The following is a 115343-nucleotide window of genomic DNA, read 5'->3' on the forward strand; positions in this document are numbered from 1 at the left end:
CACCCAACCAGAAAAACTAAAGCCGCTAAAAAAATAACGGCTTTATAAACTTTTCTAAACAACCCCAGCTCCATGCGCCTGTTGATCTGCGTGATAGCTTGAGCGCACCATAGCCCCGACTGCCGCATGCGAGAAGCCCATTTCATAAGCCTTTTCTTCAAACATCTTGAAGACATCGGGATGTACATAACGCGTCACCGGCAAATGATGGCCTGAAGGAGCAAGATACTGGCCGATCGTGAGCATGTCGATATTGTGCTCACGCATATCACGCATAACTTCTAAAATTTCTTCATCCGTTTCACCAAGACCAACCATCAAACCACTTTTAGTGGGTACATGTGGAAAGCGCTCTTTGAAGTCTTTTAGGAGCTTTAATGAATGTAAGTAGTCAGCTCCAGGTCTAGCTTGTTTATACAAACGAGGTACTGTCTCTAGGTTGTGATTCATTACATCAGGCAAACCACTCGGCGCATGATCAGCAAAAATATCTAAAGCCTTATCAAGGCGGCCACGAAAATCTGGCACCAATACTTCGATGCGGGTGTTGGGCGAAAGAGTACGTGATTGAGAAATGCAATCCACATAATGCATTGCACCCCCATCTCGTAGATCATCACGATCCACGCTAGTAATAACAACATAGTTCAACTTCAGGGCAGCAATAGTGCGCGCTAGATTGGCCGGCTCTTTTGTATCCAAAGGATCTGGTCTGCCGTGCCCTACATCGCAGAATGGGCAGCGACGTGTACATTTGTCACCCATGATCATGAATGTTGCCGTGCCTTTACCGAAGCATTCACCAATATTTGGACAACTTGCCTCTTCACAAACTGTTACCAATTCGTTCTCGCGCAGAATCTTTTTAATTTCAGAAAAGCGTGAATTGTTGGAAGCAGCTTTAACTCTGATCCAATCTGGCTTTTTAAGCACCTGTTCTAGCGGAACAATCTTGATTGGAATGCGCGCAGTCTTCTCACTTGATTTTTGCTTACGTGATGCGTCGTAATTAAGGTCTTGGCGACCCTCAAGAGGTGTGTTGGTGTCAGGCTTATTTATTGTCATGATGGCATCAGTTGCTTTTGTAAATGCTGCAAAAGCCTTTGGCTAATAGTGTCTATATTGTCCTTGATCCCAAGGGTTTGCATATCAACCGTCTTTAAACCCTCATAACCACAAGGGTGGATGCGCTGGAAAGCCTCTAAATCAGTTGCGACATTGAGAGCTAGGCCATGATAGGAGCAGCTTTTAGAGACTTTAAGACCCAAGGCAGCAATCTTCGCCCCAATCCATTCTGGAGGCACTCCTGACTGCTGTGAGACGTAAATTCCTGGGGCGCCTGGATGTCTTTCGGCCTGAATACCGAAATCGGTCAGCGTATCGATCACTGCTTGCTCTATTCGAGAGACCAGTTCTTTGACAAAAATTCCAAGACGCCTTAGATCCAGCAAAAGGTAAACCACGATTTGGCCGGGACCGTGATATGTAATCTCGCCTCCACGATCGACCTGCACCAAAGGAATTTGATTGCTCGGCGAATGTAAATTTCCCGCATCGCCTGCTAGGCCCAAAGTAAAAACCGGGGGGTGCTCTAAGACCCAAATCTCATCAGGCGTTTCACTGGTGCGCGCTTTAGTAAATGCTTGCATCGCTTCATACGTCGCTGCGTAATCCGCCAATCCAAGCTGTTTGACTAAAGCTAACATTAATTAATTAGAGAACCACGCTAACCAATGGATGGGTAGATAAAGTTCTATAAAGCTCATCCAACTGTTCACGACTAGTCGCAGTAATTGGCAAAGTAATGCCAAGGTAATTTCCGTCCTTAGATGGACGTTGTTCTACTTTGCTCTCATCAAATGTAGGATCAAATTGCTTAGCAATATGAATGATCGCAGGGAGATATTCAGGGTTTGTTTTACCCATCACCTTGATTGGAAACATTGAGGGGTACTCAATTAAAGACTTTTCTTCAGCCATGCTTGACTCTCTATATCTAGTTCGATTTGTAATTATTTGCGATGATCTGGCATACCTAGCCAAGCACCGGTAATGATATTGCGAATGCAATGTAAACGGCGATGAAAAAAATGATCCGCACCAGGAACTACTTGCACCGTTAATTCTTGGGGACGCGCCCAATCCAAGACATCAATCAAGGGAATGGTTTCATCCAATTCACCGTGAATCAAAATCGTATCGGTAGGAACTTGAGCCAGCGTCCATTTGCCAGCAGCACTACCCACCATGACAAGGCGTTCTGCTGGGCGCCCCAGGTCTGAAAGCCTTTGCACTAAATGACTACCCACAAAACTTCCGAATGAAAAACCAGATATAACCAACGGCAAAGTATTAGCATTGACCACCCAAGATTGATTTGCGGTTGCCTCAAATGCACCCCAACTAGAAGGTGTGCGCATCCAATCAGTCACGTGGAGTAGATCATCTAATTCACCAACACCATCATCATGAACGCCTTCAGTGCCGCCTACACCGCGAAAGTTTGGGCGCACACTGACATAACCCAATTGATTAAATGCACGCGCCATTGTTTGGGCGACCTTGTTATCCATTGTTCCGCCCATCAAAGGGTGTGGATGAGCAACGAGCGCTAAGCCGCGAATGGCAAAGTTAGGGTCATTCTTTAATTCATCAGGAAGATCAATAGACATCTCCATTGATCCAACAATACCTTCAATATGAATTACTTTTGTACGGCTATTCATAAAACACTTTCAATCATTTGAAATCTCTAAGTCAACTGCAAACGCTCCACTGGACGGCCTGCAATCAAATGGGATTGGATAATCTCTTCAATATCATCAACATCAACGAAGGTATACCAAACACCCTCTGGATAGACAACCATCACAGGGCCATCAGCACATCGATCTAAACACCCAGCTTTATTGACGCGAATCTTTCCTGGTCCTGCAAGACCGAGCTCTTTTACCCTTTTCTTAGCGTAATCAAATAATGCAAAGGCATTGTGCTGATCGCAGCATGCTTCACCATTACTGCGTTGGTTTAAACAAAAGAATAGGTGGTGTGAAAAGCTCATAGAAAAATTATATTCATCAATGTTTTGATTTAAATTCCTTAGCGCTACGAAGCATCCAAATCAGTGCCAGAGGTAACCATACTACTGAAACCCACTGCATGAGCTCATTAAAGTGCAATAAACGCCCCTGATACCAATGTCTTAGCGTCAGAATGAAATAGGGATTATCGGGTAAAACGTTAACCGCTATTGTGGTGCCAACTAAACAAATCAAGGCCAACCAAAATTTCTGCTCAGGCTCTAGCCTTAAGGTCCATCTCAATAAGATGCTACCCAGTACCATTCCCCAAATAGCCCCTGCAGTTAGCCAATTCAAACTCAATTCCGCCCCAAACTGAAGTGCTGTAAACAGGATCTTGATAGTGACTGTCAAACCTAAAAGCCCATTGAGGATGCGCCACTGAGGAGCTTTGGCACGCATACCTAGCGATAACAATAAAGCAACACCTAGCCAACAGAGCGATGTAATCACCGCCTCTTGAATGACGTGATTAATCACTAAGGTACCCCAGTCTACTGATGCGAATATGGCATGTCCCCAAACACCAGTCCCCAACCAAGAGCTTTGCGGATAAATTTGCGACCACGGAAATAACAAGAACAGGGCACAAGCCGCCCAATTTAAACCAAACCATTGGTCAAAGCGCCGACGAATAGCACTACCAGAAAGCCATTGTGGGCCCAAGGGAATAGCCAATAAACCTCCCAAGAGACCGCCTAAGACATTAGCCCACCAATCCATCTGACTGGGTATGCGTGTAGGCAACCAAGATTGCAACGTTTCTACACCTAGGGCTAATGCAGCGCTCAAACCAAGAGCAACGCCCAGCGCCACAAAGTTACGCCATCGTGGATAGGCGGCGAACATCACCAAAAATCCCAAAGGGATATAAGCAAGAATATTGACCGCCACATCAAATAAAGTAATAAAACGCGGCAGGGGGGCATTTAACCAGGCGCCAGCGGATATTCCATTGTGGAAATCAAAATCAAAGGGATTCAGGCTGACATAGAGAATCAAGAGCGCATAGCTTAGGCTCATAGCTCTGGCCAATGGCATAGCCTGCAAGGGCCATACCAACTTCCGAGGTCGTTGATCTTTTTGATCCATCCCACAATTCTAGGTCAGACCTTTCTACAATGGCGGAATGACTGCAAATTGCATCCTTGAGCGTGTTACCGAAACCAAATCAACCAATGACGATCTTTTGGTGCGCTGGCGCGCGGGTCAGTTAATTGACCCAGTAGCACGCATTGCCCACAAACAAACAGCAGGCAAAGGAAGGGCCGGTCGATCACGGCTAGCCAATCCGGAAGATTCTCTTTGCTTCTCCTTAGCCTTTCCTTTTAAAAGAACTCCCGCAGAATTAAGCGGACTAAGTCTGCTAGTTGGTCTAGCAGTCATATCTGGCATTGCACAAGCTTGCGACCTCAATGAATCAAAACTTCACGAATTAGGTCTTCGCCTAAAGTGGCCAAACGATTTGTTGCTCAATGGATGCAAACTCGCTGGCATTCTGATTGAAGGTGGTCAAGCAAAAGCAGGGGATGCTACTTGGATGATTATTGGCATTGGCATCAACTTACGCAATGCGGAAGCAATTGAAGCAAATCTAGGCAATGGATTGAAAGCGAGCTCAATTCAGCAGATTACAAACTCACCACCTGATGTCGAATACCTTTGGCTGAAATTAATTGACTCTCTTGAGCATCATCTCGCAGAATTTGATCAACATGGATTTAAGCCTTGCATGGAGTCCTGGATGAAATGGGATGCCTATCGAGATCAAGCTGTTTGCATTTCAGGCGCCGGTAAAGATGCCATATACGGCATCACAAAAGGTGTTGATGAATCTGGAGCATTACTATTGCAACAAGAAAACAAAACGATCGCCATTCATGCAGGTGATGTTTCATTGCGGATTCAATCATGAGCCTTTATTTATTCTTTGATGTTGGTAATACACGCCTCAAATGGGCGGCTGTGGAATCCAATCAGAATCCGAGCGCCCAACAAAAAAAATTATGGGCTTACTCTGGTTCTATTAGCAGCAAGTCTTTGCAGTCAGCAGAACATCGCAATGAATTAGCAGACTACATTGCTAAAACACTTCCAAAACCGGATGTCATTGGTTTTAGCTGTGTTGCCGGCGAAGAGGCTATCTCCAATCTCAAATCTCTTTTTCCACAATGGAGTGATTTGAACTGGAAGCAACTAAAAGGTGACAGCACATTCTCGGGAATGCGTAGCCTTTATCAAGATGCCAGCAAGCTCGGTGCTGATCGTTGGGCCGCACTCATTGGCGCCCGCGCCCTATCCACCAATAACACTCTAGTTGTGAATGCCGGTACCGCTACTACGATTGACTTACTCGGATCTAATGGCGTGCACTACGGCGGGTGGATTCTGCCCGGTCTTGGGCTAATGCAAGAAAGCCTGCAGAGCAAAACCGCGCAACTCCCTTTAGCAATTCGTGAAGAATCTCAGCAAGAATTTGGAATCACTACGAATGAAGCCATTATTGGTGGATGTGATGCAGCGCAAATTGGTGCCATTCACTACGCGTTATTACAGGCAAAAAAATTAAATCATCCAGTTGAAAGAATTTGGCTTGATGGTGGCAATGCAAAAGTTCTTCTTACTCAAATAAAAAAATCTGACTTGCAGAGTTGGCCGATTGAACAAACTGAGGGCTTAGTACTTCGCGGCATTTGGGCGTGGCTACTCCAAAATCTTTAAGAACGGATTTTGCCTAAAAGGCTGGTAGTAGAGCGTTCATATAAAAACGGTATAGCAACCGCTTTCCCGCCCCAACTTTTTACAAGATGGGTCTCCGCTAAAGTATCGATTTCATAATCTCCACCCTTGACATAAATATCGGGGCGAATTTTTTCAATTAAGTTGACTGGGGTTTGTTCGGTAAACAACACTGCCATGTCTACGCTCTCCAATGCAGCCAATAAGGCCTGGCGATCAGCCTCAGTGTTAATGGGTCTGTCATCGCCTTTGCCCAGCATCTTTACAGAGGCATCTGAATTCACGCCCACTATCAAACTAGCCCCTAAAGCACGTGCTTGAGCTAAATAACTAGCATGTCCGCGGTGCAAGATATCGAAGACGCCATTTGTAAAGACTAATGGCCTAGGAAGCTTTGCTAAGCGAGCCGCAAGTTCATCCGGCGGACATACTTTGGCTTCGAAAGAGGGTGGTGGCAACTTACTCATGGCTCAATATTAATGGCAATTTTGCAATGCCAGCGATATTGCTGAGAATGTCTTAGACTTGGCCTCTATCAAGCGAAATCTAAAGGCGCAATATGCACCGCAATTTAATGAATTGTCTCCTTCCCTTCTTATTTCTCCTGCCCGGAGTTCAGGTGGCCAATGCAGCAAACAGCTGTAGCCCACTACTTTCTCATACCTTCCCCCGCCTGCAGGACGAGGCGCCACAAAATCTATGTCAATACCAAGGCAAAGTCATTCTGGTCGTAAATACTGCCAGCTTCTGCGGCTTTACGAGCCAATATGAGGGTCTTGAGAAGATTTATGCCAAATATAAAGACCAAGGATTTGTAGTGCTTGGCTTTCCATCTAACGACTTCGGACAACAAGAGCCTGGCAGCAACAAAGACATTGCTGACTTCTGCAAAAACACTTACGACGTAAAATTCCCAATGTTTTCTAAAAGTTCGGTCTCAGGCAGTAACCCAAACCCGCTGTTTAAGATGTTAATTACAAAAACTGGTACAACACCCAAATGGAACTTTTATAAGTACCTAATTGATCGAAATGGCAATGTGGTTGATTCCTATGGAAGTATGACTAAACCTACCAGCAGTAGCATTACCAATCAAATTGAAAAGCTTTTAGGAGAGAAGGTCCAGTGAGTCAAAAACGGATTGCCATTATTGGCGCAGGCATCTCTGGATTGGGTTGTGCATACGCCTTAAGACAACACCCCGAATTTGAAATTACCTTATACGAAGCTGGTGGCCACATTGGCGGCCATAGCAACACAGTAGATTTCACTTGCAATGTTAATGGCCAAGAAATCACACATGGTGTCGATACTGGATTTTTAGTTTTCAATCGAAAAACTTATCCCCGTCTTGTGCGACTATTTGAGGAAATACAAGCGCCTGTAGCGCCCTCAGAAATGTCCTTCTCTGTTTCGATTGACGCCTCTTCAAAGTCAGGCTCCAGCAAAAAGATTGAGTGGGCAGGCAATGACATTAACTCATTTTTTGGTCAGCGCTCCAACCTTCTGTCCCCCTCTTTTTGGCATATGGCTTATGACATATTGCGCTTTAATCGTCTAGCAACCCAGCTAGCTCATGAGCAAATCGATGCCGGTCATCAATACAAAGAACCAGATGAAAAAATTGCTGATTTTTTAATACGCCATCGCTTTAGTCAAAGCTTTAAAGAAAATTATTTTCTGCCGATGATCGGCGCAATTTGGTCATGCTCAGTTGAGCAAATGCTTGAATTTCCAATTCAAACTATGGTGCGCTTCTGCCATAACCATGGTCTTTTACAGATTCAAAATCGCCCTCAATGGTTAACCATCAAAGGCGGATCGCGCGAGTATGTAAAACGCATTATTGCTGCGATAGAAAAGCATGGGGCAGTCATTAAACGTGATTGCGTTCTGCGAGTAAATACTAGTCATGATGGCGGTCAAGCAGAGGTTGTTAGTCAAGCTGGGTCAAACTATTTTGATGAAGTCATCATGGCTTGCCACAGCGATCAAACGCTAGATTTAGTTCACGGCATTGATCAACAGGCCAGAAATATTTTGGCGGCTATTCCTTATCAAAAAAATCGGGCCATTCTTCACACTGACACTCGCTTCTTGCCCGAGGTTAAGCGTTGTTGGGCTGCCTGGAATTACACTGCTAAGTCTGGGGACAAGCCAAATGCAAAACAGCATGTCAGCGTTAACTATTTGATTAATCGCTTGCAACCACTTCCAGATCAACTGAAAAATACACAAATTATTGTGAGCTTAAATCCCTCTGAAGAGCCAGATCCAAAGCTAGTGCATCAGGAGATTCACTATTCGCACCCCGTCTTTGACATGAGCGCAATACAGGCGCAGAAAGAGCTGCCTTTGATTCAAGGCCTATCATCCATTTGGTATTGCGGCGCTTGGACTGGCTTTGGGTTTCATGAAGATGGCCTACGTTCCGGCGAACTAGTTGCAGAAGCCTTAATTGAAAGCGTTCGTCAGCCCATCAAAGCAAAACAAGATAGTTAATGGCGCAAGCAAAGATTAACTTTGGAGTAGTCAAACACCAGCGCATGCGGCCGGCTAAAAATGCTTTTGGGTATGGGGTATTTACCATCTCCGTTCCGATGCGCGCCCGCCAAGCAAACCCGAACTTACTAAATGATCACGGCTTAAGCGATAACCGCTGGGGAATTTGTGCCTTTTTTGACAAAGACCACGGCCTAGGCGAACCTAATAGTCTTGCCTGGATCGAGAAGATTCTTGCTGATAACCAAATACCTCATGTTGATGGAGAAATCTGGTTACAAACTTTTCCAAGGGTATTGGGCTACGTTTTTAATCCGGTGAGTTTCTGGATCTGCACTCGGGGGGATGGCAAAGTACAGGCAGTGTTAGCCGAGGTAAATAATACTTTTGGTGAACGTCACTGCTATCTACTATATAAAGATTCAGGTGAAGTACTGCACTCCGGCGAAACACTCACCAGCAAGAAAGTATTTCATGTATCGCCATTTTGCGAGGTACGAGGTGAATATCATTTTCGCTTTTTATTCCCGCAAGATAGCAGTAGCGGCAAAAACAGTGTCTATCGTATTGAGCTGCATGAGGACGGTCTACCCCTCATCAATACCAGTATTAGTGGCGCCAGCCGCCCACTAAGCCGCGCTAATGTCTATCTGGCATTGCTTCGCTACCCCCTCATGAGTTTAGGTGTGATTTTCCGAATTCACTGGCAGGCATTGAAATTATGGATAAAAGGTGTACCCTTTCACTCAAAGCCTAAACCACCAGAACTAGAAGTCAGCAGATGAATCGCCCTGGACAATCACTTCTCTCGAGACTCAACTTTTCTCGCCCTCAAGAGCGAGCGTACTCTTCACATAAGCATCAACTCAGCGCTAAGACACTTTTAACGCTCTTAACTCAACTTAGTAGTGGCTACTTGAAGTTGACGCTTCCAGATGGAGAGAAGCGAGAGTTTGGAAATCATGGCGATCAGTTGCATGCCGAAATCCAAATACTAGAGTGGTCTGTTTTTAAAGAAATCATGTCTCATGGAGATATCGGTTTTGCTGAGAGCTATATACAGGGTAAATGGAATACCCCAGATCTCAAAGCTCTACTTGAGCTGGCTATTCGTAACCGAACTATTTTAGAAAAAGCCATCTATGGCAACTGGTATGGATCAATCTTTTATCGCCTGAAACACTGGTTAAGAGATAACAGCAAAACCGGTAGCCGTAAAAATATTCATGCTCACTACGACCTAGGAAATGCTTTCTACACCCTGTGGCTCGACCCCACTATGAGCTACTCCAGCGCCTGGTTCTCAGAGGGAGATAAGCAAGAATTGGCCGATGCTCAACGTGCAAAAATTAGACGCATTCTGGAATCCCTTCAGACAAAACCAGGGGATCATGTTTTAGAAATTGGTTGCGGTTGGGGTGGGGTAATGGAAGAATCACTGCGCACCAATAGAGTAATTACCGGTCTCACTTTATCTACAGAACAAAAAGCTTTTGCTGAAAGCCGCCTTTTAGCAGTACAGGCCCAAATGACAAATCCACCTTCATTTGAAGTGCGACTACAAGACTATCGCGATTGCCAAGAAAAATTTGACGGTATTGCCTCAGTTGAAATGTTTGAGGCGGTTGGTGAAAAACATTGGCCAGAGTATTTTGAAACGGTTGCCAAATGTTTAAAAGCTGGTGGCAAGGCCTGCATTCAAACCATTGTTATTGCCGAAGATCTATTTGAGCGCTATCGACGTAATACTGACTTTATTCAGCAATACGTTTTTCCTGGCGGTATGCTGCCATCGCGGGCAAGCTTTAAGGCTAGCGCTGCTAAGGCTGGGCTGAAAATCGAACAAGAGTTTGCCTTTGGTGCGGACTACGCAAAAACACTGTGTCTCTGGAGAGATGGTTTTAATCACAAACTTCAAGAAGTACGCCAACTAGGATTTGACGAAGCATTTATTCGCCTCTGGAACTTCTACTTAATGTATTGTGCAGCCGGCTTTACTGAGCACAACATTGATGTAGTGCAATTCACACTCAGCCACCAACCATCGACAGCATCTTCGGATGCGCTGAGCGTATGAAGCAATCAGGCATTGAACAATTTGTAGGAAAAAGAGTTTGGGTCATTGGGGCCTCGAGTGGTATTGGGGAAGCTTGCGTGAAAGCCTTGCTGGCCCAAGGCGCCAAGGTAGCGCTTTCTAGCCGTAGGGTTGAGCGCCTCAATCAAATTGCCCTTAATAGCGATACAAATCAAACTCTCGTTATTCCACTGGATGTTACTAGTAACGAACAGTTAAAAGAGGGATATAAGACCATACTCAATGCATGGGGCGGCATTGATCTTTTGCTTTTTGTTTCTGGCGTATACACACCTCTCAGAGCCGATAACTTTGATATTCAAATAGCCGAGAAAACAATTGATGCTAATCTTTTGGGACCTATGAGGGCGGTTGCATTAGTAACCCCCGAAATGCTTAAAGCCCATTCTGGACACATCGCCATCGTTGGCAGTGTGGCAGGCTATAGCGGCCTTCCAAAAGCCTTGGCCTATGGCCCTAGTAAAGCAGCCATCATCAATTTTTGTGAGAATTTATATTACGACCTACTGCCAACAGGAGTCAGTGTCCATATGATCTCGCCAGGATTCGTTGCCACTGAGGCAACAGCCCAGAATGACTTTGAAATGCCTGCACTCATTAGCGCTGAAGAAGCGGCCCAAGAAATTTTGGCAGGTATTCAGAGGGGGGAATTTGATATTCATTTCCCTAAGCGATTCTCGAGATTTTTAAAGTTTCTCAGAATCTTGCCTTATCCCATCTACTTTTGGATTGTGCGCCGCTTCGTCAAAATTTAAGCGGCGCCAGAGCAATACTTTAAAGCTATTGCTTGTACTTATCCTTGCGGATTTTGTCCTCTAGAAAATCCATTACTGCAATTGCCTTAGCTTTAGTGCCAGCAATAGAGGGTGATGTCACATATTTGCCCTGCATCACAATAGTAGGCACACCATCAATTCGATAAGCTTCAGCCATTTGTTTTGCCGCACGAGCTTTTGAAATGACAGCAAAAGAACGATAAGTCGCCAAGAAAGTATTGCGATCTATTCCTTGTGAAGCAACCCAATCAGCAATCTCCGACTCCGTTAAAAGACGCTTATTTTCTTTATGCATGGCATACATGACTTTTTCATTGAGAGCGTCACCTTTGCCCATTGCTTCAAGGGCATAAAACAATTGGCTATGCGGCATGAAATCATCACGAAAAGCTACAGGAACCCTCTTGAAAGCGACGTCTTTAGGCTGGCGCTTAACCCAGCTGCTAAGCTCAGGCTCAAAGTCATAGCAATGCGGGCAACCGTACCAAAAGAACTCAATAACTTCAACCTTCCCTTTAGTCTCTACCGGCTGCGCAATCGGCAATATACGGTAATCAAAACCCTCTTCAATTTTTTGACTTTGAGCGCTAGCAATGCCACTTAAAGCAAGAAATACAAATAATGTAATTACTCTTTTGCTCAATGAAATCATGATTTACTGGATTTAATTAATGTTGGTTTGATGCCGATGCCGCTCAATTTATCTCGAACTGGATTACTCTCTTCAACACTGTTATATGGACCCACGCGAACACGCCATAAAGTATTGCCATCAGCCGTGACCTCACTTAACTGCGCTTGTATACCTTGAATAGCTAAAGTGGCTTTTTGCGCATCTGCATCTGCGCGCTTATTAAAGGCGCCGACTTGCAAGAAATAAATAGCTTCGGATTTAGTTGCAGTAGAAGGTGCGTCAGTAGACTTTTTGCCACCAACCAAGTCACCAATTGGATCGGCTGATGCAGGCGCAGGTGATTTACCTTGAAGCGGCTTATTTAAATCCACTGGTTCCGCAGGGGCGGCTGTTTCACCTTCAGCGGGTGCGGCAGAAGGTTTGATTGTTAATGGAAGACTGGGAGCGCGCATACCAGGTCTTTCTTGGGGGGTATTCTTGGAAAGATAAAAAGCGATAACGAACGCGATTCCGAGACCAACACCTAAACCCAAGATAAAGCCAAGAATAGTGCCACCATATTGGGTATTTTTACTATCCACGCGGTGCTGTACAAAGCCAGTTTTCTGATTCGGTGTTTTCATCATTTCCTCATCTTACATCTACACCCCGTACCTCGCCATTACATCTTTGCTGGCGCGGATACCCCGAGTACTTTTAGGCCATTTTGCAATACTTGACGTGTTGCCGAGAGCAATGCAAGACGCGCTAACTTTAAATTTTGGTCGTCAACCAATACCCGATCGGCGTTGTAGAAGGTATGGAAATCGCCCGCTAAATCCCGCAGGTAAAAAGCCAAAGCATGAGGGGCCAACTCTTCTGCAGCTGCTGTCAGCATTTCTGGATATTCCGCTAAACGACGCAGCAAATGATCAGACGCCTTACTTTGCAGGAGGGATAAATCCGCTCCAGCCAGGTCTACCGTTTTTCCACCCCATTGCTGCAAGATTGAGCTGATTCGCGCATGTGCGTACTGCACATAGAAAACAGGGTTCTCGTCATTCTGCTGCAAGGCTAAATCAATATCAAAAACAAATTCCGTATCTGCTTTACGCGAGATCAAGAAAAAGCGCACAGCATCACGACCACGCTGCAATGCTAATTCCCGCTCTTCAGGAGTCATCTCTGAAGTAACACCACCAGACCATTCCACTAAATCTCGGACGGTGACATATGAACCGGCACGCTTAGAAATTTTGACCTCTTCACCGTGACGCATCACCGTGACCATCTTATGCAATACGTAATCGGGATAAGTTTTAGGGATATCCCAGCCACGTTTCTGCGCTACACCCTGCAAGCCTGAGCGAACACGGGCAATTGTTCCATGATGATCGCTACCTTGCACGTTAATCACCTTCTGAAAGCCACGATTCCACTTGCTTGTGTGATATGCAACGTCCGGCACAAAATAAGTAAAGCTACCGTCGGACTTACGCATCACACGATCTTTATCATCGCCATCATCCGTAGTCTTTAACCACAATGCGCCTTCAGATTCATAGGTCTTACCTATGCTTTGTAAATCGCCAACGATTTGAGCCACACTACCGTCGGTATACAAAGAGGATTCGAGGTAATAGCAATCGAATTTGACACCGAAGGTTTTTAAATCAATATCTTGTTCATTGCGAAGATATGCAACCGCAAATTGACGAATTGCCTCAATATCATCTTTAAATTCGGGTGAGGCTTTAAATGCTGCGGCAATCTCTGCAATGTATTCGCCGTTATAGGCTTGTTCAGGCCAGTTCGCGTCGCCAGGTTTTAAGCCCTTCAGGCGAGCCTGGACTGATATCGCTAAATTTGCAATTTGTACGCCAGCGTCGTTGTAATAAAACTCGCGGTGTACTTTGATACCTTGGGTCGCCAATAAATTGGCAAGGGCATCACCTAGTGCAGCCTGCCTGCCATGACCCACATGCAGGGGGCCCGTTGGATTGGCTGAGACAAACTCAATCATGGCGCTTGAGGCCGATCCACTGCTTAATGGGGATTCACCAAAATGCGCGCCCGAGGAAAGTATCTCCTGCACTACGGCAGTTTTAGCGGCATTACTTAAACGGAAATTGATAAATCCAGGACCAGCGATCTCGCAAGAGGAAATGAGCTGATTAAAGCCCGCCTGCTGCTGGAGGCGCTCAACCAAAGTTTGCGCAAGCTCACGTGGATTGAGTTTCCAGGCTTTCGAAAGCTGGAGAGCGATATTACAGGCAACATCACCATGATCAACAGCTTTGGGGCGCTCCAAACGAGGCGCTGGGGCAGCCTCTAGGCCGCGCTCGTGAGCCAAGCCTGCCAGGGCAGCACTCAGCATTTCAATTAAGCGATTTTTATTAGTAGACAACATAGATAAGTGAGTTTATCAGGTGGTAAGCTATCGAAATGATCTATCAATTTCGCTCAAAGGCTGGTCCAGACGTCATCATGCTGGCGGATCTGACCAAACGAATTTTTGATATCTTGGAACGCCCCTTGGAGTCTCGTGGGATCCTAACGGTTGAACAACTTCCAGAACTGATCACCGCGCTAGAAACTGCCATACTCAAAGATCTTGAAGAACGAGCCAAAGTGAATGAGGATTCTGAGCATGGCGCAGAGAAACCTAAGCTGGCTGATCGCCTTGGGCAACGCGCCTACCCATTTCTAGAGCTCATGAAGCAGGCTAGAGCCAAAGACGAACCCGTTATGTGGGGCGTTTAATCGAGTAAGCTTGCCAGCTGGCGCCGGGTATCTTCAACGCTCTGGCCGCGGCGTTTTGCCAAATCCTCAACCTGATCATCAGACAACTTGCCCACATTAAAGTAGCGTGCATCCGGATGAGCAAGATAGAACCCACTCACGCTAGAAGCAGGGTTCATTGCCATAGACTCGGTCAGAGTCATGCCAATATCTTCAGAGCCGATGACTCGCAGTAAATCTTGTTTAACTTCATGCGCAGGACAGGCTGGATAGCCAGGGGCTGGGCGGATGCCGCGATACTCTTCATTGATCATTTGATCATTTGTCAAAAGCTCATCGGTTGCATAGCCCCATAAATCGGTACGGACACGATGATGCATCAACTCAGCAAAAGCTTCTGCCAATCGATCTGCTAAAGCTTTCAACATAATTGCGCTGTAGTCATCATGCTTTGCCTGAAACTCAGCAACTTTCTTTTCAACGCCATGACCAGTTGTCACAGCAAAGCAACCAAGATAGTCAGCAACGCCAGAGTCCTTTGGGGCAACGTAGTCTGCTAAACAACGATTCGGTCTGCGTACACCCTCTACCACCGGACGCTCAGATTGTTGGCGCAAGTTATGCCACACAAATAAAGGATGTTGGCGTGATTCATCGCTATACAAAACAATATCGTCACCAATCGTATTGGCAGGATAGAAAGCGACTACGGCATCGGCTTGAAGCCATTGACCTTTAATCAACTTATCAAGCAAGGCTTGGGCATCGGCATATACCTTGCGCGCCTCAACCCCCACAACCTCGTCATCCAGAATCGCTGGAAACTTGCCCGCCAGATCCCATGTTTGAAAGAATGGCGTCCAATCGATATATTTAGCAATATCGCTCAATGCAAAGTTTTTAAATACACGGCGGCCAATAAACTTTGGTTTTTCAGGAACATAAGAGGCCCAGTCCAACATTTCGCGATTCTTGCGAGCTGCAGCCAAGGAAATTGTTGGCGCAGCTTTCTTATTGGCATGTTGCTCGCGAATACGGACATAGTCATCACGCAAATCTTGAATAAATTTCTTAGCGCTTTCATCGGATAGCAGACTTGAAGCAACCGATACTGAACGAGATGCATCAGGCACATAGACCACTGGGCCATCATAGTGTGGAGCAATTTTCACCGCAGTATGTACGCGAGAAGTAGTAGCCCCACCAATCATGAGTGGGATTTGGCGCTCACGGAAATAGTCATCACGCTGCATCTCCTGAGCGACGTAAGTCATCTCTTCGAGCGATGGCGTGATCAAACCAGATAAACCAACGATATCCGCATTCTCTTCCTTAGCGCGCTTCAAAATTTCTGCACAAGGAACCATCACACCCATATTGGCAACTTCAAAGTTATTACATTGCAGAACAACGGTCACAATATTTTTACCAATATCGTGTACGTCGCCCTTCACGGTAGCCATCACAATCTTGCCTTTTGCCTTAGCTTCACCACCTGCGGCAATATGTTGACGCTTTTCTTCTTCAATATATGGAATCAAGATCGCAACGGCCTGCTTCATGACGCGGGCACTCTTAACCACTTGTGGCAAGAACATCTTGCCTGCACCAAATAAGTCACCAACTACGTTCATACCATCCATGAGCGGACCTTCAATGACTTCAATTGGTCTGCCGCCTGCACCCATAATTTCAGCGCGCAGTTCTTCTGTATCTTCTTCAATAAAAGTGGTGATGCCATGCACCAGAGCATGCGTTAGGCGCTCACGAACTGGGCCTTCTCGCCACACCAAATTTTCAACTTGCTTAGCGCCACCACCTTTAAATTGATCGGCAATATCTAACAGACGTTCTGTTGGAGTTTTGCCGTCTTTTTCTTTAAAGCGATTAAGAACAACGTCCTCTACGCGCTCGCGTAATTCAGGGTCTAGGTCAGCATAAACACCCAACTGACCGGCATTAACGATACCCATATCCATGCCAGCCTGAATGGCGTGATACAGAAACACGGTATGAATCGCTTCACGCACACGATCATTGCCGCGGAAGGAGAAGCTCACATTAGAAACACCGCCGCTTACCTTGGCGCCAGGTAAATTTTCTTTAATCCAACGCGTGGCATTAATAAAGTCCACTGCATAGTTGTCATGCTCTTCAATACCAGTAGCAATTGCAAAAATATTGGGGTCAAAAATGATGTCTTCAGCAGGAAAACCGATTTCATTGACCAAGATCTCATAGCAGCGCTGACAAATTTCAGTCTTGCGCTTAAATGTATCGGCCTGACCTACTTCATCGAAAGCCATCACCACAGAAGCGGCACCATAACGACGAATCAAACGTGCTTGCTTTCTAAACGGCTCTTCGCCTTCTTTCAAAGAAATTGAATTGACGATTGGTTTGCCTTGAATGCATTTCAAGCCCGCCTCAATCACGCTCCACTTGGAGGAATCAATCATGATTGGTACGCGGGCAATATCAGGCTCAGAGGCAATTAAATTTAAGAAGCGAGTCATGGCCGCTTCTGAGTCAAGCATCGCCTCATCCATATTGATGTCGATCACTTGTGCACCGTTCTCAACCTGCTGACGCGCTACCGCAAGCGCCTCATCAAATTGATTATTCAAAATCATGCGCGCAAATGCTTTAGAACCTGTAACGTTAGTGCGCTCACCAATGTTCACAAAGCCAACATCAACAGTAACGTTAAAAGGTTCAAGACCAGAGAGTTTCATTGCTGGCATTACTTTTTTCTCGATCTTGCTCATACTGCCGCCTCTGCATTCTCTTTATAGAAAGCACGTGGCTTACGTTTCGCAACCGCATTTGCAATCGCACGAATATGATCAGGCGTAGTACCGCAGCAGCCACCAACTAAATTGACTAAGCCATCTTTTGCAAAACCATCGACCAGACTTGAGGTGATTTCAGGTGTCTCATCAAAGCCGGTGTCGCTCATTGGGTTAGGTAGGCCAGCATTGGGGTAGCAAGATACTGCAGCATCACATATGCGAGCCAACTCTGCAATGTAAGGACGCATCAGCGCAGCACCGAGCGCACAGTTCAAACCAAACGTCAGTGGCTTAATATGACGCAAGCTGTTCCAAAATGCTTCAACGGTTTGTCCTGACAAAATACGACCAGACGCATCAGTTACCGTTCCGGAAATCATGACTGGTAAACGCTCGCCAGTTTCTTCAAAAAATTCATCAAGCGCAAAGAGTGCAGCCTTAGCATTGAGCGTATCGAAAATGGTTTCGACTAAAAATAAATCCACGCCACCAGCAAACAATCCTTCAATCTGTTCACGGTACGAAGCACGCAAAGCATCAAAGGTCACATTGCGTGCGCCTGGATCATTCACATCAGGTGAAATGCTTGCTGTCTTGGGTGTAGGCCCAATCGCGCCCGCAGCAAAACGTGGCTTATCTGGCGTGCTGTACTTTTCACAAGCTGCGCGAGCCAATCTGGCAGAGACTTCGTTCATCTCACGTGCTAAGCCGGCCATCTTGTAATCTTCTTGCGCAACTGAGGTGGCACCAAAAGTATTGGTTTCAATAATGTCTGCACCCGCATCCAAGTACTGCTCATGGATCTTGCTAATGATTTGAGGTTGAGTCAGTACGAGTAACTCGTTATTGCCTTTAATGTCGCCGGGATGATCGGCAAAGCGGCTGTTGCCTGGCAAGCCACGGTAGTCAGCTTCAGTTAATTTATATTGCTGAATCATGGTGCCCATAGCGCCATCCAAAATCAGAATGCGCTGCTTTAAAAGCTCGGGAAGCTTTTGACCGCGGGTATAAGGCTGGGACAAACCATTAGATTGCATTGTTAAACCGGGATTAATCTCTAGAATCCCTTATTCTATTGGAAAAGCGACTTTTCATTTACCCCGGAGCCCCTATGTTTGGAACCATTCCTGAATTTAATCAAAGCCTAGATATGTTTAAGACCATGTGGGGACAAGGTGCAGCTGCTCAGGCTGGACAGTTTCCATTTACAACCGACGCATCCAAGGCTGCTGGCGGCTTTGGGGCCGCCTTTCCAGGCTTAGATGTAGATGAGCTAGAAAAACGCATTAAAGACCTTAAAAGCGTTGAAAACTGGCTCAATTTGAACCTCAACATCCTCAAGTCAACCATCCAAGGCTTAGAAGTTCAGCACGCCACCATGATGGCCCTCAAATCCTTTGGCGATGCCGTCTCTGCAGCAGGAGCAGCAGCTACAGCACCAAAGGAAGAATCCGAGACTAAAACGACAAGTGCTAAACCGCGGAAAACCGCAACACGCCGTCGTCGCAAAGCTGGCGACGCAACTTACCTCGACGAAGTAGGTAATTCAGATGAGCAATAGCCTCACCCATCGCAAAAGTAAGTTGATGAATATCTAATTCACGCTTAAACAAGACCGGCACAATCTCTCGAGCATGTGCCGGTTTTTTACATGCGCTTAAGGCATCAGCTAAGCGATCATCATGATGCGCTTTTAGTTGCGCAATACGCGGTCTGATTCCTGTAAATGGCTTTCCATGAGAAGGCAATACCAAAGTATCTTCTGGCAATGTTAAATATTTTTCAATAGAGTCTAAATATAGGCCCAGGGGGTCTGCATCTGGATCAGCGTCGTAAACACTGACGTTCGTAGAGATGCGAGGTAACAGCATATCTCCAGAGATCAGTACACCTAGCTCTTTACAAAATAGAGAAGCATGTTCAGGCGCATGTCCATAACCCATCATGACTTGCCAAGCATGTCCGCCAATTGAAATACTCTCACCATCAATAATGCGACGATATTGACGTGGTACTCCAGGAACCATATTGCTGTAGTAATTGGATCGTGCTCTAATTTTTTCTAAATCTTCTGGTGCCGTTAAGCCATGTCTTTGAAAATGATCTGCAGAGCCTCCGCTGCCGGCGCGTGCACCCACTGCAGCACCACCCTCTTTGCAGCTTAACCATTGCGCAGTTAAATAATCCGTCATGGAGATCCACAAAGGCACATTCCATTTCTCACATAGCCATTGCGATAAGCCCACATGATCTGGGTGCATATGTGTCACTATGACGCGCAAGACTGGCAAGCCTTCAAGCTGAGTAGCAAAGACCTGCTCCCATGAAGCTTTTGTCTCATCATTGGCAATACCGCAATCCACAATCGTCCAACCTGAAATACCGTCGATTTCATCACGCAGCAACCATAGATTGATATGGTCCAAAGCAAACGGTAGGCGCATCCGAATCCAACGAACACCTGGTGCAACCTCAATACTGCTACCCACTTCCGGAAGAGCCTCTCCTAATGGATAATGGATCTCAGCTTCAGCACTTGCTTTGTTTTGAGTAATCATGATTTAACGTAATTTCTTTTATCTCTAGGTTTGCTTTGACAACAGTTCCATCGCCTTGCATTAATTGGTGTGACATTAACCCTGAAAATGGTTACTGTCGTGGCTGCTATCGTACCCTTACTGAGATTGCTGATTGGTCTGATATGTCCAATCCCGAGAAGCTTGAGGTTTGGGCACAATTATCTATTCGCAAACCCCAAGCACCACAGTAAAAATAATCTTCAGCACTCTCTTTATTTGTTGACGTCGACAATTAGACGTCCACGCACATTCCCCGCCATTAATTCCTGCGCATATTTAATGGACTCTTCTAGAGAAATTTCATGGGAGATTTCGTCTAAAGTTTTTAGATCAACCAGCTTGCTGAGTTGCTCATAAGCAGCGATCCGTTTTGCACGTGGCACAGTTACGCTATTAATGCCATACAAAGTAACTCCACGCAAAATAAATGGTGCAACAGTAGATGGAAAATCCATTCCTTGCGCCAGTCCACAAGCCGCTACCGCACCATCACTCTTGGTCTGTGCGCAAGCATTGGCCAAGGTATGACTGCCTACGCTATCGACTACTGCAGCCCAACGCTCTTTAGCCAATGGCTTGCCAGGAACAGATAGACCGGCACGATCAATTACCTCGGCTGCACCCAACTTTTTCAGATAGTCTGCTTCTGCCATACGCCCAGTGCTAGCCACAACAGTGAAGCCCAGTTTGCTTAAGAGCGTTATTGCAAAGCTGCCTACACCTCCTGCAGCACCTGTAACCAAAACCTCACCATCGCTTGGTTTGAGCCCATGCTTTTGTAGCGCCATGACACACAGCATCGCGGTATAGCCTGCAGTGCCAATAGCCAATGCTTGTTTAGCGGTAAATCCTTTTGGCAATGGAATCAACCATTCGGCCTTGACGCGGGCCTGTTGCCCCAAACCACCCCAATGCCCTTCGCCCACCCCCCAGCCGTTGAGCAGCACCATATCGCCAGGCCTGAAGTCAGAACTAGTGCTCTCAATCACCTCACCTGCAAAATCGATGCCCGGCACCATTGGAAAGCTTCGTACCACTGGACCCTTACCGGTGATGGCTAAGCCATCCTTATAGTTGAGCGTGGAGTACAGCACCTTTACGCGAACATCACCCTCTGGGAGACTAGCCTCATCTACCTGAGCCAATTCTGCGCGATAACCTTGATCGTCTTTATTTACCAATATTGCTTTAAACATGTCTCATCCTTTTAGAGCGAGGTATTTCCCCGCAGCAATTGCTTAATAGGTTTATCCTAACGAGCATTGCTGATTATGGAGGTTTCCATGAAAAAAATTCTACTATTAACTACGATTTCTGGCTTATTGCTATCCGGGTGCTCTTCCACCCAAATCAATATGTCAATGGGTAACATGCGCCTCATTAGTTCAAGCGCAGCGCCACAGGATGTTATGGATTTCGCCACTAAGACCTGTAGAAATGATTTTTATGAGGGTGCCAGCTTCTTATCTAAGGCGGGCAAAGAATATCGATTTAAGTGTGTAAAAGCTGAAGAAAATGAAATCTTGATTCCTATTCCCGGCACAACTATTGCAGATTCTGCAAAAACTGAAGTTAAGTAAGCAAAGCTAATGACCCCATTTACCTCACAAGAGCTGCGCAAAGGTTTTTCATCATTTGCAACCGGGGTCACTGTCATTACCTGCCTGGATGAAGAAAATAATTCTCATGGCATCACGATTAGCTCGTTTAATACAGTCTCATTAGAGCCTCCACTGATTCTCTGGAGTCTTAAGAAACATTCACGCCTCATGCCCTGGGTTGAGCTTGGGAAAAAGCATCTCATTCATGTGCTAGAACGTTCGCAAGAAAATCTAGCCATGCATTTTGCTACAGTGAAAGTAGATCAATTTAATGGCATTGACCATAAGCTTGCAGCCAGCGGACTTACTCAAATTGAGCATTGTGTGGCGTATTACGAATGTGAAACTGTTTGCGTTCATATTGGCGGTGATCACAACATCATCGTAGCTAAAGTCATTAACTTAAAAAATCATCCAGAACGAGAGCCTCTCATTTTTGCGCGCAGTAAATTTGTTGGTCTCGATTTCACAGAAAATAAATCTAGTTAACACCAACTACCTTCGCAAGGAAATGCCATGATGCGTTTATGGGGTCGCAAAAGTTCTATCAACGTTCAAAAAGTGTTGTGGTGTCTTGCTGAGCTAGGCCTTAAGGAAGGTAAAGATTTTGAGCGTATTGATGCTGGTCTGCACTTTGGCGTTAATAACACCCCGGAGTTTTTAAAACTCAATCCAAATGGCTTAGTACCAACGCTCGAAGATGGCGACGTTGTACTCTGGGAGTCCAATACCATCATGCGTTACTTGGTACGTCAACATGACAAAGCTGGACGCTTAACTGCAGATATCAAAACCCAATATGAATCCGAGAAATGGATGGATTGGCAATTGGGCACGATGTGGCCAGCACTACGTATTGCATTTTTGGGGCTAACCAGAACACCAGAAGCTGAACGTAATCACCAAGCGATCTTGAAGGGCTATCAAGAAACTAATCGACTACTTGGCATGCTTGATCAAACACTAGCCAAACAAAATTACTGCTCAGGCAATCAATTTCAGATCGGCGATATCGTTCTCGCCCTCTGTGTCAGCCGCTGGATTCTGCTAAACAAAACCTTCCCACAGCAAACTGGAGAGCGTGCAGATCTCAAGAATATTGATGTATGGCTAAAACGCCTCGAAGAAGAAACTTGCCTTAACGATATTGCCGAGAAAGAACTCAATATCGTTAAGTAGTTTTTCTGATTTGTATTTTTACTGTTGCTTAAACTTTTTAGCGTGGTGATCAGCACCAATAAATAGGTACATTGCTGGCACTACAAATAGCGTAAATAGCGTACCAATAGATAGTCCGGTAAAGATCACAATGCCCATAGACTGTCTGCCCGCAGCGCCAGCCCCAGAAGCAATAACCAAAGGTAATACACCTAAGACCATCGCAGCAGTTGTCATCAAAATAGGGCGCAAACGAACACTACTGGCCTCTACGATGGCATCTAGTTTGCTGCGTCCAGCTTCTTGCAACTCATTAGCAAACTCTACGATCAAAATACCGTGCTTACTAATTAATCCCATCAATGTGACAAGGCCAACCTGGGTGTACACATTGAGAGTCGTAAATCCTAAGTTAATAAAGATTAAGGCGCCGAATAAAGCCAATGGCACAGAAACTAAGATCACAATCGGATCACGGAAGCTCTCAAACTGAGCTGCAAGCACTAAGAACACAATCAAGATCGCAAAAAACATGGTGACTAAGAAGCCGCCAGACTCTGCCATAAACTGACGTGATGGGCCGGCGTAGTCCATGCTGTAACCATTAGGAGCAACTTCTTTTAAGGTCTGACGCATGAACTCTAATAAATCCGCCTGTGAGATAAATGGCGTACTTACACCCGAGATCGTGGCTGAATTCAATTGCTGAAAGTGATTAATTGACTGAGGCACCACTCTTTGCTTAATGGTTGCAATAGTACGCGCCTGAACCATGGCGCCACTTGGAGTGCGGATGTAGTAATCCAAGATTTGATCTGGATTTAAACGATCAACTTGTTTCACTTGTGGAATTACTCGATAAGAGCGTCCTGCTACTGAGAAATAATTCACGAAGCCGCCGCCCAAAGCTGCGGAGAGTGACGCACCTACTTGTTGTTGAGTCATTCCAAGAGCAGCCACTTTTTCACGATCGATTTCTAAAACGTCTTGAGGCTTATCAATCTTCAGATCAGAATCTACGAAGAAGAAGTTGCCACTACGACGAGCTTTATCAAGCACCGCCTGTGACACTTCATTTAAGGCCGAATAAGATTCAGTGGTATTGATCACCACCTGTACTGGCAAGCCTTGTGCGCCCGGTAGCGCAGGGAATTGGAAGGCTGCAACACGGGCGCCTGCAATGGTATTCCACTTCTGCTGCATATCTTCCTGGAACTTTGTAGCATTGCGATTACGCTCGCCCCAGTCTTTGAGCAAAATACCGCCAAAGCTAGAAGTTGGACTAGTGATCTGAAACGCTTGTTCATATTCTGGTTCTGCAGCTGCAATTGCATAGATTTGGTCGGCGTAAGTCTGCATTTGATTAACCGTACTATTAGGCGGTCCTGATGCTTGCATCAATACAATGCCCTGGTCTTCCGTTGGCGCTAATTCAGCGCGTGCAGTTGCATATAAATATCCAACGCCACCTAGCAAGATTACGCCCATCACAATAATGACTTGCCACGTGCTTAATAATTCACGCAAAGTACTTTGGTAGCTGTGATGCACCTTATCAAAGATACGATCAATTTTTTGGACAAATGATGAGGCTTCTTGTTCTTCGGTAAAGATACGCGAGCACATCATTGGTGAGAGTGTTAACGCAATCAACCCAGAAACTGCTACAGCACTAGCCAAAGTAAACGCAAATTCAGTAAACAATGCTCCGGTTAAGCCACCTTGGAAACCAATTGGGATATATACCGCAATCAGCACGACTGTCATCGCCAAAATAGGGCCGCCTAATTCACGCGCAGCGATTAATGAAGCCTCTAAAGGCGACTTTCCTTCCTTCATGTGACGGTCAACGTTTTCAACCACGATGATGGCGTCATCCACCACCAAGCCAATTGCTAGCACTAAGGCCAAGAGGGTGAGCAAGTTAATGGAATAACCTAAAACCTGCATCAAGAAAAATGTGCCAATGAGAGATAAAGGCATCGCAATGACTGGAACCGCAACAGCACGAGCGCTACCCAAAAAGAGGTAGATCACTACGGTCACAATGACCAAAGCCTCTAACAATGTAGAAACTACTTCGTCAATGGAGCTGGTAATAAATTTGGTGGAGTCATACACAATCTTGCCAGTCATCCCGATTGGCAATTGCTTTTGAATATCAGGCACCACATCCCGTACACGCTGCGCTACGTCTAATAAATTAGCTTGTGGTGCAACCTTTATCGCGATAAATACCGAGCTTTTGCCACTGAAAGCAACGTTCGTGTTGTAGTCCTCGGAACCTAATGTGACGTTAGCTACCTGATCAAGGTAAACAATATTTACCCCATCTTTTTTTACAACTAACTTACGAAACTCTTCTAACGTATGTAAATCGGTTCCAGCAACCAAATCGACCGACACCATATCGCCCTTGGTGCTTCCCACGGCTGAAAGATAATTATTTGCCGATAAAGCGCTATAGACATCATCTGCACCAACGCCCAAACCGGCCATCTTTTCACGATCAAGCCAAGCGCGTAAAGCGAACTTACGACCGCCCGTAATTTCTGCATTCTGCACGCCTTCAACAGAGTCTAGCTTTGGCTTAACTACACGCAATAAGTAATCAGTAATTGCGTTGTTGGGGATTTCATCGCTATAGAAACCCATATACATCGCGGCAGTTGATTGACCAACTTGTACCGTCAAAATCGGCTGCTGAGCTTGCGGTGGCAGCTGATTCTTAACTGCACTAATTTGAGTTTGTATCTGAGTTAATGCCGCGTTTGAGTCGTAATTTAACTTCAATGTTGCAATAATGGTTGAGACACCACTCACACTGGCAGAAGAAAGGTAATCAATGCCCTGCGCCTGAGCTATAGAAGCTTCTAGGGGTTGTGTAATAAAACCCGCAATGGTTTCTGGATCTGCACCATAGTAGGCTGTTGTAATGGTCACAATCGCATTTTGCGTTTGCGGATACTGATTTACTGGTAAGGATCCAATTGCCTTTAAACCAAAGATCAGTACCAGGGCGCTCACTACCATGGAGAGCACTGGCCTACGGATGAATATGTCGGTCCAATTCATCTGCTATTTATTCCTGAGGCTTTGGATCGGGTGAGTTTGCTGGCAGCACTTTGTTATTAACAATCAGTGGTGTGCCATTCTTTAGCTTCAGCTGCCCACTAGTAACTACGGTTGCTCCCTCATCGATACCTTTGAGGATAGCCACTTGATCACCGCGTGTTAAACCGGTTGTGACAAATACTTGTTGCGCCTCAAGAGCGGGCTTACCTTGCTTGTCTTTTTTGCCAGTAGGTTTAGCAATAAAGACTGTGGAGCCGTAAGGGTTGTAAGTAACCGCTGTTTGAGGCAAGGTTAAGTATTTAACTTGATCACCTACCTTAATATTTACGTTAGCAAACATTCCCGGCAGAATTTTCTTATCCGGATTAGCGAGTTGAGCCTCTACCTGAATATTTCGAGTATTGGTGTCTACCTTTGGGCTAACGGCAGTTATCTTGCCTGTAAAGCTGGCATCCTTAAATGCATCGGTTGTCACCACAACTTCTTGGCCAACCTGAATTTGCTCAGCATTATTTTGTGGCAAATTGAAATCCACAAAAATAGGGTCTAAGGTTTGTAGCGTTAATAACTTATCGCCCGGATTTACATACTGGCCTGGGTTAATAGCCACAATGCCGATACGCCCGCTAAATGGCGCTTTGAGATTTTTCTTCGCTACTAGAGCAGTCTGTTGCTCCACCTGGGCTTGCTTTGATTTAGCATCTGCGGCACTGGTATCAAATACGTTTTTGCTAATTGCCTGAATTGCCAGCTGCTGTCTATCACGCTCGTTGATTACTTTCGCTAAATCTGCCATTGCTTTTAATGAATTTAATTGCGCAATATCAGAGGCATCATTTAGCTTAATAAGAAGCTCGCCTTCTTTAACATCTTGCCCCGACTTAATCGGCACTGTTTGTACCAAGCCGCCAAGTTCGGTACTGAGCTCAACACCTCTAAATGCGCGCACATTACCAACGCTAGTTAATTTAGGCTGCCACTCAGATGCTGCGACCACCATCGTGGATACGGTTGCCGGAGGCAAACCCATTCCCGCGATGAAATGCTTAATCATGAATGTCTTTAACTGATTAAAAGCAAATATCAAGCCTAGCAACAGAAATACGCCGCAGAGCATGATGATCATGCGACGTTTCAACGGCTCCATAGCCATCAACTTCTCATGAGTTTTGGTGTTGCGCCATTTTTGTCCCATGCGAGACCAAAATGCTTTTGCTTTTTCCCAAAGAGCAATGACTCTCTCACGCAATTTCCATTCAATTGCTTTGCGTTGCATCCATACCCATAAGGCAAGAATCAAGGCAACGAGCTTGTTTTTAATTTGTTCCAGAAGTTTCATTTTGATCTTTGTTCGCTATGTCTTTTGGTTTAAAAGCAGGGCCTTCACGATTCCACCAGCCGCCGCCGAGCGCTGCAAATAAAGCAGCCGTATCTGAGAAACGAGTTGCTTGTGCAGAAACTGATTTCACTTTGGCTTGTTGATACTGATTTTGGTAATAGAGCACTGCTAAATAACTTGCTGTGCCTAACTTGTATTGCTGCTGTACTAAATCTAAAGTTTCATAGGCATAACGCTCTGCATCTGAGGCTGCCTTCAACGCTTGAGCGCCGGTCTCTAACGCACGTAATGCATTAGCCACTTCCTGAAATGCATTTAAGACGGTTGCTTGATATTGGAAAGCAGCTTGTTCGTAGTTCGCAATAGCGCCGCGACGTTGTGCCAATAGTTGGCCGCCTTGGAAAAGCGGTTGCAATATGCCACCACCAATTGACCAAAGAGCAGAGTTCGGCCCAAATAATGCAGCGGAAGTAAGGGCTGCAGAACCAATGGATCCGGTGATATTGAATTGCGGCAATAAATTAGCGGTAGCAACGCCCACAAAGGCATTTTGGGCCTTGAGTTGAGCCTCAGCAGCACGTACGTCAGGACGTTGGCGCACCAGGCTGGATGGCACTGAGAGCGGTAACTTCTCAGGCAAATGCAAGTTTGCTAAATCAAATTTAGCAATATTTGCATTGCTTGGAATTTCGCCCACCAATACTGCCAACTGATTACGTGCAAATGCTAGATTTCTTTCATAGTTGAACAGATCAACTTGAGAGCTTGAAACTAATGTGCGTTGAGATGTGACGTCTACTTTTGAAACCGTGCCAATCACTAATTGCTTCTCCGTTACTTCGGCAAGATTGGTTTGGGCCTTCAGAATTTCTTCTGTAGCTTGCATTTGCGCACGCAGGGCTGCTTCTCGTACTGCGCCTGTTACCACATTAGCAGTTAAAGAAAGATAGGCACCTTCCAATTGAAACTGCGCAACTTCAGCTTGTGCACGAGCACCCTCAACCGCGCGTCGTGCCCCACCAAAGACATCCAACTTATAAGTCACATTAACTGAAGTGTTATACAGGTTGTAGGTATCTGAACCATATGGAAGTCCGTAGATAGCAGATGGTTGAAGTTGACGGGTTGCTGTACCGCCAAGACCAACAGCTGGAAAGTATTGACCGCCAATTTGTGCGTTGACATTTTCTTGAGCGGCTCGTAATGCAGCATCAGCAGCACCTAAGTTTGGATTTTGTTGGAGCGCTCTCTTAATTAAGGCATCAAGCTCTGCAGACTTATAGAGCTCCCACCATTGCGCTTCAATATCAGCGCCCTCTACAAACTCTTGTTCACTACCGCCAGGCACTCCAGGCGCAGGGGTCAGTGTCTTAGATAAAGTAGTTTCAGTATAAGAAGAAGTCTTAGGCGCTTCCGGTTGCTTAAAGTCTGGCCCAACCGCGCACGCAGAGAGAGCTGCCACACAAATTAGTGGGATTAACTTCAAACATGAGCTTGGGTTTATCAACGGAAACATGAGTTGCAACAAATATCCTCTTTTACAAGAGTTATTTGAACACAAAAATGCAATCAGGGCTCCGTAAAGCCCTGATTTATCTACTGAAATTTGTTCACAACTTTAGATGAATGTCAAACGGACTGGAAATTTATTCAACAGTAACACTCTTAGCCAAATTTCTTGGCTTATCGACGTCAGTACCTCGTGCGCAAGCAGTGTGATACGCCAGCAACTGAAGTGGCACCACATGAAGAATAGGTGACAAATTGCCGTAGTGCTCCGGAAGCTTAATTACGTTGATGCCCTCACTACTAGAGATATGGGTATCTTGATCAGCAAATACATAAAGCTTGCCGCCACGTGCTTTTACTTCTTGCATATTGGATTTGAGTTTTTCTAGCAACTCATCCTTTGGGGCAACCGTTACTACCGGCATCTTGTCGGTCACTAGCGCAAGCGGTCCGTGCTTTAACTCACCAGCGGGATATGCCTCTGCATGAATATAAGAAATCTCTTTGAGTTTTAAAGCGCCTTCCAATGCAATAGGGTAGTGCAAACCGCGCCCTAAGAAGAGTGCATTTTCGCATTTAGCAAAAGCATCGCTCCACGCAATAATTTGTGGCTCAAGAGCTAGTACTGCATGTAAAGCTTTAGGTAGATGACGTAGCTCACGGAGTAATTCATTTTCTTTTTCAGCAGAAATTCTGCCAGCGCGTTTTGCCAATGAAACTGCTAGCAGATATAAGGCTAAGAGCTGTGTAGTAAATGCTTTTGTTGAAGCAACGCCAATTTCAGCGCCAGCCTTAGTCAAGAAATTCCACTCGGTTTCGCGAACCATCGCACTACTTGCCACATTACAAATTGCTAGGGTATGTTTATGACCTAAGCTCTTCGCATGACGTAAGGCGGCCAGGGTATCCGCTGTTTCACCCGATTGTGAAACCACCACAATTAAAGTTCTTGGATTTGGAACGGTAGTGCGATAGCGATATTCACTCGCAATTTCAACTTGGGTTGGAATGCCTGCAATATCTTCTAACCAGTATTTAGCAACACATGCAGAATAATAACTAGTGCCACAAGCCAAGATCAAAATTTGATCAAACGATTTCCAGTCCTCAGGGTTTGCATTAAATAATCCTGGGCCAAACTCAGCAATGTTGGCAAGCGTATCGCCAATGGCTCTAGGCTGCTCAAAAATTTCTTTTTGCATGTAATGCTGATACGGACCTAAATCAACTGAATCAGCTTGCGCAGGCATAGACTTCAACTCTCTTTGGACAGGCTTGCCCGCCTGATCAATCACCTCAACATTATCCGCCTTAAGAACTGCAACATCACCCTCTTCCAAATACAGCATGGAATGTGCGCGACCTGCCAAAGCCAGGGCATCAGATGCTAAAAAGTGCTCATGGTCTCCTATTGCCACCACTAGAGGTGATCCGACGCGCGCGCCCACCAGGATGCTTGGGTTGTCTTGGGCAATTACGCCGATAGCATATGCACCATGTAATTTGGGGAGCACTGCTCTAACCGACTGAGCAATATCTTTTTGTCCGTTAGCAACATATTGCTGATGAACTAAGTGTGCAATGACTTCGGTATCCGTTTCCGAAGTAAATACATAACCAGCAGCTTTTAATTCAGCACGAAGTGATTCGTAGTTCTCAATAATGCCGTTATGTACAACAGCAATTAAGCTATTTGAGATATGTGGATGAGCATTTTGCGTATCTGGCTTGCCGTGAGTTGCCCAGCGCGTATGCGCAATACCGAGAGTGCCAACAAAATCCTTGCCTTGCTCAGCTAACTCAGAAACACGTGCTGTAGTGCGCGCCCGTTCAATTGGGTGTTTAGCATCATTGCCATTGATGACCGCAAAACCACAAGAATCATAACCGCGATACTCTAAGCGGCGTAAGCCCTCAACTAAAACATCAACGATATTTTTATGGGAGGCTGCGCCAACAATACCGCACATTATTTTTTACCTTTTGTAGTTTTCTTAACTACTTTTTTTGCGGTCTTCTTAGTTGCAGACTTCTTTACGGTTGCTTTTTTAGCAGGGCTCTTTTTCTCTTGCTTCACTGGGCGCTGCCACTGCAGGGAAATTTGCTTTGCCCTTGATACTGTCAGTTGATTTGCTGGTGCATCCTTCGTCAGGGTAGTACCAGCACCTAATGTGGCACCGCGGCCTACGCGCACCGGCGCAACTAACTGCGTATCAGAACCAATAAAGACATCATCCTCAATAATCGTTTGGTGTTTATTAACACCATCGTAGTTACAAGTAATAGTACCTGCACCAATATTGACTCTCGAGCCAACAATGGAGTCGCCAACGTAAGCCAAGTGATTGGCTTTGCTATTAGCGGCAATTTTGCTGTTCTTCACTTCTACAAAGTTACCGATATGCACATCGTTTGATAAATCTGCACCAGGACGTAAACGTGCATAAGGACCAATGACAGATTGACTGCCTACTTTTGCGCCATCTATATGGCTATACGCATGAATAGCTACACTCTTACCAATAACACTATTTCGAATTACGCAATACGGCCCAATCTTTGTGCCGGCACCTAAAGTAACGCAGCCTTCAAATACGCAACCTACGTCAATTGATACATCTGTGCCGCACTCTAAAGTGCCGCGTACATCAATACGCGCAGGATCCGCAAGAGATACTCCCGCATCCATTAATTGATTGGCAATATTGATCTGATGAACGCGCTCTAAAGCAGCTAGTTGATCGCGACTATTAACTCCAACAGTTTCAAACTCATCATCAGCCTGAGTGGTGCGAATAGGCACGCCATCTTTAACTGCCATAGCAATGACATCTGTCAGGTAGTACTCGCCCTGTGCATTACTTGCACGCAAAGCCTTGAGCCACTTTTTTAAAGAGTTCGTTGGCAACACCATGATGCCAGTATTAATCTCTTGAATCTGCTTTTGCGCTAGAGTTGCGTCCTTTTCCTCAACGATCTCTTTTACCGAGCCATCAACATCACGAACGATGCGGCCATAACCAGTGGGATTGCTTAAGTTTTGCGTCAGAAGTGCAAGCGCACTATCTTGACCGCGCACACCATCCGCTAACTTTGCTAATTTGGCGAGTGTCTTTTTTGTTGTCAGTGGAACATCGCCATACAAAACTAATGTGGGCTCTTGTGTATCCAATTTTGGTAGCGCCTGCAATAACGCATGGCCTGTGCCCTTTTGCTCAGCTTGAAGTGCAGTAACTACTTTGCTGTAATCTGAGTTTTCTTTGCTTGCATTCACTAAGAATGTTTTAACGTCTGCTGCACCATGTCCCACCACAACAACAGGGCCAGTTTTTGCTTTCTTATCCTGTAAAGAAAGTGCGGTATTGAGAACGTGTTGAAGTAGCGGTTTGCCTGCCAATGTTTGCAGGACCTTGGGCAAGGCGGATTTCATCCGCTTTCCTTGCCCAGCAGCCAATATGACGATATTCATAAAGGGGGATTATAAGACCCCTGAATCATGGTTCCACAGGCTAATTCATCTAATTCAGCCTCATCAATTGCCTTATCGCCAGCAGATCTAGCAGCAATCCCAGACAGTTCGGTAGAAATCTCCAGATTTTTGAAATCAAAAGCCTCCCCATCCATTAAATGGGACGGGACGATATGGTGCATGGAGCGAAATAAGTTCTCTATTCGACCTGGATGCTTCTTTTCCCAGTCACGGAGCATCTCCTTCATGACCTGACGCTGGAGATTAGGCTGACTGCCACACAAGTCACATGGAATGATGGGGAAGTTCATGTCGGCCGCGTAACGCTCTAGTAACTTTTCAGGAACATAGGCTAAAGGGCGAATCACAATATGTTTACCATCATCTGAGCGTAGCTTTGGTGGCATACCTTTGAGCTTACCCGCATAGAACATATTGAGCATCAACGTTTCTAAGATGTCATCACGATGATGGCCTAAAGCAATCTTGGTTGCACCCAACTCATCTGCCACGCGATACAAAATTCCACGACGCAAACGTGAGCACAATCCACAAGTAGTTTTTCCTTCGGGAATTACGCGCTTCACGATGCTGTAAGTATCTTGCTCTTCAATGTGATATTGAACGCCTAAACCCTTCAAGTAATTAGGCAATATTTCAGCAGGAAAGTTAGGCTGCTTTTGATCTAAGTTCACGGCAACGATTTCAAAATTGATTGGTGCACGTTCCCGCAACTTCATCAATATGTCGAGCATGGCATAACTATCCTTACCGCCAGATACGCACACCATCACTTTATCGCCATCTTCAATCATGCCAAAGTCGCCAATGGCTTGACCAACCAAGCGACAGAGTTTTTTCTCTAGCTTGTTTTCTTCGAAGACAACTTTACGTATATCGCCCATAACTATTGTGTTCTTTTCTAAACTCTTTTCCTAAGCGGTCTTAATGCGAAATACTTCAACACCTACCGAATGGCAATCCGGGTAGACATCGGGCTTAGCCGTGCTCACCCGTGCAGCCAATACCTTAGGGTGCAACAACATTGCTGTCACGATGTCATCACAGAAGGTTTCCTGTAAATGAATATGGCCCTGAGAGGCTCTAGCCTTAATGGTTTCACGCATAAAGTCATAATCCACCACCTCATCCAACTGGTCTTGAGTTGGCGTGTTCATTGCCAAGGGAATATATAGATCTACATTAAGAATGACACGTTGTTCTGCTTTTTTTTCAAAGTCATGTACACCGATGTTGATATAGATTTCATAGTCACGTAGAAACAAACGTCGACAGTCAATAAGGGCGGGATGAGAGAGAATGGCATGCATGAATGTTTGCTTTTTAAAAATACTTAATTGGTTTTAAACATGACATCTCGTGTGGATGGCAATAAATGCTGTCCACCATCGACATATAAAGTGGTGCCAGTAATAGCATTAGACTCAGCAAGAAATACTGCTGCTTTTGCGATATCCGCTGGGGTTGAAGATTTTCCTAATGGCGTCATCTGATGTGCCTTTGTAAAACCTTCATTTGTTTGATCGCCTGATGGAAGCGAGATTCCGGGCGCCAATCCCACAACTCGTAGATGCGGAGCAAAATCCATTGCTAGTAACTCAACAGACGAGAGAAGCGCAGCCTTTGATAGCGTGTAGGACAAATAATCTGGATTGAGATTAATGAGTTTTTGATCCAGCAATTGAATGACTGCTGGGATCACATCAGATTTATTGGACTTGCTCTTTTGGCACTCAAACATCAGCTGGGCTAGCAAAATAGGTGCGGCTAAATTAACCTGCATGTGAGCTTGCAAGCCTTTTCCACTTAAAGGACTATTGGAGTTAGCGCGATCGTATTCAAAGATAGATGCACTGTTAACCAAACAACTTAAATTAGGGAAGGCATTGCTAACGGCCTTAAAAAGATCTTGGGTTGCCGCTTCATCAGCCAAATCCGCCTGAAAAGCCTCGGCCTCAACCCCTAACCCACGAATTTCCTCGATAGTTTTGCTAGCTTCTTGGGCTGATCGCCCATAATGAACGGCAACATCCCAGCCCTGACGGGCAAACTGCAAAGCAATTTCTCGACCGAGGCGCTTCGCAGCGCCCGTCACCAAAACTGCCTTTACTTGCTGGGATGGGGGTGTTGAACTAGGGTTCAATTAAATTCTCTTAGACTAGCGAGCTATGGATATTACCTTGACCAGCCTTGAAACGGAGCATAGTGAGCTTCTGAAGGCCAAAATAGCCTCTCAGATCGCCTCACAAGGCGGATGGCTGCCCTTTTCTCGCTATATGGAGATGGCCTTATACGAGCCCGGAATGGGCTATTACAGCGCTGGGGCCCACAAACTGGGCGCGGGTGGCGATTTCACCACCGCCCCTGAATTAGGCCCCCTTTTTGGCGCTGCCATCTGCTCAACTCTTTTGCCAGTACTTGAAGGCCTCAAAGAAAAGGGTTTACCCACTCAAATTTTGGAGTTTGGCGCAGGCACTGGAAAGCTAGCCACATCCATACTGACCCGCCTTAATGACCTTGGCTTTCAATTGGATCATTACGACATTATTGAAATTTCGCCAGATTTAGCCGAGCGCCAACAGGAAAGAATTGGCGGCACTATTCAGCAACTCAATTTCAAAACTCAGTCCCGTTGGCTTACTGAACTACCAAAAAATTTCAAAGGTGTCATTCTTGCTAATGAAGTAATTGATGCCATTCCTTGTGATGCCATCATTTATCAAAATGGATTTTGGTATTGGCATGGCGTTTCTTTTGAAAACGAAAAACTCGTTTGGAAGACGGGCTCTCCAGTAGAGCAAAAATTACTTCCAGAAAGTTTATTAAGTAGCGACTTCTCAGAGGGCTATGTCACTGAACTGCACACACCAGCAAATGCTTGGATGCAACAAGTTGCTCGGCATTTAGATACTGGCTTATTTCTTACATTTGATTATGGATTTCCAGAAGCTGAGTACTATCACCCTCAAAGACTTGAAGGTACTCTGATGGCTCACCATCGCCATCATGCAATTCAAGATCCATTTCATCTTCCCGGTCTTTGTGACTTAACTACGCACGTTGAATGGTCTCAAATCGCTCGCAGCGCATTATCCGAAAATGCAGATGATGTTTATCTCACTAATCAGGCAGCCTACTTACTAGATGCCGGTATTGGTGATATTGCTTTGGAGATTGGCGATCCAAGTGATCCAGAAACGTTTCTTCCAATTTCTAACTCTTTACAGAAGTTATTGTCTGAGGCAGAGATGGGCGAACTCTTTAAAGCCTTTGCATTCTCTAAAAACTTAGAAAGTTTGCTGCCAGGCTATGTACTTGAAGATCTGCCAGGTCTACGCGGCAGAAATCGGCTGTAGCTTTTCGCCTAAGCCTCTAGGGCTGTAGTGATTGCTGCCAATCTGGCAGACTCGAACGCGCTGCCTATCCGCTCGCCATTGGAACGGTCTTCAGCTGCCACGCCAGAAATAATTTCTGCGGTATTGATTGCTTGGGTGCTCCTCATTGCATTTAACAAGGGCAAGACATTCATTCCCAGATTGTCAGCAAGATTCAAAATTGCCTGTACACGATCTGGCTTGCGCCAAAGATCTGCGCGATTAAACCAAGCCAGAATATCTACTGCCTGATAGGAATGGTTAAGGTATTTATTTACTAAAACTTTCAGGTCACTAAATATTTCTGCGAAATCTCGTACTTCGATTGGCATGCGTACACAATCGGCCCACGAGCGAATTTCCATGGCGGGTAAATCCATCAGGGTAATTGCGCAACGCTCATCCAAACTATTGCCGGCACATGAGAAATGCGCAATTAACGCCTCGCGAAAAGACTCTTCGGATAACTTGGTGACCAATGTCGACGGCAATAGCGTACTAGCGGCACCCGTATTCAATAAGACCTGAAATAAATGCAAGGGCTTAGCAGCAACCATACCTCTTGCGAGCTCTTGCCAAATACGTTCGGCCGATAAGGCCTTCAACTCACCTGACTGAACAATGGCTTTTAAGGCTGCCAGAGTTTCATTGGCTACGCTAAATTCTGGGAAACGTGCGGAGAATCGCGCGATACGCAATAGACGTAATGGGTCTTCTGCAAATGCATCAGACACATGCCGAAATATTTTGGCAGCCAAATCTTTCTGGCCGTTATAAGGATCAATAATCGGACCAAACTGTTTTCCGTCTGAGCCCACTTCTTGCGCCATTGCATTAATTGTTAAATCACGTCGCTCTAAATCTTGCTCCAAGGTAACGGAGGGATCGGCATAAAAATGAAAACCTTTATAGCCTTGACCAGTCTTACGCTCAGTACGAGCAAGTGCGTATTCAGCCTGGGTCTCTGGATGTAAGAAGACTGGGAAATCTTTACCTACAGGGCGATAGCCCTTAGCCACCATCTCTTCTACGCTGGAGCCGACCACAACATAATCAATATCGTGCACAGGCAAACCCATCAAGGTATCTCGTATAGCTCCGCCTACTGCATAGACTTTCATTACTGCATACCTTCCAAACTACGACGACTCATTTTGAATATGTCAGTCAACGCATCAACGCTATTTTCAGGCAACGTATTGGGCAATTGCATAGAGGCAATATTGTCACGCGACATTAGGGTTGGCCCGGGCAAAAATTCAAATGCGAGAGCCTGTAAATAGCCAACAAAGGCAGGCACCGGAATAATGGTGCAACTGGTTTTTGCCTTACGAGCCGCAAACTCAACGATTTCCTTCATCGTATAAACGGTCGGGCCGACTAAGTCATAGGACTGATGAATCGTTTGAGGCATTGATAGAGATTTCACAAAAGCAGATGCAACATCATCTACGCTCACCGGCTGAAACTGAGCCTGATGATTCGCTAAAGGCATAGCAGGAAACAACTTTGTTAACTTAGAAAATAAATTAATGAATTGATCTTGCGCTCCAAAAATGACCGATGGCCTAAAAATAGTCCAATCCAAATTGCTTGCCTTCACAGCTGCCTCGCCATCACCTTTACTACGCTGATACATAGAAGGGCCACTAGAATTAGCTCCTAATGCACTCATGTGTAAATAGCGCTTTAGGCTATGCAACTGCATCGCCGTAATAATATTTTTTGGCAAATCTACATGAGCCGCCTTGAATACTTTTCCATAAGGCTGCGCCGGTTTGTCATGTAAGACGCCAACCAAATTGATCACTGCTCCATTTGCTTTAATGCGTCCACAAAGCCCCTGTAATTCATCAAATTCATGAATATCAGCTTCTACTACGTGAACTTTCGGCAACATACGCAATTCACGTGCCGCAGCTAAATGGCCAGTTGGAATCAATACAGAATAGCCCGCAAGCTGAAGTTGTGCTGCAATGACCCGCCCTACAAAACCATTACCACCAATCAGAAGGATGTCGTATTTCATATGAGACTTTCTTTACCCAATAAGGTAACTGCTCGTTTAAGGAAGCTCAGATTGAGTTGCAGCCTTCGGTGCAATAACACCCAATCGTTGCTTTAAAGATTGTGTCTGGCCATTCATTACAGATGAATAGTAATTTGCATTAGAGAGTACGTTCTTCACATATACACGTGTCTCAGTAAATGGGATGGTTTCTGCAAAGATAGCGCCCTCTGTAGGGCCAGATAATTTTTCACGCCACGCCTTTGAACGTGAAGGTCCCGCGTTATATGCTGCCGAGGCCAAGACCCAAGAACCATCTAGATCTACTAGAACCATATTCAAATAGTTACTACCCAGAGTCAAATTCGTATTGGTATCGCTCAGCTTGTCATTGGTGTAATTTGTCATGCCGATTTTTTTAGCGACATACTTTGCCGTATTAGGCATCACCTGCATCAAGCCGGATGCACCGACAGAGGATGAAGCATTCATAATGAAGCGCGACTCCTGACGAATCAAGCCATATGCCCAAGCGAGATTCAAATCGATTTGACGTGCAATTGGAGACAACTCCTCTTTAAAAGGCGTTGGGTAACGCAAACTAAAGTCATGCTCTTGTTTTGTTCGATCAGCGGTATTTACAACACGGTCATAGAGGTGAATACGCTTCGCGTACTCTGCAGCAGCCAATAACTGCTTGTCGCTCATGTTGCGTAATTCCCAATTCCATTCGCGGTTACCTTCAAAGCGGAGATTCATGGCATATAAGCGCTCACCACGAACAAATCCTTTACGGCTTGCCATCGCATCAATTTCTTGCTCAGTCACCTTAGTTTTCGCAGGGGCATGATTTGATTTGCCCAACTCTTCGCGTGCGAGCTGACCATAAAAATTATATTGATCAGCAATCAACTCAAAACTATCCTTGGCTTTGGCATCCTGGCCTTCCGCTTTTAATGCCCGGCCATACCAATAGGTCCAAGCAGGATCTTTAGCGCGTACCGAAGGATTCATGCCATCAATCGCATTCTTTACCAGAGCCCAATCTTTAGCACGCAAACCAGCACGAACTTTCCACTCTTGCGATTCAACAGAAAGGAGTTCGTTGTAACCAAGCTCCTGCTGTAAGCGATAAGCATCATCCGCATTGGGATCTAACTTCTTCGCCAAGAATTGTCCGATCACACCCCATGCAACCGCTTGATTCTCTTTGCTGTAACGCGGTGCATTTTGAGAAAAGTCGCGATAGGCTTTTGCTGGATCGGCTTTAGCGGCTTTCACAATATCTGCGATTGGGTCTTCGCCGCCAAGACGACGTGCCATAGTGTCATAACCTCTTTCGCTAGCAGCACGCCCAATTGCTTTGGCTTCACTTGGAGTCATTCCTCCAGCTGCAACTAGCGATGGCACTAATTCTTGACATGCCTGCCCAAAGTAACTTGGGTCCAATAGAACTGATCGTGAATCAATTGCTAGCTTGGTTGGATTTTCACCTTGCGATAACTTAGATAACAGGGAGTAGCACTTCACTTGTGTGTCGTCATCTAATACAAACTTAGTATATTCAACATCAAAACGCGCCCAATCTCTTCGCTTGCCCAAAACCAAAAGCCAATCGTTGCGCATCCGGTCTGCCAAAGCTGTACCTTGATATTGATTTAAGAACGCAACCACTTGGGCATCAGCGCTATAGTCATTACGCGCACCGCCAGCACTATCGAATAATTGTGGCTTAATGCGGAAATAGGCTACGTAGTCATCAAATGGATAATTTGCCAACGCAGAAGAGAGTTGCTGCGTCCGAAATACATCATTCTTTTTTGCAGCCTCACGCAGATCGATAAACATCCGGTCAGTATCGGTAACTTCCGCAGGCGCAGCTTTGCTTTCGTAGGACTTTGGCAGGCTTGGCTTTTTAAGCTTTTCTGCAAAGCTACTAGACATACTCAGCGCTAGGCCCAAGATCAGAATCTTGGCCATCCAAAGGTGCTTGCTACTAAATATTACGGACTTCATTCTTGCGATCTAACCCTATATGTATTTGCACGGCTGCAACCGGACAACAACTTGATTACTATATCTTCTAATTTTCGCCTGATAATGGTCGATATGCACGGTAATTCACCAAAAACTCTTCGCCAGGATTTATTAAAACAACGCAAAGAATTTGCTTTGGGGGATGGGTATGCCACTGCGGAAACAAACTTGACCGCAAATCTGAGCCAATTTTTAGCAGGAGCTGGAAAATCCATTCGATCGATAGCGCTTTATTGGCCCATTCAGAACGAAATAGATTTGCGCCCTCATTTATTGACCTGGGCGAAAAATGACAAGCAATGTCGACTTGCGCTCCCATTTGCACGTCCTGATCAGCATCTTGATTTCTTTGAGTGGCAAGAGGGTGATGAATTACTTCCAAGCAAGCATGGCGTTCCTGAACCCAGGCCAGAGAATGTTTTGAGACCACAACTCATTCCTGGCTGCATCCTTATTCCTTGTGTGGGTTGGTCTTGCTCAGCGGTGGATGGCAAAGCGCAGTACTGGCGTCTGGGCTACGGCGGAGGCTACTTTGACCGCACCTTAGCGCAACTGCGAAAAAATAACCCGAAGCTCATTTGCATAGGGGTTGGATTTGATTGGCAAAAACTAGATGATTCCCAATGGGGCCCTCAAACACATGATGAGCCCCTGGATATGCTCCTAACAGAGTCTGGCTTGTACAGCTAGATTACTTCGTTAAGTCTAAATTATCGGCAATCGCCAAAACAGCATCAGCCTGATTGAGTGAATAGAAATGGATTCCAGGAGCACCAGCAGTTAGCAGCTGATCGCACAAATCCGTGACCACCTCTTCACCAAATGCACGAATAGAGGCAATGTCATCGCCATAGGATTGAAGGCGCAAACGAATCCATCGTGGGATTTCTGCACCGCAGGCATCGGAGAATCTTAATAACTGGCTACTGTTTGTGATTGGCATGATTCCAGCAATGATGGGTTGAGTAACGCCCAAGTCATATGCCTCATCCACAAAGCGGAAGTACGCATCGCTGTTATAAAAATACTGGGTGACCGCAGAGTTCGCGCCCGCCTTCATTTTTTGCACAAAGAAATCTACATCGCTAGCAGGCGACTTTGCCTGTGGATGCGTCTCTGGATATGCAGCGACATCAATATGAAACCAATCGCCTGTTTCTGCACGAATAAATTCTACTAATTCATTGGCATGATGAAACTCGCCATACTGGCCCATACCAGAAGGTAAGTCACCGCGCAAAGCCACAATTCGCTTTACGCCTAAGGCTTGATATTGCTTCAACATTTCGCGCACGCTTTCACGTGAGCTGCCAACACAAGATAAGTGTGGGGCAACTGCTGCACCAGCAGCATGTATGTCGCTTACCACTTTTAATGTGCCAGACTGTGTAGAGCCGCCAGCACCAAAAGTCACGGAATAAAACGCAGGCTTGAGTGTTTCACTGAAACGCTCGCGCACAAGATGTAACTTACTCTCACCTTCAGGTGTTTTTGGAGGAAAGAATTCAACGCTTAATTCCATGATTTTGGGCCTAGGTATCTATTGAATGTTAATTGGATTAATAGCGATAGTGGTCAGCCTTGTACGGGCCTTCCTTCGTTACACCAATATAAGAAGCTTGCTGATCTGACAACACAGTCAACTCCGCATTGAGAGTCTTGAGTTGTAAGCGTGCAACCTTCTCATCCAAATGCTTAGGCAAGGTGTAAACACCGATTGGGTATTTATCTGTACCTACGGCATTCCACAATTCAATTTGAGCAATCACTTGATTTGCAAATGAAGAGCTCATTACGTAAGAAGGATGTCCTGTACCGCAACCAAGATTAACTAAACGTCCTTTGGCCAAAATGATGATGCGCTTTTCAGGCTTGCCATTGACAGCCGGGAAAATTACATGGTCAACTTGTGGCTTAATTTCTTCCCACTTGTATTTTTCAATACCAGCTACATCGATCTCATTATCAAAGTGGCCGATATTACAAACGATGGCTTGGTTCTTCATCTTTGCCATATGGTCATGCGTAATCACATGGTAGTTGCCTGTTGCAGAAACAAAGATATCTGCTTTGTCAGCAGCGTAATCCATAGTTACAACACGGTAACCTTCCATTGCAGCTTGCAATGCACAAATTGGATCAACTTCTGTTACCCACACTTGAGCAGATAAAGCGCGCAATGCTTGTGCAGAACCTTTGCCCACGTCGCCGTAGCCGCAAACTACTGCAACCTTACCAGCAACCATCACGTCAGTAGCGCGCTTAATCGCATCAACTAAAGATTCGCGGCAACCGTAGAGGTTATCGAATTTGCTCTTAGTAACGGAGTCGTTTACGTTGATTGCTGGGAACTTCAAATCACCCTTGGCAAACATTTGATACAAACGGTGTACGCCTGTAGTGGTTTCCTCTGTAACGCCTTTTACTTTTTCCAAGCGTGTTGAGTACCAAGTAGGATCTTGCGCCAATTTCTTTTTAATGGCCGCAAACAAAATAGTTTCTTCTTCGCTAGTTGGGTGATTCAAGCAGGCTTGATCTTTTTCAGCGCGAGCACCAAGGTGCAATAACAAAGTAGCGTCGCCACCGTCATCCAAAATCATGTTGGTGTAGCCGCCATCCGCCCACTCAAAAATACGATGGGTAAAGTCCCAGTACTGCTCAAGGGTTTCGCCTTTGATAGCAAACACAGGAGTGCCGTTAGCAGCAATTGCTGCAGCAGCATGATCTTGTGTAGAGAAAATATTGCATGAAGCCCATTGCACTTCAGCACCAAGTGCCTCCAGAGTTTCAATCAGCACGGCTGTTTGAATAGTCATATGCAATGAACCAGTAATGCGTGCGCCACGGAGTGGCTGCTGTGCAGCAAACTCATCACGAATTGCGATCAAGCCAGGCATCTCCGTTTCGGCAATCGCAATTTCTTTTCGACCAAAGTCAGCCAAAGTGATATCAGCAATTGCGCAACGAGTTGCTACAAAGTTATTTAAATCAGAAACGGTATTCATTAATGCTCCAGCTAAATACGATCCAATGCTGGAGTAGAAACTCGCTAGCCATTGAATCATGGGTTAGCGAGCGCGGTTGCAATTAGCAAACTCCGTTTAGGAATCCACTCCCTTCAAGCCTGGGGAAGTACTGGGTCTCAGTATTCCTTGCAACGCTCCTTGAAGGTATGCCGTAATTGTAAACAATTACGGCATATTTCGCCTCAATACGCCTACAAACTGCGTATTTCCTACTTAAAGACCTGCTGCGGCACGTAATGCAGCTGCCTTGTCTGTTTGCTCCCAAGTAAATTCTGGCTCCTCACGACCAAAGTGGCCATAAGCAGCAGTCTTCTTATAAATTGGGCGCAAGAGGTTGAGCATCTTCACAATGCCTTTTGGACGCAAGTCAAAGTGCTCAGAAACCAATTGAGCAATCTTCTCATCTGAAATTTTGCCTGTACCAAAGGTGCTCACCATTACTGAAGTTGGCTTAGCAACACCAATCGCGTATGAGATCTGAATCAAGCACTTGCTTGCCAAACCAGCAGCAACCACGTTCTTCGCAACATAACGGCCAGCGTATGCAGCAGAACGGTCAACCTTGGATGGATCTTTGCCAGAGAAAGCGCCGCCGCCGTGGGGGGCTGCACCGCCGTAGGTATCCACAATAATTTTGCGACCAGTTAAACCGCAATCGCCTTGTGGACCGCCGATAACAAAACGACCTGTTGGGTTAACCAAAAAGTTGATAGCACCTTTGATCAAATGTTTAGGCAATACTGGTTTGATGATTTCTTCAATGACTGCTTCACGCAATTTCTCGAGAGAAATATTTTCATCGTGCTGAGTAGACAGTACAACGGTATCAATAGAGTCGGGCTTGCCATCCACATAACGCAAGGTCACTTGTGACTTAGCATCAGGGCGCAACCAATTCAAACGACCATCACGACGCAACTGGGATTGACGCTCAACCAGGCGGTGTGAAAGGTGAATTGGCAAAGGCATCAACTCTGCAGTCTCGTCACAAGCGTAACCAAACATTAAGCCTTGGTCGCCAGCGCCTTGATCCAAGCCGTCATCATGAGCTTTATCAACGCCTTGAGCAATGTCAGGGCTTTGCTTGTCGTAGGCAACTAATACTGCACAACCTTTGTAGTCGATACCGTAGTCAGTGTTGTCGTATCCAATTTCGCGCAAGGTATTGCGTGCAACTTGGATGTAATCAACGTTAGCGTTCGTAGTGATCTCGCCGGCCAAAACTACCAAGCCGGTGTTGCACAAAGTTTCTGCCGCAACACGTGCGGTTGGATCTTGAGCCAAGATGGCATCGAGAATCGAATCAGAGATTTGGTCCGCTACTTTATCGGGGTGACCTTCAGAGACTGATTCTGAGGTAAAGAAGTAATCATTTGCCATTGCATATTCCTTATTTAATTAACACATCATTTGGACAACTCGACGTGCCAGGAACTACAACGGCGACGCTTTAGCAGAATTTATGAATCGCTCTGCAAGTTGTCTTAACTCAGCGATGAATGAATTTTATCCGAAAAACGTCCAATCCATCAAGGAAGGTCAAAATCCACACACTGAGAGCGGCATTGAATATCATTAGGGGGTGCGAAAACTCTTACTTAAGCTCTGCCTCAATACGATTGCCGTGCTTCCCCTTGCTCTAGTACAGCTGATTGGGGCTTTTTTAGGCATGCTTGCTTATGTCGGCTCCAAGCAATACCGCGCTCTCTTTCGGCCGCAGTATGAGGCTGTGGTGAATGATCGAGGCCTTCCCTTCCGGCTTTGGGGGGCAGTTAGGGCCTCTGGCATGCTGTTCTCAGACAGTCTGTGGATTTGGCGCAATCCAGAAAAAGCTCTTAAATTAGTTGAGGTTCATAACTGGGATGTCGTTGAAGCAGCAATCAGCGAAGGTCATGGTTTGGTAATGCTCACCCCTCACTTGGGTGGCTTTGAAATTATTCCTCGCGTGTTAGCCCAACATTTTCCTGCAACCATTCTCTATCGACCATCACGCCAAGAATGGCTTAACGAAGTAGTTGAAGAGGGTCGCGCCTATCCCAATATGCATTTTGTTCCGACCAACCTTAATGGCGTTCGTCAAATGACTAGAGCGCTTACACGTGGTGAAGCAATTGGCATTCTTCCAGATCAAGTGCCTAGCGGTGGCGAAGGTGTATGGGTGCCATTCTTTGGGCGTCCTGCTTACACAACCCCGTTGCCAGCTCGTCTTGCCAATCGTAACAACACACCAGTAGTGATGTTTACTGCTAAACGCAAAGGTATTGGGGCTGGCTGGTTAATGCAAGCAACACGTCTTGCGCCCTTGTCCGAGAATGCCGACATAGCAGCTGCGGAGCTTAATGTTGCAATTGAAAATGCAGTGCTTATTGCACCCGAGCAATTCATTTGGTCATATAACCGCTACAAGCATCCCGCCGGTGCAGAATTGCCCCCAAGCAATTAAATAAAATCGTTATTATTTCTGGAATGACCTGGTTACAAAACCTCTTCAATTTCTTGGCGCTCAGTCTTCTGCGCCTCTTTGCTTTTTTACCCTATACGATTACCGTCCACGTGGGCTATGGCCTGGGTTGGCTTGCAGCCCATATTCCGAACGGGCGTAGCAAAGTAGTCAAAACCAATTTGCGTTTGTGCTTTCCGAATCTGAGCGAAGAAGAAATAGACACACTCGCAATTGAGCACTGGAAATTATTTGGTCGCAGCGTACTAGAAAGGAGTCGCATCTGGCTTGGTAGCGGTAAACAAATTACCGATATCGTCACCATTGAATCAGCGATTACCTTAGGAGATCGCAAACCACGCCTTCTCATCAACCCGCACTTTGTTGGTCTTGAAGGCGGCTTCATGGCACTTTCAGTATTGGCCAATGAGCACGATTGGCCGCGTGGAGCGGGTCTTTACCAAAATATGAAGAACCCTTTCTTCAATCAAAAAATGATTGAATGGAGAAATCGTTTTGGTGGCAAGTCCATTGAAAGACAAAGTCGCTTACGGGATCTCATTCGCGAAATTCAAACGGGTAACTTTATTTTTATTGCGCCTGATATTGATTTAGGACCCCGAGATTCGGTCTTTGTTCCCTTCTTCGGCATCCAAACCAATACCATTACCTCTGTATCCCGCCTAGCACGGCTTAGCGGGGCTGAGGTGTGCCTTATGACAACTACGTTAAATAAAGATCGCAAAGGCTATACCTGCCACATCAGTGCGCCTTTGCCTAACTTTCCAAGCGATGATGCTGAGAAAGATACTGCACGTCTCAATCAATATATTGAGGAGCTTGTTCGTGAAAGACCAGCAGAGTACTATTGGGTACATAAGCGCTTTAAACATAGGCCGCCTGGCGAACCTAGTCTTTACGATTAAATGGAAATATTTTGAGCACCAACACAAACAATCCAGTACGCAAGTTACGCTTCACCAAAATGCATGGTGCTGGCAATGACTTCATTGTGCTCAATGGCATTGATCAAGATCTCAGCGGCATTTCACGTGAGCAATGGCAAGCATTGGCACACCGCCAATTTGGCATTGGCGCTGATCAAATTCTGCTCGTTGAAAAAGCGACACGCCCAGATGCTGATTTTCGCTATCGCATCTTTAATGCTGACGGCGGCGAAGTGGAACAATGTGGCAACGGCTCACGTTGCTTTGTGCGTTTTGTACTCGATCAAGGCCTTTCCAATAAGAACCCATTACGCGTAGAAGTGGCGCACACTGTTATCACCCTCAAATCTCATGCGGATGGGCAAGTAGAGGTGGATATGGGGGCTCCCATTTTTGAGCATAGCCTCATTCCATTTAATGCCAATGGTTTAGCGAGTGTTCAAGAGTTTCAAGAAACGTTATATGCACTCCCCTTAAACCACCCTGCTACCCATGATAGTTTGGTGGGGGTCTTATCTATGGGCAACCCACATGCAGTGCAAGTAGTTGGCGACGTTGATAGCGCGCCCGTCCTCGAGGAAGGCCCTGAGATTGAAAAGTTTGCCGCGTTCCCCAAAAGAGTGAATGCAGGCTACCTACAAGTCATCAATCGCAACGAAGTTAAATTACGCGTGTTTGAGCGCGGCGCAGGAGAAACTTTAGCTTGCGGAACCGGCGCTTGTGCAGCAGTTGTTTCTGGCATTCGCAGGGGCTTATTAGATTCACCGGTAAAGGTTCATACACGTGGTGGCGATCTTCAGATTGGGTGGGCAGGAACCATTGATGGCGTTGCTCAACCAGTCATCATGACTGGTCCTGCGGTTACTGTATTTGAAGGTGAGACAGAAATCTAAGAGCGCTTGCTCTTAGATGCCGTATTTTTCGCGGTAGGCCTTTACTGCAGGCAAATAATTAGTTAACTGAGTATCACTTGAAGCAGTTAAGAAAGACATCAAGCCAGCTAGGTTAGCAATCGAGATCACCGGCAAACCAAACTCTTGTTCTACTGCTTGTACAGCAGATTTATCACCAACCTCAACAGCATTACCCGAACGCTCCATACGATCCAAAGCAATCAATACTGCAGCAGGCTCTGCTCCAGCTTTACGAATCAGATCCACAGACTCTCTTACAGAGGTTCCAGCAGAAATCACGTCATCAATAATCACCACTCGCCCCTTAACAGGAGCGCCCACCAAGACCCCACCTTCGCCATGATCTTTTGCTTCTTTACGGTTATAGGCGTAAGGAACATTGATGCCATCATCAGCCAAAGCGATTGCTGTAGCAGCTGCCAGCGTGATTCCCTTGTAGGCTGGTCCATATAGCATGTCGAATTGCAGCTTCGACTCTTGTAATGCTTTGGAATAGTAGCGGCCTAGCGCACTCAAACGAGCGCCGTCGTTGAATTCGCCGGCATTAAAGAAATAAGGCGAGAGTCTGCCCGCTTTGGTTTTAAACTCCCCGAAGGACAAAACCTTTGCCTCTAAGGCAAAACGTATAAAGTTATCTTGATTTGAATTATTTGAGCTCATAGGCCTACATGTTACGCATCATTTCCGCGAACCTCAACGGTATCCGTTCCGCAGTCAAAAAAGGCTTTCTGCCATGGGCTGCTCAGCAAAAAGCTGACTTCATTTGCATGCAAGAACTCAAGGCCCAGCGTGATGATTTAGAAGACGCCATTCTCAATCCTGATGGCATGCATGCCTTTTTCCATCATGCCGAGAAGAAAGGCTATAGCGGCTGCGGTATTTATACCCCACACAAGCCTGATGAGGTCTTGTACGGGTATGGCAATGAAGAGTTCGATGCTGAGGGGCGTTATGTAGAAGCACGCTTTAAGGGGCTTTCTGTCATTTCGGTTTATATGCCCTCTGGTTCAAGCTCACCAGAGCGACAAGAGGCCAAATACCGCTATCTTGATAGCTTCCTCCCGCATCTCGTAGCTCTCAAAAAATCAGGTCGAGAGATTGTGCTTTGTGGTGACGTCAATATTGCCCATCAAGAAATTGATTTAAAGAACTGGAAAGGTAATCTCAAAAATTCTGGCTTCTTGCCAGAGGAGCGCGCATGGCTCAGCAATCTATTTAACAAAGTGGGTTACGTTGATGTCTATCGCCAGCTTGAACCTGAGGCAACTGAAGCTTGTTACACCTGGTGGAGCAATCGCGGGCAAGCCTATGCAAAAAACGTAGGGTGGCGCATTGACTATCACATCAGCACACCAGGTATTGCGCAAACCGCTAAGAAAACTGCTGTTTATAAAGGTGAAAAATTTTCGGACCACGCACCACTCACTGTGGATTACGACTGGAAGATTTAAGTGGTAGTAAATTGCAGTAAAAAAGAGCGGGAGAGATTACTCTCCTTCTTTTTTGATCTGCACGATCTTGAAATGAATCGTGGCCCAAATTAAGAGCAGCACCGGAGCACCAATAATGGCGGTACCAAAGAAGAATGCTTGGTACCCAAAGTTATCTACAAATACTCCTGAGAAGCCCGCCAACCATTTAGGTAGCAGCAACATCATGGAGCTAAATAAAGCGTATTGCGTTGCCGAGTAGCGGATATTCGTTAGCGAGGATAAAAAAGCAATAAAGGCTGCGCTTGCAATGCCTGAGCTCAGGTTGTCTGCAGAGATTACCCAGATCAAGCCATGTAAGTCATGGCCTTGTGTCGCCAACCAAGCAAACAATAAGTTACTGACTGCAGAAAGTATGGCGCCAACAAACAAAATTCTCAGCACTCCAAAACGAAGAGTGAGGACGCCACCAACAAAAGCGCCCACTAAGGTCATTACAACACCAAATACTTTGCTCACTGCTGCCACCTCATCCTTGGTGTAGCCCATATCTACATAAAACGGATTAGCCATAATGCCCATCACCACATCACTAATTCGGTAGACGGCAATCAAAGACAAAATGAGAACTGCATGCCAGCGATAGCGGGTAATAAATTCTGCAAAAGGCTCAACCAGGGTTTGATAGAGCCATGCTTTTGCAGTGCGTACTTTTGTCAGCTCGTATTTGACCGGCTCTTTACTCAATAGCGTTGTGATAACGCCAACTCCTATAGAGGCTGCCATACAGAGGTATGCAAATTGCCATGCACTCGCATCGTAACCACTACCCGTCTCCGCTCGTGCAGCAAGCCAAAGAACACCAGCTCCAGCCCAAATCAAGGCCAATCGATAGCCAGTTTGATAAGTTGCCGCTAAAGCTGCTTGATGATCGCTATTGGCTGATTCAATCCGAAAGGCATCTAGGGCAATATCTTGAGTGGCGGAACCAAATGCCACCAGGAGCGCACACCAAACAATCGAATTAAGTGCGAGCTTGGGATCAAGTGTCGACATACCAACAAGTCCCAAAATAATGAGGGCTTGTGCAAAAAGCAGCCAACTGCGCCGTCGACCAAACAGCTTGGTAAGAATGGGGATTTGCAAACGATCTACAAGGGGCGCCCACATCCACTTAAAGGCATAGATCAAGCCAACCCAGGTTAGGTAACCAATAGTACTGCGATCAATTCCTGCCTCGCGCAGCCAAAAACTCAAGGTACCCAAAATCAGCAGCAAGGGAAGGCCCGCGGAGAAGCCCAAGAAAAGCATGCGCAAACAAGGCCATTCGAGATAAACCCGAAAATCTTTTATCCAAGATTGGACTGCGGTTAACACCTTTGTATTTTTATCCTAGGCGCGACGAATGCGGAACAAGGCGAGACTGCCAAATAGGTTTGGCATCAAGGTTACTTGGCGACCCTCATGCAAGATACATTGATCGAGAATCTTTAAGCCAAGACTAGAGGCTAGTTTTTCAAAGTCAGCAACCGTGAGCACGCGCACGTTTGGCGTGTTGTACCACTGGTAGGGCAAGCTCTTAGAGACTGGCATGCGACCCAAGCCCACCGCTAGGCGATGTGACCAATGGCCAAAGTTTGGAAAAGAAATAACAGATTCTTTTCCTACGCGAACGACTTCGCGCAAAATCTTTTCAGTTTGATGAATGGTTTGCAAAGTTTGTGAGAGAACAACTGTGTCAAAACTATCATCTTCAAAAAGCGCTAAGCCACCCTCCAAATCCTGTTGGATGACATTCAACCCTTTTTGCACGCAAGACAGTACGCGTGAATCATCAATCTCAACGCCATAAGAATGCACAGGCTTTTGTTTCTGTAAGAACTCTAAGAAACTACCGTCACCACAACCCAAATCTAATACTTGAGTATTTGGTGCAATCCAATTGGCAATAGCAGCAAAGTCGGCGCGTTTATTTAGATTGCTCATACTTGAGTCTCACGCATTTGCTTAAAGTAGGCGCGCACCAGATTGTGATAACGAGCGTCATCCAATAAGAAGGCATCATGCCCATGAGGCGCATCAATCTCCGCATAAGTTACTTCGCTCTTATTGCTCAACAAAGACTCCACAATCTCGCGACTACGATTTGGCGGGAAGCGCCAATCAGTAGAAAAACTCACAACCAAGAATTTGGCTTGCACTTCCGCCAGGGCGCGGTTCAAGCTGCCGTCGTAACGACGTGCAGGATCAAAATAATCAAGCGCACGAGTAATCAGTAAATAAGTATTGGCATCAAAGTAGGTTGAAAACTTATCGCCTTGATGGCGGAGATAACTTTCAACTTCAAATTCAACATCAAAACTAAAGCGGTAGTCATTGGATTCGCCATTAGGGCGTTGTAATTCGCGCCCAAATTTTTCTGCCATATCGTCATCAGACAAATAGGTGATGTGCCCAACCATGCGAGCTAAACGTAAACCACGTTTAGGTACTACGCCATGCTCGTAATAGTTGCCGCCATGAAAATCGGGGTCAGACAAAATGGCATTACGTGCCACTTCATTGAATGCAATATTTTGAGCGCTCAGTTTTGGCGTAGATGCAACTACGACACAATGATCTATTCGCTTGGGAAACTGGATAGCCCAAGCCATTGCCTGCATACCGCCCAAACTGCCGCCCATCACAGCAGCGAACTTTCGGATGCCCAACTTATCAGCTAAACGCGCCTGAGTGTTCACCCAATCCTCAACGGTAACTACCGGAAACTCCGCACCGTAAGGCTTACCTGTAGCGGGATTAATGCTCATAGGCCCAGTAGAGCCAAAGCAAGAACCTAAATTATTTACACCGATGACGAAGAAGTGATTGGTGTCCACTGGCTTGCCTGGGCCAATCATGTTGTCCCACCAACCGATATCTGTTGGATCTTCTGGACTTGGTCCGGCTACATGATGTGATGCGTTGAGTGCATGACAAACCAATACGGCATTACTTTTGTCTGCGTTGAGCTTGCCGTAGGTTTCAATCACTAAATCGTAGCCAGACAACACAGCGCCACTCTGCAAAGGCAAGGGCTCGGCAAAATGAATGGTATTTCTAGAGAGGTTTAGCTCGCTCATTCTGAAAGGAGAAGGCGCAAACTAACATCGGATGCTTCGGTGGGCAACTTCTTAAACCCGCTACGGGCAAAGCGATGCCAACGACCCAAAACAAAACTCATCAACATAGCAGCACGAATACTAACCTCTTCTTGACCCAGTTGCGCCCAATTGCCGCCTTGGGTTTGCGCGATTCGCAATGCCTGCTTAAGGGATGCTTCGACACGATCCAACACTTGTGTAATACGCTCTTGCAAACGATCATCCTCTTGCAATAAAGCATCACCCAATAAAACACGAGTCATGCCGGGATTCTTTTCTGCGAAGAACAAGAGCATTTGCAAAATACCGCGCGCCTGAGCAAGACCAGACTCTTCTTTTTGGTTGATCTGATTAATCAAGCCAAAAACAGTTTGCTCAATAAAAGAAATCAGGCCCTCAAACATCTGCGCCTTACTCGCAAAATGGCGATACAAGGCAGCTTCTGAAACTTGAATCTTCGCTGCTAAAGCGGCAGTGGTAACGCGCTCACCTTTCGGGTTTTGTAGCATTTCTGCGAGCACTTGCAAGATCTGTAGACGGCGTTCACCAGGCTTAGGACGCTTGCGTGTCTTAGCGGCGTCAGCGCTGCTGTCGTTTATATCTGCTGGCTCTAAAGATTCACGCATGCTTATCTACTTATCTGGAGCGGATCATCGTACCGAATGCTTGCTCGGTCAGAATCTCTAGCAATAAAGAGTGTTCAATACGGCCATCAATAATGTGCACTGAATTAACGCCGCTCTTTGCTGCGTCTAATGCAGAAGAAATCTTAGGCAACATACCGCCAGAAATCGTGCCGTCAGCAAACAAGCCATCGATCTCACGTGCAGTAAGGTCGGTTAAAAGAGTGCCGTTTTTATCCATCACGCCCGGAATATTGGTCATCATGACCAGCTTCTCTGCGTGCAAAATTTCAGCCATCTTGCCAGCTACCAAATCTGCATTGATGTTGTAAGCCTGACCTTCTTCGCTAAATCCAATCGGGGAGATCACCGGAATGAAGGCGTCGTCCTGCAAAGCTTTTACAACTGCAGGATTAATGGCCTCGATTTCGCCAACAAATCCCAAATCAATAGTTCCGCCAGCAATCTTTTCATCGGCAACCAACATCTTCTTGGCGCGGATAAGTCCACCGTCTTTACCGGTCAAGCCTACTGCCTGGCCGCCAAAGTGGTTAATCAACATCACAATGTCTTGTTGCACTTCGCCGCCGAGAACCCATTCAACTACTTCCATGGTCTCTTCATCGGTAACGCGCATACCTTGAATAAAGGTGCCAGTCTTACCAATCTTTTTGAGAGCTTCATCAATTTGCGGTCCGCCGCCATGAACCACCACTGGATTCATGCCAACGAGTTTCAACAAAATAACGTCGCGTGCAAAACTTTCTTTGAGGCGCTCTTCAACCATAGCGTTTCCGCCGTACTTGATCACGATAGTTTTGCCGTGATACGAGCGGATGTAAGGCAAAGCCTCAGCCAAAATCTCCGCCTTTAATAAAGGAGAGATATCACTAATAGTTGGTAAATGCTTAGTCATTGCTACTTAAAATTTATTCGCCAAATAGTTTTTGACGGAGTTCACGACGCTCTTGAGCCTCAAGAGATAAATTGGCTGTAGGCCTTGCAATTAAACGGTTCAGGCCGATTGGCTCACCAGTTTCTTCACACCAACCGTAATCACCAGATTCAATACGCGCCAGTGCTTGCTCTACTTTTTTGAGCAACTTACGCTCACGGTCACGTGTACGTAACTCCAAGGCATGCTCTTCTTCAATCGTGGCACGATCCGCAGGATCTGGAACCAAAATATTTTCACGCAAATGTTCTGTTGTCTCGGATGCATTCTTCAGAATGTCATCTTTGAGGGTGAGTAATTTTTGACGGAAAAAATCTAACTGGGCAGCACTCATGTAGTCCTTCTCGGACATCTTGAGCAATTCAGCTTCCGTTAAGGGCGCGCCTTTTGGAGCTTTTGTGCTCGCAGCCTTGCTGCTGGCTTTTGCAGCAGCTGCTGGTTTTGTTGCTGTTTTTACCGTCATCTCATTCTTCCTTGGTTTGAAGCATTATTGCCTCATTCTGCCAAACTTTTATTACCCTCGAATCAATATTTCTCAATATTCATAATATTGACCGTGGCGGCGGATTGTACCCGAATCTTCTAGGCCAAACAGCCTTCTAGCCCAGCCAGTAGGGTGTCTTTAGGCAAGTCGATGCCAATAAACACCATCCGGGTTTGCTTGGGTTCAGCACCCCAGGGACCAGCCAAATCGCTGCCCATCATCTGATGAACCCCCTGAAACACCACTTTTCGGGCACTTCCCTTCACATAAAGCACGCCTTTGTAGCGCAGCATCTTTTCGCCAAAGACCTCCAAAATGCCTCCAAGGAAATCTTCCAGCTTTTTGTGATCAAAGGGTTTATCACTACGAAAAACAAAGGATTGAATGCGGTCTGTATGACCAGCATGTCCATGGTGATGATCGTGGCTGTGATCGTGGCCACAGGTGCTGTGATCATGATCGTGACTATGGTCATGGCCACAATGTTCGTGATCATGGTCATCTTGCTCCAAGAAGTGCGGATCGATATCCAGCTTGGCGTTCAGATTAAAGCCCTTAAGGTCCAAAACCGCATTCAGTGGCACCACACCCTTAGAAATGCCAGAAATCGGCGCTCTTGGGTTCATATGCATCAGACGATTGCGCAAAGCATCTACTTCTGCAGGAGTAACTAAATCCGTCTTGGTAATAAAGATTTGATCGGCAAAGCCAACCTGGCGCTGGGCTTCTTCATGTTCATTGAGCTGCAGCTGACCGTGCTTAGCGTCAACCAGGGTAACCACAGCATCTAAGACATAGTGATCAGCAACATCATCATCCATAAAGAAAGTCTGGGCTACAGGACCGGGATTAGCAACGCCCGTGGTTTCAATCACAACGCGATCAAAGCTAATCTTCTTATCCTTGCGCTGCTCCCAAAGCTCATTTAGCGCTTCAACGAGGTCGCCACGAATGGTGCAGCAAATACAGCCATTACTCATTTGCACAATATTCTCTTGGTTGTCTTGCACCAAAATATCGTTATCAATATTTTCTTCGCCGAACTCATTCTCAATCACGGCAATTTTTTTGCCATGCTCTTCAGTCAGAATGTGTTTAAGCAATGTGGTTTTGCCGCTTCCTAAGAAGCCCGTCAAAATGGTTACCGGAATTAATGCCATGGATGATCCAATCAAAATCTAGAGGCTAAAGTTTCCCAAAGCGGGAAACCTTCTATCTTACCGAGTTCCTCAGTCTTTGCCAGCCTTTGCGCGTGGATGCGCTTTATCGTAGGCCTGGGCAAGGTGCTGAAAGTCAAGGGAGGTATAAATCTGGGTGCTAGCGATGCTGGCGTGCCCCAACATCTCCTGGACGGCGCGCAAATCTTGTGATGACTGCAACACATGACTTGCAAAGCTATGTCTCATCATATGGGGGTGCACATGCGTTGGTAAACCAGCGCGCATGGCTAAGGTGCGTAAGCGTGCCTGCACTGTGCGTGGCGATAAACGCTTACCTGTGGCAGATAAAAATAGTGCGATTGACTCTTCGGTGTAGCTTCCGGCATCGCGCAGCTCTCGCCATGCCATAAGAGATTTCATAGCGGGCACACCAACAGGAACGGAGCGTCGTTTACCGCCCTTGCCCAAAACCGTTACCTCCGCAGCATCCCAATCCAACCAACCTGCAGACTCATGTTGGCGATCTTTACTTTGCATCACATCAATACCCAAAAGCTCTGAAAGACGCAAGCCCGAGGAATAGAGCAGATCAATAATTGCCGCATCCCGAATCGACTCTAAATCCTTTTTCTCTTCCGCCTCTTTGACTGCTTGATTTACCAAAGCAAGCGCCTGCTCAACAGATAAAGCTTTAGGCAAAGACTTCAAGCGCTTAGGCGCCTTGACATCATCTACGGGGTTTGCAACCAGTGCGCTTGTTACCTTACCTGCGCGTGCATCACGTCGCGCATCTTTTTCGCTGAGCCAGTCATACCAACCACGCCATGCAGAAAGTGCTCTCGCAATACTTCTCGAAGATTTACCTTTTGAATGCAAACGGCCAGCCCAACGACGCACATGCCCATTGCTTACCTTTAAAAGTTCAATGGCGTCTTCAAGGGCAAAGTTTTGTAAATCACTCAGGTCCATGCCATACGCTTTGAGCGTATGCGGCGAGAGTTGGCGCAAGACATGCAACTCATGCAAATACTCTTGCATGAGGGGGTGAAGGTCAGTCGCCTTTAATTTCATAAGCTTGGATGCGATCCAAAGCTGCGGCAGTGAGTTCAGCGATCTGACGCAAATAAAACGCGCCCATGTCTGCAGTAAAGCGGGATTCGTCTTTACTTGCTAGCAACAACACTGCTGGCGATTGATTGGCGCCAATACTTTTGCCCAGCGGCAAGCCAATAGCAACCATGCTTTGCCACTCAGGATCAATAGTGGTTTGACTTGCTAAAAGATCTACGCTGGCAGCAGCCAACTCTTTTGCAGAACCACACAAGGGAGTGTCAACCCAAGGACTAAATGCAGAATTCGGTGACAGCAATTGCGCAGACTCCACTTCAAAGACTTCGGCCAAGCCAGAAGTAATCGCAGACTCTACATCGGCTTTATTGTTTGCTTTCATTAAACGCAAAAGCCAAGCAACTAAACTTTGCTGCGTTTTATCGTTACGACTACCAAAGTGCAGCATCTCACTTAAGCGACGATTGAGTTCTTGATTTTGTGTACGCAACACCGTCATCTGACGCTCTTGCAAAGAGATAGCACGATCTTCATGGGGATGCTTAATACGAATCTCATTGAAGAGATCAGCATAGCGCTCAAAAAAGCCTGGGGTTACACGCAACCACTCAGCAACTAACTCTTCTTGCTCGGCTTGTTTCGGATCTATTGCGCTCATCAATTGCTTTCTAAAAATGTTCTTTTGTTAACCCAGCTTTTTACGCAAGAGTTCATTTACCTGACCAGGATTGGCTTTGCCTTGAGAGGCTTTCATGATCTGGCCCACCAAAGCATTAAATGCTTTCTCTTTGCCAGAACGGAACTCTTCAACCGATTTCTGATTCGCCGCCAAAACTTGATCAATGATGGCCTCAATTGCACCGCTATCACTAATTTGCTTCAAACCCTTGGCATCAATCACTTGATCTACAGTGCTAATGGTCTTGCCTGCAAGAGCCTCTTCCCAAAGAATCGCAAAAATGTCTTTAGCAATTTTGTTGGAGATAGTGCCATCCGCGACGCGAGTCAGTAATGGCGCTAAATGTTCCGCCTTTAATGGCGCATCTGCCGCAGCAATACCAGCACGATTTAATGACGATGCAAGTTCGCCAGCAATTAAATTAGCCGCTGCTTTTGCTAATGGCTTACCAACGATTGCCAATAGGTCTTCAAATACTTTTGCAGTATCACGATCTTGCGTGAGCAACTGCGCATCGTAGGCGCTTAAACCAAATTCGCTTTGCCACTGATCACGCAACTGCGCAGGGAGTGCAGGCATCTTGCTACGCACAGCTTCAATCCATGCATCATCAATGACTACAGGCAATAAGTCAGGGTCCGGGAAGTAGCGATAGTCATTCGCATCTTCTTTGCTACGCATGCTACGTGTTTCACCGCGATCGGGATCATATAAACGGGTTTCTTGAACGACGGTACCGCCATCTTCAATTAACTCAATTTGACGACGCACCTCGTATTGAATTGCCTCTTCCAAGAAACGGAAAGAGTTCAGATTCTTAATTTCGCAACGGGTACCAAACTCTGCTTGCCCCATAGGGCGAACAGATACGTTTGCATCGCAACGGAATGAACCTTCTTGCATATTGCCGTCACAAACACCCAGCCAAACCACCAGGCCATGTAGTGCTTTGGCATAGGCAACCGCCTCTGCGGCACTGCGCATTACGGGCTCAGTCACGATTTCCAGCAAAGGTGTTCCTGCGCGATTTAAATCGATGCCACTAGAAGGCTCTTCATGGGGGCCAGTAAAACCTTCTTCGTGGACTGATTTACCTGCGTCTTCTTCCATGTGGGCGCGAGTGAGCTCAACTACCTTCACCTCATCGCCAACCAGGATTTCAACTTTTCCTCCAACTACAACTGGAATTTCCATTTGGCTAATTTGATAGCCCTTAGGTAAATCAGGATAGAAATAGTTCTTACGTGCAAAGATGCTTGCCGGTGAAATCTTTGCATTCACTGCTAGCCCAAAACAAATCGCATGCTCTACTGCTTGGCGATTGAGCACTGGCAATACACCAGGCAGCGCAAGGTCCACCGCACATGCTTGCGTGTTTGGCTCCGCACCAAAGCGCGTGCTTGCACCACTAAAAATCTTCGACTGTGTTTGTAATTGTGCGTGGGTCTCTAGACCAATAACGACTTCCCATTGCATCATGCCACCTCGCTTGCTTGACGCAAATGCCAATCACTGGCCTGCTGATATTGATGAGCTACCTGCAAGAGGCGTGCTTCAGAAAAATAATTGCCGATGAGCTGCATGCCAATAGGTAAATTATTGGCATTAAATCCGCATGGCACACTCATTGCCGGCAGGCCTGCCAAGTTTGTTGATAGCGTATAAATATCTTCTAAATACATTTGCACAGGGTCTTTTGACTTTTCACCTAAGCGCCAGGCTACATCAGGGGCTACGGGCCCCAAGATGACATCACATTGATTAAAAGCCGCCTGAAAATCTGCCGCAATAATGCGACGAATCTTTTGTGCCTGCAGATAGTAAGCATCATAGTAACCATGACAAAGGACATAGGTTCCAATCATGATGCGGCGCTTTACTTCCGAGCCAAAACCCTCGGTGCGAGACTTGGCATACATATCACCAAGATCACGATATTCATTTGCGCGATATCCGTAACGAACACCATCAAAGCGACTCAAATTACTCGATGCTTCTGCAGGTGCTAAAACGTAATAAACGGGGATAGATAATTTGGTTTTGGGCAAACTTACTTCAATTAATGTGGCTCCTAAGTTTTCTAAAAGCTTGGAGGCTTCATTAACGGACTTGGCAACATCGCTTGCTAAACCTTCAGCAAAAAATTCTTTTGGTAAACCAACACGCAAACCATCTAGTGGTTTTGCTGAATTGTTGTTTCCATCTTTCCAGTTTTGGTTGAGGTAACGGCCGTAATCTTCTCCGGAGTCCGCTAAAGAAGTGGAGTCACGTGGATCATGCGAAGACATTGCTGAAAGCAGCAAAGCGCAATCTTCTGCGGTCTTGCCCATCGGGCCCGCTTGATCGAGTGAAGATGCGTAGGCAATCATGCCGTAACGAGAAACACGCCCATAGCTGGGCTTAATTCCAGTTAAGCCACAAAATGCAGCTGGCTGGCGAATTGAGCCGCCTGTATCGGTACCAGTAGCAATCGGCGCTAACCCAGCAGCAACTGCTGCTGCAGAGCCGCCTGAAGAACCGCCGGCAACGTGCGCGGCATTCCATGGATTTAAAACCGGGCCGTAAGCAGAGTTTTCATTAGAAGAGCCCATAGCGAACTCATCCATATTTGTCTTGCCCAGACAAACCATGCCAGCGCCATGGGGATTGTTTTCATCTGGGATACCCAGATTCGCCACTACCGTGGCGTCGAATGGGCTCTGGTATCCCTCCAGGATTTTGGAGGCTGCAGTCGACTTCCAGCCACGCGTTACAAAGACATCTTTATGTGCAATGGGGATGCCGGTTAACTTGCCCGCTTTCCCAGATGAAATTAACTGATCTGCTTTATTAGCTTGCTCTAAGCTTAAGTGAGCATTCACATCAAGATAGGCATTCCACTGCTTTCCAGCTTCAATACGGTTCAAAAAGTACTGAGTGAGCTCGGTGCTAGAAACCTTTTTAGCGGCTAGCGCTTTTGCCATTAAGGCTATAGGAGTGTTGTGCCAACTCATTCGATCACCCTTGGTACAAGGAAGTAGCCATCCTGCTGCGCAGGGGCTGACTGCATGTTTTCGGCGCGATGGTCAGACTCGGTCACTTGGTCAGCACGCATAGGCTGGGCCAAATCACGCAAAAAGAGAATGGGATGAGCCAAAGGCTCAAGCCCGCTTGTATCAACGGCCTGCATTTCCTCCACCAAGGAAAAAATGGCCTGCAATTGAGGCAAAACTGCCTCAGCTTCTGCCTGATTTAACTCAAGCCTAGAAAGGTGCGCAATGCGCTGGACATCATCAAGTTTCATGGGGCGCTAGAGTATCATTCCTATATATTTTCATTAACACTTTCTATTTTCCCACTACATCATGTTTGGTTTTTTCCGCAGCTACTTTTCCAATGACCTAGCCATCGACCTAGGAACCGCCAACACCTTAATTTATATGCGTGAGCGGGGTATTGTCCTCGATGAACCTTCTGTTGTGGCAATTCGCCAAGAAGGTGGTCCAAACGGCAAAAAGACCATTTTGGCCGTCGGCAAAGAGGCAAAAGCGATGTTGGGACGTGTTCCAGGGAATATTGAGGCAATTCGCCCAATGAAAGACGGCGTTATCGCCGACTTCACCATTACCGAACAAATGCTCAAGCAATTTATCAAGCTTGTGCACGAGAGCAAATTATTAAAGCCAAGCCCACGCATCATCATTTGCGTTCCTTGTGGATCTACTCAAGTTGAACGTCGTGCGATTCGTGAATCTGCATTAGGCGCTGGCGCATCACAAGTATTTTTAATTGAAGAGCCGATGGCTGCTGCAATTGGTTCTGGCTTGCCAGTTTCTGAAGCTGCTGGTTCGATGGTTGTCGACATCGGTGGCGGTACAACCGAAGTTGGCGTGATGTCATTGGGCGGCATGGTTTACAAAGGCTCCGTTCGTGTTGGTGGCGATAAGTTTGACGAAGCAATTACCAATTACATCCGTCGTAACTACGGCATGTTGATCGGCGAACAAACTGCTGAGTTGATCAAGAAAACCATTGGCTCCGCTTTCCCCGGCGCCGAAGTGCGCGAGATGGAAGTAAAAGGTCGCAATCTTTCAGAAGGTATTCCACGTAGCTTTACAGTTACCAGCAATGAAATCTTGGAAGCATTAACCGATCCGTTGAATCAAATTGTGACCGCAGTAAAAGCGGCTCTCGAGCAGATTCCACCTGAGTTGGCATCCGATATCGCTGAACGCGGCATGATGCTAACTGGCGGCGGCGCCTTATTGCGCGACCTTGATCGCCTCTTGCTTGAAGAAACTGGCCTGCCAATTCATGTTGCAGAAGATCCTTTAACTTGCGTGGCTCGTGGTTGCGGTATCGCACTTGAGCGCATGGATAAGTTAGGCGGAGTGTTCTCGCACGAGTAAGCGACATACACGTCGACCAGGGAATTGCAACATAGCGCTCCACCACTTTTCAGACAGGGCATTCCGGCCTTACTTAAACTGATTGTCTGTCTGTCGATCAGCATCGCTCTGATGCTGATCGATTTTCGTTTCAAAGCACTCGATCCCATCCGCAACAACGTCAATTGGATTTTGCGTCCGCTTGAATACGTCATGATGATGCCGCGCAATGTACTTGAAGCAACATCAGAATATTTCACCACTAGATCAACTCTGGATCAAGAAAACCAAGTGATGAAAGTGCGTCAAGCGGAACTTTCTCTGCTGGCAAATCAATCAGAATTTTTGATGGTGGAAAACCAAAACTTGCGTGAGCTGATGGCTTTGCAAAAACAGGTGCCATTTAAAACACTTCCAGTAGAAATTCTATTTAATCCACCGAACCCTATTTCACAGCGCATTGTGATTAATCGCGGGAGTAACGACGGCCTTAAGCTAGGCAACCCGATTGCCAATGATTCCGGTATTTTGGGTCAAGTAGTTCGCCTGTATGAGCGCTCTGCCGAGGTTTCTCTGCTGGAAGACCGTGATTTTGCCGTTCCGGTGCAGGTGGCGCGTAACGGACTTCGTGCAGCCGTCTTTGGTGCAGGGCGCGGTAACCCGCTAGAGCTTCGCTACCTACCAGTAGCAAGCGATCTTGAGGTCGGGGATATTTTGCTAACCTCTGGAATTGATGGCATTTACCCTCCCGGTTTTGCAGTAGCCGTCATTAGCAAAATTGAACGCAATGTCGATAAGAATTCCTCAAATGTATTTTGCGTACCAGTTGCAGCAGTAAATCGCTATCGTCAAGCATTGGCGCTTTTATATGATCCGCAGTTTGATGCTAAAGCTCCGACGCTGAATAACAAATCAGCAACCGGTGCGCCGCTAACAAACACCCCCGGTAGACGTCAAACTCGTGCGCGGGGAATGCAATGATTGATTTCCAAAGCGGCTATATTCTGCGCCCGGTAAATCCGGTCTTTATTTACTTCAGCTTATTTTGTGCGCTGCTATTAAATCTATTGCCGATTGGTAACTATGGCTGGGTACCCGATTGGTTGATTCTCTGTATTGTGTTTTGGAATATTCATCAACATCGATATGTGAGCGTGATCACCGCGTTCATTCTTGGTCTCATGATGGATGTTCATAACTCCGATCTCCTAGGCTTGCATGCCTTTAGTTACTCGCTTGTTGCTTATGTCGCCATCTCATGGCACAGACGTATTGTGGCTCTCACGGTGCTGTCACAAGCATTACATCTGCTGCCGATTTTCTTATTGGTATCACTCTTTCCCGTGCTGGCACATTGGTTGCTAAGCGGCGAACTATATTGGTGGGCTCTCACAGGCGCTATTCAAGCACTGATTGAGGCGATGCTCTGGCCATTAGCAACGCGCATCCTCCTTGCGCCACAGCGTCGCCCTATAGATGTTGATCACAATCGACCACTCTAAGAATTAAGATGGTTTCTTTTAAAAAACCTGATCTAGACTCATTTCAAGAGCGCATTCACATTGCGACCTTGTTTGTCACCGTTTGTTTTTTATTACTTGTTACTCGCCTTGTATGGCTTCAACTAGTCAGCCATGGAAAATATGCGCTGTTAGCAGAGAGTAATCGTATTGCGCTCGTCCCCGCTCCAGCAAACCGAGGTCTTCTGATTGATCGCAATGGCATTGTGATCGGCAGGAATTATTCTGCCCTCACTCTGGATGTGAATGCCGAGGAGGTCAAAGGCAACGTAGACCAATTAATCAACGAACTTTCTGAAATCATTGATATTTCCCCCAGGGATCGCCGTAATTTCAAGCGCTCCCTAGAAGATTCTCGCAATATGGGCACTTTTCCCCTCCGCTCGATGCTCAACGAGACCGAAACAGCCCGTTTTATGGCCAATCGCTACCGTTTTCCTGGGGTAGAAATCCGCGCCCGCAGCTTCCGAGAGTACCCATATAACGAATTAGCCTCCCATTTGATTGGCTATATTGGCCGCGTTTCTCAGAAAGATAAGGAGCGCATGCAGGCCGAAATCGAGGGCGCCAAGGCTGATGATCCAGACGCTTTGCAGGCATCTTTCTTGCCAGGCATTCAGTACGTTGGAAAGATTGGTTTAGAGCAAAGCTACGAAACTGTTTTGCGTGGAGTGCCTGGATACGACCAAGTCGAAATTACTGCTGGCGGAAAACCGGTGCGCACACTTTCTAGTTCGCCATCAGTTCCAGGAAAGAATGTGGTTCTCTCGGTTGATATCAAGCTGCAATATTTAGTTGAGCAGCTTTATGGAAATTTCCGAGGTGCGTTCGTGGCAATTGAGCCAGAGACTGGCGATGTCTTAGCATTTGTTTCTAAACCCAACTTCAATCCAAATGACTTTGTTGAGGGCATTGATTCGGTGACGTGGAAAGAGCTAAACGACTCACCACAAAAGCCACTCTATAACCGCCCGCTGAAAGGCATCTACCCACCAGGTTCAACTTATAAACCTTTCATGGCACTAGCTGCCTTAGAAAATAAAAAGCGCACGCCATCACAAACAATTTCTGATCCTGGTTACTTTGACTTTGGTAATCACACATTCCGTGATGACAAAAAAGGTGGCCATGGCATTGTGGATATGCAAAAGTCGATTGTTGAATCTTGCGACACCTATTACTACTTGCTTGCACGCGATATGGGCGTGAACATGATGCATGACTTTATGAAGCCGCTTGGCTTTGGCCAAATCACTGGCATTGATTTACAAGGCGAGGCAAGAGGTGTCCTACCTTCTACCGAATGGAAGAAAAACACTTTTAAAAAGCCAGAGCAGCAAAAATGGTATGAAGGTGAAACTATTTCTCTAGGCATTGGTCAGGGCTACAACGCTTTCACTATTTTGCAATTAGCCCATGCAATGGCTAACGTAGCAAACAACGGCATCGTCATGAAGCCTCACTTAGTCAAAGCAATTGAAGATCCGTTCACGCGAAATAGAGTACTCACAACACCTAAAGAAAGTTATCGCATCGATCTCAATGCCGAAAATATTGAAGTCATTAAGAAGGCGATGCTTGAAGTGAATATTTCAGGCACTTCTGCAGCTGCATTTAAAGGAACCGGATATCAAGTTGGCGGAAAAACTGGAACTGCACAAGTTTTTAGTTTGAATTCAAAAGAATATAAGCACAGTGCTACTGCAGAGTTCTTGCGCGACCACGCTTTATATATTGCATTCGCTCCAGTAGATAAGCCAACCATTGTGATTGCCATGGTTGTCGAGAATGCAGGCTTTGGAGCGCAACACGCAGCACCAATCGCACGTAAGGCATTGGACTATTACATTGAGGGCAAGTGGCCTAAGGAGATTCCTGAATGGAAAAGAGCCCCTTAATCAAAGTTAAAGGATTTTTCTTTGGTATTTTTTCCGGATTAGATCGCCAGCTCGGCCTTATTCTGCTTGGCTTAGCGGCTATCGGCTTTTTTACTTTTTTATCGGCGAGTCAAAATACTCCCGTGCAAATTTTAGAAGAGGTGCGCAATCTCGCGCTCTCTTTTGTAGTCATGTGGATCGTGTCACGTATACCGCCTAAGTGGCTAGAGATGGGCGCAGTTTGGATTTATGGATTTGGCGTTGCTCTTTTAATTGCAGTAGCTGCATTTGGCTTAATTAAAAAAGGTGCACGTCGTTGGCTCAATATTGGGGTTGTGATTCAGCCATCTGAGATTATGAAAATTGCAATGCCCCTGATGCTTGCTTGGTATTTTCAGAAACGTGAAGGCATTCAAAAATCTTGGGACTACGGTGTTGCTGGAATTATTTTGGCAATCCCAGTGTTTTTAATCGCACGCCAGCCCGATCTGGGAACTGCTCTTTTAGTTTTTGCAGCCGGTCTTTACGTCATTATTTTGGCAGGGCTACCGTGGAAATGGATTTTGCCTTTTGTTGCTTTAGGCGTTATTGGCATTCTGTTAATTATTATTTTCGGCAGCATTATCTGTGCACATGATGTGGTTTGGCCACTCGTACACAATTATCAAAAGCATCGCATCTGCACTTTATTGGATCCCACTAGCGATCCATTAGGCAAAGGCTTTCACACCATTCAATCTATGATTGCGATTGGTTCTGGCGGATTCTTCGGCAAGGGTTGGTTTCAAGGAACTCAGGCGCACTTAGAATTCATTCCAGAAAAACATACTGACTTTGTATTTGCGGTTTTCTCTGAGGAATTTGGTCTGTTAGGTAACTTGGTTTTACTGGCACTCTTCTTTGCCTTAATTAAAAGAGGGCTCGCCATCTCTGCAAGCGCACCAAATTTATTTACGCGCTTGTTAGGCGCCGCCGTGACTTTGATTTTCTTCACCTATGCATTTGTGAATATCGGCATGGTGAGCGGTCTATTGCCGGTAGTTGGAGTGCCACTGCCATTTATTAGTTATGGCGGTACCGCTCTTGTGACCCTGGGATTTGGTGCCGGCATATTGATGAGCATTCATCGTCATCGCCGTTTAGTGCAAAGCTAATTTAGAAACAACTGTTAATACCCCGAAGCATTTTCTAGGGAATAAAAAAGCCCGGCATGCCGGGCTTTTTTATCAACAAAGGAAGAATTACTTCTTACGCTTGTTAACTGAATCTTTAAATGCTTTACCAGCAGAAAACTTAACAGTTTTTGCAGCAGCGATTTTGAGTGGCTCGCCAGTTTTTGGGTTACGACCCATACGTGCAGCACGCTTGCCAGAAGCAAATGTACCAAAGCCGATCAGTTGTACTGAGTCACCTTTAGTAACAGCTTTGATGATTGTGTCGATAGCAGAATTCAATGCGAATTCAGCTTTGGCTTTAGAAATCTCCGCGTCGTCAGCAATCGCTGCGATTAGTTCGGCTTTGTTCAAGTGAAGCTCCTTATAGATATTGATGTCAGCGCACATTACGCTTACATGATTTTAACCACAAAAAATTACAAAAATAAAGTTGCGTTACAGCAATTTTTTACTTCAACTACAAACTACTCATCCAAAACTACGATATCAGAAACAAAATACTCCGTATCGCCAAAACAGGTTGTCGGCAAGCCGATGTGTTGCTCATACTTTAGGGCAACTTTTTTTCCTAAATTAGCATTTATTTTTTGCGCCACAGCATCTTCACGCACCGTAAAGAGGAATTTTTCTGACATCGTGCCGGGCATAGAGACCATCGCCAACTCACCCTCCCAGGTTTTACATACATACCCACGATTAGAGAATTTCTGCACATATCCAGCACGCTCGCCACTTCCGTAGCTCCAATTCAGCATGGCCCACGTATAGACTGAAATAGCCACTAACCCAATTAAAACAAGGCTTAAGAGCCACTTTATAAAGCTATTCATCAGAATTTCCTTGGTAAATCTACACACAAACCCTAGTCGGGTGCTTATATCTTCTATATGAAGTATATGAGCATCCAGTTGCGAGAAATAGTCTATTTAAGGCCTATATCCAAATTAAAATATCGATAACTACCTTAAATAGACAAAAGCCATGGAAATTCGTCACGTTATCTTTTTTGTTTTTGTAGTATCAGCAATTTACGTCTATTACAGGGGAAAGGTGCGTTTTGGCGTAGTGAGATCTCTCACTGACTACCAGGTGCTTCTAGCACCAGTAAATACCCTGCTGTACCTATTTTCAAAAGTGAAGGCAAGCGCCTTTATTCCAGTTAGTCAATTTCCTGAAATGAAACCCATTCAAGACAATTGGGAAACCATACGGCAGGAAGCGCTTTCTTTGCAGGAGGGTGGATCCATTGCTGCAGCAACCGGATACAACGACATTGGCTTTAATTCTTTCTTTCGCACTGGTTGGAAGCGTTTTCACCTATGCTGGTACGGAAAAGAGGTGCCGTCAGCCCAAGCTAAATGCCCTAAAACAGTGGCACTGCTGAAATCCATCCCCTCCATTAAGGCGGCCATGTTTGCCTCATTGCCGCCCGGCGCAACCTTGGTACGCCACCGCGACCCTTATGCAGGCTCCTTGCGCTATCACATTGGTCTATCTACGCCAAACAACCCCAAGTGCTTCATTGACGTCGATGGTGAGCGCTATTACTGGAAAGATGGTGAAGCGGTGATGTTTGATGAGACCTACATTCACTATGCTGCCAATGAAACCGACCAGCAAAGAATTATCTTATTTTGTGATGTCGAGCGTCCTGTGTACACCAAAATAGTTCAGCTACTGAATCGCTGGTTTGGTCGATATGTCATGAGTGCAGCTTCTTCTCAAAACGTAGAAGGCGAAAAAGTTGGTTTTGTAAATGTTCTTTTTACCTATTTCTACCAACTCCGCGCGCAAGCCAAAAAACTTAAAGCAAAACATCGCACCGTTTACTACGTAGGCAAGTGGGTGCTGATTCTAGGAATTTTGTGGGCCATTTTTTGGTAGGCTGATTTTGGTTTTAGGGGCTTAGTAACTGAACAATTTGCTCAGGACTAATGGGGCCCCATATTTCCACTCTTTTCTTGCGGCTATTTTGACCAGACACGAATTGAATTTGCTTTTGAGGCACTCTCAGCTGCTTGGAAAGCCAGGCCAATAGGAGTTCATTTGCCTTATTTTCAAGGGCCGGCGCCTGTAGAGAAATTTTTAAGCAGCCGTCATGAAGGCCAACCACTTTTGTTTGTTTTGCCCCAGGCTGGCAATGCAAATTGAGAGTGATCCCAGTGGGGGTTTGTTTTAACCAAATAGGTGTCATCAAAGTACTTTAAACTGAATCCATGACGATGAAGAATTCTCAAGCTTTAGAGCAGCTATTTACAAACAATCGCACCTGGGCAGAAAGCATGATAGCCAAGGATGCCAACTTTTTTAAGCGCCTTGTCTCTCAACAGGCCCCCGAATACCTTTGGATTGGTTGCTCTGATAGCCGAGTGCCAGCAAATGACATTGTTAATTTGTTGCCTGGTGAATTATTTGTCCATCGAAACGTTGCAAACGTCGTTGTCCACACAGATTTAAATTGTTTATCCGTGATTCAGTTTGCAATTGATTTACTTAAAGTGAAGCATATATTGGTGGTGGGCCATTATGGATGCTCAGGCGTTCATGCGGCACTAACAGATAAGCGAGTCGGTCTGGCTGACAACTGGTTACGCCATGTCAAAGACGTGCATCAAAAACATGAGCGTTATCTAGGCGACATGATCCCAACCCAAAAACGTCAAGATCGTTTATGCGAGCTCAACGTCATTGAGCAAGTAGTGAACGTTTGTGAAACCACTATCGTGCAAGATGCTTGGGCGCGCGGACAGGATCTAACCGTTCATGGCTGGGCTTATCGACTTGAGACTGGTCTGGTGAACGACTTGGGCATGTCAAGCAGCTCGGTCGAAGAAATGACTGAGCGCTATGCTAAGTCTGTAAAGCGCTACGAACAAGATCAAAACTAATTTGCTCAAATCTTTTTCTAATCAAGTAGTTGTTGCGCTACTCAAGCTTCTCTCACTACTACCCTATAGATTACTAGTTGCCATTGGTTATGGGCTTGGCTATATTGCTGCTCGCATTCCCGGCGATAGAAACCGGGTTGTGAAAACTAATCTCCGCCTATGCTTTCCCCAATTAAGCTCAGCTGAAATTGATAGCTTATGCAAACAACACTGGCGTTTGCTTGGTCGCAGCCTCGTAGAAAAAAGTATTATTTGGTGTGGCAGTTCAAAACAGTTGGGCAATATGATCGAGGTAAAGTCAGCAGTAGATCTCTCTAGCAAAAAACCGCGCATCCTCGTCAATATGCACTTCACAGGTATTGAGGGCAGTATTATTTTGAGCGCACTGTCCAAAGAAAAGCACTGGCCACGGACTTCTGGATTTTTTCAAAGAATGAAAAGTCCATTCTTTAATAAAAAAATTATTGAATGGCGCAATCGCTTCGGTGGAAACTCCATTGATCGACAGGGAAATGCTAAAGCCATCATTCGCGAAATTCGTAACGGCGATTTCATCATCATTGCACCAGATATTGATTTAGGTCTAAAGGACTCTGAGTTTGTACCGTTTTTTGACATCCAAACGAATACGATCACTACGATTTCTCGCTTAGCTAAAATTACAGGCGCCGATGTCTGCCTGATGACAACCACCTTGAAGGCGGATGAGTCTGGCTACCTGTGCGAAATTGGAGAGCCTTTGGAGAATTTCCCAGGAGTTGATCCAAAATCAGACACTGCTCGTCTAAACCAATATTTTGAAGAGAAAATTCGATTGCGCCCAGCGGAATACTACTGGGTTCATAAGCGGTTCAAAAATCGCCCAGATAACGGTCAAAGCCCCTATAACCCTTCTATCTAGAGGTCTTTTGTCCTATCATTAAGGGATGACTGAACGTATTGGGCTATTCGCCGATCTCCATAGTAATTTAGAAGCCTTTGAAGCCTGTATGGCTCGTGCGCAAGAGCTTGGAGTAACCCGAATGGTTTTCTTGGGTGACCTAGTTGGCTATAACGCCGACCCTGCAGCGCTCATCGATCGAATTGCTGATCTTGTGGAGAAGAAGCAGGCCATAGCCATCCTTGGCAATCATGATGAAGCTGTTTTTAAGGACAGTCGAAGTCAAATGAACTCCAGCGCCAATGCTGCCATCGAGTGGACTAAGTCTCAGCTCAAGCCTAGTCACGTGGAGTTCTTAAAAAATCTACCGCTCATTATTCAAGAGGACGAAATTTGTTTTGTTCACGCCTCTGCACATAACCCTGCCGACTGGAATTACATTACCGATAGCATGAGTGCATGGCGGTGCGTACAAAACTCTGGAAAGAATTACACCTTTGTAGGCCATGCACATGAGCAGGCATTGTTTTATCAAAGCGCCGTTGGAAAACTCATTCGCTTTGCACCACATCCCGGCGATGAAATTCCAGTGCTTCACCATCGCCAGTGGGTAGGCGTTGTAGGCTCCCTTGGCCAGCCAAGAGATGGCAACCCTGAGGCCTGTTTTGCCATTTTCGAACCTGAAGCGGAAGTTCTCACCTTTCATCGCACACCCTATGATCACTTTACTGCTGCAGACAAAGTGCGTCGTGCCGGGCTGCCAGAAGACTTAGCAAATCGCCTTATTACGGGCAGGTAAATCTAATGGCAATTAATACTGATATTGAAGCAGTAGACGATATATTTCAAGAAGGCAAAATAGTTGATGGATTTACCTTAGGCAAGGAAGTTCATCGTGGCGGAATGGCCAGCCTTTTTTCTGCAACCAAAGAAGGTATTGATGTTCCTATTCTGCTAAAGATACCGCGCGTTGGTAGAGATCAGCCTGTAGAAAGCTTGATTGGCTTTGAAACTGAGCTCACCATCTTGCGCTCACTTAAAAGCCCATACGTTCCAAAGTATCTGGGCTCTGGCAATATGGCCACGCGCCCATATATTGCAATGGAATGGGTGGAAGGCAGACCTCTTGAGGACTACATTAAAGAAGGTAAAGTTTTTACGATTGATGAAGTTGTCCGCATTGGCGCGGATCTTGCGCAAGCAGTTCAATCACTGCACTCTCAAGATGCAATCCATCTTGATATCAAGCCTGAAAATATTTTGGTTGATGAGAAGGGCAAGTTAACCCTCATTGATTTTGGTTTGTCACATCATGCTCGCTATCCTGATTTGCTGGCCGAAGAAATGCGAAAAGGCGTTGGCTCTGCGCCCTATATCTCCCCCGAGCAAGTAGCTGGTATTCGCTCTGATGCACGTAGTGATATTTTTTCTATCGGTGCAATCATGTACGAGCTGCTGACTGGTGAACTACCATTTGGCAATCCCCAATCAATGAGTGGCTTACGTCGAAGAATGTGGGCAGAGCCATTCCCACCAAGGGCAATTCGTAGAGAAATTCCTCGCTGGCTTCAAGAAGTTGTTTTAAGGTGCCTTGAACCTCGTGCCGCAGATCGCTACCAAAGTGCTGCGCGCTTGCGGCAAGTGCTGAGGGATCCCGAGGGCGTCACACTAACGGAGCGGGCTGACCGTGTTGAGCCGCCTAGTTTTTGGCAAAACCTGAAGGGGATGTTTAAAGCTGCTGGCTATGAACCCTCCCCAAGTCCACGTCCGAGCATGGGGAACTTTGACGCGCCCCTCATGATTGCGGCAATTGATACTCGCCAGTCAGATGAAGACTTACGAGAGCGTATGCAAATTACTGCAAAGAACCTTTTGCATGCCTATCCTGAAAGTCGATTAGTTTGCTTGAGCACCATTAGCAGCACACCAACATTCGAAGGAAACCAAGAGAGTGAGACTGCCAGCGGTATTGTGCGCGGTCATTTAGTACAGCTAATGGATTGGGCTAAACCGCTAAAGCTTCCGCCAGAGAGAATTTCTTATCACGTACTAGAGGCTCTTGATCCAGCATCCCGAATTGTAGAATTCGCGAAAGACAATGATGCATCCCTCATTCTGATTGGAGCATCACATAAGCTACCTAACAAAGTAACGCCATGGAGAACCTCTATGACTAAGATTGTCGAAGAGGCGCCCTGCAGCGTGCATATTGTCAGGACTTGATCTAGGCCCATCAACTCCCCAAGGCTAGCAATTGACGGATAATGCGTACATGGAAGAAAAAGTACGCGTCTCAAAATTACTCTCTGAGCTAGGCCTGTGTTCACGCCGTGAAGCTGACTCTTATATTGAGCAAGGTCTCGTAACAGTAGACGGTGAAGTAGTGAATGAATTGGGTGTTCGTGCTTTTCGTCATCAAAAAATAGAGTTGCAATCTGGCGCCAAAGCGCAACAAGCTTCTCGCATTACCGTGATCCTTAATAAACCTGTTGGTTACATATCTCACTACGATGATGAGCAAGAATATCAACCTGCAGCCTCTTTGATTACTCCAGAAAATTACTTTGCCAGCCCCCTAGATAAAGGGAGAAGTCCTCGCTTCAACACTAAAGGTCTAGCACCTGCTGGAAGATTGGATATTGACTCTACTGGCATGCTAGTTCTTACTCAAGATGGGCGTATTGCCAAATTATTGATTGGTGAAAATAGTCCCATTGAAAAAGAATATTTAGTACGCGTTGAAGGAATGCTTTCTTTTGAAGATTTGGATCGCTTAAGACATGGTCTCTCACTTGATGGAGTAGAGCTAAAGCCTGCACAAGTAAGCTGGCAAAATGAAGATCAGCTTCGCTTTGTATTGCGCGAAGGACGCAAGCGCCAAATACGTCGGATGTGTGAGATGGTGGGCCTCAAAGTATTGGGTCTCAAACGCGTCAGAATGGGTCGTATCTCACTAGGCCCACTGCCGCCAGGCCAATGGCGCTATGTAAGGCCTGAAGAGCAATTCTGAAGCGGCTCGCCCGCTTATAATTGCGTCCAAACTGATATTAAGTAGCGCAAAATTACCATCGAAACTTCCACCTCCAGCACGCCAGGCGCAGAAGTACTTAGACGTCGCAGCTTTGCCATCATCTCTCACCCAGATGCCGGCAAAACTACGCTTACTGAAAAACTATTGCTATACGCGGGCGCCATTCAAATTGCTGGCAGTGTGAAAGCCCGTAAAGCAAGCCGCCATGCAACCTCCGACTGGATGGAGATTGAAAAACAACGGGGTATCTCTGTAGCAAGCTCGGTAATGCAAATGGAATACCGCGATTGCATCATTAACTTATTGGATACGCCGGGCCACCAAGATTTCTCCGAAGATACCTACCGAGTATTAACTGCCGTTGACTCGGCTCTGATGGTGATTGATGCTGCCAATGGTGTCGAATCCCAAACATTGCGCTTGCTTGAAGTCTGCCGCGCACGTAATACGCCTATTGTCACCTTCATCAACAAGATGGATCGTGAAGTAAAGCCGCCAATGGAACTCATGGACGAGATCGAAACCGCTCTCGGTATTGAAGTGGTTCCATTTACTTGGCCAGTCGGCATGGGCAAATCCTTTGCGGGAGTTATCGACATTGCCAATATGCGGATGCGAATGTTCAAAGCAGGCGAAGATCGCGTAACCGAAGACTCACATGCGGTTGTAGATGTAAATGATCCAGCACTGAAAGAACGTTTAGGCACGGACTTAGAAAATGCTCTGGGTGAGGTAGAGCTAATTAAAGAGGCAATGCCTGCCTTTAATCTCGAGGCCTTTCTAGCTGGTCGTCAGTCGCCTGTTTTCTTTGGTTCTGCAATCAACAACTTCGGCGTACGTGAGATTCTAAATACATTAGTTGAACTAGCGCCATCACCAGGTTCACGCAAAGCGCTGCAACGTGAAGTCAGCCCTGCAGAAAATAAATTCTCGGCGGTCGTCTTCAAGATTCAGGCCAACATGGATCCAGCGCATCGCGACCGAGTGGCATTTTTAAGAATCTGCTCTGGTCATTTTCAGCGCGGCATGAAACTCAAGATTTGTCGTAATGGCAAAGAGGTGCGCACGAACAATGCGCTTTCCTTCTTATCGCAAAGACGCGATATTTTGGACGAAGCTTTTCCAGGCGACATCATTGGCCTGCCCAATCATGGATTACTTCGCCTTGGTGATACCTTAACTGAAGGGGAGCAATTACAGTTCACGGGCCTGCCATTTTTTGCACCAGAGATTTTCCGCATGGTTGAGTCTGCAGATCCATTACGCTCAAAACAATTACGCACTGGACTAATGCAATTAGGTGAAGAGGGCGCTATTCAGGTCTTTAGACCAATGGCTGGTGGCACGATGTTGTTAGGCGCATTTGGCCAACTCCAGTTCGAAGTAGTAAGCCACCGTCTGCAAACAGAATATGGCGCAGAGGTACGTCTATTGCCTGCCCGCTATAGCTTGGCCCGCTGGGTTAGCTCCGATGATCCTGTAGCGCTGAAAAAATTTACCCAAGAAAACATTCACCGCATGGCAGAAGATGTCGTAGGCGCATCTGTTTTCTTAGCATCCCATAAATCAGAATTAGATGTCGCTCAACAGCGCTGGGAATCAATTCAATTCCACGCCCTGAGAGAGCATGCTGGCCTAATTTATCAATCAGATTTAGCTGGCTAATTTACCCGCCGCTCTAAGCAATCTAACGCGGCATCTTGCAATCAAATACGGCGACCAATGGAGTATCACTACTCCGAAATGAGGCGATCTTGCCGTATTGCTGGCAATAAGCATTTGCCTTATTAGTTAACTGTTCAATGGATTCGCCACTGCTATTTAAAAAAGTCACGTGATTGGCGTCTGACGCATCGGTATATACCGCAGCACAAGCACTCAATATAAATATGCAGCTTACGCAAAGCATGAAATTTTTTAGTAATGTGTTCATTTAGAGCTCACTCATATGTATTTAGGATTTATTAAGGCTCAGCTTTTCTAGAAGCATTGCAGTAATTTTGCTGGCAGTCGGCCGATAAATCAAAATACAGACAATCGCTACTGGATAGGCCACCAGCCAAACCTCAAGCCATAACCAAAAGAAATTTTCTGCAGGGCCTACTCGCACAAATGTAGTTGCAAGCGTAATGCTCAGAGACATTAAGAAGCCCATTACAAGGGCAAAAACTAAACTGGGTAAATTCATCATGGTTACATCATAGCTTCTGCAGGCGTTAACTGTTATTCTGGACTGTGATCACTATTGTGCGCCCTAGATAGGGGAATCTCTTGAGCAAGCCTTTGAGATTCATCATTCCATTACTCTAGGAAATTTATGGCTGTAGGCCAAAACCAAAGAACCAGAAAAAACGACTCTATGCTTACCAAAACTGGTAAAGCGCGTTTAGGGCCCCTTAACACAGCGCAGCTTACTAAATTATTAGAAGCAAGCACAAAACCAAAAGAGAAAAGCAAAATATTGCGAGCACTTAGCAAACATAAAGTTGTTGTCGCATAATTAAAAAGCCCCGTTACTGGGGCTTTTTAATTACATCGCCATATAAAAGTGAGAAACAAAAATTGACTAGACTCTTCTCACCAACATTCTTTTACCGAGCATTACTGTAGACACTACCAAAACTGCGAAGATTAAGTTCATTGCTGTGAGGGAATCACCAAGCAAAATGCTGGCTGCCACTAGAGTGCAGAATGGCTGGACTAACTGGACCTGGCTTACTCTTGCAATGCCACCAATCGCAAGGCCCTCATACCAAAAGAAGAAGCCAAGAAACATCGAGAAGATGCTGAGATACATAAAGCTCATCCATGCTACGACACCTGCATCAATATATTCAGGGCTATATGTCAGCCAAGCCATCGCCAAATTGATGGGCAATGAGATTACCAATGCCCATGAAATAACTATGCGGGGATTTATCTTCCTTGAAAGCTCGCCGCCCTCTACATAACCAACACATGCACTGATGCCGCCCAAGACCAAAAGGCCATCAATATAAGTAAAGCTGCCCGAGCTCTTGAGCAGTGCATATAAAACAACTAGGCCAGCGCCCAGTAGAGATACCAGCCAAAAACCCAATGAAGGTCGCTCTTTAAAGCGCAGCACCCCAATTACCGTTGTAGCAAGTGGCATCATTCCCAAAATAACAGCCCCATGAGACGAAGAGCCATGGGTCATTGCTACAGTGGTAAAAATAGGAAACCCAAATACAACGCCTAGGGCTATCACTACAAACTTTGTAAGTTCGACTTTGGTCGGCATGCCTTCTTTTTTATAGGCAAGATATGCTAGCGCGACTAAGCCTGCCAAGCTTGCTCTTCCAAAAGCAATGAAATAAGGGTTAAAACTTAAAACAGCAATTTTGCTAACCGGCAGCGTTAAGCTAAAGATCAGAATACCTATAAAGCCAATCAACATTCCCTTGGTTTCTTTGCTCACCATCACCCTTTTTCTTGTGTTCAATTGATTGTATTAACAATCTCCCATGGGGGCTGTAATATTCAATGACTAACCATGAAATTGAATGCCCATATAACAGCCATTTATATTGCGACTGCAGCAGGTACGCATATGAAGCAGATGAACTCCGCCAAAATAATCGCTGGCATGGGCATTGAGGGTGACCGCTATGCTTTGGGCGCAGGGGCTTACTCCGCAAGCAAGCCTACCAAGGTGCGTCACATTAGCTTAATTAGCCTATCGGGAATTGAGACGGCAAATGACTGGCTAAAGGCCGGTGATGAGCCCAGCTTTCATGGTGCTGAAACACGTCGCAATGTCGTACTCAAGGGGATCACTGCAGATGAGCTCAATGACTTCGTAGGGCAACGATTTCAGCTGAGTAGCATTCAGCTGTTGGGCACAGAACTTTGCGCGCCATGCGAAAGGCCCGCCCAACTGCTCGGCAGACCAAGCTTTATGGAAGCATTTGAAGGGCGTGGCGGTATCCGAGCTGAAGTCCTAAGCTCAGGGGTTTTAACCATTGGTGATCAGCTATCTATAGAAAATGAAAATGATTGAATACCGCGACGATGCCATTATCACCGCTCAGCAAGCAATAGACCTCTACAAACGCTCTACGCTTGGAGAACGACGCCCCATTCATAACGTACAAACCTTTGAGGCCATGATCAAAAATGCCAATCTCACGATTACCGCTTGGGATGGTGAAGTATTAGTAGGCATTTCTAGATCATTAACCGACTTTGCCTATGTTGCCTATCTGGCAGACCTGGCAGTTGATCAGCAATATCAACGCTCTGGAATTGGTAAGCAACTCATTGAAGAAACCAAATCTCGACTAGGCCCTGAATGCATGATCGTACTTCTCGCTGCGCCTAAGGCAAATGAATACTATGGGCATATTGGCTTTGAGCACAATCCACGCGCCTGGACTCTAAAAAATAATTAAGTCTTTATGATGGCTGCATGACTACTACTCGTTTTTGTTTGGTGCGTCACGGTGAAACGAATTGGAACGCCGCACGTCGCCTACAAGGCCACACCGATATAAGCCTAAATGCTCGAGGACTTGCTCAAGCAGAGCAAATGGCTCATGCTCTTAAAAAAATTAATCTTGCATTTGATGTTTTATATACCAGCGATCTTGAGCGGGCAGCTAAAACCGCAAAAGCAATTGAGCAACTGTTTAGCACAACCGCAATTACCAATGCAGCGCTCAGGGAGCGGCATCTTGGTGCGCTACAAGGACTCACTACTGATGAAGCGCCGCAGATTGAACCAGAGCTTTGGAAATCGCATATCAGCAGAAATATTGCCGAGGAATTACGTGGTGGAGAAAGCATTCAGCAGTTTGCCAATCGCATCAACACTGCGCTTGAGGAAATTCGTATCCAGCATCTCGGTAAAACGATTTTGTTGGTAAGCCATGGTGGTGCGTTAGATATGATGTACCGTATCGCAAGCAATCAAGCGCTAGAAGCCGAAAAGGTCGTTGCAGTGCCCAACGCCTCCCTCAACTGGATCAGCCATAATGGATTGAATTGGAAAGTAGATGCCTGGGCCCAAACTGGCCACCTGGAAGATTTAGCTCTGGATAATTTGGATTTATAAAAATCTAAAGATTCAGTAAATAAATAAGCCACCGAAAGGTGGCTTATTTATTTTTCAATTACTTAGCAGCGTGCAGTTTATTTTGATCTGATGCACAAAAATCAACGATCACATCAGCAAAACTTAAGTAACGAGAATTACTTTTTCTAAAGCGATCAATTTCCGCAGCTAGTGGCGAGGATGCGCCCTTAAAGCCAGCATCTTCGTAACCAGGGTGATAAGGAGCCTCTTCAACAAATTTATTAGTCATACATTTACCTTAATAAGTTAGCGCCCAAAATCAAAGTCGATATTGGGAAATACAGATGAATTCAAAGCCGCAGTTGCGGCACGATAAAAATTCGCGAACTATTCAATCTGAATATGCATAGAGACTCTCCCAAAGCAGTCCAACACACGAGCTAATGCCGCGCTGATGGATGCCGCTCCCCCTGTCCTTGATACCTGAGAGATTCACCCTAAGCGTGGCTTAGGGCTTGCTCCTTCGGTGCACCATCAAAATGGTGGCTCTCCAGACGGCTATTTAGGATAAGCAGTACCTTCCTGGTGGATACCTGAGCGTTCATGGGAGTTTGCGCCTTCGGTGGAGGGAAACCCTCACTCTCCTGCTTATAAAAATTATAACCGGATATCACTTTTATCAAACTAGTGATTTATACCGATATTCACTAAAAGGACATCGACAGAATAGAAAGTCCAGAAATCAGCATTACCAATTCCATCAATATTAAAAATTTATGTTCCGGCAATGCGAGCACGATTTTTTTAGAGAAAATGGAGCCGGCTAAAACACAAGCACCTATCAGAAACCCTTGAATGATGGCCGTCATATTTAAAAAACCCAGCTGATGAAAAGCAATGCCTTTGGTAAATAAAATTGATAAAGTGCTTGCCGCCTCTGTTCCTAAGAAAGCGCCCTTGCTTAAGCCATAAGCCAAAAAGAAAGGGGTATTGATGGCACCCGTAGTCGCGACAATTCCTGTTAAATAGCCAATAGCGGCACCAACAAAACCCATCTGCCATAGTGATAGGTAGAAATTCTTTTTACGCATCCAACGACGAATAGGAATTAATACAATCAGAAAAATTCCCAAAGTCATTTCGATGAGACGTTCATCAAGCCGTACTAAAGTATTAACACCCAATACGGTGAATGGGATGGCAGCTAAGCTATAAACTAAACAAACGCGCCACTGAATAACGCTCCACCAAAGAAAAATGCGCGAGAGATTTGCTACGGTAGCAACCAAAGCAATGACCGGAATTGCCTGAATAGGTCCATAAAAATAGACCAAAGCAGGCATCAAGATAATAGTGGTGCCAAAGCCAATGACGCCACCCAATACACCAGCGCCCAGGCCCAAAGCCCCCAGAACAAAGGCCTGAATTATGAGATCAGGCAAGCTCAATCACCACTAACGCCCCTGACAATCTACCGGTAATTCCCACAAGGGCTTGCCTTGGCTATAGTCGCAGTTAATTCCAACTGGTGAAGTGGAGCTTGCGGCACAAGCACTTAAACCCAAAGTAACCAAGCTTACTGTTACAGCAAGAAATAATTTTTTCATATCGCTTTATCCTGATTGAAGACCGTCTAGTACATAAAAACTCTTTGTAATGATTGAATATTAAAACTTAAACGCTTCTATTTTCAGATTTTTTGATCCCTATGCCACCAACCCATGCAAGGACCAGCCCAAGTTTAAGACAACTAGCGTAATAAGAGTGCCGAAAGTAAATTTCATTCCTAATACGCGATTACTAAAATTGGGGGGCGGCTCATGAATGCCTTTGGCATGAATTAAACGTCCAATGATTAAAGCCATCCCCGGTAGAACAACGAGCCACCAAGGGGCGCCATTTAACTCGAGACAAGCAATCAAAATTAAACCGAATGGCACATACTCGGCAAAGTTACCTTGCGCACGAATGGCCCTCTCTAGATCGTCGTGACCCCCGCTTCCCAGGCCAACTTTATTTTTTCTTCTAAGCCCAATCACTGCAAAAGAGAGCTTAACGAAAATGATGGTCAAGATTGAGGCAATAATTGCAGTAATCAGTAGCATGTTTTTTCCTTAAATCACTTCCAAAACTTTACTTAAGGAGGTTCCTTCATAGTTTGGTTTTTCGCCAATCTCTTCAAAAGGGTGCCCAAGACGATTCACCCAAAACACATCAAACCCATACCATTTGGCTGCAAGTGCATCCCAGGCATTACTAGAGACAAATAAGATCTCTTCTTTCTTTGCTGGAAATGCTTTTAACAGAAGCTCATAAGCTTGAGGCGCTGTTTTAAACAAGCGCACATCCTCAATAGTCACCACCTGATCTAAGTACGGCTCAAGACCATTGCTTTCCACCACCGTGGCTAGCATCTCTCTACTGCCGTTAGACAAAATAGCAGTAGAGATTCCTTTTTCTTTTATTGCCTTAAGAACATCTAAGCTATCTTCAAAGCCGGTAAGCTTTGCATACTGATCCATCAGTCGTTTTTCGCATTGCTCTGTGAGGTTTAACCCCATACGCTTGCAAACATATCGTAGCGACCGAATAGTTAACTCCCAAAATGGAAGATAGTATTTGCTTCCAGCGGGATTGGGGTCGCTCATTGTGACTAAGCGGGTGTACTCAATTTGACGGTCACGCCACATCAAAGCAAAAGCCTGTCCATGACCCGGAAATAATTCTTCTGCCAACTGCCCCATGGAATACACGTCAAATAAAGTGCCATAGGCATCAAATGCAATCAGCTTATACATGCTGTCCCCCAATTTTTTATATGAATGTCTATCTCGCTAAATAAAAAACCACCCGAAGGTGGTTTGTTTAACCGCCGCCAGTGCAATCTGGATTTTTATCTTGCACAGGTATTCCGGGAAGACAAGTAACTCCAACGGGTGAAGATGTGCTTGCGCCCGCACAGGCACCAAGCAAAAGCACGGTGGCTAGTGCCAATAAATTAAGTGTTATTTTTTTCATATGCCTTCAAGTATACCCATGAATTTCTTTGAATCGACCCAGGCAAATACTGGCCTAATGGCTTTTCAAATATTCAATCACCCAGGCTGGATCGCTGTCACTTGGGAAGATTGGATAGTGAACTGCCTCTATCACGCCCTTATTCGCAATTAAAGTAACCCGCTTTAGTAATGTCATTCCAGCCGCTACAAAGGTTGGCATATTCAATGCCTTTTGAAATTGATAGTTCACATCACTAACTACCGGGAATGGGAGGTGAAGTCTATCGGCCATCTCTTTTTGATACTCAGTCGTTTGAACACTTAAACCCACTACTTCAGCGCCCAATGCCTGAAGTTCTTGATAGTGATCTCTAAAGGAACAGCTTTGCGGCGTACAACCTCTTGCCCCAGGAATTTGATCCCAACCATCAGGCAAGGCAACATTGGGCTGCCCTGTCATTGGATAACAGTAGATAACTAATTTACCTTTGATGTCGCTAAAGTTAACAGTCTTACCATTGGTAGCAGTTAAAGAAATATTGGGCAGCTTCATTCCCTTCAAGTGATTGGTTGAGCCATCATCTTGAGGAATTGGAAGATCTGTAGGGAGCTGATTGAGATTTGTCATATGCAAATACTATACAAAACAAGCGCTCATAAGCAAGAAGGCAATAAAAAACCGCCCGAAGGTGGTTTTGATGTTTCTTGGTGGCCCGGGGCGGAATCGACCGGCTCCGAGGATGAACAATTTAACTAGAAGCGATAACCTAGGGTTAAACCAGCATAATTGTAGGTTGGCTGGTTTGAAACGCTAAAGGTGTATGGACCATACCCCCCCATCTCACCTCTTTCGCTGTAAGTCTTTTTGGAAAAGTTAATCTGGTAAAGCTCTGCGCCGACATAAATGTTTTGTGTCACGGCATACTTGCCGCCTAAGCCATACAAAAATCCGGTCGTATTCCCAAAATTAATTGGATCTACCGAACCTCCATCTGAAAATGAATAGGACATCGAGGAAGATGCCTGGGCAACTCCAAGCTTAAGAAAGCCCAAAATATCTTTTGAAAAGTAATAGCCGGGCTCTATTGAAATGCCCATTACATTTTTCAAATTCATTGTTCTAGTCATTGTTGAGCCATCTGAAAAGCCTGTTACATTGCTTCCAACATCATTAGAGCTTGCGTTGTAGAAAACATTGGCAGCCAAATTTAGGTTGTTAGCAAAACCATATGAATATCCCAGAGAAATTGAGCCAACAAAATTGGTTTTATTGGCGGTAAAGCTACTACCGGGGCCAGGGTCTGAGTTATCAAAAATCAAATTTTGCGACTGCTGACTTTTTGTCATTGAGGCACCAAGTCCAAGCTGAAGATTTACGCCATCAAAAGCACCTTCAGCAAATGCTGCTCCAAAAGGTGTTACAGCAAGTAGCAAGGAAATAAAGAGTTTTTTCATAGGGGTCTCATTTTGTAACTAGGGATTATGTGAATTATTCAGGAAATTTATCATTTAGGCTACCGTATGCCAAAAATAAAAAACCACCCGGAGGTGGTTTTGGTATTTCTTGGTGGCCCGGGGCGGAATCGAACCACCGACACAAGGATTTTCAATCCTCTGCTCTACCGACTGAGCTACCAGGCCAAGACTTGGAATTATAACGAATTTGCTTTGGGCGCCGTTGATTTGCCAGATTGGCTTAATTCCGGGGGCGAGCAGCCCATTGCCAATAGGTGATTAGCTTTCGCCTTTATTACGAGAGGTGTCTATTCCTAGCGCTTTTAGCTTGCGATATAAATGGGTGCGCTCTAGGCCGGTGTATTCAGAAATCTTCGTCATGCTACCGCCCATGATTTGCATCTGATGCTCAAAATAAGCCTTTTCAAAGAGATCTCTAGCCTCTCTTAGCGGCAGGTCAAAATACGTTTTTGCAATTCCACTAATGTATTCACCATCAGCAGGCGCGGGGGCTGACTCAACTACCGCTTGCTTTGGTGTTGCTGCAGCACTATTGCTAGATTGAACGATTCGCTCTTGTTCTGGTTCAACATATTTAGGAGAGCTTTCTAAAGCTTTGCTCACTGTCTTCAACAGCTTTTGTAAAGCAATCGGCTTTTCTAAAAAGTTCAAAGCGCCAATTCGCGTTGCTTCAACAGCGGTGTCAATCGTTGCGTGACCAGACATCATCACTACGGGCATCGTCAACTGACCAGTGTTGGACCACTCTTTTAATAATGTAATGCCATCCGTATCTGGCATCCAAATGTCTAGCAAAACTAAATCGGGGCGCATCTGCTCTCGAATAGTGCGTGCTTGTATAGCGCTCTCTGCGGCGTACACGGTATGGCCTTCATCTGTAAGGATCTCATTGAGAAGCTCACGAATACCCATCTCGTCATCTACAACCAAAATACTAGCCATGCTTAGGCTGCCTCTTTTGCTAGATTCATAAACAATATTGATACTTGCGCACCAATCACTTCTTCACCCGACATACGATTGCGGATTTCAATTTTGGCCGCATGATCATCAACAATTTTCTTGACTACCGCCAAACCCAATCCTGTACCTTTGCTCTTTGTTGTTACATATGGCTCAAAGGCTCTTGCCAATATCTTAGCTGGAAATCCAACTCCACAATCACTTATTGATAAGCGCACTGCATTTTGAACCACGCCATTGTGCTCGCCATACGGCACCAACTCTGTTTTTACCTCTACTGGACTACCAGGATTGGGGCCTTCAAGAGTCGCGTCTTGAGCGTTTTGCAGCAAGTTATGGATTACCTGCCTGAGTTGGGTTGGGTCGCCCATAATGTTTGGGCACCCTGGATCCAGGTTGGTTTTCAGAGGACTTCCTTCATAAAGACCTAAGATCTCAGAGGTAAGTGTATTGATAGAAACTGGCTTCAATTGAGGGGTTGGGGTCTTTGCAAAATCCCTAAAATCATTGACCATTTCTTTCATGGCCTGCACCTGACCAATAATGGTTTCGGTGCTGCGATTAATCATTTCTTCTTGCTCTGGACTCAACTTGCCGGCAAGTTTATGTTGCAATCTTTCAGCTGAAAGCTGAATAGGTGTAAGTGGATTTTTAATCTCGTGGGCTAGGCGTCTTGCTACCTCGCTCCAGGCAATCGATCTTTGTGCGCTCACCACGTCGGTAATGTCGTCAAAAACTACCATGCGCAAATCACCGGTCAACTCTGTGCCGCGCACAAACAGCGTGACGCCCAATTCATTTTCAAACTCATTGGTGCTGTGTAACTGAATTTGTTTTTGCCACACTGGCGCATTGGTTTGATTAGACTTTTGCTCCACCCCACCCTCACCAGCTACAGCAAGTTTCATGGTGGCAAAACCCTCTTTGATGGCCCCCTCAAACTCTTGCAAAGCAGGACTGCTGCTCAGCGGTCTTCCATCAAGCTGAGTTAGGTCTTGCCCAAAAATTCTGTCGGCTCCAGCATTGCTAGAAACAACGTTGTAGTTTTTATCAAAAATACATACGCCTGCAGTAAGGCTTCCCAATACTCGCTCCAAGAAAGCTTTGGACTCCTGCAAAGAGGTGCGGGTATCTGCCAACTGTCTTGTCATAACATTAAATTGACGCGTAAGCATGCCAAGCTCATCACCAGTATCTAACTCGGGCTTGGGTGATAAGTCACCCTGTGCCACTGCCTGCGTTCCTTTTAGCAGCATGAGCAAAGGGCGAGCAAGTTGTCTACCCAACATAAGTGCCAAGGTAATAGCTACAAATACAGCAAAGAAGAGGGTCAGGGTTAGCGTACCAACAAACATCTTGCGCAGACCTGTGCGTCCCAGTGACTTTTCTTGATATTCACTATATGCAGATTCAACCGCAAAAATATTCTTTGCCAATGGGGCAGGAATATAGCGCACAAGCTGCAAGAAATATCTATCTTCCGCATCTTTGCTAGAGTCCACCCTACCGTGGGTAGCCTTCTTGCGAACAATGGGAACAATTGCCCTAATGCGATAGCCACGCTGCCCGCCATCCATTTCAATTTGATCTAAAAAGGTAGCGCCCTTATTTTTAAAAGCCTCTGCAACAACATCAGCAGTGGGCGCAGGAAAATATTTTTTAGGCTTTAGCTCGCTGGTGATAATTAAATTACGCTGCATATTAAAGAGGCTTACCTCTTGAATACCAAATTGATTGCGAATCTTCATAATGACCGCACCAACCTGATCTGTTGTGGCGCCCGAAGGAATCTGCACAATTTGTTCGGCAATAAAATTGCCTTCGCCTAAGATTTCTTCTTGGGCAACTCGCAAAGTAACTCGACCCAACTCCAGACCAGAGTTCAATGCTGACTCTACCTTTACATCAAACCAGGTTTCAATGCTGCGTGATACGAACTGCAAAGAAACGCCGTACAAAATCAATCCCGGGACGATGCCAACCAAGGCAAAAATCATTGCCAGCTTTGCGATTAGGCGTGTGCCAAAATGGCCTCGATACCAGCGCACTGCAATCACTGCCACCAAAATCAAAATAACCAATGTCAGAGAAATGCCAATCACTACGTTTGCGGCATACAACCAAATAAAATAGTTATCAAAAAACTCTGTATTGGATGAGGCGATTGCTAATAAAACCAAGAGCAAGAGAGCGAAAACGCCAATCAATCCAATCGTGATTGGAATTACTTTTTTGCTCCAGACTTTTGATGTAAAAAAGCCTGGGTCCAGAAGGGCTGCTATCGATCTCATCGCTTAATCAGATTGGGGCCATTTGGAGAGAACGGAAAGCGATACCAATCGCTCGATACATTCCAGTCGCGATTATTTAATGCATTGACCTGGAATGGTTTTGGTAACTTGCTCAGGTCCAGGGTCATCCGCATGCTTGCGGTATATGATTTGCCGGGGTCCAGTTGTGAGCTATCCATTACACGCCAACTACCTATGCTCCCTACGGCCTGTAATGCTTCAGACATAGATTTGGCAGAAAAGGTAAAACCTTCAGAAGCAATGCGGTACTGCTGTGTCAATGGTTGATACGACAAACGAGTTTGTCTTTGTATGAGGGCTGGCTTCTCATCAAACCAATACCAACGTGATCTTGTTAAATCAAACTCTGTTTGAAAATATAAAACTACGCCTTTTTTTACTGCATCTTCTAGGCCTGGTGATAATTCAATCTGATAAGTAGCACTCAAAAGCCAGTCGTTGTCTGACCTCTCCAGCTCAAAGGATTTGATCTTGATACCTTCTGCACTAACGGTTGTTGAGAGAACTCCCAAAGCCATCAAGAACAAAAAGAGGAGTTGTTTAATTCTTCGGCTCATGGCCCATTTTTCTTAAACAAAGCATAGTAAAAACCGTCATTTAACTCGCCAGGCAAAATCTGGCCTGGAGCATCTAATCGTACCGCATCAGAGTGCTGCCTCGCAAACCAATTAGCCTGATCCTCGCCCTCCTCAACAAATATCGAGCAAGTCACATACAAAAGAGTGCCCCCTGGCTTCAGCATCTTCCAAGCTTGGTTCAAAATGCCTCGCTGTCGTTCTTGTAAGGCCCGGATATCTGCTTCACGTCTCAGAAATGGAATGTCTGGATGTCGCGACACAATACCCGATGCAGAACAAGGAGCATCGAGCAAAATTTTGTCAAAAGGAATGCCGTCCCACCAGGCGGATTTTGAAGCATCGCCACGCACTACGCGCACCTTGTCAGAGCGCAAGCGAAGGCGGTCTAAATTGCCACCAATTTTTCCTATCCGATCACCATCTAGCTCCAAAGCCTTCATTGAACAATCAGCAAGCTCTAGTAAGTGTGCGGTCTTCCCACCGGGAGCAGCACAAGCATCTAACACCATCTCACCATCATGGGGGCTTAGCAAAATCGCAGCAAGCTGTGCTCCCGCATCTTGGACGGATACAGCGCCACTATAAAAACCTGGCAGATCAGAAACGGGTACCGCCTCTGGAATCAAGAGTGCGCAAGACAATGTAACGCCAGCCACCTCCTCGATAGGTTCTGATGAAATTCCTGCCTCAGACAACAGAGATTGATATTGCTCGCGCGTATATTGACGCTGATTTACACGCAAAATTAATGGTGCACGCTTGGCCTGCTGAAACAAAATTGATTGCCAAGACTTAGAGTAATTGCGCTTGAGATTTGCTCGCCACCATGCGGGTACATACATTGGGATTGGATCTGGCGGGTAGCGCTTCTCGCCCTCAAGCGGTTGCACTAAAAGACTTACCTTACGCAGAACTGCGTTTACCAATCCCTTGGCATACATAGTCTTGTCATACTCACTACATGCTTTAACCGCTTGATCAACAATAGTGTGTGCTGGATAGCCTTTGCTATCTGCCCCATCATGCAAAAACAAAGCAATGGCAATGCTCAATAAATGATCGGTCTCTGGCGGAGGGGTCTTTGGAATAAATTGTTTGATCAACTCGTGCGAGCGCACCCATTTGCGGAGGGCATCAAAACTAAGGCTCTGAACAATCGGGCGTTCGTGTGGCTCAAGCTGATCTAAAACTTCTGTAAGCGATCTTCCGCTCATCACCTCACTAATCGCTTGTGCAGCTATAGTAATTGCCTCAGAAAGCGGGAGACTGCGTGGTTTTTGCTGATCAGTCAAATTAATTTGCTCCGGGGTATACCCCGTTTTTAGCCATATGCATTAAGCGTGCCACCCGCTCTTCAGTGGGAGGATGTGTTGAAAAAAGTTGTGCAAGACCGCCAGCGCTTAAAGGATTGAGAATCATCATCTGCGCAGTTTCAGGATGCTGCTCAACAGCCTGAAACGGGATGCCTTGTGCATAGTTATGAATTTTTTCCAGCGCATGTGCGAGAGCTTCCGGGTCAGAGCTAATTTCTGCACCGCCGCGATCGGCCTCATATTCTCGCGCGCGAGAAATGCTCATCTGAATCAGGCTTGCTGCAATTGGTGCCAATATAGCCACCATTAAGCTTGCTATTGGATTGTTGGGTCTTCCCTCTGAATCGCGCCCACCAAAGAACATCGCAAAATTTGCTAGCGCAGAAATTGCACCGGCCATAGTTGCAGCTACCGTTGAAATCAAAATATCCCGATGACGAACATGTGCAAGTTCATGCGCCATTACACCGCGTAATTCACGATTCGAAAGAATTTTTAGAATCCCCGTTGTGGCAGCAACGGAAGCATTTTCTGGATTTCGTCCTGTTGCAAAAGCATTGGGTGCATCTTCATTAATCAAAAATACTTTGGGCATCGGCAAACCTGCCTTTTCGGCTAGCTCTTTCACTAACCCATAAAACTGAGGCGCAGATCTTTCGTCAACCTGCTGTGCATTAGTCATCTTTAGCACCATGGTGTCAGAAAACCAATAGCTAAAAAAGTTCATGCCAACCGCCATAAGCAAAGCCATTAACATGCCCTGCTCGCCACCCAACATGCCGCCAACCACAATAAATAAGGCGGTAATGGCTGCCATCAAAACAGCAGTTTTTGCAAAATTAAACATTTCTACTCCTTTGACTGAAAATGCAACCGTTTTTCACCGTCACCAATTGACTGTAGGCCTGTTTTGGCACCTATTTTTTTTCCACCAGGTTTTTGTATTTGAGTAACCTCGATTACGCCTTGGCCACATTGAATATATACGCCTTCGCCACTAAACCCAATTACATCACCGATATTCCCAGTTGGGCTTATAGCCCCATCATCAGCGACCTGAGAATCCCAAAGCTTCACGATAAGTCCGTTGACCTGACTGCTTGCGCCGGGGAAAGGATTAAAAGCTCGAATACGCAGATCGATTTCGTTTGCACTTAAAGCCCAATCAATTTCCGCCTCGCTTTTTAATATTTTTTCGGCATAAGTAATGCCTGTATTTGGTTGCGGCGCTCGAATCAAGTCTTTACCTTGCTGCAAAGCGTCTAGTGTTTTAACAATCAGATCAGCGCCAAGTTGCGCCAATCGGTCATGCAAACTAGCGCTTGTTTCATCGCGCGTAATAGCAATCTGAGCATCCATCACTACGTCACCAGTATCCAGTCCTGCATCCATTTGCATTATGCAAACACCGGTGTTGGCATCGCCCGCCTCAATCGCTCGCTGAATTGGCGCAGCACCACGCCAACGAGGAAGTAGAGAGGCGTGAATATTAAAGCCACCAAATCTTCCGGGCCGCTCACTTATATCTAAAATTTCTTGGGGAAGAATCAAGCCATAGGCAACAACAACCATGGCATCAAACTCAGTTGATGAGAGGCGCTCATAGGCTTCCTCGGCTTGTGCTTTTTTTTGTGGATCAGCGTTGGTGCGTCTTAATGTTTCTGGCTGCAATACCGGAATATTTTTTTCTAAAGCAAACTCTTTAACCGGGCTTGCTTGTAAATGCATCCCCCTGCCAGAGCGGCGATCAGGCTGAGTAAGCGCTAGAACAATTTCATGTCCTGCAGCATCGATTGCGCGCATGGCTTGCGCAGCAAACACCGGGGTTCCAGCAAAGACAATTTTCATTGGGGCGCTTAGCGCTGACCTACTAATTCTTTAGCGCGCTTCTTCATTTTTTGTGAGATACGAGTTCGCTTCAGGATTGATAAATATTCGACAAATACTTTTCCTTGCAAATGATCTAACTCGTGCTGCAAACAAACTGCCAACAAGCCATCGGCATTTATTTCAAATTCTTTGCCGTCAATATCTAGTGCCTTAACGCGAATTTCTGCTGGCCTTTCAACTTCGTCATAAAACTCAGGGACAGACAGGCAGCCTTCACGCCAAGATTTCGTTTCCGCACTTGCCCAAATAATTTCCGGATTGATAAAAACCATCAACTCGTTTTGCTCATCAGATACATCGATCACTACGATGCGCTCATGAATATCTACTTGGGTTGCTGCCAAGCCAACGCCGGGGGCTTCATACATAGTGTCCGCCATATCAGCGACAATTTTTTTAATGCGAGCATCAACCTGCGCTACCGGTTTTGCAACCTTGTGGAGGCGGGGGTCTGGATAACAAAGGACATTTAACAAAGCCATATAAGAATTATCCAACAGAGCTATCAGTCTGTCCTGATTGTTCAAATTCCCCCATGGCACAAAATTGTTTTATGCAAATACTGCCTACGCCGAATGCCCCCACCTGCATCAACTGTGGAAGCGATGACTACCCTCGCCGTCTTTATGATTTATTTGACCCCCCAGAGTCGCTCTATATATATGGAGAAATTGCTCTTTTAAAGAAACCCATGATTGCCATCGTGGGCTCAAGAAGCGCTAGTCTAGAAGGTCTAAAAAATGCCCGCCTCATTGCTCAAGGACTATCAAAAGCAGGGGTGCTCATTGTTTCTGGGCTAGCCATAGGCGTTGATAGCGCAGCCCACCATGCCGTCCTTAAGCTTGGGCCTGGGCACTTCACCGCCGCAGTGCTGGGAACCGGTATAGACCTTGTGTACCCACGTCAAAATACCAGCCTTTCTCAAGCCATTGGGCAACGAGGACTCTTGATCTCTGAATTGCCCCCAGGGGCAGGCCCCAAGGCATGGCACTTTCCCAGGCGAAATCGCATCATTGCAGCACTCTCGCTCGGTGTTGTGGTGATCGAAGCCGCCAAAATGTCGGGTTCACTCATTACGGCCCGACTGGCAGCAGATTTAGGGAGGGAAGTTTTTGCTATTCCAGGCCCCATTAGCAACCCCAACTCAATAGGCTGCCATCTGCTGATTCAGCAAGGGGCAAAACTTGCCTTTCGGCCGGAGGATATTCTTGAGGAGCTCGATTTTTGCTTGAAACCCTCATTTAAATGACTTTAAAAGGGGGTTTTGCTATAAAAATAGGCAGCCTGATGCGTCCAAAATAAGCAAAAGATAGGGGTTTTTGGACTTTTCTTAATTTATCGGTTAATAATAAAAAAGGGGTATGCAGTTGGCTGGGTCCTATTTAGACATAAATCGACCCTCCCTTTTGCCCCATAAAACACCATTTCTAGCTCAAATTTAGGCAAAACGCGTGGCAACTAAAGCAACTACCAAAAAAAGCAGTTCAAAGACTACCGCAGGGGATCACCCTAAGGCACTCATCATTGCTGAGAAACCTTCTGTTGCCAATGACATTGCTAAAGCCCTAGGCGGCTTTACAAAATATGAAGACTATTTTGAAAGCGATGAATTTCTGATTTCTTCTGCAGTGGGCCATTTATTAGAGATCGCTGCTCCAGAAGAGTTTGACGTAAAGCGTGGCAAGTGGTCTTTTGCCAACCTGCCAGTGGTGCCTCCATATTTTGATTTGCGTCCAATTGCCAAAACAGAGTCACGCCTAAAGGTTTTACAAAAGCTTATTAAGCGCAAAGATGTCACCGCACTTATTAATGCATGCGATGCTGGGCGCGAAGGTGAGTTGATTTTCCGTTTGATTGCGCAACATGCAAAAGCATCTCAATCTATTAAACGCCTGTGGCTGCAATCGATGACACCGGCAGCAATTCGTGATGGTTTTGCCAACTTACGAACTGATGAAGATATGCAGCCTCTTGCAGATGCAGCGCGTTGTCGCTCTGAAGCAGATTGGCTAGTTGGCATTAATGGCACTCGCGCTATGACCGCATTTAATAGCAAAAGTGGTGGATTCTTTTTAACAACCGTAGGCCGCGTACAAACTCCGACACTCTCTATTGTTGTCGAGCGCGAAGAACTCATCCGTAAATTTATCTCCAAAGACTACTGGGAAGTGAAAGCAGAATTCATTGCTGCAGCAGGCGTCTATGAGGGTCGTTGGTTTGATCCGAAGTTTAAAAAAGATGCTGCCGAACCAGATGCACGCGAGAATCGCTTATGGAGCGAGGCAGCTGCACAAAGCATCGTAGCGGCATGTCGTGACAAAAAAGCAAACGTAACTGAGGAAGCCAAGCCAGCCACACAGCTTGCCCCTCAGCTATTCGACTTAACTAGTTTGCAGCGCGAAGCGAATGCGCGCTTTGGCTTCTCCGCAAAAAATACATTAGGTCTTGCACAAGCCTTATATGAGCGTCACAAAGTATTAACGTATCCGCGTACTGATGCAAAAGCACTGCCAGAAGATTATCTCGATACGGTTAAACAAACCATGGAGAACCTCTCTGAGCATTCGCAAGACTATCGTGCATTTGCCAAACAAATTCTGCAGGGCGATCCCAAGGATCCGAAAGCCAAAGCAGGCTACGGATGGATTAAACCGAACAAGCGCATTTTCGATAACTCTAAAATTTCCGATCACTTTGCGATCATTCCTACTCTAGAAACACCGAAGAGCTTGAGTGAGCCAGAGGCAAAACTTTACGATTTGGTAGTGCGTCGCTTCTTGGCGGTGTTTTATCCCGCTGCAGAATTCCGCGTTACTACTCGTATTACAGAGGCCTCAGGACACCACTTTAAAACTGAGGGGCGTGTGCTCGTAAACCCAGGCTGGCTAACGGTCTACGGCAAATCCAATCAGGCGGATGATGAGCTAGTTCCGGTCCAAGAGGGCGAATCCGTTCAAACCGAATCCATCGCTGCAGTACCACTAAAAACAAAACCACCAGCACGCTATACAGAAGCAACATTGCTCTCCGCAATGGAAAGTGCTGGTAAGTGGGTAGATGATGATGAGATGCGCGAAGCCATGGCTGAAAAGGGCTTGGGCACACCAGCAACACGGGCGGCAATTATTGAAGGCCTACTGGCTGAAAAATATATCGTACGCGAAGCGCGTGAGCTAATACCAACAGCCAAAGCATTTCAGCTAATGACTTTATTGCGCGGTTTAGATGTTGAAGAGCTGACTCGACCTGATTTAACTGGCAGTTGGGAGAATAAGCTTTCTCTCATCGAGCAAGGCAAGATGAATCGCGATACCTTCATGCAAGAGATCGCGCAAATGACTCAGCGCATTGTGAAGCGCGCTAAAGAATACGACAGCGATACCATCCCTGGCGACTATGCCACGATGACCACGCCATGCCCGCACTGTAAGGGCCCGGTGAAAGAAAACTACCGTCGTTTTGCTTGCGAAAAGTGTGGCTTTACTATCAGCAAAACACCGGGTGGACGTGCATTTGAATATCCTGAAGTTGAAGAGTTGCTACGTGAAAAAACGATTGGCCCTCTGCAAGGATTCCGCAGCAAAATGGGAAGACCATTTGCAGCAATTATCAAGTTGAGTGAAATTCCAGAGGACGACAAAGACTATCCAAACGCTGGTTTCAAACTCGAGTTTGATTTTGGTAATACACAAGATGACGAAACTGAAGCGGTTGATTTCACAGGCCGCCAAGCTCTAGGAGTTTGTCCGAAATGCTCTGGTGCAGTTTATGAAGACGGCATGCGTTATGTTTGCGAAAACAATACTGGCCCTAGTAAATCGTGTGATTTCAAAACCGGCAAGGTTGTTTTGCAACAAGAAGTTTCGCCAGAGCAAGTTCAGAAATTGTTGAAAGAAGGCAAAACGGATCTTCTAACCAACTTTAAGTCGAACCGTACAGGGCGTGGGTTTAAGGCCTATTTAGCCTTAGATTCAGCGGGCAAAATTGGTTTTGAATTTGAGGCAAAAGCCCCCAAAGCGGAGGGGGCCGCTAAAGCCCCTGCGAAGAAACGGGCGGGTGCAAGTGCAGCAACTAAATCAGCCGCAAAACCTAAGCGCGCTAGCAAAGCAAAGTCATCCTCTAGCAGCTGAGCAGTAATAAGCTTAGCCGCTAGAGCGGACCATAAAATTCCTCGCGACCCTAGAGCGGTAGCTAAAAATATTCCTGGGCGCTGAGTGAGGGTGCCGATGATGGGCAAGCGATCGCCCGCAACACAGCGAATGCCAACGAATTCACCAACTTTGATTAGCGAGCGAAGGTCGCCATTTTCATAAGCCACTAAGCCCCGGGCCTGCTCGCGATTAAAGTCATCGCTTTCATCTCTCGAGGAAAGATCATCTTCACCCTCATCAAAGCTAGAGCCAACGATCCATTGATAACTGCCGCTCTCTAAACGCGATGCAGGCAAACAGTATCCATCCCCAGAAATGCCAACTCTAGGCAACCTCTTAGCCCAAGGATTGCTTTCTTCAATAGAGAAAATGCTCAGTTGCCCGCGAACAGGCTTTAAGGGCAAACGAACATCAATACTGCTCATAAGGGGCTTTGTCTCCATGGCGCAGGCTATAACAACCTTATCAGCGGAGACAATGAGTTGATTTGTAGCGTCAAATAAATGCCAGGTGTCTTCAGACCTGTCTAAACGCACAACTCGCGCGCTCCAAAGACAAGTTAAACGTTCATGCGCCTGAAGTAACTGTTTGCTTGCTTCATATAAATTTAGACAAGCGCCGCGTGGCAGCCAAACACCGCTTTGCTCAATTCCACAAACACGCTGCGCCTCTTGAGGATCCATGGCCATTGCCATATCACTATCGAGGCCTAAAGAGCGGAGGTGATCCGTCACTTGCGCACGATCAAATACTTTGTCTTTTTTGGTTGGCTGAAATATTCCATGCTGCTGCCATATATTTTTCCAACGCGCCTCGGCAAGCAAAAATGCAATGCGCGTTAAACGCAATAAGCGTGACGAGCCTTTGCCAATATGGGGATGGGCAATGGCATAAGCATGGCTGGAACAGGCGGTGGCTGGGGATTCAGCTGCATCAATAATGCAAACTGCTTTGCCACGCTCGAGCAACTCATTTGCAATGGTTGCTCCACAAATGCCTGCCCCAATCACCACTATTTCATGGTGTTGGGGTTTGGTCATTGAATAAATCTAGATAAAACGTTTGTGATTACTAAAGACTTATTCGTTTTAGGCATTCAAACGTTGTTCGATCTTAGAGCGAGTTTCTTTCAGCTCTTTTGGCAAACGATCACCAAGGTGCTCGAACAACTCCGTATGTAACTTCAGCTCATTCTTCCAGTCATCAATACCGACGTTGATGGCTTTGGTGAACTTGTCTGCTGAGTAATCAAGGCCGCCCCAGTGCATATCTGCGTACTCTGGAGTGATGCCAAACGGGGTTTCTTTACCGTTAGCTTTACCTTCGGCACGATTCAAAATCCAGGAAAGAACGCGCATGTTCTCGCCGAAGCCAGGCCATACGAACTTGCCATTTTCATCTTTGCGGAACCAGTTCACACAATAGATCTTCGGCAATACAGCGCCTTCGGCTTCCAACTTCTTACCAATATTTAACCAGTGCTGGAAGTAGTCGCTCATGTTGTAGCCTGCAAATGCAATCATTGCGAATGGGTCGCGACGTACAACGCCGATTTGACCCGTAATGGCTGCAGTAGTTTCTGAGCCCAATGTCGCAGCCATGTAAACACCCTCAACCCAATCACGCGCTTCACTAACCAAAGGCACGGTGTTTGAGCGGCGACCGCCGAATAAGAAAGCATCAATTGGAACGCCTGCTGGATCATCCCAGTTTGGATCAACCGCTGGGTTGTTAGTTGCCGCAACAGTGAAGCGTGAATTTGGATGCGCGGCTTTACGGCCAGCAGCGCCATCAGCAGGAGTCCAGTCTTTACCTTGCCAGTCGATCAAATGTGCTGGTGGGGTTTCTGTTAAACCTTCCCACCAAACATCACCATCATCAGTCAAACCAACGTTGGTGAAAATCACGTCTTGGTTCAATGAGTCAATACAGTTTTGGTTTGTTTGACGATTGGTTCCAGGGGCTACGCCAAAGTAACCAGATTCTGGATTGATCGCAAATAAACGGGTTTTTCCGGTGACAGGGTCTTTGCGTGGCTTGATCCAAGCAATGTCGTCGCCAATAGTGGTTACTTTCCAACCTTCGAATCCTGCTGGAGGAATCATCATAGAGAAGTTGGTTTTGCCGCAGGCGGATGGGAATGCTGCAGCGATATGGTATTTCTTACCTTCAGGTGAAGTTACACCCAAGATCAACATGTGCTCAGCCAGCCAACCTTGGTCGCGGCCCATGTTCGATGCAATACGCAAGGCAAAACATTTTTTACCTAACAAGGCATTACCGCCGTAACCTGAACCAAAGGACCAGATCTCACGAGTTTCTGGGTAATGAACGATGTATTTGTTCTTGTTGTTAGGCCAAGCGACGTCTTTTTCGCCAGCAGCCAAAGGCTTACCAACCGTATGGATGCAGGGAACGAACTCGCCGTCAGCGCCCAACTGATCGATAACCGCTTTGCCCATACGAGTCATCAACTTCATGTTGATTGCAACGTAAGGACTATCTGACAACTCGACGCCAATGTGTGCAATTGGTGAGCCAATTGGGCCCATTGAAAATGGCACTACATACATAGTTCTACCGCGCATGCAGCCATCAAACAATGGATTCAAGGTTGCGCGCATTTCGCTCGGCTCAACCCAGTTATTAGTTGGACCAGCATCCTCTTTCTTGGCCGAGCAAATAAAGGTACGATCCTCAACGCGCGCCACATCCTCAGGATCTGACAAAGCTAAAAAGGAGTTTTTACGCTTAGCGGGGTTAAGACGCTTAAATACGCCGGCAGAGACCAATAGCTCGCAGAGCTCATCGTATTCAGCTTGTGACCCATCACACCAACGAATGGCGTCGGGTTTGGTTAAGGCAGCAACTTCGCCAACCCACTCAATTAAACGCTTGTTTTTTACGTAAGCCGGCGCATTGACATTGATCTGGCCGCTGGTAGTTGAAGTCATATGTTTCCCTATGAAGATTGAATTTTTTAATCCGACAATTTTATCATTTTGGGTGAATTTTTACCCCCGACCCCACACCGCACAAACCCTTTACTTGCCAATACAAAATTGGCTGAAGATTTTTCCCAAAAGGTCGTCTGGGAGCAGTTTTCCGGTGATTTCACCGAGGTGTTTTTGCGCCAAAGATAGCTCTTCTGCGAATAACTCTAGCGAATTGTTGCCATTTGCGGCGAATTGTTCCGATTTTTCAATATGTTCGGCGGCTCGCTCTATACATTCTAAATGTCTTCTGCGCGCCAAGATTGCGCCCTCTTGAGGGCCGTCCCAGCCTACAAGCTCCAAAATCTTCTGTTTGAGCTGATCTATTCCCGCTCCAGTTTTGGCAGAAATCAATAAAGCCTGGTCGGACGGCAATTTTGGAGAGTCTGGCAGAAGGTCTGCCTTATTGACGACCTCGAGTACAGCACATTTAGGGGGTAATTCTTTCAAAATCCGGGCCTTTAGCTCATCTTCTTGATTGCTCGCCTGAGCATCGGTCAAAAAAATCACCATATCAGCAAGGCGAATTGCATCCCAAGATCTCTCAATCCCCTTTGCCTCGACTATGTCGGAAGTTTCCCTCAAACCTGCGGTATCAATAATGTGCATTGGCACACCATCAACAGTGATGCTTTCCGTTACCCGATCGCGGGTAGTTCCAGCAATGGGGGTGACAATGGCCACCTCTTCGCCGGCCAAACGATTTAATAGGGAACTTTTGCCAACATTGGGGGCGCCAGCCAAAACTAATTGGATTCCGTCTCGCAAGATTTTTCCCTGTTTTGCGCCGGCACGTAAACCTTGTAGCCTTTCTTTCACTGCTGCTAAGCGCTGACGAGCTTGTGCGTTTTCTAAAAACTCAATCTCTTCTTCTGGAAAATCTAAAGTCGACTCGACCAAAATTCTCAGCTGAGTAATTTCTTCGATGAGATTATTAATGTCATCAGAAAAAGCGCCCTGTAGTGAGCGTGCGGCGCCGAGAACGGCGGCCTCACTCTGCGCATCTATAAGATCGGCAATTGCTTCAGCTTGCGTTAAATCAATTTTGTTATTTAAGTAAGCGCGGAGCGTAAATTCGCCAGGCTCGGCAATAACAAGCCCCTCGTTTTTTCCCAACTCAAGGCAGCGCTTTATTACCAACTCAAGCAGTTGCGGCCCACCATGACATTGAAGCTCTAAAACATCCTCGCCTGTAAATGAGGCTGGTCCAGCAAAGTAAATAGCAATAAGCTGATCAATAGTATCGCCGTGTTCGTCACACAGCGTTAATAGGTTAGCTTGACGTGGGGAAAGTTTTTTTTGAAAGAGGGAGCTTGCGATGGACTGCAGGTTTTGTCCGCTGATGCGAACAACGCCTACGCCAGCCTTACCCTGTGCGGTTGCGACAGCAATGATAGGCAATTTTCTCGTCATCATTGCTGTCTACTTATTACAAAGTTTTATGCAGCTCGCAAATTACTTAGCGGGCTTTTTTCCAAACATTTGGTTAATTTGCCACTGCTGTGCAATCGACAACAGGTTGTTTACCACCCAGTACAAAACCAAACCAGCGGGGAAGAAGAAGAACATGACCGAGAAAACAATTGGCATGTACATCATGATTTTTGCCTGAACTGGATCTGGCGGTGTTGGGTTCAACTTAGTTTGCACGAACATTGAAGCGGCCATAATTACCGGAAGGATGTAATACGGGTCTGGAACTGAAAGGTCATGAATCCACAATACCCATGGCGCCCCACGCATTTCAACAGAGGACAACAAAACCCAATACAAAGAAATAAACACAGGGATTTGAATAACCACAGGGAGACAACCGCCCAATGGGTTAATTTTTTCTTTGCGATACATCTCCATCATGGCTTGATTGAGTTTTTGTGGCTCGCCTTTGTATTGCTCTTTCATGGCCACCAAGCGGGGTTGTACTTCCTTCATGCGCGCCATTGATTTATAGCTTGCGGCAGAAAGTGGGAAGAACACCAACTTAATTAAGATGGTCAAAAGAATGATTGACCAACCCCAGTTGCCAACATAAGAATGGATGTTGTCTAGCAGCCAAAAAATTGGTTTGGCCAAAATGGTTAAGTAGCCATAGTCTTTCAGCAACTCAAACCCAGGGGCGATAGTTTCTAAAACACGCTCCTCTTGCGGACCAACAAATAACTTGGCTTTTTCTACAACAGAAGATCCTGAGGCAACTACGCCAAGAGGAGTTTGCATACCAATTCGATAGAGACCGTTGTCAATTCTGCCAGCGTAAATGTCGCGTGCAACTTTGTCGCCCGGAATCCATGCGCTTGCGAAATAGTGCTGGACCATTGCAATCCAAGCTGGCTCACCGGCCGCTACTTGGGTAGGGATAGTAATTTTGTTTTTATCAATTGCCGTGAATTCCAGCTTATTAAATTTTTCTTTGTCGGTATAAACAGCAGGGCCAGTAAAGGTGCTAGCAGAAAAGGCGCCATCGAAGGGGCCGATTTTTTGTTCTTGCGAAGCGTCGCGCACAATCTCTGTGTAAAGAACAAGTGGGTTTGGGTTGTTTGAAGCTTGGGTAACGCGATGCCCAACATCCACAACATAACTACCCGGATTAAGAATGAATGTTTTTTCCAACTTAACGCCATTGCGCTCGCTAACAAAAACAGCAAATGGTCTGCCTGAGCCATCTTTGCCGGATTGAGCCAACTTAAATGTACTTGTATGGTTTGGAAGATCGTTATTTCCAAGGGAAATTAATCCTGAACGAGCAAAGTATTTATGTGTCGGTGTGTATTGGAACAATTCAACCGGCTTATTTTCTGCAGTTAAAGATTTCAATAGCTTTGCGTCAATCACGTTTGCACCGCTTGCACTGATCTCCAACACCAAAACATCGTTCTGTAAAGTGAACTTTTCTGCGCCCTCAATCGCACCGCTACTTACGACAGGAGTTGCAGCAACAGCTGGTGATCCTGAGATTTGCGCGGGAACATCAACCTTGTTGGCGGCCGCTGCTTTATCGGCAGCTACAGGGGCGCTTGCTGGAGCGCCACCAAACAAAGATGGCTTGCCTTCATGAACCTGCCAATTGTTGTAGAGCATAAGACCCGACATCGAGAATACAGCCCAAAGAATTGTTTTTTTAAAGTCCATTTACATTCACTTAAGTTGATGTTTTTGTATCTTTTAAAGCAGGATCATAGCCACCATGTGACCATGGGTTGCAGCGCAAGATACGCCACGCCATCAATCCAAGGCTTTTTAAAAATCCATAATGACTAAAGCAGTCACAAGCATATTGCGAACAACTGGGTACGTATTTGCAGTGCATTCCCACATATGGGCTTAATGTTAGTTGATAAATTTTCACCAACTTTATTGCCACATTGTTTAAAACACGCACCTTAAATTAACCCTGAAATTTGAGAGCGCAGAATTTCTTTTTCTTTTTTTCTGAGCCTGCCTCGTGTCTCACGACCAATTGGTTTTTTGAGCTTAACAACAACATCTTTATTTAATGTGTTGGATTGAGCGGCCCACACCAATTCGCGAATCATTCTCTTTAGGCGATTTCGGTCAACCGCTCTTTTGGCCAACTTCTTTGCTACCGCAACCCCCAAATCAGGCTTGGCGCCCTCTTGGGTAGATGCAGCATATACACCCCAGTACAAACTTGTCTGGGGACGTATTTTTAATAATTCAGAAATCCTTGCGCTATTCAATGGCTAAATTAAACAGCCAAACGCTTGCGGCCTTTTGCACGACGGGCATTTAAAACTGCGCGTCCGCTTTTGGTTTTCATACGAATGCGAAAGCCGTGAGTGCGCTTGCGACGAGTTACTGAGGGTTGGTAAGTTCTTTTCATGATCGATCCCTGGAAAACCAAGTATTTTCCTTGTTGCAGAGCAAAAGGTCAATCTATCTTGATGAATATGTAGGTGTTTTTCTCTATTTTTCCCCAAATTTCTCTTAAATCATTAATTTAAATAGAGAATTTTTTATTATTCACAAGTTATCCACAGCTTTTCCACGTTTTTTTACCTTGTGGATAACTTTGCGGGATCGCTACAATGGATCCTCCAAAAATATGAGCAACTTACACAATCCCCCCGCCTTGAATTCAATTAGCCCACTGGGGTTTTGGGACGAAGCCATTGGCATTTTGTCCCGCGAACTGTCGCCCCAACAGTTTAAAACATGGATTCAGCCACTAACACTCTTGTCTTTTATTGAAAGTGATGACTTACTAACAATTGGCGCCCCCAATAGATTTAAGTTGGACTGGATTAAGAAAACGTTTGCCGATCGGTTCCAAGAGTTGGCATCCCAGTACTTTGGAAGGCCTATTAATGTAGGCTTTACATTAGCGACGGAGGCGAGCCCAGAGAGCAAAAGTGTTGTTGCACCTGAAGAGACACAACAAAAGGCGGTTATTTCAGAGGTTTCAGAGCCCGTTATTTCTGTCGAAGATGGAGGTTTTGAAATTGAGGACCACTCAAAATTAAACCCAAATCTCACCTTTGAAACATTTGTTACAGGTAAAGCGAACCAGTTGGCAAGGGCGGCGTCTATTCAAGTTGCCCACAATCCAGGCACATCCTACAACCCTATGTTTTTATATGGCGGGGTGGGTTTAGGCAAAACACACTTAATTCACGCGATTGGTAATCACCTTTTAAAAGAGAAGCCTAACGCTCGAATTCGTTATATCCATGCCGAACAATACGTTTCTGATGTGGTCCGCGCTTACCAACAAAAGGCTTTTGATCGTTTTAAGCGCTATTACCACTCTTTAGATCTATTGTTAATTGACGACATTCAATTTTTTAGCGGCAAGTCACGAACGCAAGAGGAGTTCTTTTATGCGTTTGAAGCGCTATTGAGCAATAAGTCTCAAGTCATTATTACGAGCGACACCTACCCCAAAGAAATGGCTGGTATTGACGATCGCCTAATTTCACGCTTTGATTCTGGGCTTACGGTGGCGATTGAGCCCCCAGAACTCGAAATGCGGGTTGCTATTTTGATGAAAAAGGCAATTAACGAAGGCATCCCCATGAGTGAGGATGTGGCTTTCTTTGTTGCCAAACACCTCCGCTCAAATGTTAGGGAATTAGAAGGCGCTTTGAGAAAAATCTTGGCGTTTGTTCGCTTTCATGGGAAAGAGGTCACCATTGAGGTTGCTAGAACGGCCCTAAAAGATCTGCTTTCAATCCAAAATCGACAAATTTCAGTCGAAAACATCCAAAAATCTGTTGCTGACTTTTACAGCATTAAGGTTGCGGACATGTACTCCAAGAAGCGCCCAGCAAACATTGCTAGACCACGCCAAATAGCGATGTTTATGGCTAAAGAATTGACACAAAAAAGTCTTCCTGAGATTGGAGAGTTGTTTGGTGGCAGGGATCACACAACAGTTTTGCATGCTGTTCGCAAGATTGCAGACGAACGTGCTCATGACAGTCAACTAAACCATGAAATCCACGTTATCGAGCAAACCTTGAAGGCATAATTTTGGGTTGTGGATAAGCCTGTGGAGAACCATAGGGATAAGTTTGGGGATTACATGTGGATAAATTGTGGAAAGTCTCAGCTTCATGCAAAAATAGGGTGTTGATAAAAAGTTATCCCCGTTTTATGCAGTGTTTATACAAGAGTTTTCCACAGGTTTTTTAGCGTTTAATGTGTTGTTTTATAAAGGGTTTTTGACTTATCCACGGAATTTCAAACCCTTATTACTATTACTACTAAGATATATACAAGGATTTAAAAGCAATGCAACTCGTTAACACTTCTCGCGATAGCTTACTAAAACCCCTTCAGGTTGTTAGTGGAATTGTTGAACGCAGACATACACTGCCAATTTTGGCAAATCTCTTATTTAGGAAAGTAGGAGAGAAAGTTTCTTTTATCTCTACTGATATTGAAATTCAAATTACAACTAATGCGAATTTTGGTGTCGGTTCTGAGGATGTCACAACTACTGTTGCTGCAAGAAAATTGTTAGACATTTTGCGCGCTCTACCTGAGGGACCGGTGTCTTTAAATCTTAAAGACAATAAGATGGTGGTTCAGAGCGGTAAGAGCCGTTTTTCTTTACAGACACTATCTGCAACCGAATTTCCTGTAATGCAAAGCGTCGGTGAAGTTACTGCTGCATGGAAGATGTCTCAGAAGAGCTTCCGTCAACTCATTAGTCAAGTGCACTTTTCAATGGCGCAGCAAGATATTCGTTATTACTTGAATGGTATGTTGTTGGTGATTGAGGGTAAAGAGGTGGTGGCCGTGGCAACCGATGGTCATCGTCTTGCGTATTCACAAGTTGAATTAGCCGAAGCGCCCACTGGCGCAGGTCAAAAACAAGAAATTATCATTCCCCGCAAAACTATTTTGGAATGCCAACATTTATTGGAAGACTCTGAAGAGCCTCTTGAAATTAGCTTGACCGCAAATCAAGTGAAGTTTTCTTTTGGTGATATTGAGTTGATTTCAAAATTAGTTGAAGGAAAATTCCCTGACTTCCAAAGAGTTATTCCAAAAGGTCAAAAAAACTCTTTAGTAGTTGGTCGAGATGCACTGCAATCCGCTCTTCAGCGTGCAGCCATTTTGACAACAGATAAATTTAAGGGTGTTCGTTTCTCTTTATCTCCTAATCGAATCACAATTCAATCAACCAACGCTGAACAAGAAGAGGCGCAAGAAGAGATTGAGACTGAATATGCTGGTGATGCAGTGGAGATTGGTTTTAATGTAAGTTACCTACTTGATGTTTTATCCAACCTTAAGAATGAAAAAATTCAAATTAGTTTGGGTGATGCGAACAGTAGTGCTGTGATTACTCTGCCTGGCTCAGAGAGTTTTAAGTATGTTGTGATGCCAATGCGTATTTAACTTAGAAAAAAATGACTGAAGAAAAAAAAGTAGTAGAGCAGTACGGCGCTGCATCGATTCAAATCCTAGAGGGTCTTGAGGCTGTTCGTAAACGTCCTGGTATGTATATCGGAGATACATCCGATGGAACTGGCTTGCATCACCTTGTCTTTGAAGTTTTAGATAACTCTATTGATGAAGCCTTAGCTGGATATTGTTCAGAGATTACGGTTGTTATTCAAACTGATAACTCAATTTCTATTGTTGACAACGGACGCGGTGTTCCTACTGGTATTAAGTACGACGACAAACACGAACCCAAGAGAAGTGCTGCAGAAATTGTGATGACTGAGCTGCATGCAGGCGGTAAGTTTGACCAAAATAGCTATAAAGTTTCTGGTGGTTTACATGGCGTAGGTGTTAGTTGTGTGAATGCATTATCTAAATGGTTGAAGTTGACCATTCGTCGTGATGGCAAAGCTCACCATATGGAGTTTGCCCGCGGCGTTATTCAAAATCGTAACGTTGTTGATGAGAACGGTGTGTTGGTTTCACCAATTACGGTAACTGGCGATACAGAACTTTCAGGGACTGAGGTTCACTTTTTGGCTGACGAGACAATTTTTGGAAACGTAGAATTCCATTATGAAATCTTAGTTAAACGTATTCGTGAGCTTTCCTTCTTAAATAATGGCGTACACATTAAGTTGATTGATCAACGCACAGGCCAAGAAGAAGATTTTGCGTTTTCTGGCGGTGTTAAGGGATTTGTTGAGTACATCAATCAAACTAAAAATGTTTTGCACCCAAACATTTTTTACGCTGAAGGTGTTCGTCCCTCTGATCTTGGTGGTCAAATTACTGCTGAAGTGTCTATGCAGTGGAATGACAGCTTTAGTGAACAGGTGCTTTGTTTTACTAACAATATTCCACAACGAGATGGCGGAACCCATTTAACTGGCTTACGCGCTGCAATGACTCGTGTCATTAATAAATATATTGATGAAAATGAGGTTGCTAAAAAGGCTAAAGTTGAAATTTCTGGTGATGACATGCGCGAAGGTTTGGCATGTGTATTGTCAGTAAAAGTTCCTGAGCCAAAATTCTCCAGCCAAACCAAAGACAAATTGGTTTCTAGTGAAGTTCGTGGACCTGTAGAGGAAATTGTTGCTGAAGCATTGAGCGCCTATCTACAAGAGCGCCCAGCAGACGCTAAGATTTTGTGCGGCAAGATTGTTGACGCAGCGCGTGCCCGTGAAGCAGCACGCAAAGCGCGGGATATGACTCGTCGCAAAGGCGCTTTAGATGGATTGGGTTTGCCTGGCAAGTTGGCGGACTGCCAAGAGAAAGACCCATCAAAATCTGAATTGTTTATTGTCGAGGGTGATTCTGCGGGCGGCTCTGCTAAACAAGGACGCGATCGCCGCTTCCAAGCAATTCTTCCCCTAAAAGGCAAAATCCTGAACGTTGAAAAAGCTCGCTTCGACAAAATGCTCGCAAGCCAAGAGGTGGTTACTTTAATTACCGTTCTTGGTACGGGCATTGGTATTGAAGAATATAAGGCAGACAAACTGCGCTATCACCGCATCATCATCATGACCGACGCGGACGTAGATGGAAGCCACATCAGAACTTTACTATTAACTTTCTTCTATAGACAAATGCCTGAGTTGATTGAGCGTGGCCACATCTATATCGCCCAACCACCGCTTTATAAAGTGAAGTTTGGTAAAAGCGAACGGTACATTAAAGATGACAACGAGCTGAATCAACTGTTGCTGACGATTGCTCTTGAAACCGCCTCTCTACAAACACCATCCGGCGAAGTTATTGAGGGCGACGCATTAAACGAGTTAGCAAAACACTACCAAGTAATTCAGTCCATCGTTGACCGCTTATCTCGCACTATCGATGAAGATGCTTTGCGCGCCATTGCTTCAGGCACCTCATTAAATCTGGATACTGAAAAATCAGCCAATGAATCCGCTGATCGTCTAAGACAAGCGCTAGCCGACTCTTTAAATCCGTTGGCTGTGGCACCTGAAATCATTGTGCAAAAAGAAGATCGCACAGAGCGTTTCCGCTTGCTGCTGTCCCGCCGCATTCATGGAAACCTCAAGTTGTCGTCCATTAACTCCGATTTTGTGCATGGCGATGACTATCAAAGCCTAGCAAATGCCGCCGCCGTTTTGTCAGGCAAGGTGGTTCCGGGTTCCAAAGTTCGTCGTGGCGATCCAGACAAGAATCAAAAAGAGCAAACTATTGCAGACTTTAGGGCAGCATTTGCGTGGTTGCTATCTGAGGCTGAGCGCGTATTAAGTCGTCAGCGCTATAAGGGTCTTGGTGAGATGAATCCATCACAATTGTGGGAAACCACCATGGATGCAAGCTCAAGAACCCTCTTGCAAGTAAAGATCGAAGATGCGATTGCTGCTGACCAGGTCTTTACAACACTAATGGGCGACGAAGTTGAACCTCGTCGAGCGTTCATTGAAAAGAACGCCCTGATTGCTCGTAACTTAGACGTTTAAAAATGGCAGCTAAAAAATTAAAACCACCAAAGGTGGACAGATCTTCCATTGTTGTTAAATCCTCCCCAATTCATGGCAAAGGTGTATTCGTAGCCAAACCCATTAAAAAGGGCGCGGCCATTATTGAGTACAAGGGCGAACGTATTAGTTGGAAGTTGGCTGAAAAGCGTCACCCACATGACCCCAAAGACCCAAATCACACTTTCTATTTTTCATTAGAGGATGGCCGTGTGATTGATGCGAAATATGGCGGCAATGCCGCGCGCTGGATTAATCACTCATGCAAGCCTATTTGTGAAACCCGTGAAGATACCTTCGACGGCGAGCCAAGGGTCTTTATTTACGCCAAGCGCGCCCTCAAAGTTGGTGAAGAGTTGTTTTATGACTACTCATTAGATATCGAGGGAAAAATTACCAAGCAAATGAAAAAAGATTATGAGTGCCGTTGTGGCGCTAAAAAGTGCCGCGGTACCATGCTAGCAACCAAAGGGAAGTAAAAATAACTTTCATGCTGTTTGTAACAATCCAAGAGCTAGAGGCGGCAATCAATTATTGGCGTAGTCAATCACCCTCCGAGGGTGATGAGCTGCGTCTTTGCCCTGAAGCTGCGGCGCTTGCCAAGCCTTATGCGCTCATGATTGTGCAGGGCGCACAGCGCATACCAGTAGACGTCCTTGATGAGCTTGCGCGTTCCGCAATTCAACAATTTCAAAAAATAGCTTAAACATTTTTTGATTATTTTCTCCGAGTTGTTTAGGGTTATTGCTATATATAGCGAAGCTATCTTGGAGTATTCTCATATTCTTGCTCCCAAGTAGGGGGTAGAGGGTATGAGATTGCAAGAAACAATATTAAAAACAATTGGACTGGGGAAATCATTTAAAGGATTTTCTGCGGTTACTGATGTGAACCTAGATGTCACTCGGGGAACCATTCACGCCTTGATTGGGCCGAATGGGGCCGGCAAAACCACCTGCTTTAATTTACTAACTAAATTTTTAGAGCCCAGTAGTGGTCAAATCTTGTTCAATGGTTTTGACATTACTAATGAGGCTCCCGCACAAATTGCGCGGCGCGGGGTTATTCGATCTTTTCAAATTTCAGCAGTTTTCCCACACCTCACGGTATTGGAGAATGTTCGTGTTGCACTGCAGCGAGGCTTGGGAACAGAGTTCCATTTCTGGAAATCCGGCGACTCGCTAAATGTTTTAAATGATCGTGCCTTAGAGCTCCTGCATGAAGTGGGGCTTGAGGATTTTGCGCATGAAGAAACCTTAAACCTGGCATATGGCCGCAAAAGGGCGCTTGAAATTGCAACCACGTTGGCTATGGAGCCGGAGCTCATGCTCTTGGATGAGCCAACTCAGGGCATGGGTCACGAGGATGTAGAGCGTGTAACCGAATTAATTGATCGTGTTGCCAAAGGGCGGACGATTCTCATGGTTGAGCACAACATGAAGGTGGTTTCTTCTATTGCTGACCGAATTACCGTATTGCAGCGCGGCTCAGTTTTGGCCGAAGGGTCCTATCACGAGGTTTCTAACAACCCATTGGTTGTTGAGGCCTATATGGGAAGCCATGGGGGAGACAACCTATGAGCACCATGGCATTAGAGGTTAAAAACCTAGAGTCTTGGTATGGCGAGTCACACATTTTGCACGGTGTAAATTTTGCCGTGCGAGATGGGGAGGTTGTAACCTTGCTTGGAAGAAATGGCGCCGGAAGAAGCACCATTCTGAAAACGATTTTGGGATTAACAAGCAAAAGAACTGGTTCGGTAGAGGTTTATGGTACCCAGACAATTTCGATGCCTACGTACAAGATTGCGCGCCTGGGTGTCGGTTTTTGTCCCGAAGAAAGGGGAATTTTTGCAAGCTTAAGCACTGAAGAGAATTTGTTGCTTTTGCCGGAGATCGCTCCTGGCGGCATGGGCTTGGATGAGATCTATGAAATGTTCCCAAACCTTTACGAGAGACGCAATAGTCCTGGTACCCGCCTGTCGGGGGGCGAGCAACAAATGCTGGCAATGGCGCGAATATTAAGAACCGGCGCTAAATTGCTATTACTAGATGAAATTACCGAAGGGTTGGCCCCCGTGATTGTGCAAAAACTTGGTGAGGTCGTTACCAGCTTGCGCAACAAGGGCTTCACCATTGTCTTGGTTGAACAAAATTTCCGTTTTGCAGCACCGCTGGCTGATCGCCACTATGTTGTTGAGCATGGGAATGTGGTTGAGGTGGTAAATCAGAATGAGCTCGCTGAAAAAGCGGCTTTATTAAATGAGTATCTTGGTGTTTAGTGGATTTCTATAGGAGATAGCAATGAAGTTAAAGCAAATAACCGCGTGTCTGGTTGCGGCGACCATGTTTGGTTCAAACCCAGTGTTTGCGCAAAGCGCACCAAAGGTTAGTGGCGATGTTATTAAGATTGGTGTGTTGACCGACCTTTCCTCAACCTATTCTGACCTGGCTGGCCCAGGCGCTGTAATTGCGGCAAAGATGGCGATTGCGGATTTTTCTAAAGACGGCACTGTAATTGGCAAGAAGATTGAGTTAGTTAGCGCTGATCACCAAAACAAGGCTGACATTGCTGCAAACAAGGCTCGCGAGTGGTACGACAAAGACGGTGTTGACGTTATTGTTGAGTTGGTTTCAACCAACGTGGCCTTGGCTGTAATGGAAGTGGCCGAACAAAAGAACAAGATTACTTTGGTTTCTGGCGCAGCATCCTTGCCAATTACCAATGAAAAATGTACAGCGAACAATGTTCACTGGACCTATGACACTTATGCACTCTCAAACGGCACAGCTAAAGCCGTTGTTAAACAAGGTAAAAAGAACTGGTACTTCCTTACTGCGGACTATGCCTTTGGCGCAGCATTGGAAAGAGATTCAACCAACGTTGTTAACGCTAATGGCGGCAAGGTATTGGGCACCAGCAAGCACCCATTCCCAAACAGCGACTTTTCTTCTTATCTCTTAAAGGCCCAGGCTAGTGGTGCAGATGTGGTTGCTTTAGCAAATGCCGGTCAAGATACCATTAATAGCGTTAAACAAGCTTCCGAGTTTGGCATTAACAAAAAGCAAACTGTTGTGCCTTTGTTGATGTTTATTACTGACGTTCACTCTTTGGGTTTAAATGCTGCACAAGGCATGTACCTTACAGAAGGCTTCTACTGGGATAGAGATGAAAAGACTCGCGCTTTTTCAAAACGCTTCATCTTGCAACATAAGCGTATGCCATCTAGCGTTCAAGCTGGCGTTTACTCATCTGTTCTTGCTTATTTAACTGCCGTACAAAAAGCTGGTACTGATGACACCCAAGCGGTGATGAAGGCATTGAAGTCTACAAACATTGATGACGGTCTTTTCAAAGGCAAGATTCGTGCTGACGGTAAGTTTGAGCATGACATGTACTTGCTAGAAGTGAAGAAGCCTTCAGAGTCTACAAGCCCATGGGATTACTACAATGTGAAGGCAGTTATTCCTGCTGCTGAAGCAACTCAACCACTTTCATTGTCACGATGCAAGTTGGTTACTAACAAGTAATTGAACTCTATTAAGCATGTTTGAACTTCTTGGAATTACCCCTCAAGGGCTGGTTGCCCAGCTCTTGGTGGGGCTTATTAATGGCTCGTTCTATGCCATATTAAGTTTGGGATTGGCCATTATTTTTGGCCTTCTCAACATCATTAATTTTGCGCATGGTGCTCAGTACACCATGGGTGCTTTTATTGCCTGGATTGGTTTAACCCAGATTAGCCAATGGCTTGGTTTTCCTGAGTTATCCATTAATTATTGGTTTGCATTAATTGTGGTCCCGTTGGTATTGGCGGGTTTTGGCTTGATCCTTGAGCGCACGATGTTGCGCCGTTTGTATCACTTGGACCATCTATACGGACTATTGCTGACTTTTGGTTTGGCACTCATTATTGAGGGCATGTTCCGTCATTGGTATGGAATCTCTGGTGAGAGCTATCCAGCTCCAGAGATGCTGCAGGGCGCCATTCCCTTGGAGTCTATCGGCATTATTTTGCCGAAGTATCGTGTATGGGTGGTGGTTATCTCCTTGGTTGTTTGCTTCTCCACTTGGTATGTGATTGAGAGAACAAAGCTGGGCGCCTATTTGCGCGCCGGAACTGAAAATCCAAAGCTGTTGCAGGCTTTCGGTATTAATGTGCCTTTGATGATTTCGTTGGCTTACGCCTATGGCGTTGGTTTGGCTGGTTTTGCTGGCGTTTTAGCGGCCCCTATTTTTCAAGTGAACCCACTAATGGGCTCCAATCTCATCATCGTTGTTTTTGCGGTGGTAGTCATTGGAGGTATGGGCTCCATCATGGGTGCGATCTTGACCGGTTTAGGTTTGGGCTTGATTGAGGGTCTAACCAAAGTCTTTTATCCAGAGGCTTCCGGAGTTGTAATTTTTGTGATCATGGCAATTGTTTTGTTAATTCGTCCTGCCGGACTATTTGGGCGGGAGAAATAGATATGAATCCAAAAACAAAATTGCTCTACGGAATTTTGGTCCTCATTGGACTGTTATTGCCATTCCAAGATTTTATTTATCTTGTGTTTGCGATGAAGGTTTTATGTTTTGCATTGTTCGCATGCGCATTTAATTTGCTCCTAGGTTTTACAGGCTTGCTGTCATTTGGCCACGCTGCATTCTTTGGAACAGCAGCATATATCACCGCTTACTTTTGTAAAGAGGCCGGCCTTTCGCCTGAGTTAGGCATTGTTTTAGGTGTGGCTGGTTCCGGTATTCTCGGGTTCTTAATTGGTGCATTGGCGATTCGTAGACAAGGTATTTATTTTGCGATGGTGACCTTGGCACTCTCGCAAATGATTTACTTTTTAGCCGTTCAGATGCCATTTACCGGTGGTGAGGACGGCATTCAGGGCGTGCCTCGTGGAATGTTATTTGGTCTGATTGACTTAAAGAATGACGTTGCGATGTATTACTTTGTATTGGCCGTTTTCTTATTTGGTTTTGCGCTCATCATGCGCGCTGTTCACTCTCCATTCGGTCAGGTGCTCAAGGCCATTCGCGAGAATGAGCCGCGTGCAATTTCTTTGGGTTATGACGTCGATAGATTTAAGTTAATGTCTTTTGTAATTTCTGCAGCGCTGTCCGGCTTGGCCGGGTCCATGAAATCTTTGGTATTCCAGTTGGCCACGCTGACCGATGTTCATTGGCACATGTCCGGTGAGGTTGTATTAATGACTTTGCTCGGAGGAATGGGGACTATTCTTGGCCCAGTAGTTGGCGCAGGAATTGTTGTTGGTTTGCAAAACTATTTGGCAAACATCGGCTCTTGGAGCACGATTGCAACCGGATTCATTTTTGTAATTTGTGTCCTAGCTTTCCGTCGTGGCGTGGTTGGTGAAATCGCTGCGCACTTCAAAAACAAAAACTAATTTTTGTTTTTTCCTTTTATTATTTGGTTTTAGTGTGGCGCAATTAAAAATTGGCGCCACACTCACTTAATTAAAAGAGACTCTCATCGAATTTTCAATTTATATCTGGCCATTGCTTTTGGCGATGGCTTTTTTTGCCGGTTTAGTTGATGCGGTTGCTGGTGGTGGTGGCTTGATACAGGTTCCCGCACTGTTTGCGGCCTATCCAGATGCGCAGCCCGCAACCCTGCTCTCAACAAATAAAGTTTCTGCGGTTGGCGGAACCTTAAATGCTGCGCGTAGATATTTACGTCACGTATCTTTGCCCTGGTCTGTTGTTGGCCCCGCAATAGCCGCAGGCTTTGTTGGCTCTCTGTTGGGCGCTAATGCGGTAAGTAACTTTCCGGCAGAGCCACTTCGCAAGGCTCTGCCATTTGTATTGTTATTTCTGTTGTTGTACACCTGGTTTCAGCCTTCGCTCGGCGAGGCTCATGCACCAAAAATCCTTGGACGTTATCAGCAGGTTAAGGCAGTAATTCTAGGGCTAACAATTGGTTTTTATGATGGCTTCTTTGGTCCCGGTACAGGAAGCTTTTTGCTTTTTGGCTTTGTTCGATTCTTCAGTTTTGATTTTTTGCATGCTTCTGCAGCAACAAAATTGGTGAATGTTGCAACCAATCTAGCCGCAATTTTGATGTTGGCCAGCCTTGGGCAAATTAACTGGACGCTTGGTTTTGCCATGATGATTGCCAATATTGCTGGCAGCCAATTTGGAAGTCGCCTAGCAATTAAGCACGGCAGCACCTTTGTTAGAAAAGCTTTTCTGGTTATTGTGAGCGTGCTCATTTTGAAGTCTGCCTGGAACGCTTATTTCGTCAATTAAATCAATTACTTAGAATTCATTCGTTCAATTTTCTAGGAATTTGTGATGTTTTGTTTCACGTGAAACAAACAAAATGCTATGATCATCGCCCTATCTGAGGCAAATCATGCGTTATTCCAAAAATTTCGATGTCATTGTGGTTGGTGGCGGTCATGCCGGGACTGAGGCCGCCCTCGCCTCTGCGCGCATGGGTTGTGACACGCTATTAATTACACATAGCATTGAAAATTTAGGCGCTATGAGCTGTAACCCTTCGATCGGCGGCATCGGCAAAGGCCACTTAGTTAAAGAAATTGATGCTATGGGCGGCGCTATGGCTGCCGCTACTGATGAGGCCGGCATTCAGTTTCGGATTTTGAATTCAAGCAAGGGCCCCGCTGTACGAGCTACTCGTGCCCAGGGCGATCGCGTTCTCTACAAAGCAGCAATTCGCCGTCGTCTAGAAAATCAACCCAATTTAAGTTTGTTTCAGGCTGCTGTTGATGACCTATTGGTTATGGGTGATGAGGTGCAGGGTGTTGTTACCCAAATGGGCCTGGAATTTATGGCCAAAAAGGTGGTACTTACAGCGGGCACCTTTTTGGATGGCAAGATTCACGTTGGGCTAAATAATTATGCCGGTGGTCGCGCTGGCGACCCCGCAGCAGTTTCTTTATCTGCTAGGTTAAAGGAGTTAAAACTTCCTCAGGGCAGGCTTAAAACGGGTACCCCACCCCGAATTGACGGTAGAACGATAGATTTCTCGGTAATGTTGGAGCAGCCTGGGGATTTAGACCCTGTTCCGGTTTTTTCTTATTTGGGTCGTCCAGAGCAGCATCCTAGACAGGTTCCCTGCTGGATTTCTCATACCAATGAGCGAACCCACGACATTATTCGTGGAGGATTAGATCGTTCACCAATGTATACCGGGGTGATCGAGGGGGTCGGTCCCCGCTACTGCCCTTCCATTGAAGACAAGATTCACCGCTTTGCCTCTAGAAATAGCCATCAGATCTTTCTAGAGCCAGAGGGATTAACAACTAACGAGTTTTATCCAAACGGGATCTCTACGAGCCTGCCCTTTGACGTGCAGTGGGATTTGGTTCGAAGCATCCGGGGCATGGAGTCTGCAGTAATCGTGCGGCCAGGGTATGCAATTGAATACGATTTCTTTGATCCGCGCCAATTACGCCATAGCCTAGAAACCAAGGTCATTAGTGGGCTGTATTTTGCTGGCCAAATAAATGGCACTACTGGCTATGAAGAGGCTGCAGCACAAGGAATGCTGGCCGGCATCAATGCTGGTTTAGCCGCTAAAGCCAAAGAGCCTTGGTTGCCTAAGCGTAGCGAGTCTTACATAGGTGTTTTGGTTGATGATCTGATCACTCGCGGAGTTCAAGAGCCCTATCGGATGTTTACCAGCCGGGCTGAATATCGATTGAGCTTGCGTGAAGATAATGCAGACATGCGTTTGACCACTATTGGACGAGAGCTTGGCCTCGTAGATGACTATCGTTGGGAAGTGTTTTGTAGAAAACAAGAGGCTGTTTCACGTGAAACATCTCGTTTGCAAAATATTTGGGTGGGCCCCAAGAGCGAGGCCGCCCCGTTTGTTTCTCAATTGTTGGGGCAAGATCTTTCCCATGAATGTAGTTTGGCTGAGCTTCTGAGGCGCCCAGGCATTACTTATGAGGCAATTACGGCTCTAGGCAGCGGAATCTGGGCCCCAGAATCTTTGGATGAAGATCTCGGGCTGGCTGCCCAAATAAGCGACCAAGTAGAGATTTCGGTCAAATATCAGGGCTACATCGAGCGTCAAGCGACCGAAATTGCTCGTCAAGAACACAATGAGACATTTCCCCTTCCGGAATCGCTCGATTATTCACAAGTTGTTGGTTTGTCCAAAGAGGTTCAGCAAAAGCTCAACTTGCATAAACCTGAAACATTGGGTCAAGCAGGCCGCATTTCCGGGGTTACCCCCGCAGCCCTTTCCCTTTTATTGGTGCATCTGAAAAAGGGCTTGGGACGTACTCAAGAAACACATGAGTGAGGAGCTTCTTGCTTTAGGAATTGAGGATCTTGGCCTGAAATTAAGTGCGGCCAATATTGCCGATTTAGAGCAATTTTTACAAGAAATGGGACGCTGGAACCAGGTTCATAACCTCACGGCTATTGAGGGCGAACAAGATTCTGTGCGACTCCATCTTATTGATTCTATTGCAGTTTTGCCTGTAATGAGGCGATTTTTAAAAGATGCGTCCCCTCGAATTGCAGACCTTGGTTCTGGAGGTGGTTTGCCGGCAGTTCCGATTGCGATTGTTCAGCCGGAGTGGCAACTTTCTTTGATTGAAGCCATACGTAAAAAGACGGCATTCTTGCAGCATGTGCGCGGAAAGTTAAAGTTAAAAAACATTGAAGTACTCTGTGAGCGAGTCGAGGTTGTTGCAGTGCAGCAACCAGCACAGTTTGATGCGGTCATATCTCGTGCATTTACTAACCTGGCGCGCTTTTTAGAGCTGTCATTGCCCTTCCTAAAGCCTGATGGCCTGGTATTCGCAATGAAGGCTAAGCGTGCAGATGATGAAATGAAAGATGTTTCCATGGAGGAGTGGCGCTTAGTCGCCGATGAGCCCCTACATATTCCCAATTTAGCGGTGGAGCGACGCCTTTTGGTGCTCTCCCCCGTGAGAAAATCCACCCTCACCCCTTAAGTAGACCCAAAAGTAGCTATGGCAAAAATATTCTGTATCGCAAATCAAAAAGGCGGCGTTGGCAAGACCACTACTGCCGTTAATTTGGCCGCTGGTTTGGCGGGGCTCAAGCAGCGCGTTTTATTGGTTGACTTAGATCCACAGGGTAATGCAACCATGGGGTCCGGAGTAGAAAAAGCCGATCTAAATAGCAGCGTATACCAAGTGTTAATTGGTATGGCTTCCGTTAAAGAGTGCGCACAGCGTTGTGAAAGTTCTGGCTATGACGTGTTACCAGCCAATCGTGATTTAGCCGGCGCTGAAATTGAATTAGTAGATTTGGATTTGCGAGAAGTGCGTTTGAAGGATGCGCTTGCGCATGTGGCCGATGACTACGATTTTATTTTGATCGATTGTCCGCCCGCTTTATCTTTGTTAACGCTAAATGGATTGTGTGCAGCAAACGGTGTAATTGTTCCAATGCAATGTGAATATTTTGCACTGGAGGGTTTATCGGATTTAGTGAACACCATCAAACAAGTGCACGCAAATTTAAATCCAGATTTAGTCATCATTGGATTGTTACGCGTGATGTTTGATGCGCGTATGACATTGCAACAACAGGTTTCTGATCAGCTGCTTGAGCACTTTGGCGACAAAGTTTTCAAGACCATTATTCCGCGTAACGTGCGCCTTGCTGAAGCCCCCTCTTACGGGCTCCCTGGGGTTGCTTTTGACAAATCATCGCGTGGCGCAAAAGCGTATTTAGAGTTTGGCGCTGAGATGGTTGAACGCATTAAGCAGATGTAATTTTTAAAGAGAAAATATTGAACATGGTTGCTATTAAGAAAAAAGGTTTAGGTAGAGGTCTTGAAGCTTTGCTTGGAGAAAAAACCCAACAAGCCAGCCCATCCACCGACATTAACCGTTTACCGCTAACAGCTCTTCAGGCAGGCAAATATCAGCCGCGCCAAAAAATGGAAGCGGGCGCATTGCAAGAGTTGGCAGAAAGTATTCGTGAACAAGGCGTGATGCAACCGCTGTTAGTTCGTTTGGTGGCCCCCGGCAAATATGAAATCATTGCTGGCGAAAGACGTTTTCGCGCCGCCACTATTGCTGGCTTAAAAGAGGTTCCTGTTTTAGTTTCTGGTGCAGATGATCAAGCCGCCGCCGCAATGGCTTTGGTTGAAAA

Annotated in this window: 121 protein-coding genes, 1 tRNA gene, 1 pseudogene and 2 riboswitches (2 of these 125 running past the window's edge); of the genes and pseudogenes, 52 read left to right on the forward strand and 71 right to left on the reverse strand. The window is 45.8% G+C overall.

The features are described from left to right. The 7 genes in view from ICN23_RS03715 to ICN23_RS03745 are tightly spaced (at most 32 nt apart) and all read right to left on the reverse strand, a layout consistent with a single transcriptional unit that may run on beyond the window. A protein-coding gene (locus tag ICN23_RS03715) for a hypothetical protein (RefSeq protein WP_255532689.1) crosses the window boundary here: on the reverse strand, positions 1-146 show its 5' end (the start). The gene continues 523 nt to the left of window position 1, outside the view; only the first 146 of its 669 coding nucleotides appear in the window; the start codon lies at positions 144-146; the stop codon falls past the left edge of the window. After that, positions 55-1065, reverse strand: coding sequence for a lipoyl synthase (gene lipA, locus ICN23_RS03720; RefSeq protein ID WP_216230967.1), 1011 nt, complete (start codon positions 1063-1065; stop codon positions 55-57). Before lipA ends, ICN23_RS03715 begins: the two co-directional genes overlap by 92 nt. Then, a complete protein-coding gene (gene lipB / locus ICN23_RS03725; RefSeq protein ID WP_216230968.1) occupies positions 1062-1706 on the reverse strand; it encodes a lipoyl(octanoyl) transferase LipB in 645 nt (214 codons plus the stop codon). Before lipB ends, lipA begins: the two co-directional genes overlap by 4 nt. A 7-nt stretch (positions 1707-1713) precedes the next feature. Continuing rightward, entirely contained in the window at positions 1714-1980 is a 267-nt protein-coding gene (locus tag ICN23_RS03730; RefSeq protein WP_216230969.1) for a DUF493 family protein, read from the reverse strand. A gap of 32 nt (positions 1981-2012) precedes the next feature. Next, positions 2013-2726 carry an alpha/beta hydrolase gene (locus ICN23_RS03735; RefSeq protein ID WP_216230970.1) on the reverse strand — a complete coding sequence of 238 codons (714 nt, stop codon included), beginning with the start codon at positions 2724-2726 and terminating at the stop codon, positions 2013-2015. Between the two features lie 26 nt (positions 2727-2752). Continuing rightward, the gene (locus tag ICN23_RS03740) at positions 2753-3061 is read right to left on the reverse strand and encodes a ferredoxin (protein WP_216230971.1); all 309 of its coding nucleotides are present in this window, start codon (positions 3059-3061) and stop codon (positions 2753-2755) included. Positions 3062-3077: 16 nt separating this feature from the next. Next, complete coding sequence (locus tag ICN23_RS03745; protein WP_216230972.1) at positions 3078-4172, reverse strand: VanZ family protein; 1095 nt, start codon at positions 4170-4172, stop codon at positions 3078-3080. Positions 4173-4209: 37 nt separating this feature from the next. Between ICN23_RS03745 and ICN23_RS03750 the strand changes: the two genes are divergently transcribed. Further along, complete coding sequence (locus ICN23_RS03750) at positions 4210-4995, forward strand: biotin--[acetyl-CoA-carboxylase] ligase (RefSeq protein WP_216230973.1); 786 nt, start codon at positions 4210-4212, stop codon at positions 4993-4995. Further along, positions 4992-5801 (forward strand): type III pantothenate kinase, encoded by an 810-nt coding sequence (locus tag ICN23_RS03755; protein WP_216230974.1) that lies wholly within the window; start codon positions 4992-4994, stop codon positions 5799-5801. The genes ICN23_RS03750 and ICN23_RS03755 overlap by 4 nt, the downstream gene beginning before the upstream one ends. Here the strand turns inward: ICN23_RS03755 and rfaE2 are convergent. Continuing rightward, positions 5798-6286, reverse strand: a complete 489-nt coding sequence (gene rfaE2 / locus ICN23_RS03760) for a D-glycero-beta-D-manno-heptose 1-phosphate adenylyltransferase (protein WP_216230975.1) — start codon at positions 6284-6286, stop codon at positions 5798-5800. The genes ICN23_RS03755 and rfaE2 overlap by 4 nt on opposite strands. 92 nt (positions 6287-6378) lie before the next feature. Between rfaE2 and ICN23_RS03765 the strand changes: the two genes are divergently transcribed. Genes ICN23_RS03765 through ICN23_RS03785 form a run of 5 tightly spaced genes read left to right on the forward strand, consistent with a single transcriptional unit; the run spans position 6379 to position 11171 of the window. Next, positions 6379-6948 (forward strand): glutathione peroxidase, encoded by a 570-nt coding sequence (locus tag ICN23_RS03765; RefSeq protein ID WP_216230976.1) that lies wholly within the window; start codon positions 6379-6381, stop codon positions 6946-6948. Beyond that, a complete protein-coding gene (locus ICN23_RS03770; RefSeq protein WP_216230977.1) occupies positions 6945-8321 on the forward strand; it encodes an FAD-dependent oxidoreductase in 1377 nt (458 codons plus the stop codon). Before ICN23_RS03765 ends, ICN23_RS03770 begins: the two co-directional genes overlap by 4 nt. Beyond that, positions 8321-9106, forward strand: coding sequence for a DUF1365 domain-containing protein (locus ICN23_RS03775; protein WP_216230978.1), 786 nt, complete (start codon positions 8321-8323; stop codon positions 9104-9106). The genes ICN23_RS03770 and ICN23_RS03775 overlap by 1 nt, the downstream gene beginning before the upstream one ends. Then, on the forward strand, positions 9103-10398 hold the full coding sequence (locus ICN23_RS03780; RefSeq protein ID WP_216230979.1) for a cyclopropane-fatty-acyl-phospholipid synthase family protein: 1296 nt from the start codon (positions 9103-9105) through the stop codon (positions 10396-10398). The genes ICN23_RS03775 and ICN23_RS03780 overlap by 4 nt, the downstream gene beginning before the upstream one ends. After that, positions 10395-11171 carry an SDR family oxidoreductase gene (locus ICN23_RS03785; RefSeq protein WP_216230980.1) on the forward strand — a complete coding sequence of 259 codons (777 nt, stop codon included), beginning with the start codon at positions 10395-10397 and terminating at the stop codon, positions 11169-11171. The genes ICN23_RS03780 and ICN23_RS03785 overlap by 4 nt, the downstream gene beginning before the upstream one ends. Before the next feature lie 25 nt (positions 11172-11196). Here ICN23_RS03785 and ICN23_RS03790 read toward each other — a convergent pair whose 3' ends face one another. Genes ICN23_RS03790 through argS form a run of 3 tightly spaced genes read right to left on the reverse strand, consistent with a single transcriptional unit; the run spans position 11197 to position 14215 of the window. Beyond that, positions 11197-11844, reverse strand: a complete 648-nt coding sequence (locus ICN23_RS03790) for a thiol:disulfide interchange protein DsbA/DsbL (RefSeq protein WP_216230981.1) — start codon at positions 11842-11844, stop codon at positions 11197-11199. Next, the gene (locus tag ICN23_RS03795; protein WP_216230982.1) at positions 11841-12452 is read right to left on the reverse strand and encodes an SPOR domain-containing protein; all 612 of its coding nucleotides are present in this window, start codon (positions 12450-12452) and stop codon (positions 11841-11843) included. The genes ICN23_RS03790 and ICN23_RS03795 overlap by 4 nt, the downstream gene beginning before the upstream one ends. Before the next feature lie 35 nt (positions 12453-12487). Continuing rightward, the gene (gene argS / locus ICN23_RS03800) at positions 12488-14215 is read right to left on the reverse strand and encodes an arginine--tRNA ligase (RefSeq protein ID WP_216230983.1); all 1728 of its coding nucleotides are present in this window, start codon (positions 14213-14215) and stop codon (positions 12488-12490) included. Positions 14216-14250: 35 nt separating this feature from the next. Between argS and ICN23_RS03805 the strand changes: the two genes are divergently transcribed. Beyond that, positions 14251-14568 carry a DUF1840 domain-containing protein gene (locus ICN23_RS03805; protein ID WP_216230984.1) on the forward strand — a complete coding sequence of 106 codons (318 nt, stop codon included), beginning with the start codon at positions 14251-14253 and terminating at the stop codon, positions 14566-14568. On the opposite strand, the gene metH is transcribed toward ICN23_RS03805, so the two are convergent. After that, positions 14565-17315, reverse strand: coding sequence for a methionine synthase (metH, locus tag ICN23_RS03810; protein WP_216230985.1), 2751 nt, complete (start codon positions 17313-17315; stop codon positions 14565-14567). The two genes, ICN23_RS03805 and metH, sit on opposite strands and share 4 nt — an antisense overlap. Beyond that, the gene (locus tag ICN23_RS03815) at positions 17312-18376 is read right to left on the reverse strand and encodes a homocysteine S-methyltransferase family protein (protein ID WP_216230986.1); all 1065 of its coding nucleotides are present in this window, start codon (positions 18374-18376) and stop codon (positions 17312-17314) included. Before ICN23_RS03815 ends, metH begins: the two co-directional genes overlap by 4 nt. A gap of 74 nt (positions 18377-18450) precedes the next feature. On the opposite strand from ICN23_RS03815, the gene ICN23_RS03820 reads away from it, so the two are divergent. Next, on the forward strand, positions 18451-18900 hold the full coding sequence (locus tag ICN23_RS03820) for a PhaM family polyhydroxyalkanoate granule multifunctional regulatory protein (RefSeq protein ID WP_216230987.1): 450 nt from the start codon (positions 18451-18453) through the stop codon (positions 18898-18900). Here ICN23_RS03820 and ICN23_RS03825 read toward each other — a convergent pair. Beyond that, on the reverse strand, positions 18812-19897 hold the full coding sequence (locus ICN23_RS03825) for an MBL fold metallo-hydrolase (protein ID WP_216230988.1): 1086 nt from the start codon (positions 19895-19897) through the stop codon (positions 18812-18814). The two genes, ICN23_RS03820 and ICN23_RS03825, sit on opposite strands and share 89 nt — an antisense overlap. A gap of 35 nt (positions 19898-19932) precedes the next feature. Between ICN23_RS03825 and ICN23_RS03830 the strand changes: the two genes are divergently transcribed. Then, the gene (locus tag ICN23_RS03830; RefSeq protein ID WP_216230989.1) at positions 19933-20109 is read left to right on the forward strand and encodes a DUF1289 domain-containing protein; all 177 of its coding nucleotides are present in this window, start codon (positions 19933-19935) and stop codon (positions 20107-20109) included. Positions 20110-20130: 21 nt separating this feature from the next. Here the strand turns inward: ICN23_RS03830 and ICN23_RS03835 are convergent, their stop codons facing one another. After that, positions 20131-21114 (reverse strand): MDR family oxidoreductase, encoded by a 984-nt coding sequence (locus ICN23_RS03835; protein WP_216230990.1) that lies wholly within the window; start codon positions 21112-21114, stop codon positions 20131-20133. Between the two features lie 87 nt (positions 21115-21201). Between ICN23_RS03835 and ICN23_RS03840 the strand changes: the two genes are divergently transcribed. The 3 genes from ICN23_RS03840 to ICN23_RS03850 are packed head-to-tail and all read left to right on the forward strand — an operon-like array spanning position 21202 to position 22698. After that, positions 21202-21498 carry a hypothetical protein gene (locus ICN23_RS03840; RefSeq protein WP_216230991.1) on the forward strand — a complete coding sequence of 99 codons (297 nt, stop codon included), beginning with the start codon at positions 21202-21204 and terminating at the stop codon, positions 21496-21498. Positions 21499-21507: 9 nt separating this feature from the next. Beyond that, positions 21508-22008: a flavin reductase family protein gene (locus ICN23_RS03845; RefSeq protein WP_216230992.1), complete on the forward strand. Its 501-nt coding sequence runs from the start codon at positions 21508-21510 to the stop codon at positions 22006-22008. A gap of 27 nt (positions 22009-22035) precedes the next feature. After that, a complete protein-coding gene (locus ICN23_RS03850; protein WP_216230993.1) occupies positions 22036-22698 on the forward strand; it encodes a glutathione S-transferase family protein in 663 nt (220 codons plus the stop codon). Between the two features lie 18 nt (positions 22699-22716). Here ICN23_RS03850 and ICN23_RS03855 read toward each other — a convergent pair whose 3' ends face one another. From ICN23_RS03855 to ICN23_RS03890, 8 genes are all read right to left on the reverse strand, one after another. Then, positions 22717-25752: an efflux RND transporter permease subunit gene (locus ICN23_RS03855; protein WP_216230994.1), complete on the reverse strand. Its 3036-nt coding sequence runs from the start codon at positions 25750-25752 to the stop codon at positions 22717-22719. Between the two features lie 7 nt (positions 25753-25759). Continuing rightward, a complete protein-coding gene (locus ICN23_RS03860) occupies positions 25760-26899 on the reverse strand; it encodes an efflux RND transporter periplasmic adaptor subunit (protein WP_216231896.1) in 1140 nt (379 codons plus the stop codon). A 169-nt stretch (positions 26900-27068) separates the two neighbouring features. Next, positions 27069-28553 (reverse strand): efflux transporter outer membrane subunit, encoded by a 1485-nt coding sequence (locus tag ICN23_RS03865; RefSeq protein ID WP_370624751.1) that lies wholly within the window; start codon positions 28551-28553, stop codon positions 27069-27071. Between the two features lie 184 nt (positions 28554-28737). Further along, positions 28738-30570 carry a glutamine--fructose-6-phosphate transaminase (isomerizing) gene (glmS, locus tag ICN23_RS03870; protein ID WP_216230996.1) on the reverse strand — a complete coding sequence of 611 codons (1833 nt, stop codon included), beginning with the start codon at positions 30568-30570 and terminating at the stop codon, positions 28738-28740. Further along, on the reverse strand, positions 30570-32069 hold the full coding sequence (gene glmU / locus ICN23_RS03875) for a bifunctional UDP-N-acetylglucosamine diphosphorylase/glucosamine-1-phosphate N-acetyltransferase GlmU (RefSeq protein WP_255532690.1): 1500 nt from the start codon (positions 32067-32069) through the stop codon (positions 30570-30572). Before glmU ends, glmS begins: the two co-directional genes overlap by 1 nt. After that, positions 32066-32974 carry a tRNA 2-thiocytidine(32) synthetase TtcA gene (gene ttcA, locus ICN23_RS03880; protein WP_216230997.1) on the reverse strand — a complete coding sequence of 303 codons (909 nt, stop codon included), beginning with the start codon at positions 32972-32974 and terminating at the stop codon, positions 32066-32068. Before ttcA ends, glmU begins: the two co-directional genes overlap by 4 nt. A 30-nt stretch (positions 32975-33004) precedes the next feature. After that, entirely contained in the window at positions 33005-33400 is a 396-nt protein-coding gene (locus ICN23_RS03885) for a dihydroneopterin aldolase (RefSeq protein WP_216230998.1), read from the reverse strand. A 23-nt stretch (positions 33401-33423) separates the two neighbouring features. Next, the gene (locus ICN23_RS03890; protein WP_216230999.1) at positions 33424-34233 is read right to left on the reverse strand and encodes an SDR family oxidoreductase; all 810 of its coding nucleotides are present in this window, start codon (positions 34231-34233) and stop codon (positions 33424-33426) included. A 25-nt stretch (positions 34234-34258) separates the two neighbouring features. Between ICN23_RS03890 and ICN23_RS03895 the strand changes: the two genes are divergently transcribed. After that, positions 34259-35446 (forward strand): class I SAM-dependent methyltransferase, encoded by a 1188-nt coding sequence (locus tag ICN23_RS03895; protein ID WP_216231000.1) that lies wholly within the window; start codon positions 34259-34261, stop codon positions 35444-35446. Between the two features lie 8 nt (positions 35447-35454). On the opposite strand, the gene ICN23_RS03900 is transcribed toward ICN23_RS03895, so the two are convergent. Genes ICN23_RS03900 through ICN23_RS03910 form a run of 3 tightly spaced genes read right to left on the reverse strand, consistent with a single transcriptional unit; the run spans position 35455 to position 39488 of the window. Further along, a complete protein-coding gene (locus ICN23_RS03900) occupies positions 35455-36585 on the reverse strand; it encodes a polynucleotide adenylyltransferase (RefSeq protein WP_216231001.1) in 1131 nt (376 codons plus the stop codon). Then, complete coding sequence (locus ICN23_RS03905) at positions 36585-37493, reverse strand: complex I NDUFA9 subunit family protein (RefSeq protein WP_216231002.1); 909 nt, start codon at positions 37491-37493, stop codon at positions 36585-36587. Before ICN23_RS03905 ends, ICN23_RS03900 begins: the two co-directional genes overlap by 1 nt. Positions 37494-37529: 36 nt before the next feature. Next, positions 37530-39488 carry a lytic transglycosylase domain-containing protein gene (locus ICN23_RS03910; protein WP_255532691.1) on the reverse strand — a complete coding sequence of 653 codons (1959 nt, stop codon included), beginning with the start codon at positions 39486-39488 and terminating at the stop codon, positions 37530-37532. Between the two features lie 93 nt (positions 39489-39581). On the opposite strand from ICN23_RS03910, the gene ICN23_RS03915 reads away from it, so the two are divergent. Continuing rightward, the gene (locus tag ICN23_RS03915; protein WP_255532692.1) at positions 39582-40199 is read left to right on the forward strand and encodes a 5-formyltetrahydrofolate cyclo-ligase; all 618 of its coding nucleotides are present in this window, start codon (positions 39582-39584) and stop codon (positions 40197-40199) included. 1 nt (position 40200) lies between these two features. Here ICN23_RS03915 and metF read toward each other — a convergent pair whose 3' ends face one another. The 3 genes from metF to metK form a co-directional block, all read right to left on the reverse strand. Next, on the reverse strand, positions 40201-41031 hold the full coding sequence (gene metF / locus ICN23_RS03920; RefSeq protein WP_216231004.1) for a methylenetetrahydrofolate reductase [NAD(P)H]: 831 nt from the start codon (positions 41029-41031) through the stop codon (positions 40201-40203). A gap of 37 nt (positions 41032-41068) precedes the next feature. After that, positions 41069-42514 carry an adenosylhomocysteinase gene (gene ahcY / locus ICN23_RS03925; protein WP_216231005.1) on the reverse strand — a complete coding sequence of 482 codons (1446 nt, stop codon included), beginning with the start codon at positions 42512-42514 and terminating at the stop codon, positions 41069-41071. Positions 42515-42575: 61 nt separating this feature from the next. After that, a riboswitch (S-adenosyl-L-homocysteine riboswitch) is annotated at positions 42576-42681 on the reverse strand. A 67-nt stretch (positions 42682-42748) separates the two neighbouring features. After that, positions 42749-43915 (reverse strand): methionine adenosyltransferase, encoded by a 1167-nt coding sequence (metK, locus tag ICN23_RS03930; RefSeq protein ID WP_216152593.1) that lies wholly within the window; start codon positions 43913-43915, stop codon positions 42749-42751. Positions 43916-44117: 202 nt separating this feature from the next. On the opposite strand from metK, the gene ICN23_RS03935 reads away from it, so the two are divergent. From ICN23_RS03935 to dapF, 3 genes are read left to right on the forward strand one after another with little or no spacing between them, the layout of a single operon-like run. Beyond that, a complete protein-coding gene (locus ICN23_RS03935; protein WP_216231006.1) occupies positions 44118-44978 on the forward strand; it encodes a lysophospholipid acyltransferase family protein in 861 nt (286 codons plus the stop codon). Positions 44979-45001: 23 nt separating this feature from the next. Then, positions 45002-45901, forward strand: coding sequence for a lipid A biosynthesis acyltransferase (locus ICN23_RS03940; protein WP_216231007.1), 900 nt, complete (start codon positions 45002-45004; stop codon positions 45899-45901). A gap of 59 nt (positions 45902-45960) precedes the next feature. After that, the gene (dapF, locus tag ICN23_RS03945) at positions 45961-46815 is read left to right on the forward strand and encodes a diaminopimelate epimerase (RefSeq protein WP_216231898.1); all 855 of its coding nucleotides are present in this window, start codon (positions 45961-45963) and stop codon (positions 46813-46815) included. Between the two features lie 12 nt (positions 46816-46827). On the opposite strand, the gene pyrE is transcribed toward dapF, so the two are convergent. Continuing rightward, positions 46828-47496 (reverse strand): orotate phosphoribosyltransferase, encoded by a 669-nt coding sequence (pyrE, locus tag ICN23_RS03950; protein ID WP_216231008.1) that lies wholly within the window; start codon positions 47494-47496, stop codon positions 46828-46830. A gap of 8 nt (positions 47497-47504) precedes the next feature. Here pyrE and ICN23_RS03955 point away from each other — a divergent pair, with 8 nt between their 5' ends. Next, positions 47505-48287, forward strand: coding sequence for an exodeoxyribonuclease III (locus tag ICN23_RS03955; RefSeq protein WP_216231009.1), 783 nt, complete (start codon positions 47505-47507; stop codon positions 48285-48287). 36 nt (positions 48288-48323) lie between these two features. On the opposite strand, the gene ICN23_RS03960 is transcribed toward ICN23_RS03955, so the two are convergent. The 12 genes from ICN23_RS03960 to gatC form a co-directional block, all read right to left on the reverse strand. Continuing rightward, positions 48324-49643, reverse strand: a complete 1320-nt coding sequence (locus tag ICN23_RS03960; protein ID WP_370624752.1) for an MFS transporter — start codon at positions 49641-49643, stop codon at positions 48324-48326. A 15-nt stretch (positions 49644-49658) separates the two neighbouring features. After that, the gene (gene metW / locus ICN23_RS03965; protein WP_216231010.1) at positions 49659-50252 is read right to left on the reverse strand and encodes a methionine biosynthesis protein MetW; all 594 of its coding nucleotides are present in this window, start codon (positions 50250-50252) and stop codon (positions 49659-49661) included. Further along, entirely contained in the window at positions 50249-51388 is a 1140-nt protein-coding gene (locus ICN23_RS03970) for a homoserine O-acetyltransferase (RefSeq protein ID WP_216231011.1), read from the reverse strand. The genes metW and ICN23_RS03970 overlap by 4 nt, the downstream gene beginning before the upstream one ends. Beyond that, positions 51385-52035: a nucleoid occlusion factor SlmA gene (gene slmA, locus ICN23_RS03975; RefSeq protein WP_216231012.1), complete on the reverse strand. Its 651-nt coding sequence runs from the start codon at positions 52033-52035 to the stop codon at positions 51385-51387. The genes ICN23_RS03970 and slmA overlap by 4 nt, the downstream gene beginning before the upstream one ends. Before the next feature lie 10 nt (positions 52036-52045). Next, complete coding sequence (gene argB, locus ICN23_RS03980; RefSeq protein ID WP_215348098.1) at positions 52046-52948, reverse strand: acetylglutamate kinase; 903 nt, start codon at positions 52946-52948, stop codon at positions 52046-52048. Positions 52949-52961: 13 nt separating this feature from the next. After that, entirely contained in the window at positions 52962-53450 is a 489-nt protein-coding gene (gene dksA, locus ICN23_RS03985) for an RNA polymerase-binding protein DksA (protein ID WP_216231013.1), read from the reverse strand. Between the two features lie 119 nt (positions 53451-53569). Next, positions 53570-54631: a GTP-binding protein gene (locus ICN23_RS03990; RefSeq protein WP_216231014.1), complete on the reverse strand. Its 1062-nt coding sequence runs from the start codon at positions 54629-54631 to the stop codon at positions 53570-53572. Between the two features lie 69 nt (positions 54632-54700). Further along, positions 54701-55702, reverse strand: coding sequence for a tyrosine recombinase XerC (locus ICN23_RS03995; RefSeq protein ID WP_216231015.1), 1002 nt, complete (start codon positions 55700-55702; stop codon positions 54701-54703). Then, positions 55683-56357 (reverse strand): DUF484 family protein, encoded by a 675-nt coding sequence (locus ICN23_RS04000; protein WP_216231016.1) that lies wholly within the window; start codon positions 56355-56357, stop codon positions 55683-55685. Before ICN23_RS04000 ends, ICN23_RS03995 begins: the two co-directional genes overlap by 20 nt. A 27-nt stretch (positions 56358-56384) precedes the next feature. Continuing rightward, the gene (gene gatB / locus ICN23_RS04005) at positions 56385-57854 is read right to left on the reverse strand and encodes an Asp-tRNA(Asn)/Glu-tRNA(Gln) amidotransferase subunit GatB (protein WP_216231900.1); all 1470 of its coding nucleotides are present in this window, start codon (positions 57852-57854) and stop codon (positions 56385-56387) included. Next, positions 57854-59371 (reverse strand): Asp-tRNA(Asn)/Glu-tRNA(Gln) amidotransferase subunit GatA, encoded by a 1518-nt coding sequence (gene gatA, locus ICN23_RS04010; RefSeq protein ID WP_216231017.1) that lies wholly within the window; start codon positions 59369-59371, stop codon positions 57854-57856. The genes gatB and gatA overlap by 1 nt, the downstream gene beginning before the upstream one ends. Beyond that, positions 59368-59661 (reverse strand): Asp-tRNA(Asn)/Glu-tRNA(Gln) amidotransferase subunit GatC, encoded by a 294-nt coding sequence (gene gatC, locus ICN23_RS04015; RefSeq protein ID WP_216231018.1) that lies wholly within the window; start codon positions 59659-59661, stop codon positions 59368-59370. The genes gatA and gatC overlap by 4 nt, the downstream gene beginning before the upstream one ends. A 61-nt stretch (positions 59662-59722) precedes the next feature. Between gatC and ICN23_RS04020 the strand changes: the two genes are divergently transcribed. The 5 genes from ICN23_RS04020 to rodA are packed head-to-tail and all read left to right on the forward strand — an operon-like array spanning position 59723 to position 65296. Then, complete coding sequence (locus ICN23_RS04020) at positions 59723-60766, forward strand: rod shape-determining protein (RefSeq protein ID WP_068319852.1); 1044 nt, start codon at positions 59723-59725, stop codon at positions 60764-60766. 24 nt (positions 60767-60790) lie between these two features. Continuing rightward, complete coding sequence (gene mreC / locus ICN23_RS04025) at positions 60791-61726, forward strand: rod shape-determining protein MreC (RefSeq protein WP_216231019.1); 936 nt, start codon at positions 60791-60793, stop codon at positions 61724-61726. Then, positions 61723-62247: a rod shape-determining protein MreD gene (gene mreD, locus ICN23_RS04030; RefSeq protein WP_215391803.1), complete on the forward strand. Its 525-nt coding sequence runs from the start codon at positions 61723-61725 to the stop codon at positions 62245-62247. The genes mreC and mreD overlap by 4 nt, the downstream gene beginning before the upstream one ends. Positions 62248-62255: 8 nt before the next feature. After that, a complete protein-coding gene (gene mrdA, locus ICN23_RS04035; RefSeq protein WP_216231020.1) occupies positions 62256-64163 on the forward strand; it encodes a penicillin-binding protein 2 in 1908 nt (635 codons plus the stop codon). Continuing rightward, complete coding sequence (gene rodA / locus ICN23_RS04040) at positions 64145-65296, forward strand: rod shape-determining protein RodA (RefSeq protein ID WP_216231021.1); 1152 nt, start codon at positions 64145-64147, stop codon at positions 65294-65296. The genes mrdA and rodA overlap by 19 nt, the downstream gene beginning before the upstream one ends. 87 nt (positions 65297-65383) lie before the next feature. Here the strand turns inward: rodA and ICN23_RS04045 are convergent, their stop codons facing one another. Both ICN23_RS04045 and ICN23_RS04050 read right to left on the reverse strand, forming a co-directional pair. Beyond that, positions 65384-65704, reverse strand: a complete 321-nt coding sequence (locus ICN23_RS04045) for an HU family DNA-binding protein (RefSeq protein ID WP_011903860.1) — start codon at positions 65702-65704, stop codon at positions 65384-65386. Positions 65705-65781: 77 nt separating this feature from the next. Further along, positions 65782-66147, reverse strand: coding sequence for a hypothetical protein (locus ICN23_RS04050; protein WP_216231022.1), 366 nt, complete (start codon positions 66145-66147; stop codon positions 65782-65784). A gap of 157 nt (positions 66148-66304) precedes the next feature. On the opposite strand from ICN23_RS04050, the gene ICN23_RS04055 reads away from it, so the two are divergent. Further along, a complete protein-coding gene (locus ICN23_RS04055; RefSeq protein ID WP_216231901.1) occupies positions 66305-67201 on the forward strand; it encodes an aspartyl/asparaginyl beta-hydroxylase domain-containing protein in 897 nt (298 codons plus the stop codon). 13 nt (positions 67202-67214) lie between these two features. Here ICN23_RS04055 and ICN23_RS10085 read toward each other — a convergent pair whose 3' ends face one another. Next, positions 67215-67511, reverse strand: a complete 297-nt coding sequence (locus tag ICN23_RS10085) for a DUF167 domain-containing protein (RefSeq protein WP_216231023.1) — start codon at positions 67509-67511, stop codon at positions 67215-67217. A gap of 22 nt (positions 67512-67533) precedes the next feature. Between ICN23_RS10085 and can the strand changes: the two genes are divergently transcribed. The 6 genes from can to ICN23_RS04090 are packed head-to-tail and all read left to right on the forward strand — an operon-like array spanning position 67534 to position 73781. After that, positions 67534-68205, forward strand: a complete 672-nt coding sequence (can, locus tag ICN23_RS04065) for a carbonate dehydratase (RefSeq protein ID WP_216231024.1) — start codon at positions 67534-67536, stop codon at positions 68203-68205. A gap of 1 nt (position 68206) precedes the next feature. Beyond that, positions 68207-69106: a lipid A biosynthesis acyltransferase gene (locus ICN23_RS04070; RefSeq protein WP_216231025.1), complete on the forward strand. Its 900-nt coding sequence runs from the start codon at positions 68207-68209 to the stop codon at positions 69104-69106. Between the two features lie 25 nt (positions 69107-69131). Next, positions 69132-69884 (forward strand): metallophosphoesterase, encoded by a 753-nt coding sequence (locus ICN23_RS04075; protein ID WP_216231026.1) that lies wholly within the window; start codon positions 69132-69134, stop codon positions 69882-69884. A 5-nt stretch (positions 69885-69889) separates the two neighbouring features. Then, positions 69890-71308 carry a serine/threonine-protein kinase gene (locus ICN23_RS04080; protein WP_216231027.1) on the forward strand — a complete coding sequence of 473 codons (1419 nt, stop codon included), beginning with the start codon at positions 69890-69892 and terminating at the stop codon, positions 71306-71308. Positions 71309-71357: 49 nt separating this feature from the next. Then, positions 71358-72095 carry a pseudouridine synthase gene (locus ICN23_RS04085; protein ID WP_216231902.1) on the forward strand — a complete coding sequence of 246 codons (738 nt, stop codon included), beginning with the start codon at positions 71358-71360 and terminating at the stop codon, positions 72093-72095. 57 nt (positions 72096-72152) lie between these two features. Next, positions 72153-73781, forward strand: coding sequence for a peptide chain release factor 3 (locus ICN23_RS04090; protein ID WP_216231903.1), 1629 nt, complete (start codon positions 72153-72155; stop codon positions 73779-73781). Between the two features lie 22 nt (positions 73782-73803). Here the strand turns inward: ICN23_RS04090 and ICN23_RS04095 are convergent, their stop codons facing one another. The 3 genes from ICN23_RS04095 to ICN23_RS04105 all read right to left on the reverse strand — a co-directional run bounded on the left by ICN23_RS04095 (position 73804) and on the right by ICN23_RS04105 (position 75579). Next, positions 73804-74049, reverse strand: coding sequence for a hypothetical protein (locus ICN23_RS04095; RefSeq protein ID WP_216231028.1), 246 nt, complete (start codon positions 74047-74049; stop codon positions 73804-73806). A 21-nt stretch (positions 74050-74070) separates the two neighbouring features. Further along, positions 74071-74307, reverse strand: coding sequence for a DUF2798 domain-containing protein (locus ICN23_RS04100; RefSeq protein ID WP_216231029.1), 237 nt, complete (start codon positions 74305-74307; stop codon positions 74071-74073). A 375-nt stretch (positions 74308-74682) separates the two neighbouring features. Then, positions 74683-75579 carry a DMT family transporter gene (locus ICN23_RS04105; protein ID WP_255532693.1) on the reverse strand — a complete coding sequence of 299 codons (897 nt, stop codon included), beginning with the start codon at positions 75577-75579 and terminating at the stop codon, positions 74683-74685. Positions 75580-75630: 51 nt separating this feature from the next. Between ICN23_RS04105 and ICN23_RS04110 the strand changes: the two genes are divergently transcribed. From ICN23_RS04110 to ICN23_RS04120, 3 genes are read left to right on the forward strand one after another with little or no spacing between them, the layout of a single operon-like run. Then, positions 75631-76137: an MOSC domain-containing protein gene (locus ICN23_RS04110; RefSeq protein ID WP_255532694.1), complete on the forward strand. Its 507-nt coding sequence runs from the start codon at positions 75631-75633 to the stop codon at positions 76135-76137. Beyond that, complete coding sequence (locus ICN23_RS04115; RefSeq protein WP_216231030.1) at positions 76130-76528, forward strand: GNAT family N-acetyltransferase; 399 nt, start codon at positions 76130-76132, stop codon at positions 76526-76528. Before ICN23_RS04110 ends, ICN23_RS04115 begins: the two co-directional genes overlap by 8 nt. A gap of 17 nt (positions 76529-76545) precedes the next feature. Further along, entirely contained in the window at positions 76546-77190 is a 645-nt protein-coding gene (locus tag ICN23_RS04120) for a histidine phosphatase family protein (RefSeq protein WP_216231031.1), read from the forward strand. Positions 77191-77248: 58 nt separating this feature from the next. Here the strand turns inward: ICN23_RS04120 and ICN23_RS04125 are convergent, their stop codons facing one another. From ICN23_RS04125 to ICN23_RS04155, 7 genes are all read right to left on the reverse strand, one after another. Further along, positions 77249-77440, reverse strand: a complete 192-nt coding sequence (locus ICN23_RS04125) for a hypothetical protein (protein ID WP_216231032.1) — start codon at positions 77438-77440, stop codon at positions 77249-77251. Positions 77441-77611: 171 nt separating this feature from the next. Next, positions 77612-77715, reverse strand: a riboswitch (glycine riboswitch). Between the two features lie 143 nt (positions 77716-77858). After that, entirely contained in the window at positions 77859-78593 is a 735-nt protein-coding gene (locus ICN23_RS04130; RefSeq protein WP_216231033.1) for a sulfite exporter TauE/SafE family protein, read from the reverse strand. Between the two features lie 12 nt (positions 78594-78605). Continuing rightward, on the reverse strand, positions 78606-78758 hold the full coding sequence (locus ICN23_RS04135; RefSeq protein ID WP_216231034.1) for a hypothetical protein: 153 nt from the start codon (positions 78756-78758) through the stop codon (positions 78606-78608). Between the two features lie 99 nt (positions 78759-78857). Further along, positions 78858-79256, reverse strand: a complete 399-nt coding sequence (locus ICN23_RS04140) for an MAPEG family protein (protein ID WP_216231035.1) — start codon at positions 79254-79256, stop codon at positions 78858-78860. A gap of 9 nt (positions 79257-79265) precedes the next feature. Further along, complete coding sequence (locus ICN23_RS04145) at positions 79266-79949, reverse strand: haloacid dehalogenase type II (RefSeq protein WP_216231036.1); 684 nt, start codon at positions 79947-79949, stop codon at positions 79266-79268. A 67-nt stretch (positions 79950-80016) separates the two neighbouring features. Next, positions 80017-80169 (reverse strand): hypothetical protein, encoded by a 153-nt coding sequence (locus tag ICN23_RS04150; protein ID WP_216231037.1) that lies wholly within the window; start codon positions 80167-80169, stop codon positions 80017-80019. A 54-nt stretch (positions 80170-80223) separates the two neighbouring features. After that, on the reverse strand, positions 80224-80778 hold the full coding sequence (locus ICN23_RS04155) for a peroxiredoxin (RefSeq protein ID WP_216231038.1): 555 nt from the start codon (positions 80776-80778) through the stop codon (positions 80224-80226). Between ICN23_RS04155 and ICN23_RS10000 the strand changes: the two genes are divergently transcribed. Beyond that, positions 80779-80907, forward strand: a complete 129-nt coding sequence (locus ICN23_RS10000; protein WP_255532695.1) for a hypothetical protein — start codon at positions 80779-80781, stop codon at positions 80905-80907. On the opposite strand, the gene ICN23_RS04160 is transcribed toward ICN23_RS10000, so the two are convergent. The 9 genes from ICN23_RS04160 to def form a co-directional block, all read right to left on the reverse strand. After that, the gene (locus tag ICN23_RS04160) at positions 80904-81605 is read right to left on the reverse strand and encodes an outer membrane protein (RefSeq protein ID WP_216231039.1); all 702 of its coding nucleotides are present in this window, start codon (positions 81603-81605) and stop codon (positions 80904-80906) included. The two genes, ICN23_RS10000 and ICN23_RS04160, sit on opposite strands and share 4 nt — an antisense overlap. A gap of 110 nt (positions 81606-81715) precedes the next feature. Continuing rightward, positions 81716-81791, reverse strand: a tRNA-Phe gene (locus tag ICN23_RS04165). A gap of 93 nt (positions 81792-81884) precedes the next feature. Further along, on the reverse strand, positions 81885-82568 hold the full coding sequence (locus ICN23_RS04170; protein WP_216231040.1) for a response regulator: 684 nt from the start codon (positions 82566-82568) through the stop codon (positions 81885-81887). A gap of 2 nt (positions 82569-82570) precedes the next feature. Further along, positions 82571-84880, reverse strand: coding sequence for an ATP-binding protein (locus ICN23_RS04175; protein ID WP_216231041.1), 2310 nt, complete (start codon positions 84878-84880; stop codon positions 82571-82573). Continuing rightward, a complete protein-coding gene (locus ICN23_RS04180; RefSeq protein WP_255532696.1) occupies positions 84877-85458 on the reverse strand; it encodes a DUF4390 domain-containing protein in 582 nt (193 codons plus the stop codon). Before ICN23_RS04180 ends, ICN23_RS04175 begins: the two co-directional genes overlap by 4 nt. Further along, positions 85455-86771 (reverse strand): 16S rRNA (cytosine(967)-C(5))-methyltransferase RsmB, encoded by a 1317-nt coding sequence (gene rsmB / locus ICN23_RS04185; protein WP_216231042.1) that lies wholly within the window; start codon positions 86769-86771, stop codon positions 85455-85457. Before rsmB ends, ICN23_RS04180 begins: the two co-directional genes overlap by 4 nt. A 1-nt stretch (position 86772) precedes the next feature. Next, positions 86773-87639, reverse strand: a complete 867-nt coding sequence (htpX, locus tag ICN23_RS04190) for a zinc metalloprotease HtpX (RefSeq protein ID WP_216231043.1) — start codon at positions 87637-87639, stop codon at positions 86773-86775. Positions 87640-87641: 2 nt separating this feature from the next. Then, positions 87642-88640: a methionyl-tRNA formyltransferase gene (gene fmt, locus ICN23_RS04195; protein WP_216231044.1), complete on the reverse strand. Its 999-nt coding sequence runs from the start codon at positions 88638-88640 to the stop codon at positions 87642-87644. 8 nt (positions 88641-88648) lie between these two features. After that, positions 88649-89164, reverse strand: a complete 516-nt coding sequence (def, locus tag ICN23_RS04200) for a peptide deformylase (RefSeq protein ID WP_216231045.1) — start codon at positions 89162-89164, stop codon at positions 88649-88651. Positions 89165-89217: 53 nt separating this feature from the next. On the opposite strand from def, the gene dprA reads away from it, so the two are divergent. Together dprA and ICN23_RS04210 are read left to right on the forward strand one after the other, a co-directional pair. Then, positions 89218-89931, forward strand: coding sequence for a DNA-processing protein DprA (gene dprA, locus ICN23_RS04205; protein WP_255532697.1), 714 nt, complete (start codon positions 89218-89220; stop codon positions 89929-89931). Between the two features lie 202 nt (positions 89932-90133). After that, complete coding sequence (locus ICN23_RS04210) at positions 90134-92812, forward strand: DNA topoisomerase III (protein ID WP_216231046.1); 2679 nt, start codon at positions 90134-90136, stop codon at positions 92810-92812. On the opposite strand, the pseudogene mnmC reads toward ICN23_RS04210, so the two are convergent. The 7 genes and pseudogenes from mnmC to rpmH all read right to left on the reverse strand — a co-directional run. Continuing rightward, positions 92782-93873: pseudogene (mnmC, locus tag ICN23_RS10005) on the reverse strand (FAD-dependent 5-carboxymethylaminomethyl-2-thiouridine(34) oxidoreductase MnmC); the annotation flags it as partial. The gene ICN23_RS04210 and the pseudogene mnmC overlap by 31 nt on opposite strands. Before the next feature lie 48 nt (positions 93874-93921). Beyond that, positions 93922-95787 (reverse strand): phosphoenolpyruvate carboxykinase (GTP), encoded by a 1866-nt coding sequence (locus ICN23_RS04215; protein WP_216231047.1) that lies wholly within the window; start codon positions 95785-95787, stop codon positions 93922-93924. 90 nt (positions 95788-95877) lie between these two features. Further along, positions 95878-97239, reverse strand: a complete 1362-nt coding sequence (gene mnmE / locus ICN23_RS04220) for a tRNA uridine-5-carboxymethylaminomethyl(34) synthesis GTPase MnmE (RefSeq protein ID WP_216231908.1) — start codon at positions 97237-97239, stop codon at positions 95878-95880. Between the two features lie 42 nt (positions 97240-97281). Then, the gene (yidC, locus tag ICN23_RS04225; protein WP_216231048.1) at positions 97282-98955 is read right to left on the reverse strand and encodes a membrane protein insertase YidC; all 1674 of its coding nucleotides are present in this window, start codon (positions 98953-98955) and stop codon (positions 97282-97284) included. Between the two features lie 10 nt (positions 98956-98965). Further along, positions 98966-99205: a membrane protein insertion efficiency factor YidD gene (yidD, locus tag ICN23_RS04230; protein ID WP_216231049.1), complete on the reverse strand. Its 240-nt coding sequence runs from the start codon at positions 99203-99205 to the stop codon at positions 98966-98968. Position 99206: 1 nt separating this feature from the next. Beyond that, positions 99207-99524, reverse strand: a complete 318-nt coding sequence (gene rnpA, locus ICN23_RS04235; protein WP_255532698.1) for a ribonuclease P protein component — start codon at positions 99522-99524, stop codon at positions 99207-99209. An 8-nt stretch (positions 99525-99532) separates the two neighbouring features. Next, positions 99533-99667, reverse strand: a complete 135-nt coding sequence (rpmH, locus tag ICN23_RS04240) for a 50S ribosomal protein L34 (protein WP_011903922.1) — start codon at positions 99665-99667, stop codon at positions 99533-99535. Positions 99668-99889: 222 nt separating this feature from the next. On the opposite strand from rpmH, the gene dnaA reads away from it, so the two are divergent. From dnaA to ICN23_RS04315, 15 genes are all read left to right on the forward strand, one after another. After that, positions 99890-101314, forward strand: a complete 1425-nt coding sequence (gene dnaA / locus ICN23_RS04245) for a chromosomal replication initiator protein DnaA (RefSeq protein WP_216231050.1) — start codon at positions 99890-99892, stop codon at positions 101312-101314. A 263-nt stretch (positions 101315-101577) separates the two neighbouring features. Further along, complete coding sequence (dnaN, locus tag ICN23_RS04250; RefSeq protein ID WP_216231051.1) at positions 101578-102693, forward strand: DNA polymerase III subunit beta; 1116 nt, start codon at positions 101578-101580, stop codon at positions 102691-102693. A gap of 11 nt (positions 102694-102704) precedes the next feature. Next, the gene (gene gyrB, locus ICN23_RS04255; RefSeq protein ID WP_216231053.1) at positions 102705-105203 is read left to right on the forward strand and encodes a DNA topoisomerase (ATP-hydrolyzing) subunit B; all 2499 of its coding nucleotides are present in this window, start codon (positions 102705-102707) and stop codon (positions 105201-105203) included. A gap of 2 nt (positions 105204-105205) precedes the next feature. Further along, on the forward strand, positions 105206-105700 hold the full coding sequence (locus ICN23_RS04260) for an SET domain-containing protein (RefSeq protein ID WP_216231054.1): 495 nt from the start codon (positions 105206-105208) through the stop codon (positions 105698-105700). A gap of 11 nt (positions 105701-105711) precedes the next feature. Next, a complete protein-coding gene (locus ICN23_RS04265) occupies positions 105712-105927 on the forward strand; it encodes a DUF3717 domain-containing protein (RefSeq protein ID WP_216860538.1) in 216 nt (71 codons plus the stop codon). Positions 105928-106033: 106 nt separating this feature from the next. Next, positions 106034-106801 carry an ABC transporter ATP-binding protein gene (locus tag ICN23_RS04270; protein ID WP_216231056.1) on the forward strand — a complete coding sequence of 256 codons (768 nt, stop codon included), beginning with the start codon at positions 106034-106036 and terminating at the stop codon, positions 106799-106801. Then, entirely contained in the window at positions 106798-107502 is a 705-nt protein-coding gene (locus ICN23_RS04275; RefSeq protein ID WP_215348155.1) for an ABC transporter ATP-binding protein, read from the forward strand. The genes ICN23_RS04270 and ICN23_RS04275 overlap by 4 nt, the downstream gene beginning before the upstream one ends. A gap of 22 nt (positions 107503-107524) precedes the next feature. After that, entirely contained in the window at positions 107525-108751 is a 1227-nt protein-coding gene (locus tag ICN23_RS04280; RefSeq protein WP_216231058.1) for an ABC transporter substrate-binding protein, read from the forward strand. 16 nt (positions 108752-108767) lie between these two features. Next, positions 108768-109688, forward strand: a complete 921-nt coding sequence (locus ICN23_RS04285) for a branched-chain amino acid ABC transporter permease (protein ID WP_216231060.1) — start codon at positions 108768-108770, stop codon at positions 109686-109688. 2 nt (positions 109689-109690) lie between these two features. Next, entirely contained in the window at positions 109691-110620 is a 930-nt protein-coding gene (locus tag ICN23_RS04290) for a branched-chain amino acid ABC transporter permease (protein ID WP_216231061.1), read from the forward strand. Between the two features lie 124 nt (positions 110621-110744). After that, positions 110745-111482, forward strand: coding sequence for a TSUP family transporter (locus ICN23_RS04295; RefSeq protein ID WP_216231063.1), 738 nt, complete (start codon positions 110745-110747; stop codon positions 111480-111482). Positions 111483-111588: 106 nt separating this feature from the next. Beyond that, positions 111589-113511 (forward strand): tRNA uridine-5-carboxymethylaminomethyl(34) synthesis enzyme MnmG, encoded by a 1923-nt coding sequence (mnmG, locus tag ICN23_RS04300; protein WP_216231065.1) that lies wholly within the window; start codon positions 111589-111591, stop codon positions 113509-113511. Continuing rightward, positions 113504-114172 (forward strand): 16S rRNA (guanine(527)-N(7))-methyltransferase RsmG, encoded by a 669-nt coding sequence (gene rsmG, locus ICN23_RS04305; protein WP_216231066.1) that lies wholly within the window; start codon positions 113504-113506, stop codon positions 114170-114172. The genes mnmG and rsmG overlap by 8 nt, the downstream gene beginning before the upstream one ends. 18 nt (positions 114173-114190) lie before the next feature. Continuing rightward, on the forward strand, positions 114191-114961 hold the full coding sequence (locus ICN23_RS04310) for a ParA family protein (protein WP_216231068.1): 771 nt from the start codon (positions 114191-114193) through the stop codon (positions 114959-114961). A gap of 23 nt (positions 114962-114984) precedes the next feature. Beyond that, on the forward strand, positions 114985-115343 hold the 5' end (the start) of the coding sequence (locus ICN23_RS04315) for a ParB/RepB/Spo0J family partition protein (protein WP_216231069.1). The gene runs 532 nt beyond the window's last position; the window shows 359 of its 891 coding nt (coding positions 1-359); it begins with the start codon at positions 114985-114987; the stop codon falls past the right edge of the window.

Origin of the sequence: Polynucleobacter sp. MWH-Jannik1A5 (assembly GCF_018881795.1) — a bacterium.
GTDB lineage: Bacteria > Pseudomonadota > Gammaproteobacteria > Burkholderiales > Burkholderiaceae > Polynucleobacter.

Bases quoted from the DNA above. Each gene is read 5' to 3' on its own strand.
- lipA (WP_216230967.1), bottom strand. From the start codon at position 1,065: ATGACAATAAATAAGCCTGACACCAACACACCTCTTGAGGGTCGCCAA.
- lipB (WP_216230968.1), bottom strand. From the start codon at position 1,706: ATGTTAGCTTTAGTCAAACAGCTTGGATTGGCGGATTACGCAGCGACG.
- ICN23_RS03730 (WP_216230969.1), bottom strand. From the start codon at position 1,980: ATGGCTGAAGAAAAGTCTTTAATTGAGTACCCCTCAATGTTTCCAATC.
- ICN23_RS03735 (WP_216230970.1), bottom strand. From the start codon at position 2,726: ATGAATAGCCGTACAAAAGTAATTCATATTGAAGGTATTGTTGGATCA.
- ICN23_RS03740 (WP_216230971.1), bottom strand. From the start codon at position 3,061: ATGAGCTTTTCACACCACCTATTCTTTTGTTTAAACCAACGCAGTAAT.
- ICN23_RS03745 (WP_216230972.1), bottom strand. From the start codon at position 4,172: ATGGATCAAAAAGATCAACGACCTCGGAAGTTGGTATGGCCCTTGCAG.
- ICN23_RS03750 (WP_216230973.1), top strand. From the start codon at position 4,210: ATGACTGCAAATTGCATCCTTGAGCGTGTTACCGAAACCAAATCAACC.
- ICN23_RS03755 (WP_216230974.1), top strand. From the start codon at position 4,992: ATGAGCCTTTATTTATTCTTTGATGTTGGTAATACACGCCTCAAATGG.
- rfaE2 (WP_216230975.1), bottom strand. From the start codon at position 6,286: ATGAGTAAGTTGCCACCACCCTCTTTCGAAGCCAAAGTATGTCCGCCG.
- ICN23_RS03765 (WP_216230976.1), top strand. From the start codon at position 6,379: ATGCACCGCAATTTAATGAATTGTCTCCTTCCCTTCTTATTTCTCCTG.
- ICN23_RS03775 (WP_216230978.1), top strand. From the start codon at position 8,321: ATGGCGCAAGCAAAGATTAACTTTGGAGTAGTCAAACACCAGCGCATG.
- ICN23_RS03780 (WP_216230979.1), top strand. From the start codon at position 9,103: ATGAATCGCCCTGGACAATCACTTCTCTCGAGACTCAACTTTTCTCGC.
- ICN23_RS03785 (WP_216230980.1), top strand. From the start codon at position 10,395: ATGAAGCAATCAGGCATTGAACAATTTGTAGGAAAAAGAGTTTGGGTC.
- ICN23_RS03790 (WP_216230981.1), bottom strand. From the start codon at position 11,844: ATGATTTCATTGAGCAAAAGAGTAATTACATTATTTGTATTTCTTGCT.
- ICN23_RS03795 (WP_216230982.1), bottom strand. From the start codon at position 12,452: ATGATGAAAACACCGAATCAGAAAACTGGCTTTGTACAGCACCGCGTG.
- argS (WP_216230983.1), bottom strand. From the start codon at position 14,215: ATGTTGTCTACTAATAAAAATCGCTTAATTGAAATGCTGAGTGCTGCC.
- ICN23_RS03805 (WP_216230984.1), top strand. From the start codon at position 14,251: ATGATCTATCAATTTCGCTCAAAGGCTGGTCCAGACGTCATCATGCTG.
- metH (WP_216230985.1), bottom strand. From the start codon at position 17,315: ATGAGCAAGATCGAGAAAAAAGTAATGCCAGCAATGAAACTCTCTGGT.
- ICN23_RS03815 (WP_216230986.1), bottom strand. From the start codon at position 18,376: ATGCAATCTAATGGTTTGTCCCAGCCTTATACCCGCGGTCAAAAGCTT.
- ICN23_RS03820 (WP_216230987.1), top strand. From the start codon at position 18,451: ATGTTTGGAACCATTCCTGAATTTAATCAAAGCCTAGATATGTTTAAG.
- ICN23_RS03825 (WP_216230988.1), bottom strand. From the start codon at position 19,897: ATGATTACTCAAAACAAAGCAAGTGCTGAAGCTGAGATCCATTATCCA.
- ICN23_RS03835 (WP_216230990.1), bottom strand. From the start codon at position 21,114: ATGTTTAAAGCAATATTGGTAAATAAAGACGATCAAGGTTATCGCGCA.
- ICN23_RS03840 (WP_216230991.1), top strand. From the start codon at position 21,202: ATGAAAAAAATTCTACTATTAACTACGATTTCTGGCTTATTGCTATCC.
- ICN23_RS03845 (WP_216230992.1), top strand. From the start codon at position 21,508: ATGACCCCATTTACCTCACAAGAGCTGCGCAAAGGTTTTTCATCATTT.
- ICN23_RS03850 (WP_216230993.1), top strand. From the start codon at position 22,036: ATGATGCGTTTATGGGGTCGCAAAAGTTCTATCAACGTTCAAAAAGTG.
- ICN23_RS03855 (WP_216230994.1), bottom strand. From the start codon at position 25,752: ATGAATTGGACCGACATATTCATCCGTAGGCCAGTGCTCTCCATGGTA.
- ICN23_RS03860 (WP_216231896.1), bottom strand. From the start codon at position 26,899: ATGGAGCCGTTGAAACGTCGCATGATCATCATGCTCTGCGGCGTATTT.
- glmS (WP_216230996.1), bottom strand. From the start codon at position 30,570: ATGTGCGGTATTGTTGGCGCAGCCTCCCATAAAAATATCGTTGATGTT.
- glmU (WP_255532690.1), bottom strand. From the start codon at position 32,069: ATGAATATCGTCATATTGGCTGCTGGGCAAGGAAAGCGGATGAAATCC.
- ttcA (WP_216230997.1), bottom strand. From the start codon at position 32,974: ATGGGCGATATACGTAAAGTTGTCTTCGAAGAAAACAAGCTAGAGAAA.
- ICN23_RS03885 (WP_216230998.1), bottom strand. From the start codon at position 33,400: ATGCATGCCATTCTCTCTCATCCCGCCCTTATTGACTGTCGACGTTTG.
- ICN23_RS03895 (WP_216231000.1), top strand. From the start codon at position 34,259: ATGGATATTACCTTGACCAGCCTTGAAACGGAGCATAGTGAGCTTCTG.
- ICN23_RS03900 (WP_216231001.1), bottom strand. From the start codon at position 36,585: ATGAAAGTCTATGCAGTAGGCGGAGCTATACGAGATACCTTGATGGGT.
- ICN23_RS03905 (WP_216231002.1), bottom strand. From the start codon at position 37,493: ATGAAATACGACATCCTTCTGATTGGTGGTAATGGTTTTGTAGGGCGG.
- ICN23_RS03910 (WP_255532691.1), bottom strand. From the start codon at position 39,488: ATGAAGTCCGTAATATTTAGTAGCAAGCACCTTTGGATGGCCAAGATT.
- ICN23_RS03915 (WP_255532692.1), top strand. From the start codon at position 39,582: ATGCACGGTAATTCACCAAAAACTCTTCGCCAGGATTTATTAAAACAA.
- metF (WP_216231004.1), bottom strand. From the start codon at position 41,031: ATGGAATTAAGCGTTGAATTCTTTCCTCCAAAAACACCTGAAGGTGAG.
- ahcY (WP_216231005.1), bottom strand. From the start codon at position 42,514: ATGAATACCGTTTCTGATTTAAATAACTTTGTAGCAACTCGTTGCGCA.
- metK (WP_216152593.1), bottom strand. From the start codon at position 43,915: ATGGCAAATGATTACTTCTTTACCTCAGAATCAGTCTCTGAAGGTCAC.
- ICN23_RS03940 (WP_216231007.1), top strand. From the start codon at position 45,002: ATGACCTGGTTACAAAACCTCTTCAATTTCTTGGCGCTCAGTCTTCTG.
- dapF (WP_216231898.1), top strand. From the start codon at position 45,961: ATGCATGGTGCTGGCAATGACTTCATTGTGCTCAATGGCATTGATCAA.
- pyrE (WP_216231008.1), bottom strand. From the start codon at position 47,496: ATGAGCTCAAATAATTCAAATCAAGATAACTTTATACGTTTTGCCTTA.
- ICN23_RS03955 (WP_216231009.1), top strand. From the start codon at position 47,505: ATGTTACGCATCATTTCCGCGAACCTCAACGGTATCCGTTCCGCAGTC.
- metW (WP_216231010.1), bottom strand. From the start codon at position 50,252: ATGAGCAATCTAAATAAACGCGCCGACTTTGCTGCTATTGCCAATTGG.
- ICN23_RS03970 (WP_216231011.1), bottom strand. From the start codon at position 51,388: ATGAGCGAGCTAAACCTCTCTAGAAATACCATTCATTTTGCCGAGCCC.
- slmA (WP_216231012.1), bottom strand. From the start codon at position 52,035: ATGCGTGAATCTTTAGAGCCAGCAGATATAAACGACAGCAGCGCTGAC.
- argB (WP_215348098.1), bottom strand. From the start codon at position 52,948: ATGACTAAGCATTTACCAACTATTAGTGATATCTCTCCTTTATTAAAG.
- dksA (WP_216231013.1), bottom strand. From the start codon at position 53,450: ATGACGGTAAAAACAGCAACAAAACCAGCAGCTGCTGCAAAAGCCAGC.
- ICN23_RS03990 (WP_216231014.1), bottom strand. From the start codon at position 54,631: ATGGCATTAATTCCGGTAACCATTTTGACGGGCTTCTTAGGAAGCGGC.
- ICN23_RS03995 (WP_216231015.1), bottom strand. From the start codon at position 55,702: ATGAAATTAAAGGCGACTGACCTTCACCCCCTCATGCAAGAGTATTTG.
- ICN23_RS04000 (WP_216231016.1), bottom strand. From the start codon at position 56,357: ATGAGCGCAATAGATCCGAAACAAGCCGAGCAAGAAGAGTTAGTTGCT.
- gatB (WP_216231900.1), bottom strand. From the start codon at position 57,854: ATGCAATGGGAAGTCGTTATTGGTCTAGAGACCCACGCACAATTACAA.
- gatA (WP_216231017.1), bottom strand. From the start codon at position 59,371: ATGAGTTGGCACAACACTCCTATAGCCTTAATGGCAAAAGCGCTAGCC.
- gatC (WP_216231018.1), bottom strand. From the start codon at position 59,661: ATGAAACTTGATGATGTCCAGCGCATTGCGCACCTTTCTAGGCTTGAG.
- ICN23_RS04020 (WP_068319852.1), top strand. From the start codon at position 59,723: ATGTTTGGTTTTTTCCGCAGCTACTTTTCCAATGACCTAGCCATCGAC.
- mreD (WP_215391803.1), top strand. From the start codon at position 61,723: ATGATTGATTTCCAAAGCGGCTATATTCTGCGCCCGGTAAATCCGGTC.
- mrdA (WP_216231020.1), top strand. From the start codon at position 62,256: ATGGTTTCTTTTAAAAAACCTGATCTAGACTCATTTCAAGAGCGCATT.
- rodA (WP_216231021.1), top strand. From the start codon at position 64,145: ATGGAAAAGAGCCCCTTAATCAAAGTTAAAGGATTTTTCTTTGGTATT.
- ICN23_RS04045 (WP_011903860.1), bottom strand. From the start codon at position 65,704: ATGTGCGCTGACATCAATATCTATAAGGAGCTTCACTTGAACAAAGCC.
- ICN23_RS04050 (WP_216231022.1), bottom strand. From the start codon at position 66,147: ATGAATAGCTTTATAAAGTGGCTCTTAAGCCTTGTTTTAATTGGGTTA.
- ICN23_RS10085 (WP_216231023.1), bottom strand. From the start codon at position 67,511: ATGACACCTATTTGGTTAAAACAAACCCCCACTGGGATCACTCTCAAT.
- can (WP_216231024.1), top strand. From the start codon at position 67,534: ATGACGATGAAGAATTCTCAAGCTTTAGAGCAGCTATTTACAAACAAT.
- ICN23_RS04075 (WP_216231026.1), top strand. From the start codon at position 69,132: ATGACTGAACGTATTGGGCTATTCGCCGATCTCCATAGTAATTTAGAA.
- ICN23_RS04080 (WP_216231027.1), top strand. From the start codon at position 69,890: ATGGCAATTAATACTGATATTGAAGCAGTAGACGATATATTTCAAGAA.
- ICN23_RS04085 (WP_216231902.1), top strand. From the start codon at position 71,358: ATGGAAGAAAAAGTACGCGTCTCAAAATTACTCTCTGAGCTAGGCCTG.
- ICN23_RS04095 (WP_216231028.1), bottom strand. From the start codon at position 74,049: ATGAACACATTACTAAAAAATTTCATGCTTTGCGTAAGCTGCATATTT.
- ICN23_RS04100 (WP_216231029.1), bottom strand. From the start codon at position 74,307: ATGATGAATTTACCCAGTTTAGTTTTTGCCCTTGTAATGGGCTTCTTA.
- ICN23_RS04110 (WP_255532694.1), top strand. From the start codon at position 75,631: ATGAAATTGAATGCCCATATAACAGCCATTTATATTGCGACTGCAGCA.
- ICN23_RS04115 (WP_216231030.1), top strand. From the start codon at position 76,130: ATGATTGAATACCGCGACGATGCCATTATCACCGCTCAGCAAGCAATA.
- ICN23_RS04120 (WP_216231031.1), top strand. From the start codon at position 76,546: ATGACTACTACTCGTTTTTGTTTGGTGCGTCACGGTGAAACGAATTGG.
- ICN23_RS04125 (WP_216231032.1), bottom strand. From the start codon at position 77,440: ATGACTAATAAATTTGTTGAAGAGGCTCCTTATCACCCTGGTTACGAA.
- ICN23_RS04135 (WP_216231034.1), bottom strand. From the start codon at position 78,758: ATGAAAAAATTATTTCTTGCTGTAACAGTAAGCTTGGTTACTTTGGGT.
- ICN23_RS04140 (WP_216231035.1), bottom strand. From the start codon at position 79,256: ATGCTACTGATTACTGCAATTATTGCCTCAATCTTGACCATCATTTTC.
- ICN23_RS04145 (WP_216231036.1), bottom strand. From the start codon at position 79,949: ATGTATAAGCTGATTGCATTTGATGCCTATGGCACTTTATTTGACGTG.
- ICN23_RS04150 (WP_216231037.1), bottom strand. From the start codon at position 80,169: ATGAAAAAAATAACACTTAATTTATTGGCACTAGCCACCGTGCTTTTG.
- ICN23_RS04155 (WP_216231038.1), bottom strand. From the start codon at position 80,778: ATGACAAATCTCAATCAGCTCCCTACAGATCTTCCAATTCCTCAAGAT.
- ICN23_RS10000 (WP_255532695.1), top strand. From the start codon at position 80,779: ATGCAAATACTATACAAAACAAGCGCTCATAAGCAAGAAGGCAATAAA.
- ICN23_RS04160 (WP_216231039.1), bottom strand. From the start codon at position 81,605: ATGAAAAAACTCTTTATTTCCTTGCTACTTGCTGTAACACCTTTTGGA.
- ICN23_RS04170 (WP_216231040.1), bottom strand. From the start codon at position 82,568: ATGGCTAGTATTTTGGTTGTAGATGACGAGATGGGTATTCGTGAGCTT.
- ICN23_RS04175 (WP_216231041.1), bottom strand. From the start codon at position 84,880: ATGAGATCGATAGCAGCCCTTCTGGACCCAGGCTTTTTTACATCAAAA.
- ICN23_RS04180 (WP_255532696.1), bottom strand. From the start codon at position 85,458: ATGAGCCGAAGAATTAAACAACTCCTCTTTTTGTTCTTGATGGCTTTG.
- htpX (WP_216231043.1), bottom strand. From the start codon at position 87,639: ATGTTTAATTTTGCAAAAACTGCTGTTTTGATGGCAGCCATTACCGCC.
- fmt (WP_216231044.1), bottom strand. From the start codon at position 88,640: ATGAAAATTGTCTTTGCTGGAACCCCGGTGTTTGCTGCGCAAGCCATG.
- def (WP_216231045.1), bottom strand. From the start codon at position 89,164: ATGGCTTTGTTAAATGTCCTTTGTTATCCAGACCCCCGCCTCCACAAG.
- dprA (WP_255532697.1), top strand. From the start codon at position 89,218: ATGGCACAAAATTGTTTTATGCAAATACTGCCTACGCCGAATGCCCCC.
- ICN23_RS04215 (WP_216231047.1), bottom strand. From the start codon at position 95,787: ATGACTTCAACTACCAGCGGCCAGATCAATGTCAATGCGCCGGCTTAC.
- mnmE (WP_216231908.1), bottom strand. From the start codon at position 97,239: ATGACGAGAAAATTGCCTATCATTGCTGTCGCAACCGCACAGGGTAAG.
- yidC (WP_216231048.1), bottom strand. From the start codon at position 98,955: ATGGACTTTAAAAAAACAATTCTTTGGGCTGTATTCTCGATGTCGGGT.
- rpmH (WP_011903922.1), bottom strand. From the start codon at position 99,667: ATGAAAAGAACTTACCAACCCTCAGTAACTCGTCGCAAGCGCACTCAC.
- dnaA (WP_216231050.1), top strand. From the start codon at position 99,890: ATGAGCAACTTACACAATCCCCCCGCCTTGAATTCAATTAGCCCACTG.
- dnaN (WP_216231051.1), top strand. From the start codon at position 101,578: ATGCAACTCGTTAACACTTCTCGCGATAGCTTACTAAAACCCCTTCAG.
- gyrB (WP_216231053.1), top strand. From the start codon at position 102,705: ATGACTGAAGAAAAAAAAGTAGTAGAGCAGTACGGCGCTGCATCGATT.
- ICN23_RS04260 (WP_216231054.1), top strand. From the start codon at position 105,206: ATGGCAGCTAAAAAATTAAAACCACCAAAGGTGGACAGATCTTCCATT.
- ICN23_RS04265 (WP_216860538.1), top strand. From the start codon at position 105,712: ATGCTGTTTGTAACAATCCAAGAGCTAGAGGCGGCAATCAATTATTGG.
- ICN23_RS04270 (WP_216231056.1), top strand. From the start codon at position 106,034: ATGAGATTGCAAGAAACAATATTAAAAACAATTGGACTGGGGAAATCA.
- ICN23_RS04275 (WP_215348155.1), top strand. From the start codon at position 106,798: ATGAGCACCATGGCATTAGAGGTTAAAAACCTAGAGTCTTGGTATGGC.
- ICN23_RS04280 (WP_216231058.1), top strand. From the start codon at position 107,525: ATGAAGTTAAAGCAAATAACCGCGTGTCTGGTTGCGGCGACCATGTTT.
- ICN23_RS04285 (WP_216231060.1), top strand. From the start codon at position 108,768: ATGTTTGAACTTCTTGGAATTACCCCTCAAGGGCTGGTTGCCCAGCTC.
- ICN23_RS04290 (WP_216231061.1), top strand. From the start codon at position 109,691: ATGAATCCAAAAACAAAATTGCTCTACGGAATTTTGGTCCTCATTGGA.
- ICN23_RS04295 (WP_216231063.1), top strand. From the start codon at position 110,745: ATGGCTTTTTTTGCCGGTTTAGTTGATGCGGTTGCTGGTGGTGGTGGC.
- mnmG (WP_216231065.1), top strand. From the start codon at position 111,589: ATGCGTTATTCCAAAAATTTCGATGTCATTGTGGTTGGTGGCGGTCAT.
- rsmG (WP_216231066.1), top strand. From the start codon at position 113,504: ATGAGTGAGGAGCTTCTTGCTTTAGGAATTGAGGATCTTGGCCTGAAA.
- ICN23_RS04310 (WP_216231068.1), top strand. From the start codon at position 114,191: ATGGCAAAAATATTCTGTATCGCAAATCAAAAAGGCGGCGTTGGCAAG.